The sequence below is a fragment of the Pontivivens nitratireducens genome, assembly GCF_014235845.1.
Taxonomy (GTDB): Bacteria; Pseudomonadota; Alphaproteobacteria; order Rhodobacterales; family Rhodobacteraceae; genus Pontivivens; species Pontivivens nitratireducens.
In genome coordinates, this window is record NZ_JACJUQ010000004.1 from 113,103 (window position 1) to 224,593 (window position 111,491).

Below are 111,491 nucleotides of genomic sequence, written 5' to 3' on the forward strand. Positions count from 1 at the left end.
GATCTTGCCCACGGCGATGGTCCTGCCACCGGCGGCCTGCACCCGGTCCAGGATCGTGGGTTCGGGCGGCGCGATGGCGTAGTCGCGGCGGTTCGCGGTTCGCTGCCAATTGCCCGGCATGCCAACGAAGGGGCGGCCGATGACGCGCCCGACCAGCATCGGATGCACCAGTTCGGCGGCGACCTCGCACAGCTTGAGCAAACGCTCCAACCCGAAATGTTCCTCATGCGCCGCGATCTGGAACACGCTGTCGGCGGAGGTGTAGCAAATCGGCTTGCCGGTGCGGATATGCTCCTCGGCCAGCTCCTCGATGATCGGTACGCCCGAGGCGTGCTTGTTGCCAAGGATGCCGGGAATGTCACCGCGCGCCACCAGCTCCGCGATCAGGTCATCGGGGAAGGTCGGGACGGTTTCCGGGAAATAATGCCAGTCCCACGGCACGGGCACGCCCGCCAGTTCCCAATGCCCGGACGGCGTGTCCTTGCCCTGCGAAACCTCCGTCGCGGTACCCCATGCCGCGGTCGGGGTCGCGCCCAGGCCCGGCACGTCGAGGCCGGAGGAGAGCCGCGTGGCCGCCCCCAGTCCCAGCGCGTCCAGATTTGGCACGGTAAGCGGGCCGGTGCGCCCCTCCTCCGCACGCCCGGCGGCGCATTCCTGGGCAATGTGACCCAGGGTGTTGGACCCCTCGTCACCGTTCGGACCATCGCCAAACTGCGCGGCGTCAGGGGCACCGCCCACGCCAACACTGTCAAGCACGAGGAGAAACGCGCGCGCCATCAGCCGATCCGCCCTTTTTCCAATTGCAACTGATGCGGTGCCTCGTCGCTGATGCGATAAGCGGCGCGCAGGCGGGCCTCCGCCCGGTCGGCGGCGGCCTCGTCGCTGGCATGGATGCGGGCGATCGGCTGCTCGTCATCCACCCGCAGGCCCCGCCCTGCCAGCATGTCCAGACCGACGGAATAGTCGATGGGATCAGCGGCGCGCACCCGGCCACCGCCAAGCTCGACCACCGTCAGACCCACGCCGCGCGTGTTGATCTTGGCCACGAAACCAGGGCGCTCCGCGATCACCTCACGCACGACATTGGCGCGGGGCAAGTGATCCTCGTAGCGGTCCATGAAATCGGCGGGTCCGCCGAGTTCCGTGACCATCCGGGCGAACCGCTCGGCGGCCTGACCGGAGTCGAAGGCATCGCGCATCCGCGCCTCACCGTCCGCGGCGTCGCCAGCGATCCCCGCCAGCACCAGCGCCTGACCGCCAAGGGCGACGGTCACGTCCCAAAGGCGGCTGTCGATCTCCTCCATCTTCAGGAACCGCACGGCGTTGATGACTTCGAGCGCGTTGCCCGCAGCCGAGGCCAGCGGTTCGTTCATATCGGTCACGATGGCGGAGGTCTTGCACCCCGCGCCGTTCGCCACCTCAACCAGCGACCGCGCCAGCGCATCGGCATCCTCGGCCGTGGCCATGAAGGCACCGGTGCCGACCTTCACATCCAGCACCAGCGCGTCGAGGCCCGCCGCCAGCTTCTTGGACAGGATGGATGCGGTGATCAGATCGATACTCTCAACCGTGCCCGTCACATCGCGGATACCGTAGAGCCGCTTGTCCGCCGGGGCGATATCAGGGGTCTGGCCGATGATGGCGCAGCCGACCTTGCCCGTGACGCGGTACAACTCCTCGATATCGGGCTGGGTACGGTAGCCGGGGATCGCGTCGAATTTGTCGAGCGTGCCGCCGGTATGGCCCAGACCGCGCCCCGAAATCATCGGCACATAGGCCCCGCAGGCGGCCAGCGCCGGTGCCAGCATCAGTGAGACGTTGTCACCGACACCCCCCGTCGAATGCTTGTCGATCACAGGTCCGTCCAGGTCCCATTTCAGAACGGTGCCGCTGTCGCGCATCGCCTGGGTCAGGGCGACACGTTCGTCCATCACCATGCCGTTGAGCAGGATCGCCATGGCCATGGCACCGACCTGCCCCTCGGTAATGCTCTCATCGTGCAGACCCTCGATAAAGAAACGGATCTCCGCCTCCGTCAGGCGGTCGCCGTCGCGTTTCTTGCCGATGACTTCCTGTGGCAGCATCAGTAACCCTCCCCTTCGGTCGGTTCCCCGTCATCATCGAGCGTTGCCAGCAGAGCCGTCAGCACACCCGACGCGCCGATGCGGAACGTCATGGGCGTGACCCAGCCGTCGCCCATGATTTCCTCGCACAGGGCAATATAGGCTGCGGCGTCATTGGTGGATTTTACACCGCCCGCAGGCTTGAACCCGACCGGCTCGCCGCTGTCGCGGATCGCCTCCAACATCAGACGGGCGGAACTCAGCGTGGCGTTGACGGGAACCTTGCCGGTCGATGTCTTGATGAAATGGGCGCCGCCCTCGATGGCGAGCTTCGCGGCTTGGCTGATCAGGTCCGGCTCCCTGAGCATTCCCGTCTCCAGAATCGCCTTGACCAGCGCCCCGTCGGCAGACCGGCGCACCCGTCCGACAATCGCGGAGACGTCCTGATCGTGCCCCTCGATCAGCTTGGGCCAGGGGATCACCATATCGATCTCATCCGCGCCATCGGCGACGGCCTGCTCGGTCAGGGCCATAACGTCATCGGCATCGTCCATGCCACCCGGAAAGTTCACAACGGTGGCGATGCGGATCGGACTGTTGTCGCCCAGATGCGTTCGTGCCGCCGCGACGAAACGAGGCCAGATGCAGATGGCCGCCGTCGGCCCGTGCGGGGTTTGCGCCCGCTTGCACAGGGCGATGACGTCCTCCTCGGTGCAATCGTCGTCGAGGTTGGTCAGGTCGAGGCAGGACACTGCCTTGAGGGCGACAGCTTTCAGATCGCTCATGCGAAGCTCCGAATATAGGCGCGGACCAGCTGGATGAAGGCGCCGCGTGCCTTGGCGGATTCCTCCAGCGTTTCCGCGTGGGAATTGTTGGTGGTGGTCATTCCGGCCCCGAAATTCGTGATGCACGAGATCGCGGCGACCTTCAGCCCGATCCGCCGGGCCAGGATGGTTTCGGGCACGGTGGACATGCCGACAGCATCGGCTCCCATTGTGCGGATCATGCGAATCTCGGCCGGGGTTTCAAAGGACGGACCCGAAAACCACGCATAGACGCCCTGATGCAAGGTGATACCCTCAGCCTGGGCGGCATCGCGCAGGCGGGTCAGCAGGTCGGGCGCATAGGCGTCCACCATGCCGACGAACCGTTCGTCGCCGCCATCGCCGATCAGCGGGTTCAGGCCGGAATAGTTGATATGATCGTTCAGCGCCATCAGGCTGCCCGGTGGCATTTCCTCACGCGTGGACCCGGCGGAGTTCGTCAGCAGAACCGATTGCGCGCCCAGCGCGGCGAGCAGTTCCAGCGCCGGGCGCATCGCCGCCGCGTGACCCTGCTCATAGTAATGAACCCGGCCCGAGAAGATTGCGCAGCGCACACCTTCCAGATTGCCGACGACCAGCGCCCCGGCATGGCCCGAGACACCCGATTGCGGCATCCCCTCAATCTGATCGAAGGGGATCGAGGTCGCATCCTCCATTTCCCCGGCCATCTGGCCAAGACCCGAGCCGAGGATCATGCCCAGCGCGATGGGGGCATCGCCGATGCGTGCGCGAATGTCCTCCAGCATCATTTCATGTGCTCCACCGTGAAGGTGCCGGGCAACAGGTCACCGACCTTCATTCGGGCGGTCTCCCCCTGCAACCCGGCAAGGATGACCTGCGCGTCCGCGCCCGCAAACTCGACCAGTTTCTGACGGCACCCGCCGCAGGGCGTGATGGGAACAGGGCTGTCCGCGATGACCAGAACCTCGATGATCTGACGTTCGCCCGCCGCGCACATGGCAGCGATGGCACCGGCCTCGGCGCAGGTGCCCTCAGGGTAGGCGACGTTTTCGACGTTGCATCCGACATAGATGCCGGACGGCGTGCGCAGGGCAGCCCCGACCTTGAAGTCGGAATAGGCGGCGTAGGCGTTTTCACGGGCAGCCCGGGCCGCCTCGAACAGATCGGACATCAGCGTTCCTTCACATAGGGCACGCCGCCCGCCTTGGGCGCGCGCGCCTGCCCGATGAAGCCTGCGAGCAGGATCACGACGAGCAGATAGGGCATGGCCTGTACCAACTGCACAGGAATTTCAAAGCCGAGGACCTCCGTCCCTTGCAGGCGGCTTTCGGAGGCATTGAGAAATGCGAACAGCAGACATGCGAACATAGCCTGCACCGGACGCCACTTGGCAAAGATCAGGGCGGCAAGGGCGATGAAGCCGCGCCCCGCGCCCATATTATTGATGTAGCCGGAATTGAGCGCCATGGACAACGTCGCACCGGACAAACCACATAGAACGCCAGCGCATATCACCGCACGGTAGCGCAGACCGGTGACGGAGATACCCGCCGTATCGACCGCCGCAGGATTTTCGCCGACCGCCCGCAACCGCATGCCAAAGCGGGTGCGGTACAGCACCCACCACGTGAACGGCACAGCGGCAAAGGCGATGTAGACGAAGATGGATTGATCGAAGGCGATATCCTCCACCGCCTGACCGTAGCGCCCCATCCCCTCCAACATCGGGGTGAACCAGCTGTCCCCTCCGTTCAGACGCGCGCTGGCCGGCAATTGCGGCGTGCGCCCCCCCATGGAGAAGATCGCGTTGCCCGCCACAGCCGCCAATCCCAGCGCCAGAAAGTTGATCGCCACGCCCGACACGATCTGATTGCCCCGAAAAGTGATGCAGGCCACCCCGTGGATCAGCGCGAACAGGGTCGAGGCCGCGATGGCCGCAAGAACGGCGATGAGCGCGCTGCCGGTCAGGATACCCACCGTCGCCCCGGCGAAGGCCGCGATCAGGATCTTGCCCTCCAGCCCGATGTCGAACACGCCGGAACGCTCCGAATACAGCCCCGCCAGACAGGCCAGCAACAGCGGCGTGGCCCCGCGCAAGGTGCCGTCGGTCAGGGCGACGACGGTACTCAGATCGGGAATGAAATCACCCATTTTCCTGCTCCCTCATCGAAAAGGCGCGGGCAACCCACGGCCTGAACATGAACTCCATCGCACCCGCAAACAGAATTACCAGACCCTGGATCACCACGACCATGTCGCGCGTGATTGAAGGCATCTCGAACGCCAGTTCCGCACCACCCTGATACAGTGTGCCGAACAGCAGCGCCGCGAAGACGATCCACAGCGGATGTGAGCGGCCCATCAGCGCCACCGCAATCCCGACGAATCCCGCCTGTTGCGGAATATCCAGAAAGATGCGCGTCTGATCCCCCATAACCGGGTTCAGACCCATCAGGCCCGCCAGCCCCCCCGAAATCGCCATGGTCAGAACCACGACCCGGGTGGTGGAAATCCCAGCATAGCGCGCGGCCGAGGGGCTGGCACCGTAGACCCGTACCTCGTAACCGAACTTCGTCCGCCAGATCAGGATGTAGACGAAGACACATGCGATCAGCGCGATCACGAAGCTGAGGTTGGCAGGGCTGGTGGATATTCCGGGCATCACCCCTTCGAGCCATGTCAGCTTCGGCATCCATGCCGATTGTTCAAACGTGCGCGACTGGACGGAGGCGTTGCCGGGCATCTTGAGATATTCGTTGATGATGTAATTCATCAGGGAAAAGCTGATGAAATTGAACATGATGGTGGTGATCACGACATGCGCGCCGCGCTTGGCGTACAGAATGCCCGGAATAGCCCCCCAGATCGCGCCGAAGCTGGCCCCCAGCAGGATCGCCACCGGCAGGATGCCCCACCACGGCAGATATTGATCCAGCATCAGACAGGCGAGGCCGACACCCAGACCGCCCAGATAGGCCTGCCCCTCGCCCCCGATGTTGAACTGGCTTGCATGGAACGCAACGGCGACCGCCAGACCCGTGAAGATGAAGTTCGTGGTATAGAACAGCGTGTAGCCGACACCGTTTCCGTATCCGAACGCGCCATAGAGGATGTGCCTCACCGCCTCCAACGGGTTTTCCCCGATGGCCAGCACCACGATGCCGGCGACCAGAAACGCGGTCAGCAGATTTAGCAGCGGCAACAGCCCGAAATCCACCCAGCCGGGAAGGTCCTTGTTCATGCCGTCCGCTCCTTATGTGCGCTTTGCGCCTTGCTGGTCGTCACAATATCCCCGCGTAAGGTCCTGCCCGTCATGCCGCATCCTCCGCCCGGACGCCGGACATCAGCAAGCCTATTTCACGCTCGCTGGCCTCGGGTCCGACCTCGCCCATGATCTCCCCCGCGAACATGACGAGGATGCGGTCCGACAGGGCGCGAATTTCGTCCAATTCCACGCTGACCAGCAGGATCGCCTTGCCCGCGTCGCGCAGTTCGATCAGGCGGCGGTGGATGGATTCGATGGCGCCGACATCGACGCCGCGGGTCGGTTGACCGATCAGCAGGACATCGGGGTCCTGCTCGATCTCACGCGCCAGAACGATCTTTTGCTGGTTGCCGCCGGAAAAGTTCGCGGCCTTCAGGCTGGGATCAGGCGGGCGCACGTCGAACCGTTCCATCTGCGCCTTGGACGCCTCAAGCACCGCCTTGCGATCCAGGAACATGCCGGAGCCGAATTCGGCGTCGCGCTGATAGCCCAGAATGGTGTTTTCCCGTGCGGTGAACTTGGTCACGAGACCCATGCGGTGGCGATCCTCTGGCACGTGGCCCAGACCATGACGGGGGCGCCAGCCTGTCGGCTCACCTGAAATGTCGAACAGCTCTACCTCACCGCTGGCGATGGGACCGATGCCCGCGATCGCCTCGAGCAATTCCGACTGACCGTTGCCCGAGACCCCGGCGATGCCGACGATCTCTCCCGCGCGCACCTGAAAGCTGGCATCCTTGACCCGGCGCACACCGATATCGTCCACCACCTCCAGATTCCGGACCTCCAGCTTTACCTTGCCGGGGGTGGCGGCGCCCTTGTCCACCTGCAACAGCACGCGGCGGCCGACCATCAGCTCGGCCAACTCCTCCACGCTGGTATCCGCGGTGTGACGGGTCGCGACCATCTGCCCCTGACGCATCACGGACACGTCATCGGTGATCGCCATGATTTCGCGCAATTTGTGCGTGATCAGCAGAACCGTCTTACCCTGTGCGCGCAGCTGGCCGAGGATGCGGAACAGGTGGTCCGCCTCATCCGGTGTCAGCACGCCCGTAGGCTCATCCAGAATCAGGATCTCCGCCCCGCGGTACAGCGCCTTGAGGATTTCGACACGTTGTTGAAGCCCGACCGGCAGATCGCCGACGATGGCATCGGGATCGACGTTGAGCTCGTATTCCTTCTCCAGCCGCTGCAATTCCTGACGCGCCTCGGCGCGGCCCTTGTTCAACAGGGCACCGCCCTCCGCGCCCAGCATGACATTTTCCAGAACGGTGAACGGTTCGACCAGCATGAAGTGCTGATGCACCATGCCGATGCCCAGCCCGATTGCAGCGTCCGAATCCCTGATCGTGACCTGCGTACCATCCACCGCGATTGTGCCCCGGTCCGCCTGATAGAACCCGTAGAGGATCGACATCAGCGTGGACTTTCCCGCGCCGTTCTCACCGATAATGCCGTGAATGGTGCCCTTTTCGACCGTCAGATCAATATCGCGGTTGGCATGGACGGAGCCGAAACTCTTGGAAATGCCCTGAAGCTGGATGGCGGGGGCGGTCATGGGTGAGGCTCCTTCAGCTTGGCGACAAGTTCGACGGTATTGCCTTCGGGGTCCGCCGTGAAGACCCCGCGCCAGCCGATCCAGTCGAAATGCTCGATACGGTAGGGTTGGCCGCAACGTTCGAACCAGTCAATGGCACGATCTTGATCGGGCGGCGTCAAACCCAGCGCGATGTGGTGCAGGGTCGAGGTCGCGCCGGCAAGCGCCTGATCGCCGCTGAACAGCGCCAGCACCTGCGTGTGACCCGCCACACCCGCGACCAGACGATAGAAGATCAGATCGGCGTGGCGCTGCGTCAGAACCTCCAGCCCCAGCACATCGCCATAGAAGGCGCACATCGCGCCCATGTCACGACATCTGATGGCAATTTCGCCCAATCCACCGATCTGGAAGGGGGGACGTTCAGGTCTGGTTTCGCTCATCCACCATTTTTTGACCATCCGGTCCAGTGTGGCAAGCACTAATCCGCAGGGCCGGTCCTGTGCGATCCGACCGGTGCCTCAATGGAAATTCTCTAGAACGGGCAGTCGCCGTCAACGTAGGTGTCGTGAACGACGATTTCCCCCGCGGCGATGGACCGTGCTGCCTCATCAGCCGCTGCCTTCATCGCCGGGGATACCAGCGCGGCGTTGTTGTCATCCATCGCGATGGACAGGCCACCCTCCGCCACGCCCAGCGATACCACACCGGCGCTCCATGTCTTTTCGTCGAATGCCTCCTGAACGGCGACGTCTACACGTTTCAGCATCGAGGTCAGCACTTGCCCCGGATGCAGGCCGTTCTGATTGGAATCGGTTCCGATACCCAGAATGCCCGCGTCCGCTGCCGCTTGCAGCACACCGATCCCGGTTCCGCCAGCGGCCTGCATGATCACGTCCGCACCTTCGGAGATCTGGCCGCGCGTGATTTCGGCACCGCGCACGGGGTCCGACCAGGCGGCGGGCGACGCGCCGGTCATCGTGGCGATGACCTCGATATCCGCATCCTGCGAGGCCGCCCCCTGACGGTAACCGCATTCGAACCGGCGGATCAGCGGAATGTCCATGCCCCCGACGAAGCCGATTACACCGCTTTCGCTGGCCATCGCCGCCATGACACCGGTGATATAGCTGCCTTCATGTTCCCGAAACACGATGGACATGACGTTCGGGGCCTCCACCACCATATCCACAATGGCAAAGCGGGTCTGCGGAAACTCCGCCGCGACCTTGGCCAGCGCGTCGGCATGCAGGAACCCGATGGCGACCACCGGATCGTAGCCACGCCGGGCGAAGGACCGCAGCGCCTGTTCGGATTGGGCGATACCGTCGATTTCGAATTCGCCGTAACTCTCACCCGTTTCCATCGCCCACTGTTCCGCCCCGCGCCAGGCACCTTCGTTGAAGGAAGCGTCGAACTTGCCACCGACGGAGTAGACGATGCCCGGCTCAGCCATCGCAGGGCCGGACATGCCAATCATCAGGCCGAGCATCAAACCGAGGGCAGTACGGGCAGAGAACATGGGACGCTCCAATGCGTAACAGTTGTAGAATGACAAGGGGGCAAGTCCGTCGGACCTGCCCCCAGATTTCAGACGATCCGCAAGGATCAGTAAGGGCAGGAACTGTCCGAGGTGTAGTCGTGCACCTCCACTTCGCCATCTATGATCTGCTGACGCGCCAGATTTACCGCTTCGAGGATTTCAGGTGTCATCAACTCTTCGTTGTGCTCGTCCAGGGCAAGGCCAACGCCCTCCTCAGCCAGACCGTTCACGTCGAAGCCATAAGTGAACTCCCCGTTCATGGAATCCTCGAACGTGTCATAGACAGCATTGTCCACACGCTTGAGCATCGAGGTCAGGACCGAACCGGGATGCATGCCGTTCTGGTTGGAATCGACGCCGATCCCCAGAAGACCCTCATCCGCCGCCGCCTGAAGAACGCCGATGCCGGTGCCGCCAGCCGCATGGTAGACCACATCGACGCCGCGCGCGAACTGCGAACGGGCAAGCTCATCACCTCGGGTCGGGTTGTTCCACGCGGACCCGTCCGTGCCGGTCATGTTGCCGATGAACTCGATATCCGGGTTCACGGAGCGTGCGCCGCCGAGGAAGCCGCACTCGAACTTGCGGATCAGGGGGATGTCCATGCCGCCGACGAAGCCGACCGCCTGAGAATCCGAAGCCATGGCCGCCGCGACACCGGCAAGATACGATCCCTCCTGCTCCTTGAAGACGATGGAGCGGACGTTGGGCTGTTCGACGACCATGTCGACGATGGCGAAATCGGTGTCGGGAAACTCAGCCGCGACCTTGTCCACGGCCGCACCGTGCGAGAAGCCGATGGCGATGATCGGGTTATGGCCCTGCTGGGCAAAGCGGCGCAGGGCCTGTTCACGCTGGGCGTCGTTCTGGATCTCGAAATCGCGATACTCGATTCCGGTCTCCTCCATGAAACGCTCTGCCCCGATATAGGCGGCCTGATTGAACGACTGGTCGAACTTGCCGCCCATGTCATAGACCACGGCAGGCATGATCTCCGTGTGACTCTCGGCATATGCGCTGGTCGCGACCAGCGATGCGACGACGGCACCGATCAGGGTCTTTTTCATGTGAAACCTCTACTGTTAAATGGCGACGCTTTCCCCGCATCGCCTGAATTGCGTGTTCGGTCAGACCGAAACGTGGCGTAGTGCACCGTATTCGTGACCAGCTTTCAAGGGCAAATGAGGTGCCCCAAGGTCAGCAAAAAGTGCGCGGCGGCATCATTCAGCGGCATCGCGCGACTTACGCTCCCATGCCTCCCGCTTGCGGTAGAGGGTCGATGGGCTGATTTCCAGCATCCGCGCCGCACGTGGAATCGAGCCGTCGCAGGCGGATATCGTCGCCTGGATGAAAGTGCGCTCCAGATCGGCGAGCGGGCGGCCGACCAGAGCGTTCAACGCCGCATCCTCCGCCATGATCGCATCCGCACCCGCCGCCGGCCCGGACTGCGCCCGCCGCACCAGATCGGCCGGAAGCATTTCGCGCAGGACCAGCGGCCCGTCATGCAGGACGACCACGTTGCGCAACACATTCAGCAATTGGCGCACGTTTCCGCGCCATTCCAGCGTGCGGAACAGCTCCTGCACGTTCTCCGCCAATCCACGGAACTGCTTGCCTTCCTCGTGTGAGAATCGGGCCAGCGCATCCTGCGCGATCATGTTCACGTCATCGCCGCGTTCACGCAGGGGCGGCAGGTGCAGCGGCACGACATGCAGGCGATAGAACAGATCCTCGCGGAAACGGCCCTCCTGCACCTCGCGCTGCGGATCGCGATTGGTGGCGCACAGAATTCGCACATCCACGCTGCGCGCACGCGTCGCGCCCACCGGCTGCACGGTCGAGCTTTGAATGAACCGCAGCAGCTTGGTTTGCAGATTCAGGTCCATCTCGCAGATTTCATCCAGAAACAGGGTTCCGCCGTCGGCGGCCATCGCTGCGCCCTGCTTGTCCGAGATCGCGCCGGTGAAGGACCCCTTGAGGTGGCCGAACACCTCCGATTCCAGAAGGTTCGTCGGGATCGCGCCACAGTTGAGCGGGATGAAGGGACCGTCCGCCCGTTTCGACATGGCATGAATGGCGTGGGCGCAAACCTCCTTGCCGGTGCCGCTTTCCCCGGTGATGAACACCGTAGCGGTGGAGCGGCTTATGACGCGGACGGTCTGGTAGATATCGCGCATCTGTCGACTCTGCCCGATGAACCCTTCGAGCGGCGGCAACGAATCGCTCGCGGTGGCAAGGTCCGCCGCCTCGGGCGTGTCGCCGCGTGTGGCGTTCGCGACAGCGTTGCGCAGGCGGCCTTCGTCGAATGGCTTCACCAGGAAATCGACCGCACCCATTCGCATGGCATCAACCGCAACCTTGACCGATCCGTTCGAGGTAATGACGATCACCCGCGTTTCAGGCGCCCGCTTCTTGATCCAGACCAGCACATCCTGACCGTTGCCGTCCGGCAGAATCATATCGAGCAACACGATCCTGTGTCTGGCCGGATCGAAGGCCCGTCGCGCATCGCGGGCGGTGAAAACGCAATCCACCTTGTGCCCCGCCTGTTTCAACACGGCCTCGTACACCATCGAAAGTGATGGGGTGTCTTCAACTAGGAGGAGAGAACTTGTCATATTGTTACAATATGACGATCTGAAACGCCGCGCCAGTCCCGGGTGAACGTGGCCTGAGACTTTCCGAGGGGATCAACGCTCGGTCATTTCGCGCAACAGCGCGTTGATTTCCACCCGCAGTTGCGGCACGGTGCTGCGCAGGGCGATAATATCCTCCCCATGCGCGGCGGAGTTCAACTGCCCCGCCAGCACGGCCAGACGCGATGCACCGACCGATCCGGCCACCCCCGTCAGGATATGCGTCTGGGTGCGCACATCCTTCAACGATTTGTTGCGCACGGCATCGACCAGCGCGGCATTGCACTTCTCAAGATCCGTACCGAGTTGATCGACCAGCGATCCGACCATATCCGCCCCCAACGCCCGGGCCAGCATGTCAAAGACCGTCAGGTCGAGCACGGGCACATCCAGCGCATCGCGCAATCCGTTGTGGATCTCCAGAATACGCTGGCCCAGACGCTCGATCGAGCGTAGCGGCTTGCCGATCGTTCCCTTCGCGCCCAGTTCCAGCACACGGTTGAGATAGTCCTGATCCACATGCGCCGTCAGGCAGATCACCGTCGGAGGGGTGCTGTCTCGCCCGATCTCACGCAGCACGTCCAGCCCCGACATCTCGGGCATTTCGATATCCAGAAGGACAATTTCGGGGCGGTCGCGGCGTATCCGCTCCACCGCCGTGATGCCGTTGCGGGCGGTCGTCACCGCCGCCCCCAACTTCGTCAGCATCTGCGTGACCACATCCAGATTGGAGGCGTCATCCTCGGCCACGAGGATCGAGCGGCCATCAAGGAGTGGCGGACCGCTCATTTTTTCGCTGCATCCGCATATCCGATACGGCTCAACGCCTCGGAGATTTCGGTGAGGATGGCGGGGTCGTCGATGGTTGCGGGCACTTTATACTCCGCCCCGTCCGCGATCTTGACCATGATCGCCCGCAAAATCTTGCCGGATCTGGTTTTCGGCAACCTCTCCACCACCACCGCGGATTTGAAGGCCGCGACGGGGCCCAGCACCTGACGGACCTGCGCAACACATTCCGCCACGATCTCCGCCTCGGGGCGGTCCACGCCGCGATTGAGGCAGAGGAAACCCACCGGCAACTGGCCCTTCAGGTCATCCGACACGCCGATCACTGCGCATTCGGCCACGTCGGGATGCTCAGCGAGGATCTCCTCCATCGCGCCGGTGGACAGGCGGTGACCGGCCACGTTGATGACATCGTCGGTCCGCGCCATGATGTAGAGGTATCCGTCCTCGTCAATCAGGCCGGCGTCGCCCGTCTCGTAATAACCGGGAAATGTGGTGAGATAGCTTTTCTTGTAGCGATCGTCCGCGTTCCACAGCGTCGGCAGCGTCCCGGGCGGCAGGGGCAGTTTGATCGCGACCGCGCCCAACTCTCCTGTCGGCAGTTCGGTTCCGTCGGGCGCCAGAATATGAATCTCGTAGCCCGGCACCGCGACGGAGGGGGATCCCACCTTGACCGGCAGAGCCTCCAGCCCCATCGGGTTCGCGGCGATGGCCCAGCCGGTTTCGGTCTGCCACCAATGGTCGATCACCGGCACGCCCAGCACATCGGCCGCCCAGTGCACCGTATCGGGATCGGCCCGTTCGCCCGCAAAATACAGCGTCTTGAAATCGCTCAGGTCGTAGCGCGCGACATGCTCGCCCTTTGGGTCCTCACGCTTGATCGCGCGAAAGGCCGTCGGCGCGGTGAAGAAGCTCTTGACCTTGTGATCGGCAATCACCCGCCAGAACGTGCCCGCATCGGGCGTGCCGACCGGTTTGCCCTCGAACACCACGGTCGTGCAGCCTGCCAGCAGCGGGCCATAGCAGATGTAGGAATGCCCCACGACCCAGCCCACATCGGAGGCCGCCCAGAATACATCACCGATGCCCACATCGTAGATGTTGCCCATCGACCAGTGCAGCGCGACCATGTGACCGGCCGTCGGACGGACCACGCCCTTGGGCTGACCTGTCGTGCCTGATGTGTACAGGATATAGGCCGGGTCCGAGCCTGCCACCGGAACGCAATCCGCAGGTGCGGCCCGCGACATTTCATCGAGCATATCGAAATCGTGGCCAGATATAAGGTCGGCCCGCGCCTGTTCGCGTTGCATGATCAGGCAGAATTCGGGCTTTTCCTCGGCCATTTCGATCGCCGCATCCAGCAGGGGTTTGTATTCCACCACGCGGTTCGGCTCGATCCCGCAGGATCCGGCGATCACGGCCTTGGGCGTACAGTCGTTCAGGCGCACCGCCAGTTCCGGTGCGGCGAACCCGCCGAAGACGACTGAATGCACCGCGCCGATCCGCGTGCAGGCCAGCATGGCGACCAATGCTTCGGGCACCATCGGCATATAGATCACGACCCTGTCACCCTTGAGCACACCGCGTTCGTGCAGCACACCGGCAAGGCGCGAAACCTGATCTTGCAATTGTGCATAGGTGAGGCGGCTGACGCTATTGGTGACGGGGCTGTCATGGATGATCGCGACCTGATCGCCGCGTCCGGCCTCCACATGGCGATCCACGCAATTGTAGCAGGTGTTGCCGATGGCATCGGCGTACCAGCAATTCGTGGCCTCATCGTAACCGGCGGTGGGCGGCGAATCCCACTCGATGCTTTTCGCCTGCTCCAGCCAGAATGCTTCGGGGTCGGCCTTCGCGGCGGCGTAAGTTTTATGATAAGACATTCGGTTCCTCTCCCGTTCCCGCTTTGCGACGGATGTTGTGCCGCCCTGCACGGACGGTCCATGTGTATTTTCGGCCTTTGTCAGCCGTAACTGGCGACCGGCGTTCCCGCCAGTGCCGAGATATTCAGCAACCCGCGAGCCGTGATCGAGCTGGTGACGATATGCGCCCGATTGCCCATCCCCATCAGGATCGGCCCGACCTCCAGACCCCCGGCCTTGATCTTCAAAATATTGCGAACCCCCGATGCGGCATCCGCATTGGCAAAGATCAGGACGTTGGCCGCGCCCTTCATCCGGCTGTCGGGGAATATCCGGGCCCGCAGGTCCGGGTCGAGCGCCGCGTCGGAATGCATCTCGCCCTCATATTCGAAATCGAGCGATTGTGCGTCCAGCATTTCGAGCGCTGCTCGCATCCGCCGCCCGCTTTCGGTGTTCAGATTGCCAAATTGCGAGTGAGAGCACAGCGCGATCTTGGGCTCCAGACCGAAGCGCCGCACATGACGCGCGGCACCTATGACGATACCCGCGATCTGTTCGGCAGAGGGTTCGGGATGCACATGCGTGTCCGCGATGAACAGGGCACCAGACTCAAGTATCATCAGGCTCAACGCGCCGATAGGTTTGCGCCCCTGCCCGCCCAGAACCTGTTCGATATAGTTCAGGTGCCACAGATACTGCCCGAACGTCCCGCAGATCAGGCTGTCAGCCTCACCGCGATTGACCATAACCGCGCCGATTGCCGTGGTGTTGGTGCGCATGATCGCGCGGGCCAGATCCGGGGTCACGCCCCTGCGCGCCATCAGGCCATGATAGGTTTCCCAGTAATCGCGATAGCGCGGATCGCTTTCGGGATTCACGATTTCATAATTGTCGGTGTTCAGCGGAATGCCACTGCGCGCGGCACGGCTGGCGATCACCTCCGGCCGTCCGATCAGGATCGGGCGATCGATCGTTTCCTCGGACATCGCGAAGGCGGCCCGCAGCACGCGCTCGTCCTCCCCCTCGGCAAAGACGAGGCGGCGCGGGGAACTGCGCGACGCCTCGAAAACCGGCTTCATGATGAGGGCGGAGCGATAGACGGAGCTGTCCAGCTTCTCCTTGTAGGCCTGCAAATCCGCGACCGGGCGCGAGGCAACGCCGCTGTCCATCGCGGCCTTGGCCACGGCCCCGGCGACCACCGCCAGCAGGCGCGGGTCGAAGGGTTTGGGGATCAGGTATTCCGGACCGAAGACCAGCCGCTCCCCCTGATAGGCCGCCGCAGCCTCGGCGCTGGAGGACGCGCGGGCAAGCTCCGCGATCCCCTCGACGCAGGCGATTTTCATGGCCTCGTTGATTTCCGTCGCACCCACGTCCAGCGCCCCGCGAAAGATAAACGGGAAGCACAGGACGTTGTTGACCTGATTGGCATAGTCCGAACGACCCGTGGCGATCAGCGCGTCGGGCTTGATGGCGCGAACCTCGTCCGGGTCGATTTCGGGGTTGGGGTTGGCCAAAGCCAGGATGATCGGCGCATCCGCCATCCTCGCGACCATCTCGGGCTTCAGCACGTTCGGGCCGGACAGGCCCAGAAACAGGTCCGCCCCCTCTATCACGTCGCCCAGCCCCCGCGGGCCGCCGGGCTGCGCGTATTCGGCCTTTTGCGGGGTCATGTCCGCCTCGCGCCCCTCATGCACCAGCCCGGCCAGATCGCACAGGAACACATTCTCACGCCGGACCCCCAGCGCCAGCAACATGTTCAGACAGGCGATCCCGGCCGCCCCACCCCCGGTGGAGACGACCTTGATATCCTCGAACCTGCGCCCTGTCAGGCGCAGCGCGTTCAGCGCCGCAGCACCTACGACGATGGCGGTGCCGTGCTGATCGTCGTGAAAGACCGGAATGTTCATCCGTTCGCGGCACAGCTTTTCCACGATGAAGCAATCGGGCGCCTTGATATCCTCAAGATTGATCGCGCCAAAGGTCGGCTCCAGCGAGGTCACGATATCGGCCAGCTTGTGCGGATCGGTCTCGTTCACCTCGATGTCGAAGCAGTCGATATTGGCGAATTTCTTGAACAGGACGGCCTTGCCCTCCATCACCGGCTTGGAGGCAAGCGCACCGATATTGCCAAGGCCGAGGACCGCCGTGCCGTTCGTGACCACCGCGACCAGATTCTGGCGGGCGGTGTATTTCGCGGCGGTGGCGGGGTCGGTCTCAATCTCCAGACAGGCCTCGGCCACGCCGGGCGAATAGGCGCGCGCCAGATCACGTTGGTTGGCCAAAGGCTTGGTCGCACGAATCTCCAGCTTACCGGGGCGCGGAAATTCGTGATAATCGAGCGCGGCCTGCCGGTTCGCCTGCCGGTTCGCATCGGTGTTGTCGGTCATCGCGGTTGTTCCCCTGTCCATCGGCCAAACCTGCCCTGTATCTGACCTAACCGCACGCCGCCCCGCCGTCACCCGAATCCGACGCAAGTTTCTTTTCCATGAACACCGAACTGGGAATGTCGGGATAGGTGCCGAACGGTCCAATGGTTACGAACCCTTCGCGAGCGTAGAACGCGTGCGCCGCGTCCAGTCCCACACCGGTTTCCAGCCGCAGCAACGTACAGCCCTTCGCACGGGCACAGGTTTCCACCGCCTGCAACAATGCTTTCGCCGCCCCTGACCCGCGCGCGGCGGAGGTGACGAACATGGATTTGACCTCACCCCAATCGTCGCCCTGCTGCGCAAAGGCGACGCAGCCGGTGGCCATGCCCCCCTCCGTCGCCAGAAAGAAGGTCACATTGGAGGCGCGCAAACTTTCCAGATCCAGCCGAAACCGCTGTTCGGGTGGGAACCGGGCGTCCAGAAACTGCCAACTCTGCTGCAATATCGCCACCGCTTCGGGTGAGGAAGGATCGGTCTGTCTGATCTTCATGGCGTCACCTCTCAATAATGGCCGATCTCAATAGTGGCCGATGCGATTGCGCGGCGCGTCACGACCCAATCGGCGCAGCAGCAAGTCACGCGTCGGACCGACCGCTTCGGTATCGAAGGGCGTCGCGGCGTCCGGCTCCTGTTCGGCCCGGTCCGAAATCTGGTCATCGGCATCACCGATCACGTTCGGCACCGGACCGCCCAAAGTGCGCAATGTCCTGGGCGGACACTCCGCCAGAATACAGGGGCGCGGTGCCGGATGCACGATCTCCTGCGCCAGCACCGGTGTGGCCCCCAGCAGCAGCAGCAGGACCGGCAGCATGTTCACTCCCGCGTTTTTCGGATCAGGTTGAGGATGTTTGCAGCGGCATGCGGTATGTTCGTGCCGGGGCCGAAGATCGCCTTGACGCCTGCATCGTACAGGAACTGATAATCCTGCTGCGGAATCACGCCGCCGCAGACAACCAGAATATCGCCCGCGCCTGCCTCCTTCAGCGCGGCGACCAGTTTCGGGGCGAGGGTCTTGTGCCCTGCCGCCTGCGACGAGATGCCGATGACATGCACGTCGTTGTCCACGGCATCCTGCGCGGCTTCCTCTGGCGTCTGGAACAGCGGACCGACATCGACGTCGAAGCCGATATCCGCGAAGGCCGTGGCGATGACCTTCGCGCCACGATCGTGACCGTCCTGACCCATCTTGACGACCAGCATCCGGGGGCGGCGGCCTTCCTCCTCGGCGAAGGTTTCCACGTTGCGCTGGATTTGGGCGAAATCATCATCCCCCTCATATGCCGCGCCATAGACACCTGCGAGGGTCTTGACCTCGGCACGGTGGCGGCCGAACACCTTTTCCATCGCGTCGGAGATTTCCCCGACGGTGGCGCGGGCCCGCGCGGCCTCGACCGCGGCGGCCAGCAGGTTTTCGGTGCCGCCCGCAGCGGTCTCCAACGCGGCCAGCGCCGCGTCACATGCCGCCTGATCGCGGCTGGCGCGTATCTTTTCCAACCGCTCGATCTGGCTGGCGCGCACGGCGACGTTGTCGATGTCGAGGACGTCGATCTCCTCCTCCTTGTCGCGGCGATACTTGTTCACGCCGACGATGACCTCCTGCCCCCGGTCGATGCGGGCCTGTTTCTGGGCGGCGGCTTCCTCGATGCGCAGTTTCGGCATGCCGGAGGCCACGGCCTTGGTCATGCCGCCCATTTCCTCGACCTCCTCAATGATCTTCCACGCGGCCTCCGCCAGATCCGCCGTCAGCTTCTCGACATAATAGGATCCGGCCAGCGGATCGACGACATTGGTGATGCCGGTTTCCTCCTGCAGGATCAGCTGGGTGTTGCGCGCGATGCGGCTGGAATGGGCGGTGGGCAGGCCGATCGCCTCATCGAACGAGTTGGTGTGCAACGACTGCGTACCGCCAAGCACGGCGGCCAGCGCCTCATACGCGGTGCGCACGACGTTGTTGTAGGGATCCTGCTCCTGCAGGGATACGCCCGAAGTCTGGCAATGCGTCCGCAGCATGGAGGAGCCGGGCTTCTTCGGCTCGAACTCCGCCATGATGCGGGTCCACAGCAGACGCGCGGCGCGCAGCTTCGCCGCCTCCATGAAGAAGTTCATGCCGATGGCGAAAAAGAAGCTCAACCGCCCCGCGAAGGCATCCACATCCATGCCGCTGGCAATCGCCGCGCGGACATATTCGCGCCCGTCCGCCAGGGTGAAGGCCAGTTCCTGCACCAGGTTCGCGCCAGCCTCCTGCATGTGATAGCCGGAGATCGAGATCGAGTTGAAGCGCGGCATGTTGGTCGCGGTATATCCGATGATGTCCGACACGATCCGCATCGAGGGCTCGGGCGGATAGATATAGGTGTTGCGGACCATGAACTCCTTGAGGATGTCATTCTGAATGGTGCCCGACAGATCCGCGATGGAACATCCCTGCTCCTCCCCCGCGACGATAAAACAGGCCAGAACCGGGATCACCGCGCCGTTCATCGTCATGGAGACGGAGATGTCCTTGAGCGGGATTTCGTCGAAGAGGATCTTCATGTCCTCGACGGAATCAATGGCCACACCGGCCTTGCCCACATCCCCTTCGACCCGGGGGTGGTCGCTGTCATAGCCGCGATGCGTCGCCAGATCGAAGGCCACGGAAACACCCTGCTGGCCCGCATCCAGCGCCCTGCGGTAGAACGCATTCGATTCTTCAGCTGTCGAGAAACCCGCATATTGCCGGATCGTCCAGGGACGCCCGGTATACATCGTCGCCCGCGGTCCGCGGGTGAACGGCGCCTGTCCAGGGACGCCGCCCATATGCTCCAACCCTTCGACATCGTCCGCGGTATAGAGCGGTTTGACGTCGATCCCCTCGGCCGTGTGCCATGTCAGATCGTCGAGGGGACGGCCGCGCAGTTCCTTCTCGGCCAGTTTTTTCCAGTCACTCATCATAGGTCTCCTTCACGGCGGGGGATGGGGCCTGGCGCATGTTGCGCGCGGCGTTCCGATCCCGGCGGGTCATTCTGATATCAGGGTTAATTATACTTTGTCGGGGGCTTTGCGGGCCGGTCTGAGACCCCGCAGGGTCCCCAGTCAGCGGCGGCAGCAGAAATACAGTGCGACGAATGGCGGGGGTTTGCGTCATGTCCACCTCTCCCCCTGCGCGAAAAATCGCCTATATTCCATTCTGAAAGGAGCTTTCATGCTCAGAAGGTTGACCGCTGCCCTTATCGCAATCGCACTGCCAGCCGGTGCGCAGGACGATCCACTGGCAGAATATCGTTGGGTGGCACGCCCCATCATCATCTTCGCGGACAGTCCGCGCGACCCGCGCGTGGTCGAACAGCTTGGCGAATTCGAGCTGGGCCGTCGCGATCTGGAGGATCGGGACGTCGTGGTCATCGTCGATACCGAGCAGGACAGCCCCCTGCGTGACCGGTTCCACCCCCGCGACTTCCAGTTCCTGCTGATCGGCAAGGATGGCGAGGTGAAGTACCGCAAACCCGATCCGGTTCCGGTGCGCGAACTGGCCCGTGTCATCGACAGGACGCCGATGCGTCTGGACGAGTTGCAGGCCGAACGGGCCCTGATGGGCCGGGATTCGCTGCAAATCGATCCCCCGACTACGAATTGAGCCAGCACGAACCGAGCCGGCACGAACAGAGCAGGCCCTATTCGTGAAACTCCGACCGGTCCGGCACCCGGTTGAACGCGATCTTCGCGCCGGTATAGGCCACCTTCTGCGGGGGCAGTTCGCCGTAGCGGATCGTATCCTGCCCGAACAGGGCGTTGAGCTTGTCTATACTGGCGCACAGCGCCTCCGATCCGGTCGGCTCGCCCGCGCGGGTCGGACTGAACAGATCGCCCGGATCGTCCTGTGTATCCTGCAGGCCGCCCAACATCACGCTGACCGCAATGGGGCGCGCCACCGGCAGTTGCGCCCAGTATCGTTCGAATATCCGCAGCAGGGTGAAACTGTCCTGCGTCGGGGCGATTTGCCCGTCGATGGACAGACGCCCCTGCCCCTCGCACTTGGCGGAGATGTGGAGAGAGCGGGCATAGACCCCCTCCCGACGCAAACGTGAGGCCGCCTTGACCAACAGGCGACGGGCGACCAGACGGGCGGCGTCCTGTGTGCGGTTTTGCGGTGTCAGGTTCTGACCATGGCCCAGACTGTGCCGTTTGGTTTCGGGATAGACCACATGCTCGCCCTGTAACTGGCGCACGAAGCGTTCCCCCTCCACATTTCCCCACAGATGCCGGGCGGCCTTGGGCGACATGGCGTGCAAGGCGGTCACATCGTTGATGCCGGCAGCCGCCAGACGGGGCAGGATGCCCTTGGACACGCCCGGCAAGTCTTTGAGCCGCAGATGCGCGATTTTCTGTGGCAAAACAGACGGATGCATCCAGTCCATACCCGGCTTGCGCAGGGCAGCGGCGACCTTGGCCAGCATCTTGTTCGGAGCCACCCCGACGGAACATGTCAGGGCGGGGCTGACCTGTTCCAGTATCGCATTCTGCAAATCCGCGCCGATGGACAGGGCGCGGCTCAACTTCTGCTGCGATCCGGTCAGAAGGCAGGAGAATTCGTCCACCGAATGTGCGCGATGGATGGGAATGACGGTGTCCACCGCGTCGCGTATCCGGTGATGGTAGTCCACGAACAGATCGTGTTTCGCCACCCGGAATTGTATGGAGGGACAGATCTTTCTCGCCTCGGCCGCGCGCATCATGCCCGTGACGCCCAGCGCCTTCGCCTCCCTGCTTGCGGCGATCAGGGCCGCGCCCGGTGCATCCGTGGTCAGCACTCCGACGGGATGCCCGCGCAGGGCCGGTTCCTCCGCCTGCCAGACGGAGGCGAAATAGGAGGTCATGTCGAAAAACAGCGTGCTGACGTGCAGGTCCATCGGTCCGATCCAGGCGACTCAGGGAAGCCGTCAGAATAGAACATTTAGCGAACATACGCGAATCTGACGTGGCTGCACCGCGCCGACCATATGGCTGAGCCGCGTCGGACATTTCTTCTGAGGGGGTCCTCACCTGCAAATGGCGCGACACCGCCGACTCCCCCGCGATCCGCGCACCAGATGCGGGGCGGAAGGGGGACGGGATATGCGGTGTCGCGCCGGTCACGTCACTCGAATTCCATGATGACGGCATCCACGGCAAGGCTGTCACCCGGTTCGGCCTTGATGGCGGAAACAACCCCCTTGCGCTCAGCCCGCAGGACATTCTCCATCTTCATGGCCTCGACGGTGCAAAGCGCCTGCCCCTCCTGCACCTCATCGCCCTCGGCCACGGCGATGGACATGACCAGACCGGGCATGGGGCACAGCAGCATCTTGGATGTATCAGGCGGCAGCTTCTCGGGCATCAGCGCTGCAAGCTCGGCCACCCGGGGCGAGCGGATGAAGACCTTGCGAGAGGCACCGCGCCACGCGATGCGATAGCCGTCGGTGATCCGCGTGACCTTCAGCGGCATGGGCACACCATCGACCGCAGCGTCGATCATCACATCGCCGGGACGCCATTTCGTCAGGTCAATGGTCAGGGTCGCGCCGTCGATGGTCACCTTGAACAACCAATCGCCCGCATCGGTGACGGTGACGGGGCGGCTGTCGCCCGACATTTGCACCACCCAGTCCGCACCGGGTTTGTATTCGCGTCCCTCCATCGCGCCGGACACCTGCCCCGCGCGCCGCTGGCGCACCAGATGACAGGCCGCGGCGACGGCGGACAGGCGGGTTGCGTCGGTATCGGCCAGGGCCGCGCCCTCGAACCCCTCGGGGTATTCCTCCTCGATAAAGGCGGTGGTGATATTGCCCGAAACGAAACGCGGGTGATCCATCACGGCGGACAGGAACGGCAGGTTGTGGCCGATGCCGTCCACCTCGAACCGGTCGAGCGCGCCGCGCATCTCCTCGATCGCGGCCTCACGGGTCGCGCCCCAGGAACACAGCTTGGCGATCATCGGATCGTAAAAGCGGCTGATCTCACCTCCCTCATAGACGCCGGTATCGTTGCGCACGCGTCGCTCGATTTCCTGCGGGGGGCGGTAGCGGGTCAGACGCCCGATGGAGGGCAGGAAGTTGCGGAACGGATCCTCGGCATAAAGGCGGCTCTCGATGGCCCAGCCGTCCAGCTTCACGTCGTCCTGCTGGATTTCGAGATGCTCGCCATAGGCGACGCGGATCATCTGTTCGACCAGATCGACGCCGGTAATCAGCTCCGTCACGGGGTGTTCCACCTGCAAGCGGGTGTTCATTTCCAGGAAGTAGAAATTGCGGTCGCCATCGACGATGAACTCGACGGTGCCGGCAGAGCAATAATCCACCGCCTTGGCCAACGCGACGGATTGCTCACCCATCGCCTTGCGCGTCGCCTCGTCCAGAAATGGCGAGGGGGCTTCCTCGATGACCTTCTGGTTGCGGCGCTGAATGGAACATTCACGCTCACCCAGATAGATGCAGTTGCCATGCTTGTCGCCCAGCACCTGTATTTCGATATGGCGGGGCTGGGTCACGAATTTCTCGATGAAGATACGGTCGTCACCGAAGGAATTTGCCGCCTCCGATTTGGACAAAGCGAAACCCTCGCGCGCCTCGTCGTCGTTCCAGGCAATGCGCATCCCCTTGCCGCCGCCGCCCGCGGATGCCTTGATCATCACCGGATAGCCGACCTCGCCCGCGATTTTCGCGGCGTGTTCGGCATCGTCGATCAGGCCCATATAGCCGGGAACGGTGGACACGCCGGCCTCCGCCGCCAGTTTCTTGGACGTGATCTTGTCGCCCATCGCCTCGATCGCGCCGACGGGCGGTCCGATAAAGGCGACGTTCGCGGCGGCCAGCGCCTCGGCAAATTCGGCGCGTTCGGACAGGAAGCCATAGCCGGGATGCACGGCCTCTGCCCCGGTCTGGCGGATCGCCTCCATGATCTTGTCGATCACGATATAGGACTGATTGGCCGGCGGCGGCCCAATATGCACGGCCTCGTCCGCCATCTGGACGTGCAGCGCGTCACGATCCGCATCGGAATAGACCGCGACGGTCGCGATCCCCATCTTGCGGGCGGTCTTGATGACGCGACAGGCGATCTCGCCCCGGTTGGCGATGAGGATTTTCTTGAACATGAGCAGATCTTTCGTTCAGGCAGACAGGAGTTGCGGACAGGCGATCAATTGACGGGCACGCTGGCCCCAAGGCCCACGCCGCCGACAGAACCGCCCAGGTTGAGATTTACCCCACCCGGCCCCACGCCGATGCCCGCACTCGTGCAGGCCGTCAGCATCGACAGGGTGAGAAAGAGAGTGAAGAAGCGAAGCACGGGGCCTCGCAGGATTTGGATCGAAAACATGAGCTAGCCCCCCGGCACAATGGCGCCGACGGCAGTCGAGCCGACATCTGCCGCCACGCTGATGCCTTTGCCGACAGCGGAAATGCCAGCGCCCGCCACAGATATGACAGTGCACCCGCCGAGCGACAGCGACATGAGGAACAGCCCCGCGCGCATCAGATGAAAATATCGGGAAAGTTGCGGCGGGCGACATCCATGTCCACCCGCAACAACGCTTCGTAGGAGGCGGGGTCGAACGGCTCCTCAGCGGGAACCACCTCCCGACCGAACAGCCAGGACAGGCGACCCGCATCCAGATTGCCACGCTCGAACGGTTCATCGCCAAACGCTTCGATCAGGGCGGCAAGGAACCCCTCGTCTGCCTCCAGATCAGGTTTGCGGCGGTCGCGATACCGCTCCCGCGCCTTGATCTCCGTGATGCCCTTCGTGGCGGCACGGCGAATCGTGAATTGATAGTCCGTGCCGCGCAAACGGCCCGGAAAACCGCGATGTTTCAGCATTGCATCCCCCTCGGACGGGGGGATGCCCGCCAATCAGTTGGCCGCGCCAATCCCTGCGCCAACCAGGCCGCCGACGGCTGCACCGTCCTCGACGTCGTTACCGGTTGCTTCGGCTCCGACCGCGCCAATACCTGCGCCGACTGCCGCACCCGTCGCCACTTCGCATCCTGCGACACTGGTGAGAAGCAGGAAACCGACGGCTCCTGCGCTGAGCATTTTGGAAATAGACATTCTATCCTCCTGTCAGCCCCTCTAGGGGCTTGATGAAGAGGCGATGCGCATCGAGGCCGCGCAGCGCCCCGATTGCAATCAGTCGCTGGCAGGGCCCGCACTTGGAATGGCACCGATCTTTTGATCTGTCGAACCCGACAGGACGGTGACACGACGTGCGAACATAATTTTGACCCTGTGAAACTACATGTCTCAGGGAAAAACGTTTGCGCAGGCGAACCGTTCCACAGCAGCTTAATGCGTCCTATACTGGATATCGTTGGAGTCATCGCGCCGCCGCCCGGATCGCATCGAGTTCACATGCGGGCACGGCGATGGGGGCCGTGAGCAGCAAAAGGGTGAAAAGCGTCTTCATCTCTCGTCTCTCTCCAATGCCACCGCGCGATCGCCCCATCGGGTCGCGCGGAATGTCTGCCGTCTAGACGGCGGGATCGCCAAGACGCGCGTTCGTGCTCCAGCGGGCGCGACGTTCAGGATCCTCCAACAGGGCGGCGATGCGGCGCTGCACGGTCGGGGCGACAGGGCCGGACACGCGGCCCCCTGCCGTCACCATCAGCCCGCCGGGCATCGTTGCGATCCGCACCACTGGCGAAAAGCCCCGCAGCGATTGCAATGCCCGCCACAGGTCCTGCCGGATCAGATGGGCCAGCCGCCCGCGCCGAAGCGGTGGGAAGCTGGTGCGGGCCGCCACATCGAACCGGGCGGGGCGCTGTCGGGCCAGCGTCAGGACGTCCGCGTCGCGATCCATATGCCAGCCCCTCCGGCTCACTTGCGCAAGGCCTCGATCAATTCGTCCTTGCTCATGTCCGAGCGCCCCTCGATGTCGAGCTCCTGTGCCCGATCGTACAACTCCTCTTTCGTCCACTCCTCATAAGGCGGGTTGGAGCCGCCCTTTTCAGAGGCGGAATCGCCCGCATTGGCGATCGCGGCGGCCTTGGACTTGGAATAGCCCTCGTCGCGCAGCGCCTCGTATTTCTCATCGTCCTTGATGGATTTTCCGTGGTCCTTGGTCATGGTCCTGTCCTCCTTTCGAAACGTAGGTTTCTATCAGAGTGGAATGTTGTCGTGCTTTTTCCAAGGCAGCGCCTGTTTCTTGTTGCGCAGCGAGGCAAAGGCGCGGGTCAGGCGGCGGCGGGTGGAGTGGGGCAAGATCACCTCATCGATGAAGCCCTTCTCGGCCGCCTTGAACGGATTGGCGAAGGCCTGTTCGTAATCGGCGGTGCGCGCCGCGATCTTGTCCGGATCGCCCAGTTCGTTGCGATAGATGATCTCGACCGCGCCCTTCGCGCCCATCACGGCGATTTCTGCCGTGGGCCAGGCATAGTTCACGTCGGCCTTGATATGCTTGGACGCCATCACGTCATAGGCACCGCCATAGGCCTTGCGCGTGATGACCGTCACCTTGGGTACCGTCGCCTCACCATAGGCGAACAGCAGTTTCGCGCCGTGCTTGATGACGCCGTTCCATTCCTGCGAGGTGCCGGGCAGGAAGCCGGGCACGTCCACCAGTGTCAGCAGCGGAATCTCGAAACAGTCGCAAAAGCGCACGAAGCGCGCGGCCTTGCGGCTGGCGGCGATGTCGAGGCACCCGGCCAGCACCATAGGCTGGTTCGCGACGACGCCGACGGTGCGCCCCTCCAACCGGATGAACCCGGTCAGGATGTTCTTGGCATAGGCGGCCTGCATCTCGAAGAAATCGCCCTCATCCGCGATTTTCGTGATGAGTTCCTTCATGTCGTAGGGGGTGTTCGCGTTGTCGGGGATCAACGTGTCGAGGCTGTAATCCCCCCGGTCCGCATCGTCGAAGGAGGGGCGGACGGGCGGTTTCTCACGGTTGCTCAATGGCAGCATGTCCACCAGACGGCGCACCTCGGCCAGGGCCTCCACGTCGTTCTCATACGCGGCATCGGCAACGGAGGACTTGGTGGTGTGGGTGGACGCGCCGCCCAGTTCCTCGGACGTTACCGTCTCATTCGTCACGGTCTTCACCACATCGGGACCGGTCACGAACATGTAGGAGCTGTCGCGCACCATGAAGATGAAGTCGGTCATCGCGGGGGAATATACCGCCCCGCCCGCGCACGGCCCCATAATGACGGAGATCTGCGGGATGACGCCCGAGGCCTCGATATTGCGCTGGAACACCTCGGCATATCCGGCGAGGGAGGCGACCCCCTCCTGAATACGCGCGCCACCCGAATCGTTCAGACCGATCACAGGCGCGCCGTTTTGCAGCGCCATGTCCATGATCTTGCAAATCTTCTGCGCGTGGGTTTCGGACAGGGAGCCGCCGAGGACGGTGAAATCCTGACTGAACACATAGACCTGCCGCCCATTGATCGTGCCCCAGCCGGTAACGACGCCGTCACCGGGGTATTTTTGCTGCTCCATCCCGAAATCGACCGCGCGATGCGCGACAAACATGTCGTATTCCTCGAAACTGCCCGGATCGAGCAGCACGTCCAGACGTTCGCGCGCCGTCAACTTCCCATTCTGGTGCTGCCGGTCGATCCGCGCCTGACCGCCCCCAAGGCGGGCATCTGCACGGCGTTGTTCGAGTTGATCGAGAATGTCCTTCACGGGGCCCTCCGCAAGCCTGATTTGCCCCAAGACTAGCCGGGCGAAAGGCAGCTTGAAACCAAAATAACGTGGATTTGCATAGTTTATCTGATATCCACAATGCGAATTGCGAATTTGCAAAGCGGGTAAGGTGAGATGGCGCGCACGAAACTCTATGCCGGGGCGAAACTCCGCGAACTGCGCAGGACGCATGAACTGACGCAAAAGGCATTCGCGGCGCGTCTGGGCGTCTCGCTCAGCTATCTCAACCAGATGGAGAACAATCACAGGCCCGTCGCCTCCTCCGTCCTGTTGGCGCTGGCGCGGGAATTCGCCTACGACATCACGACATTGGAGGCTGGTGAGGCAGAGCGCATCGCCACCGACATGCGTGAGGCCCTGGCCGACCCCGAATTCGACGACGTTCCGCAGGCGGATCTGACTCTGACCGCCAGCAATGCGCCCGCATTGGCGCGGGCCTTTCTCAAACTGCATCGGCAGCACAAGGAAACGACCGAGCGTCTCGCCACGCTGGATGAGAAGCTCGCCCATACCGGGCTGGTCCCGCAACCGTGGGAGGAGGTCCGCGACTTCTTCCACTATTGCGACAATTACATCGACGCCATTGACCGCGCGGCGGAGGGATTTGCCAGCCGCAACCTGTCCGGGCGTGACATCATGGACGACCTGACGATCTGGATGGCGGATAAAGGCATGACCTTGCGGCGCGTGTCGGGCGGGCCGGTGCGTCATTTCGATGGCACGGTGCTGACCCTGTCGGATTCGGTGAGCGTGCAGACCCAGGTGTTTCAGGCCCTGCATCAGATCGGCATGATCGCCCATGGGGAGCTGATCGACGCCACGCTGGATCTGGCGCGGTTCACCTCGGAGGGCGCACGCGCCATCGCACGGGTGGGTCTGGCGAACTATTTCGCCGGAGCGGCACAGATGCCCTACACCCGGTTTGCAAAGGCCGCCCGCGACGCCCGGCACGATCTGGAGCGGTTGGCGAGAGATTTCGGCGCATCGATCGAGCAGGTGGCGCACCGTCTGTCCACCCTGCAACGACCGGGCGCGCGGGGGGTGCCGTTCTTTTTCGTGCGGGTGGACCCGTCGGGAACGATCACCAAGCGCCATTCCGCAACGCATCTGCAATTCGCACGGTTCGGCGGTGCCTGTCCGTTGTGGAACGTCCATACCGCGTTTGAACGGCCCGACAGATTCCTGCGGCAACTTGCCGAAACCCCCGACGGCGTGCGCTATTTCTGCCTTTCGCGTGACGTGTCAAAACGCGGTGGCAGCTTCGACGCGCCCGTCCGCCGGCAAGCCATCGGGCTGGGCTGCGAGATCGCGCATGCGTCCGAGCTGGTCTATGCGGACGGTATGGTCGATGGCGCGCCATCATTCGAACCGATCGGCGTCTCGTGCCGGATCTGCCCGCGCATTCAATGCCATCAACGCGCCGTGCCGCCGCTGGAACGCCCCGTCCGTATTGATCCCGACCAGCGGGGAAGCCTGCCCTATGCGCTGGATTGAACGCCCGTTGCGGTGATCGCGATGCGCGCCTAGGGTTCGCGCAAACTGTTAAGGGAGATACGTCATGGAACTTACCGGCACCCGCCTGATCGCCGCGGATCGCGCGACCGTGTGGGCCGCGCTCAACGATCCCGAGACGTTGAAGGCCTGCATTCCCGGCTGTCAGGAACTGTCCGGCTCAGCTGATGACGGCTTCGAGGCGACGGTCGTGCAGAAGGTCGGCCCGGTAAAGGCGACCTTCAAGGGCGCCGTGACGCTGGAGGATGTGAACGCGCCCGAAAGCTATCGCATCGTGGGTGAGGGCAAGGGCGGCGCGGCAGGCTTCGCCAAGGGTCAGGCGGCCGTTGCGCTGAGCGAAACCGCCGAGGGCACGGAATTGGCCTATACCGTGGATGCGAAGGTCGGCGGCAAGCTGGCGCAGCTCGGCTCACGCATTGTGGACGGTTTCGCCAAGAAGATGGCGGACAAGTTCTTCGAGGATTTCAAGGATCACGTTGAGGGTGCCCAGATCTGATCGCTCAGGGACAATCATTGTGGCCTGATCGGGGGGATCTGATCGAGGTCTGATCAGGAGTACCCCGCCCGAATCGCGCCGGTACAATCGCGCACTTGGCGCAGACATGCGGCGGGTGTATCGGGACGGATGACCGATGCGACCCTGCCAAATCACACCATTGCCGATCACATTCGGCGGACTCTGATCCTCGCCTGGCCGGTAATGCTGGCGCGGATGGGGCTGGTCGGCCTGACCACGGCGGACGTGATGGTGCTGGGCCGGGCGGGGGCTGAGGAGCTTGCCGATTATACGCTGGGTCTGTCGATATATGACAGTTTGCTCGCCACAATGGGCGGGCTGACAATGGGCATCGGGGTTCTGACGGCGCGCAGCACAGGCGCGGGGTTGGACCATGTGGCCGGCACGATCTGGTGGCGCGGCGTGGTCTATGGCGCCTTGATCGGCTGCGCGCTGGCCGTGCTGCTGCAATTCTCGCCTCAACTGTTCGCCCTGCTGGGTCAGACGCCTGCGCGCGCGGCCAGTGCGGGATCGGTGACGCGGCTGGTGGCGTTGGCGCTGCCCTTCGTTGCGGTCTACTTTGCGACCACCACCTTTCTGGAATCGCTTCACCGTCCGATGGTGGGCATGTTCGCGGTGGCGCTGGCGAATATCTCGAATCTGGGGCTGAACATCCTGCTGGTTCACGGTATCGGGCCGTTCCCTCAGATGGGGGCCGAAGGCGCCGCGCTGGCGACTGTCATCAACTCCGCCCTGCTGGCGGCGGGCCTGTGGCTCTATACCCGTCACCGCCTGCCGGATCGCACCCGCTATGGCATCGGTCAGGTGTCACCCAATGCCCCCACGGCGGCGGAGCAGCGACGCATCGGATACGGTGCAGGCCTGTCGTTCAGCTTCGAGGCCGGAGCCTTCGTGATGATGACGCTGTTCGTGGGCTGGTTGGGCACCATGGCGCTGGCCGTGCAGGCGGTGGTGTTCCAGTTCCTGGCGCTGACCTTCATGATGGCGTTCGGGCTGGCAGCCGCGACACAGGTGCGCGTCGGCAATGCGTGGGGGCGCGGCGACGCGCGGGGCATGGCGCTGGCCGGGTGGACGGGGCTGGGGCTGACCACGCTGCTGGCCAGCCTGTTTGCGGTGATCTACGTCGCCTTTCCGATGCAGGCCCTGCGCCTGTTCACGACCGATCCGGTCCTGCTGGCGGCGGCGGCCCCGGTGATGGCCTGGATGACGCTGGCGCTGGTGTTCGATTGCAACCAGTCGGTGCTGAGCCATGCCTGCCGTGGACGCGGCGACACCTGGGTGCCGACGGCGATGCATCTGGTCAGCTACTGGCTGGTGATGGTGCCCGCCGGATACTGGTTCGGCATCCGTAGCGGAGCGGGCGTGATCGGCATCTATCAGGGCATTTTGCTGGCCAGCATCGTCAGCGTGACGATGATGGCCCTGCGGTTTCGGCATCTGACCCGGATCACCGGCTAAGCGCCGACCGATCGGCCGGCCCTGTACGAACGACAGGACCGGCGGAATGGATCAGAGCTGTTCCATGATCTCATCCGAGATGTCGAAATTGGCGGTGACGGTCTGCACGTCGTCGTCGTCTTCCAGCGCCTCGATCAGGCGCATCAGCTTTTGCGCGTCCTCCAGCCCCATTTCGGTCGTGGTCTGGGGTTTCCAGATCAGCTTGGTGCTCTCACTCTCACCCAGCGCGGCCTCCAGCGCGGTGGAGACGGCGTTCAGGTCGTTGGCGTCGGTATAGATGGTGTGGCCATCCTCGGTGCTCTCGACATCCTCGGCGCCGGCCTCGATCGCGGCCATCATCACGGTGTCGGCGTCACCGACCTCAGCGCTATAGGTGATCTCACCCTTGCGATCGAACATGAAGCCGACGGAGCCGGTCTCCCCCAGATTTCCGCCGTTCTTGGAGAAAATAGAACGGACGTTGGACGCGGTGCGGTTCTTGTTGTCGGTCATCGCCTCGACGATGATGGCGACGCCGTTGGGACCGTAGCCCTCATAGCGGATTTCATCGTAATGCTCCGCATCGCCGCCGATGGCCTTCTTGATGGCGCGGTCGATATTGTCCTTGGGCATGGACTGCGACTTGGCTTCCTTCACCGCGAGGCGCAGGCGCGGGTTCTTTTCGGGATCGGGGTCGCCCATCTTGGCCGCGACGGTGATCTCCTTGGAGAACTTGGAGAACATCTTGGAGCGCACGGCGTCCTGCCGGCCCTTGCGATGCTGAATGTTTGCCCATTTGGAATGGCCGGCCATGAAGGGCCTCCCGTATTGCAGAAGATGAATGCTGCGCGCCTTATAGGTCAGGCGCGCCCCTGTGTTCAAGCGAGGGGTCGCGGGCCGGTTCTGCGAAGCGCACCGCGCCCGGTGCGCACGCCCTCAAAGCGGCCAGAGCAGCGGAATGATGAAGGCCGACACCGCGCCGATCAGCAGGTTGAGCGGCGCCCCGATCCGCACGAAATCGGTAAACCGATACCCTCCCGGACCATAGACCAGCGTGTTGGTCTGATAGCCGATGGGTGTGGCGAAACTGGCCGAGGCCGCCACCATCACCCCCACTACCAGCGGTCGCGGATCGACGCCCAGCGCCTGCGCCAGCCCGATCGCCACCGGCGTGACCACCACCGCCACTGCGTTATTGCTGACCAGCTCCGTCAGAATCGAAGTCATCAGGATGACCGCCCACACCATCAGCGGCGGTGGCAGCAGACCCAAATAGGGGGCGACCGTATTTGCGATCAGATCGACGGAGCCCGCATCCTGCAGGCCCCGCCCAATGATCAACATCGAGAAGATCAGCGCCAGCAACCGTCCATCCACAAAGTCCATCGCCTCGTCGCTGTCAATCGCACGCGCCGCCAGAACGATAGCAACGCCGATCAGACTGAGGATGTGAATGGGCGCTATGCCGAACGTCGCCAGCGCCACGACACCGAACAGCACGGCCAGCACGATGGGGGAATGGGTCCGGCGGTACGGCCGCTCGATCGGTTCGGCCAGATTCACCAGATCGACGTCACGGGCTAGACGCTGGATATCCTCGGGGTCGCCCTCGATCAGCAGGGTGTCGCCGACGCGCACGACCACATCGTCCATCTGACGGCCAAGGTTTTGGTTCCTGCGGTGGATCGCCAGCGGATAGACACCGTAGCGCCGTCGCAGGCGCAACCCGCCCAGCGTGCGCCCGACCAGACGGCAACCGGGTGAGATCAGCGCCTCGACCGTCACCATCGTCCGCCCATCGGCGCGATCCACCATGACCACGTCGGGGCTTTCCTTGAGCCCCAGAAGCTCGTTCACCGCCGTGCGCAACACCACACGATCGCCGCCGCGCACCTCCACCTCGGGGAAGTTGCGCCGCAGCGAGGCATCGCCGCGCAACACGTCGATCACCCGCATTCCGTCGCGGCGAAACAGCTCGACCTCCATCACGGGGCGCCCGACAAGGCGCGAACCGGCCGGGATTGCCACCTCGGTGAAAAATTTCTGCGCTTTGCGATCCGTCAGGAAACCGGCCATCGACTGACGCTCAGGCAACAGGATCGGCCCGAAGATGCGCATGTAGATCAGACCGACGACGACCAGCACGATGCCCAGTGGCGTGATCTCGAACAGGGTGAAGGGGGCCATTCCCGCCTCACGCGCGACACCGTCCACCAACAGGTTGGTGGAAGTGCCGATCAGCGTCAGAAGCCCCCCCAGGATCGCCGTGTAACTGAGGGGAATCAGCAGCTTGGACGGGGTCACACCCAATTGTTGGGTCAAACCCACGACCACTGGGATCAGCATCACCACGACCGGCGTGTTGTTCATGAAAGCGGAGGCCAGCACGGTGAAGCCTGCCAGAGTGGCGATGACCACCACGGGCCGCTTGTCCGCCTGTGCGGCGATCGGCAGGGTCAGCGCCGCCAGCGCGCCCGTTCGCACCAGCGCCCCGCTGAGGATGAACATCGCCGCGATCGTCCACGGTGCGGGGTTGGCAATCGACGACAGAACCGCGTCCTGATCGACCAATCCGGTCACGACCATGGTGCTCGCCGCGACCATGGCCACGACCTCCACCGGCCAGCGTTCCAACAGGAACAGGCCGAACATCGCGAAGACGATCAGCAGGCCCGCAATCGCGCCGGCATAGTGGAAAGACATAAATTCGGTCATTCTGGCGGCCCCATCAGCGCATTGCGCCGACAATGGCGCAGCGCGGGGTGGCACTCAAGTAGGGATCGGTGCGCGGGGGCGCGACTGCCCCCGTGGGGGAATATGTGCACGGCGGAAAAGACGATCAGTCCGAAGACGCTTCCGGCAGGCTTTGCCCCAAACGCCCGCCGACCCGGATCGGGTGGCAGGATTTGGCCGCCCCGGTCCGATCATCCGTCACAACGAAAAAGCCCGACAGGGTCGCGGGCCCGTCGGACGGGGTAAACCGGGTTTTCTGCATGCCTGTGATGAACCTGCGCATCGGCTCGGCCTTTTCCATACCGATCACGCTGTCATAATCGCCGCACATGCCCGCATCGGTCATATAGGCGGTGCCCTTGCCCAGAATCTGCGCATCGCCGGTCGGCACATGGGTGTGCGTGCCCACGACCATGCTGGCCCGTCCATCGCACCAATGGCCCATCGCCATCTTCTCGGACGTGGCCTCGGCATGGAAATCCACAAGCGTGGCGTTGACGCGCGCGCCCATGGGAACCCGCTTCAACTCCGCCTCCAACGCGGAGAAGGGATCAGCGAAGGGACGTTTCATGAAGACCTGGCCCAATGCCTGCACCACCATGATCGACCGGCCCCGGCTGACCTCGAAAATCCGCGCGCCGCGTCCCGGCGCATCCTTGGCGAAGTTCAGGGGGCGCACGATACGATCGTCGCCCGCGATATGGGTCAGCATGTCCTTTTGATCGAAGGCGTGATCGCCCAGCGTGACGCAATCTGCTCCTGCCTCGAACAGCAGGTTCGCATGCGCGCCGGTCAGGCCCATACCGCCCGAAGCGTTCTCACCGTTCACGACGACGAAATCGGTTTTCAGGCGCGCGCGAAGGTCGGCGAGGCCCTCGCTGATCGCGCGGCGGCCGGAGCGGCCCATGACATCGCCAAGAAACAGAATACGCATGCTGCCGGATTAGCCTTTGACGGCCGATGGCGCAAGGGAGCCATGCTCCGTCACGATCACGTCCAGCGGCTGATCCGTGGATTCGACGATCAATGGCATCCGCTGGGCCGCATACGCGAAACCGATGGCGCGGACAGGTTTCATCGCCCGCAACTTCTGCAAGGTGCGATCATAGAACCCGCCGCCATAGCCCAACCGGTGCCCCGTATCATCGAAGGCGACGAGCGGCACGATCAGCGTATCGGGCTGCACCACCTGACCCGTTTCGGGCACCAACGCCCCAAACGGGCCGGAAATCATCGCGCCGCGCGGCGTCCAGACGTGAAATTCCAGCGGCGCGGCCTTGGCCCTGATGACCGGCACGCACAGCGTATGTCCCCGCTCGGCCAGCGTGCGCATGGCAGGCAGCGGGTCGATCTCCGTCCGGATGGGCATGTAGGCGGCGACGATGCCGGGGGGCTGGCGCAGAACCTCCGCCAACAGATGAGACGTCGCCTCCCCCTGCCTTGCCCCCTGGCCAGCGGCATGAGCAGCCTTGCGTGCCGCGAAGGCGCGTTTTCTAAGGTCGGATTTGGTCTCGGTCATCCCGCGACGCTAACGTTGCAAACCGCAGGGAATCAAGTGGCGGGCCCGTAGCGACCGTTGGGCAACTTATTCTCGGGACCTGGAAAACCAGGTGGGCACCAGGTGCGATAGGCCAGGACCAGTCGCAGAGCCAGTTCCCTCAAGAAAAAGTAAGGCCTCGTGAATGTAGAGCCCTCACGCGAAGAACAGCACCCGCCGGGACACAAGGTATGCCGATCACTGCAGGATGCAAGGGGGGTGTCGACTCTGACATTGACGGCGCGTTCCCTGTACGTTCCAATGGGCCCATGACAGACAGCATGGCCCCCGGATTCGAGATTGCACGCGGCGTGTGGCGGCATCTCGACACGCTCGACATGACCGCACTGACGGAGTTCGCGCCGGTGCGCGGCTTGCGCGTCGATGTGATCGGGCTGACGGCGAAGGGCGAGATCTGGATCGTGGAGTGCAAGAGCTCTCTGGCCGATTTCAGATCGGACACGAAATGGCAAAACTACCTGGAATGGTGCGACCGATTCTTCTGGGCCGTGCCGCAGGATTTCCCGGTCGAGGTTCTGCCCGACGATACCGGCCTGATGATCGCGGACCGGTTCGACGCCGCAATCGTGCGCGACGCCCCGCTTGAAAAGATGCCCGGTGCACGGCGCAAGGCGATGACGCTGAAACTGGCGCGAGCCGCGATGCGGCGGCAGCTTGGCTGGCTGGAGCCTGATTTTAACATCACTGGTTAGCGAGCGCCTCCTCCAATGCGGCGCGCAGTAGCGCCTCCGCCAATGCGGCGCGCAGTAGCGCGTCCTCAGCAGCGGAGCGCATGCGCGTCGCCAATGCGTCAAGCGTCACCGGGCCGGGAAAGCGCAGTAAAATCCGCCCCTCCGCGTTGATGATGAAGGTTTCGGGCACGCCATATATACCCCAGTCGATGCCGGTGCGCCCTGTCACATCTGCTCCAACCGCCACATAAGGATCGCCCAGCTCCGCCAGAAATGCGCGTGCGTTTTCGGGATCATCTTTATAATTGATCCCGATAATTGGAACACCTCTTGCAGCCAGTTCCATCAGCACCGGATGCTCGATCCGGCACGGACCGCACCAACTGGCCCAGAAATTCACCAGCATCACTTCACCGCCCAGTTCGGGCAGGGGGCCGCCGAACGGCTCCACGTTCAGGGGCGGGGCGGGCTGTGCGATGAACTGCGATTGCAGCTCGTCGGGATTGTCCCGCAACATTCCCCAAAGGAACGTCCCGAGGATGATCATCGCCAGCACCGGCACGATCAGGATCGGGGAAAATCGACGTTCAGCCATCCTTGCGCTCCACCTTTTCCAGTGCCGCGCGGACCCTCGCACCACGCCAGACCGACAGCGCGACCAGCCCGCCGACCAGCGCGATGGTCACGCCGTAGGCGGCGAGGACGAACGGCGCGTATTCCCCCAACATCACACGGCCTCCCGCAGCATCAGCGCGCGCAGCCGCCGCGCCCGGATTTCCGTGCGCGTGCGCAGCAGCACCAGCGCGACGAACAGCAGCACGAAGCCTGCGAGTGCAAACAGCAGCGGCTGGTAGAAGACGTCCGCGACGTTTTCCTCCCTGTCCAGGCTCAGCGAAGCGCCCTGATGCAGGCCCTGATTCCAGATCAGCACGGCATAGCGTGACAGCAGCGCAAAGACGGAGCCGACCAGACACAGGATCGCGGTCAGATCGGCTGCGGTGTCCGGCTCATCCACCGCTTGCCACAGCGCGATATAGCCGAGGTAGAACACGAACAGGATCAGAAACGAGGTCAGCCTGGGATCCCATTCCCACCACGTGCCCCACATCGGCTGCCCCCAGATCGCGCCGGTCAGCAGGGCCACCAGCGTCATCACGGCCCCGACGGGGGCGGCGGCGCGGGCGGCCAGCGCGCTGACATGGTGCCGCCGGATCAGCCAGATCAGCGACATCACGAACATCATGAGCCACGCATTGATCGCGACGAAGGCCGCGGGCACATGGATATAGATGATCTTGACGGTTGAGCCTTGCCTGAAATCGTCAGGGGTGAAGAAGAACCCCCAGATCAGCCCCACGGCAAGACACAGCGCCGCCGCACCCGCCACCCAGGGCAGGACACGACTGACGAGGCGCGTGAACCGCGCGGGGTTGGCGAATTCCCAGATGTTCATGCGAACGACTTATCCACGCGGCCCCAGAGGCGCAAGCGCGGCGATGTCGCGGCGGTCTCAGACATTCGGCCTCACCGCATCCACCCCGACCGCATCCGCCACCGATGCGAAGCCGTCCCGCTCCAGCAGCGCGTCCAGATCGTGCAGGATCGTGGCGATCAGGCCCATGCCGCCATAGACCAGCGCGGAATAAAGCTGCAGCGCCGTGGCCCCCGCCCGAATCCGGGCATAGGCGTCCGCCCCGCTGGCGATGCCGCCGACCCCGATCAGCGGCACCTTGCCCTGCGTCAGGCGATAGACCTCCGCCAGCACCTGCTGCGCCAGATCGCGCAGGGGCGCCCCGGACAGCCCTCCGCCCTCGCCCGCATGGGGGCCGTGCAGCCCGTCGCGGCGCAATGTCGTGTTCGTAGCGACGATGGCATCGACCTTGGCCGAAACCGCCACATCGCACAATTCGGTCAGCGCGGTCATGTCCATATCCGGCGCGATCTTGAGGAAGACGGGAATCGGTCGGGCCAGCGCATCGCGGGCCACCATTACACCGTCCAGCAGGCTGGCCAGCGCCTGCGCGCCTTGCAGATCGCGCAGCTTCTCCGTGTTGGGGGAGGAGACGTTGACCGTGGCGAAGCCGATGAACGGCCCCGCATGGGTCAGGACGCGGGCGAAATCCTCGGCTCGGTCGTCACTGTCCTTGTTCGCGCCGAGGTTCAGGCCGACCACGCCGGGACGCTTGCGTGCTTGCAAGCGTGCGGTGATCGCCTGCATCCCGTCATTGTTGAACCCGAAGCGGTTGATGACCGCGCGGTCCTCGCTCAACCGGAACAGGCGTGGTTTCGGATTGCCGGGCTGGGCGCGCGGAGTCGCGGCGCCGACCTCGACGAAGCCCAGACCACTCATCAACAGGGGGTCGACGGCCTCGGCATTCTTATCGAACCCGGCGGCGAGGCCCAACGGATTCGGCAGGTCGATGCCCGCGATTTGCGTGGCCAGACGGGGAGAGGTCACAGGACCGGGGCGCGGCACCAATCCCGCGCGCAGGGCGTGGATGGCGAAGCGGTGCGCCCGCTCCGGATCGAGCCGGTGCAGCAGGGCCAGGCCCGCGCGTTCGATCACGCGATCCCCTCCGGAAAGACATGCGCACCGTCCCGCAGGGGCAGCGGGGCGTGCGCGTGAACCTCGTTCAGTGCCAGTGGTCGGTAAAGGTGCGGAAACTCCACCCCGCCACGGCTGACCTCCCACTTCAGCGCATCCGCGATCCGGTCGCTGTCCACCAGGGCGAGGATCAGGCCATCCACATCGGCAAAGTGCTTCGCCGCCGTTTCACGCACGGTTTCGGCTGTGGAAAAGTGGATATAGCCGTCGCTCAGGTCGATCGGCGCACCGGCGGTTTCGCCTGTGGCGCGCAGCGCGTCCCATTCGGCCTGTCGGAAAATCTTGTAGATCAGCATGGCACCCTCCGTTGGCGGAGGGGTAGCGGGCCGGGGCCGCGCGGGCAAGCCTAGCCTTGCGGTGTTTGCGCGCGACGTTGTTCCTTGCGCGAGATCCCCAGCATCTGCTCGCGCCAGATAATCAGCAGGCCCGCCGCCACGACGATGGCCGCGCCGATCAGCATCCTGCCCGTCGGCACCTCACCGAACAAACCGTATCCCAGAATCAACGCGAAGATCATCGAGGCATAGTCGAACGGCGCGATCACCGCTGTGGGCGCGTAGCGATAGGCCGAGGTCAGCAGGATTTGCCCGACACCGCCCAGCAGCCCCGCCCCGACCAGCAGCCCGAACGTCACCGGGTCCGGCAGAACCCAGCCGAACGGCAGCGTCATCAGCGACAGCACGCTGGCGGTGATGGAAAACCAGAACGTGATCGCGGTCGTCTTCTCTGTCGCGACCAGCTTGCGGATGAACACATGCGCCAGCGCCACGAACACGGCTGAGGCAAGGACGATCACCGCGCCCAGCGTCTCCGCATCGGTCAGGCCGTCGGAATTCAGCGTCGTCAGGCGCGGCGACAGAACAATGCCAACGCCGATCAGCCCCATGAACACCGCCGCCAGCCGAACCAGACGCACCTGCTCACCCAGAAACATCGCGGCCAGGATCACCGCGAACAGCGGCGCGGCATAGCCGATGGCCGTCACCTCGGGCAAGGGCAGCAGGCCCAGACCCGTGAACGTCAGCGCCATTGCGGTGGTGCCCACAACCCCCCGCCACAGATGCGACATCGGATTCGCCGTCTTCAGCCCGTCGCGCAGGTTGTCATGTTGCAGCAACAGCCACCCCAGAATCACCGGCACCGCGAAAATCGAGCGGAAAAAGACCGTCTCACCCGCGGGAACGGTGTCGGACACGGCCTTCACGATTGCGGACATGCACACGAACACCGCGACCGACGCGATTTTGAGGAAGATGCCACGAAGGAAGATCATCCGCGCACTCTACAGATTGCGGCATTCATGTCGCATACAAAGCAGGCATGGCTGAGGTGCCGTTTCAGCCTTGATCCTCATCCTCGACCGTGTGGCGGGTCAGTATGGGCAGTTGTGTGGCGAGGAAAACGAAGGTCAGGATCATCTGCCCGAACGTGTCGAGCCAGATCCACGCTTCCTCACCCAAAACGCGCCACGTGAACTCATTGAACACGGCCATCGCGGCGAAGAAGAACACCCAATTGCGCGTGAACAGCATCCACCCTTCCTCGGTCAGGGGCATGACCTCCCCCATCAGATAGCGCAGATAGCTGCGCCCCTGCAGCCACAGACCGGTTCCCAGCACGAAGGCGAACAGGCCGTAGACCACCGTCGGGCGCATCTTGGTAAACACGTCGTCGTTCAGCCAGATCGTCAGCCCGCCGAAAACAACGACGATAATCGCCGTAAACACCGCCATGCGCGGCAAGGTGCGCGTCAGGATCCAGCTGATGACCAGCGACAGCAGGATCAGCGGCACGAAAACAGCCGTCGCCGCGACGACGCCCGAATATTCGGTTCCGCCATATGTCACCCCGTCCGCAAAGCGGCGATAGGCGTAGAAATAGACGGCGACGGGGCCGACCTCCAATGCCAGCTTCAGGAGGGGATTTATTTTTTTCGCGTCGGCCATGTCAGCCTCCCATTTCCACGAGGACCGCTCCGGCGGCGATCAGCGCCATCAGAACGGCACGGGTCGGTCCTACATATTCGCGCAGGAAAAGCCAGCCGATTGCAGCGGCGAAGACGGTCGATGTCTCGCGCAGTACCGCCGCCTCACCGACCTTGTCCAGCCGGGTGGCCAGCATCACCGCGCCGAAACTGACGAAGCCGAGCAATCCCCCCACCAGCCCCCGCAGCATCAGCGGGCCGGGATCGGGCCGGTTTTCCATACGTTTCCACCGCGCCAGCGCGACCCAGGGAAACAGCCCCAGCCCGTCCACGACAAAAAACCACGCCAGAAAGGTAAAGGCGTTTTCCGCCATGCGAATGCCAAAGGCGTCATAAACGGTATAGAGCGAGGTCAGAATTCCCGTCACAACGGCAAGGCCCAGCGCCGCCCCCAGCGCGGCCCGCCCCACGGTCGCCGCGCGCAGGTTCACAGCGGCGAGGCCGAAAATAGCCAGGGACAGCAAAGCCGTTCCCCCCCATTGCAAGGGTGTGAACCGCTCGTGAAACAGCGCCCCCGCAGCCAGAACCGTGATGATCGGCGCAGTGCCGCGCACGACCGGATAGACGACCGTATAGGCGCCGCGTGAATAGGCCATCGCCAGCAGCCATTTATAGCCTGCATGGATCCCGAAAACGCCTGCCAGAACCGCCCATAATTGCGGCGTAGGCAGCGGGAACACAAACAGCGCGACCGGCAGGGCCATCAGCCCGTAGCATATATCAATCGCTCCACGGGTCAGCCACGGGTCGTGCCGCCCCTTTTGCAACGCTCCCAACAGGGCGTGCGCAACAGCCGAGGTCAGGGCAAGGATCATCGCCATCTGATGCCCTGCGGCGGTGCCCTCGATACCCGCGATCCAGTCTGTCATCGGGTCACGACCTGCGCAAAAATGGCTGGCTGCGCGGCGGTGGCCCTGCGGCTGCGCTGTTGTTGCACAGAAAAACACCCAGGCATTCGACCCGCCAGGGTGGCGGTTCCGGGGCGCGGCGCATAGACGCAGCGCCGAAGCGATTTATCTGTCATCTGTCTGCAAATGTCTGAGGGGACTCTCGTATGCTCGATACGATCATCGCGGAATTCGTCGATCCGAATGCGGCCGTTCCGCCCGCCATCGCGATGCTGCGCATGTTCGCGGCGCTGATCTTCGGCGGCATGATCGGGTTGGAGCGTGAGGCGGACAATCATCCGGCGGGACTGCGCACGCATATCATGATTACCCTCGCGGCCTGTCTGTTCGCCCTGATCGCGTTCGAGTTGATGGGCGCGACCGACCGCGAGAGCGTGCAGTTCGACCCCCTGCGATTGATCGAGGCGGTGACGGCGGGTGTCGCGTTCCTGGCGGCGGGCTCGATCATCACCTCGCGCGGCAAGGTCAAGGGGCTGACCACCGGGGCCAGCATGTGGCTGGCCGGCGCGGTCGGGCTGGCCTGCGGCACGGGGCGGCTGATGCTGGCCCTGCAGGCGACGATCATGACGTTGATCGTGCTGTGGCTGCTGAGCAAGATCACAACACGGGTCGAGAAGGAACTGTCCTCGGACAAGGAGTGATACCGCTTTCGCGGCGGGGAGCGGCGACAGATGCGGGGTGGAGCCGATCGGCCGGTCGCGCCTAGGCATCGGCGCCGGTCAGGGCACGGGCGAAATCGTCCGGGTCGAACGCTTGCAGATCCTCGATATTCTCCCCCACCCCGATCGCATGGATCGGCAGGCCGAACCTGTCGGCCAGCGCCACCAGGACACCGCCCTTGGCCGTGCCGTCGAGCTTGGTCATCACCAGGCCCGTGACATCGGCGATCTTTCGGAATGTCTCGACCTGACCGACGGCGTTCTGCCCCGTGGAGGCGTCGAGAACCAGCAGAGTGTTGTGCGGCGCGTCGGGGTCTTTCTTGCGAATCACACGGACGATCTTGGCCAGTTCCTCCATCAGGTCGGCACGGTTTTGCAGGCGGCCCGCCGTGTCGATCATCAGAAGGTCGGCACCGTCCGCCTCCGCCCGGACCATCGCCTCATAGGCGAGGGAGGCCGGATCGGACCCCTGCGCGGCGGTCAGGACGGGAACGCCCGCGCGATCCCCCCAGACCTGCAACTGCTCCACCGCCGCGGCGCGAAATGTGTCGCAAGCCGCGATCACCACCGACTTGTCCGCCGCCCTGAACTGGGATGCCAACTTGCCGATGGTCGTGGTTTTGCCCGACCCGTTGACGCCGACGACCAGCACGACCTGCGGCTTCTTGGCGTAAAGCGGCATGGGCCGGGCGACCGGCGCGATGATCTTCGAGATTTCCTGCGCGAGCGCGTCCTTGATCTCGGGCGTGGACAACCGCTTGCCAAAGCGCCCCTCGGCCAGCGCGGCGGCGACATTGATCGAGGTTTCCACCCCCATGTCCGACTGGATCAACACTTCCTCAAGGCTTTCGAGCATCGCATCGTCGAGGATCCGGCGCGGCGCATCGCTGCGTCCCAGCGCCCGGGCGAAGAAGCCGGGTTTCGGCGCGGGCGCATCCGTGGGCACCGGGGCCGGTTGCGGATCGGGTGTCGGGGCGGGTTGCGGTTCGGGGGCGGGTGCCTCCTCCACTATGGCGTCCAGACCCTGCTCCAGCTTGCTGGAGGATTTGGTCAGGCGATCCTTGAGCTTACCGAAGAATGACATGCGCGACCCTTTTGCTGTGCTGGCGAACATCTAGACCGTCCCGCGGTCGGTGGGAAGGGGCCTGCCTTCAGGCATGGGGGGACAGCAGGGCCAGATCGTACACTCCGCGCCCCCTTCCCCTTTGCCCCCTGCCCCCGTGCGTGATAGCTGCGAAGCGAAACCACGAAGGCGGAGCGTGATGGACGAGCAGGTGACATTCGGCGGGGCGGACATAGACCGGGCCGCGCATATCCGCGAGGACGAGGCGGGCCTGTCAGCCGCCTGGGCGCATCCCGAGGCGGGTGTGATGGCGGTCTGGCGCGGGAAACCGCTGCTCAGCGATGGTCCGCAGCCGGACCTGATCTGGCTGCCCAGCGATCATGCCGTTCTGGATCATGGACGGGAAAAGCCGATTTTTCTGGGTCTGACGCAGACCGGCGCACCACGTTTCGCCGCCGACCTGTCCACGTGGAAGGAACCGGCGGGCGACCCGGCGGAGCTGGCGACGTTCCTCGATCCATCCCGAAATTACGGCACCGGATTGCCCGAGGGCACGTCCTTCGGCGATCTGCGCGCCAACATGGTACGTTTGACGCCAACAGATGCCGGTAACGCGGCGATGGCGCGGGGCATTCTGGAATGGCACCATTCGCACCGTTTTTGCGCGAAATGCGGCCAGCCCTCCGACGCGATCAAGGGGGGGTGGTCGCGCATGTGCGGCGCCTGCGGCGCGCTGCATTTCCCGCGCACCGATCCGGTTGTCATCATGCTGATAACTCATGGCAACGACGTGCTGCTGGGCCGCTCCCCCGGATGGCCGAAGCGCATGTATTCCCTCCTCGCCGGTTTCATGGAGCCGGGAGAGACCATCGAAGCCGCCGTGCGACGTGAGGTCATGGAGGAAACCGCGGTCAATGTGGGGGCGGTGCGCTATCTCGCCTCGCAACCCTGGCCCTTTCCTGCGTCGCTGATGATCGGCTGCGCGGGGGAGGCGCTGGACACTGAAATCAAACTCGACCCGGTCGAGCTGGAGGATGCGATCTGGATCAGCCGCGAACGTTGCATGCGTGCGATGGGCGGTGGCGATCCGGACATCATGCCAGCCCGACGGGGTGCCATTGCACGCCATCTGCTCGACATGTGGCTGGAAGACAGGACCTGAAATGAACTTGACGACCCGAACCCGTCTGGATGATTGCCCCGCCGACATTTACGCCCGGTTGAGCGATCCGGCCAGACTTGCCAGCCTGAACGACAGCATGCAGGTGATCCCCGCCGGTCCCGATGCATGGACCGTCAAGGCGCAGATGAACGGCGCGGATGTGGAGGCCGATCTGGTGTGCACCGTGCGCGAAGCCCCCGACCGCCTGATCTATCAGGCAACGGCGCAGGGGCTGGTCATCACCCTGGAATTCGTGCTGAGCGCGGAGGGCGACGGCACCGACCTGGCAGTGGTGCTGGATTTCGCAGGTGCGTCGATGAAGGGCAAGATGCTGATGCAGGGGCTGAAACTGATGGCACCCAAGATGCAGACGGGTCTGGACAAGATGGTCTACAAACTCGCACGCCCCACCTGACGCGGTATTGCGCGGCTTTACAGGGCGGCTCTGCCGGCTAGCGTCATCCGAAAGTCAGGAGATATCATGCGCCGCATCGCCAGCCTCTTCGTCGCCCTGTTCGCTGCGGGATGCTCCCCCGTCACGATTCTAAATTCTGTCTCAGGTTCGGACATGGTGCGCGAACAGAGGGAGCTCAGCTATGGGCCGTTGGAGCGTCATGCCTATGACCTGTACGAACCCGCGAACGCGGGGGTGGACGCCCCGCTGATCCTGTTCGTGCACGGCGGTTCGTGGATGGAGGGTTCCAAGGACATCTATCGTTTCCTCGGCACGGCGTTGGGGGATGCGGGCTATCCGGTCGCGGTCGTGAATTACCGCCTCAGCCCCGGAACGGTGTTTCCGGGATTTGTCGAGGACGCGGCCCTAGCGGCGGATCACTTTCTGCAAGGTGATCGCCCTGTCGTCCTGATGGGTCATTCCGCCGGGGCGCACATCGCGGCGCTGCTGGCCTATGACCCGCGCTACATGCAAGCCGTGGGGCGGAGCAATTGCGATTTCGCGGGCTTTGTCGGGATTTCCGGCCCCTACGATTTCCTGCCGCTGACACAGGAAACCCACCGCGTCACCTTCCCCGAGGCCACGCGCGATGACAGCCAGCCGATCAACTTCGCCCAAGGGCCCAAGCCACCCTCCCTGCTGCTGCACGGTCTGGCCGACACGACGGTCCATGCCGAGGATACCGAACTGATGAGCGCCGCCCTGCGCGCCGCCGGCAACCCGGTGGAGGAGCGCCTCTACGAAGGGGTCGGCCATATCGACATCATCTCCGCCATGTCGCCCTACGGCTATCTGCGGCGTGGCGCGCCTACCTTCACCGACATCACAACCTGGCTGGACGAGGGCGGAGCGTCAGGGTGCAGGTGAGATAATACTGGATCCGCAACGTTCGTTCACGTAACGTTCTTCTGACTTTTCGGTTGGAATATCGCTGTGGATGCGCAATATGTTGGATATGGATACGAACCCTTCACAAGATTTGCGACAGTTCCTGAACGGTAGCAAGTTCAGCTGCGTCATGGCGGATCCCCCTTGGCGATTCACCAATCGCACGGGAAAGGTCGCGCCGGAGCATAAACGGCTCGCACGCTATCCGACCATGACCCTCGACGATATCTGCGCCCTGCCCGTGGCAGAGCATCTGGAGGATCGCGCCCATTGTTACATGTGGGTGCCGAACGCCCTGCTACCCGACGGACTGAAAGTCCTGTCCGCATGGGGTTTCGAATACAAGTCGAACATCATCTGGCACAAAATCCGCAAGGATGGCGGCTCCGACGGGCGTGGGGTCGGGTTCTACTTTCGAAACGTGACGGAGATTTTGCTGTTCGGCACGCGCGGCAAGAACGTTCGGACCGAGGCCGCCGGACGCCGTCAGGTCAACATGATCCAGACCCGCAAGCGTGAACATTCCCGCAAGCCAGATGAACAATACGAGCTTATCGAAAGCTGCTCATGGGGTCCGTATCTGGAACTGTTCAGTCGCGGCGTGCGCGATGGCTGGACCACGTGGGGAAATCAGGCGGACGCGGATTACAAACCGGACTGGAAGACCTATTCCTATCATTCCGGCGTCGCGGCGGAATAATCCGTAACGACCCCGACCGGCAATCCGATCAACACCAATGGGCATGGATTGCCCACCCCGCGCGCGATACGGGTGGCGAGCTTCTCCCAATGTGTCGTCGCCTGGCCATACTTATCCGCCACGAATGACCGCGCGAATGCTCTGGCAAAGGGCACCTGCTTTTCCAGCTGAGCATCGAGCATTCTTTTCTGGCGGGCGGTACGCTCCTTCATGCCCCAATCCTCCAGTTCGGACACGTCGAGGATGCCATCGCGCCGCAGTGTCCACTCCACGATATCCTCCAGCGAGGATTGCAGGCTCGCGCCGCGCGTGATGATGATGCCCAGAGAGATCGCACTTTGCGCATGCAATCTCTGAAAATTTTCAAGGTCCCGATCGAAAAACGGGTCCTTGTTGTTCCACTCGATTTCCAGGGCGAGCGTCCCGGCGGCGGCATGATGGATGTGGTCGATCTCATGGCTGATCGCTTCGCGCTCAACCCCGTCCACGATGGTCTGCACGACGAATTCGTGTTTCGGCCAGCCCTTGTCGTAAAGGGCGTCGCGCAAACGCATGGTGGATTTCGCCTGACCGCCACCGCTGCCGATGACTTCGCGCGCCTCGATGGAAAAACTGGAGAGAACTTCGCAGAGATCTGCGGCCACCTCCGGAAAATCGCCCACGAGGATGGCCTGCGCATGGTTGCGGGTTTCGATATCGAAACCCGCAGCACGCAGATCGTTCAGCATCAGTCTTCCTTCACCACCCGCAGATGCAATTCACGCAATTGTTCATTCGTGGGGTCCGTGGGGCCGCCCAGCATCAGGTCTTCGGCGCGCTGGTTCATCGGGAACATGATGACCTCGCGGATGTTCGCCTCATCCGCCAGCAGCATCACGATACGGTCGATGCCCGCCGCGCAGCCACCGTGGGGGGGTGCGCCATATTTGAAGGCGTTGACCATCCCACCGAACCGCTTGTCCACTTCGGAGTTGGGATAGCCCGCGATTTCGAACGCGCGATACATGATCTCCGGCTTGTGATTCCGGATCGCGCCCGAGACCAGCTCATAGCCGTTGCAGGCCAGATCGTATTGATAGCCGAGCGCCTGAAGCGGATCGCCGTCCAGCGCCTCCATCCCGCCCTGCGGCATCGAGAACGGGTTGTGCGAGAAGTCGATCTTGCCATCCTCGGTCTTCTCATACATCGGGAAATCGACGATCCAGGCGAAGCGGAAGGTGTCGGTCTCACTGAGGCCAAGCTCCGTGCCGATGACGTTGCGCGCACGACCCGCGACGCCCTCGAACGCCTCGGGCTTACCGCCGAGGAAGAAGGCGGCGTCGCCTACTTCGAGGCCAAGCTGCTGGCGGATCGCCTCAGTCCGCTCAGGCCCGATATTCTTGGCGAGGGGGCCTGCGGCCTCCATCCCTTCGCCCTGATCGCGCCAGAAAATATACCCCATGCCGGGCAAGCCCTGCTCCTGCGCGAACTTGTTCATGCGGTCGCAGAACTTGCGAGAGCCGCCCGTGGGCGCGGGGATGGCGCGGACCTGCGTGCCCTCCTGCTCCAACAGTTTGGCGAAGATCGCGAAGCCGGAGCCTGCGAAATGCTCGGACACGTCCTGCATGATGATCGGGTTGCGCAGGTCGGGTTTGTCCGAGCCGTATTTGGCCAGCGCCTCGGCGTACGGAATGCGGGGCCAGTCGGTATCGACCTTGCGTCCGCCGCCAAACTCCTCAAACACACCCTGGATGACGGGCTGCACGGTGGCGAAGATGTCCTCCTGCTCGACGAAGCTCATCTCCACGTCCAACTGGTAGAAATCGGTGGGGGAGCGGTCGGCGCGCGGATCCTCGTCGCGGAAACAGGGTGCAATCTGGAAATACTTGTCGAAGCCGCCAACCATGATCAGCTGCTTGAACTGCTGGGGGGCCTGCGGCAGCGCGTAGAACTTGCCCGGATGCAGGCGCGACGGCACGAGGAAATCGCGCGCGCCCTCGGGGCTGCTCGCCGTGATGATCGGTGTCTGGAATTCGTTGAAGTCAATGTCCCACATCCGCTTGCGAATCGACTTCACCACGTCCGACCGCAGGATGATGTTGTCATGCAGCGATTGGCGGCGCAGGTCGAGGAAGCGGTATTTCAGGCGCGTTTCCTCGGGGTAGTCCTGATCGCCAAAGACCGGCAGCGGCAGTTCGTCCGCCTTGCCCAGCACTTCGAGACCGCGCACATAGACCTCGATCTCTCCGGTCGGGATATTGGGGTTCACCAGTTCGGGGTCGCGCGCCTTGACTGTGCCGTCAATGCGGATCACCCATTCGGAGCGGACCTTCTCCAACTCGGAAAACACCGGGCTGTCGCTGTCGGCCAGAACCTGCGTCATGCCGTAATGGTCGCGCAGGTCGATGAACAGCACGCCGCCGTGATCGCGAACCCGATGGACCCAGCCCGCCAGCCGGATATCGTCGCCCACATTGGTGGAGCGGAGGTCGGCGCAGGTATGGCTACGATAGGCGTGCATTTTATCTCTCCCGGATGGGCGTGCGCTGGATGCGGACGGTCCGCGCCGATACACCGCGCCGGGGCTGCGAAGTCAAGGGAGCGCGGCTCAGCGCCGTGTCGCGAAGAACCCCCGCAGCAGTTCCGTGGCCTGCGTCTCGCGGATGCCGGGATAGATCTCGGGGACGTGGTGGCATTGAGGATGGGCAAAGACCCGCGCCCCCTGCTCCACCCCACCGGATTTCGGATCGGACGCACCGTAATACAGCCGCGTGATGCGGGCAGCGGCGATGGCACCGGCGCACATCGGGCACGGTTCCAGCGTCACATGCAGGTCGGCCCCCGTCAGCCGTTCCTGCCCCAGCACCTCGCACGCGGCGCGGATCGCCAGAATCTCGGCATGGGCGGTGGGGTCGTTCAGCGTCCGCGTCCGGTTGCCTGCGGCCGCGATCACCTGTCCGTTCAACGTGATGACCGCGCCAACCGGCACCTCACCCAGCGCCGCGGCGGCCTGCGCCTCGACAAATGCTGCATCCATATGGGAGTTGAAACGTGTCATGCCCCTGTCTGCCCGCCCCCCACGAAGCGTGCAAGCCCCCGGCGCCCCGTGCAAGCCCGTTCACTTTCCCCAAATATCCCCGCCGGAGGCACCTGCCCCCACACCCACCATTGCGCCAAAGGCCTGCCGCGCGTATGCGAAGCGGATGACCAGTACCACACCTCAGGGCGAGCGGATCGCCAAACGCATGGCGCGCGCCGGTCGCGCCTCCCGCCGCGAGGCCGAGCGCCTGATCGGTGAGGGGCGCGTGCGCGTGAACGGCAAGACCATCGACAGCCCGGCGCTGAACGTCACCGCCTCCGACCGGATCGAGGTGGACGGCATCCCGCTGGCCGCAGCCGAGGCGCCGCGGATGTGGCGTTATTACAAGCCTGTCGGGCTGGTGACGTCCGAGCGGGATGAAAAAGGCCGTCCGACTGTGTTTGACCGCTTGCCCGAGGATCTGCCACGGGTGCTCAGCGTCGGGCGGCTCGATCTGAACTCCGAAGGCCTGCTGCTGCTGACGAATGACGGCGAGTTGAAGCGCAAGCTGGAATTGCCCTCGACCGGGTGGACCCGCAAGTACCGGGTGCGCGCCAAGGGCAACCCGACGGAGCAGACGCTGAAACCGCTGGAACGCGGCATCGTGATCGACGGTGAGAAATTCCGCCCGATGTCGATCAGCATCGACCGGGTTCAGGGCGCGAATTGCTGGCTGACCATCGGACTGAAGGAAGGCAAGAACCGCGAGATTCGCCGCGCGCTCAACGAGGTCGGACTGGACGTGAACCGCCTGATCCGCGTCAGCTATGGCCCATTTCAACTGGGTGAAATGAAGGACGGCGAGGTCGAGGAGATTCGCGGCAAGATCCTGCGCGACCAGTTGGGCATCAAGGCGGAACCGCAGGCGGTGCAGCGCGCGAAACAGGCTGGCGAGCCGTACAAGCGAGCCGTGAACCCGGCGAAAAGCCTTCGCAAGCGGAAGTAAGCGCGGCGACGATGGATTTGGATATTTCTGGAGCAAAGTGGCGGCGGTCCCTCGGAAGGGGCCGCCGCTTATGCGTTATGGTCAGGGCCGTTATGGGGTCAGGACCACCTTGACGCAGTCGTCCTTCTTGTCGCGGAACGTCTCGTAGAGGTCCGGCGCGTCCTCCAGCTTGCCGCGATGGGTGATCAGGAAGGTGGGGTCGATGCGGCCCTCCTGAATGTGCTCCAACAGCGTGGGGGCGTGCTGCATGACATGGGTCTGGCCCATGCGGAAGGTCAGCCCCTTGGCGAAGGCGGCGCCGATGGGGAACTTGTCCACGATCGCGGCATAGACGCCGGGGATCGACAGGATGCCGCCCTTTTGCGTACACATGATGGCCTCGCGCAGAACGTGCGGACGACCGGTTTCCTGCATCGTCGCGGTCTTCACCTTGTCATAGATGGTGTCGATCACGCCAGTGCCGTGCGCCTCCAGCCCGACCGCGTCGATGCTTTTTTCGGGGAGCATGCCATTGGTCAGCTCCATCAGGGCATCATAGGGTTTGACCTGCGAATGGTCGATGACCTCGGCACCATGAGCCTTGGCCATTGCCAGACGCTCCGACACGTCGTCGATCACGAAAACACGCTCGGCACCCAGCAGCAGGCAGGATTTCAGCGCGAACAGGCCGACAGGACCAGCGCCCCAGATTGCGACGGTGCTGCCCGGTTTGACCTCAGCGTTCATAGCTGCCTGCCAGCCGGTGGGGAAGATATCGGAGAGGAACAGGACCTGCTCGTCAGTCAAGCCGTCCGGAACTTTCAGGTGTGTGGCGTCCGCAAACGGGATGCGGACATATTCCGCCTGACCGCCATCGTAGCCGCCGTAAAGGTGCGAGAAACCGAACAAGCCCGCAGCCGCCTGCCCAGTGATCGCGGCCAGCTTTTCGGCATCCGGGTTGGATTCATCGCAGAGCGAGAATTGCTTGTTCTGGCACCAATGGCAGTGGCCACAATTGATGGTGAACGGCACCACAACACGGTCGCCTTTCTTGAGGTTGCCCACCCCGGAGCCGACATCCTCAATCACCCCCATGAATTCATGGCCAATGATGTCGCCGGTTTTCATCTCCGGCATGAAACCGTCGAACATATGCAAATCGGACCCGCAGATCGCGGTGGAGGTCACGCGGATGATGGCATCGCGCTCATGACCGATTATCGGATCGGGATGGGTATCGACGCGGAAATCTCCGGTACCGTGATAGGTTACGCCACGCATGGGGGGCTCCTTGAAACGCTGAATAAAAATACTCGAACAAGTCGTTAACCATTTGACGAGCAAGGAGTTCCCGTTTTCCGGGCGCGTTTCCGCTGTGCGGAAAGCGTGAGGGAGCCTTCCTTGGCGTGAGGCCAATGAAGACAGGGTTTTCAGATTTTCAAGAGAGAGGGGGGGTGGAGGGCGGCCAACTGGGGCCGCCCTCCATCGTCAGGCTTATAGCTCGGGGTAGATCGGGAAGCGGTCGCACAGGTCCTTTACCCGCGCGCGGACGGAGGCTTCGACCTCGGCGTTGCCGTCCTCGCCATTCGCAGCCAGGCCATCGACGACCTCCACGATCAGCTTGCCGATCTGCTCGAATTCCGCCTCACCAAATCCGCGGGTCGTACCTGCGGGTGTGCCAAGGCGGATGCCCGAGGTCACCATAGGCTTTTCGGGATCGAAGGGGATGCCGTTCTTGTTGCAGGTGATATGGGCACGGCCCAGCGCCTGCTCCGTGGCGTTGCCCTTCACGCCCTTGGGGCGCAGATCGACCAGCACCAGATGTGTGTCGGTGCCGCCGGTCACGATGTCGATCCCGCCCTTCATCAGCGTGTCCGCCAGCTTTTGCGCATTGGCGATCACCTGCGCCTGATAGGTCTTGAATTCGGGGCGCAGCGCCTCACCGAAGGCCACAGCCTTCGCGGCGATGACATGCATCAGGGGGCCGCCCTGGATGCCGGGGAAGATGGCGGAATTCACCTTCTTGGCGATCGCCTCATCATTCGTCAGGATCATGCCGCCGCGCGGGCCGCGCAGGGTCTTGTGCGTCGTGGTGGTCGCAACATGGGCGTGCGGGAACGGCGAGGGATGGTGGCCTGCGGCGACCAGCCCGGCGAAATGCGCCATGTCGACCAGCAGGTAGGCACCGACGGAATCGGCAATCTCACGCATTTTGGCGAAATCGACCTGGCGCGGAATGGCGGAGCCGCCGGCGATGATCATCTTGGGCTGATGTTCCGTGGCGAGGCGCTGAACCTCCTCATAGTCGAGCAGGCTGTCCTGACGGCGCACACCATATTGTAAGGCGTTGAACCACTTACCCGACTGGTTCGGCTTCGCCCCGTGGGTCAGGTGGCCGCCCGCGTCCAGGCTCATCCCCAGAATCGTGTCGCCGGGTTTCAGCAGCGCGGTGAACACACCCTGATTGGCCTGCGAGCCGGAATTGGGCTGCACATTGGCGAAATCACAGCCGAAAAGCTGCTTGGCGCGGTCGATGGCCAGATTCTCGGCCACGTCAACATGCTGACATCCGCCGTAATAGCGACGGCCCGGATAACCTTCGGCGTATTTGTTGGTCAGGACGGAGCCCTGCGCCTGCATCACGGCGAGGCTGACGATGTTCTCGGACGCGATCAACTCGATCTCGTCGCGCTGACGCGTCAACTCATCGGTCATGGAGCCGTAAAGCTCGGGGTCGCGCTCGGCCAGGGGTTGGGTGAAGAAGCCTGCGTCGCGTACGGAATTGGGCATTGTCGTCTCCTCGATGGTATCGTGCATCTCTATGCGGGTTCGCTCCCGCCCATCACTGTCGCGAAACGACGCGGCAAGGCGCGGAACCGAAATTGATCCTGCCGTTGTCCTAAGCCGACGCGCGTCGCGGTGGAACCCTTAACAGGCCTGACCCGTGCGCATAGCGGGCAAACCGGGTTTCGAGTGGCGCGCATGCACGAGCGATCCTGAGAATACGCGCGCAGGTGTAAACGCGGTGCAAAAAGCGGAAATTTGCCTCTTGCACCCCCGAAACGATTCTTCTAGTAACCCCTCACAGCGCGGCGACTACGACCACTCGCCACTGAATGCGCCCTTCGTCTAGTGGTCTAGGACGTCGCCCTTTCACGGCGAAAACACGGGTTCGAGTCCCGTAGGGCGTACCACTTCCTCTCAATAGACATGACACCGGACACATCGCGTCAGCGATCCCGTCACCGGACTGTCGTGAATTGACGCTTTACACAGCCGCCATCTGCAACCACGATATCTGGTAGGGCACGTGCATCCCACGTGCCCATATCGACGAGCTGACCAGCCCTAGCGGGCCATCCTGCCGGGGCGCACCAAAAAGGAGCGCGGCATGGACACGCTGGAACATTACCTCACGGCAGAGGACGCAGACCCGATCGACATCGTGGAAACGCTCGCCTCGCATCATGCGTGGGACTTCGATCGCGTTGCGGACAACCAGATCGCGATGGGCATCGAGGGAAGCTGGCAGACCTATTCGCTGAGCCTCGCCTGGTCCCCCCATGACGAGACGCTGCGCTTGGTCTGCACGTTCGAGCTGGATGTCCCCTCCGAACGACGCCCCGCCGTGCTGGAGGTGATCGACGGGGCGAACGACACCCTGTGGTCCGGCAGTTTCACCACCTGGCCCGAACACAACATGATCGTGTTTCGCTACGGGCTGAACCTGGCCGGCGATGCCAGCGCCAGCGGAACCCAGATCGACGACATGATTGCCGCCGCGATCGAGGCTTGTGAGCGGTATTATCCCGCGTTCCAGATCAGTCTGGAGGATGGTGCCTGTCCGCAGCAGGCTCTGGGAATCGCGATGTCACAGGCGTATGGTCGGGCCTGACCTTAAACGTTTGCGGAGGCTCCATGTCGCTGGAGAGAATTGACCGTCAGGGCCTTGTCCTGCTCGGCTGTGGGAAAATGGGATCCGCAATGCTGGAGGGCTGGCTGGCGCGCGGCGTCGCGCCCTCCTCGATATCCGTCATAGATCCCTACCCGTCGGACCGGCTCGAATCACTGGCGCAACAGGGGTTGCGGCTGAACGAGCCGCCCCCCAAGGATCCCGCAATCTGCATTCTGGCGGTCAAGCCGCAGATGATGACAGACGCGCTGCCGCAGATCAGCGATCTGGCACAGGGGGGCACCATATTCCTGTCCATCGCGGCGGGATCGACGCTGGCCTATTTCGAGCGGGTGCTGGGAGACAAGGCCGCCATCGTACGCGCCATGCCCAACACACCCGCCGCCGTCGGGCGCGGCATCACCGCGATCGTGGGCAATGCCGCCGCCGGGGCCGAAGCGCTGGATCTGGCAGAGGAGCTGTTGCAGGCCGTCGGTCAGACCGTGCGGATCGAGGACGAGGCGCAAATGGATGCGGTGACGGCTGTTTCCGGCTCCGGTCCGGCCTATGTGTTCCATATGATCGAGGCGATGGCCGCAGCGGGTGAGGCACAGGGGCTGGCCCCCGAACTGGCAATGACCCTGGCCCGCGCGACTGTCGCAGGTGCCGGCGTATTGGCCGAGCAGGCGGACGAGACGCCTGAGCGGCTGCGCGTCAACGTAACATCCAAGGGGGGCACCACCGCAGCGGCGCTGGCGGTCCTGATGGATGAGCAAACCGGTCTGGCGCAACTGATGCGCCGGGCCGTCAACGCCGCGGCGGACCGCTCGCGCGAACTGGGAGAATGACGATGGACAAGAGCTTCAACCCCTTCGACCCCGAAGCGATGATGAAGATGATGCAGCAAATGCCCTTCGCGGACATGATGCCCAAGATGCAGGGCTTCGATCCTGCTGCGCTCAGCGACATGCAGAACCGCAACATGGAGGCGTTTCAGGCCGCGAACACCGCCGCGTCCGAGGCGTACAAGGATCTGTTCAGCAAGCAGGTCGAGATGATGAAAACCATGATGAGCGAGGCCAAGACCTCGGCCGAGGCCGCCCGCGATCCGGCCAAGGCGCAGGAGGTCATGGCCGCTGGCGTGCAAAAGGCAATGGATCTCAGCACCGAACTGGCGACCGAGGCCCAAAAGGCCAACGCGCGCGCCTGGGAAATCGTATCCGCCCGTATGCGCGATTCCATCGCGGAGCTGGAACAGATGGCGAAGCCGAAGTGAGCGACGAGATCAGCTTCGACGACTTCATGAAAGTCGATGTCCGCGTGGGGGAAATCCTCCGCGCGGAAATCTTTCCCGAGGCGCGCAAGCCCGCGATCAAGCTGTGGATCGATTTCGGCGGCGAGATAGGTGAGCGTAAGAGCTCCGCCCAGATCACGGCGCATTACGATCCGACCGTCCTGGTCGGCAAGCAGGTGATGGCGGTCGTGAACTTCCCGCCCCGCCAGATCGGACCGTTCATGTCAGAGGTCCTGGTGCTGGGTCTGCCCGACGCATCGGGTGAGATTGTCTTGGTCGGACCGGACGGTCCCGTGCCCGTCGGGGGACGGATGCACTGATGAAGATCTTCGTGACCCGGCGACTGCCCGACAGCGTCATGGCCCGCGCTCGCGGCATGGGCGCGGACCTGCACGACAGCGATACGGTTCTGAATGACGCGGACCGCGCCGCCCTGCTGCGCGATTATGACGCCGTGGTGTGCACGCTGGGCGACAGGTTTTCGGCGGATATGTTCGCCGGTGATCCGCGCTGCCGTCTGATCGCGAATTTCGGGGTCGGCTACAATCATATCGACGCCGATGCCGCTTATGCCGCGGGCATCACCGTGACCAACACGCCCGGCGTTCTGACCGATGCGACCGCCGATCTGGCGATGGCGCTGATGCTGATGGCCCTGCGCCGCGCCGGTGAGGGGGAGCGGATGGTCCGCGCGGATGCGTGGCCCGGCTGGACGCCAACGCAGATGCTGGGCCAATCCGTCACCGGGCGGACACTGGGCATCGTCGGCATGGGCCGGATCGGTCAGGCAATGGCGCGCAGGGCGCATCACGGCTTTGGAATGCGGATCCTGTATTACAATCGCTCGGCCAAGGATTTGGATTTTCCGGCGCAACGGCTCGACACGGTCGAGGATTTGGCCGCACAGGCCGATGTGGTGGCAATCCATGCTCCCGGCGGCGCGGACACCCGGCATCTGTTCGGTGCCGCCGCCATCGCCGCGATGAAACCCACGGGCGTTCTGATCAACACTTCACGCGGGGATGTGGTGGATGAGGGCGCGCTGATCGAAGCCCTGGCATCCGGCGCGATCTACGCCGCCGGTCTGGATGTGTACGAGGCCGAGCCTGCCGTCCCTGCCCGTCTGCGCGCACTGGACAACGCCGTGCTGCTGCCGCATCTGGGCTCAGCCACATTGGAGGTACGTGAAGCGATGGGAAACATGGCGTTGGATAATGTCGAGGCATTCGTGACGGGGCGTCAGGTGCCCAATCCGGTATGAGCGATACGGTCCGAATGCAGGAAGCCCTGGCCGAGGCCTTGCGCGTGGTCGAGGATCTGAACGAGGTCGTCACCGATCAGGCGAACCGGATCGAGTTGCTGGAACGTCGGGTCAACATGCTGATGACCCGCGCGGCGGAGCAGGAGGCGGATCAGGCCAGCGGTCTGCCCCTGTCGGATCAACGGCCCCCGCATTATTGAGGCTGAGCGCCAGTATCGCTACAGCACACCCTCATGGCTACAGCACACCCTCGGCCTGCGCGGCGTCGGGGCGGCGGCGGGGGCGGGCGGTTCGACGCTCCCCTATCGAGCGACAGACCAGGATCACAGGCAGCAATCCGAACGCCACGATCACCAGGCTGGGAACCGCCGCCTGCGTCAGCCGCTCGTCTGCCGCCAGCCGGTGCGCCTGCACCGCCAGCGTGTCGTAGTTGAACGGTCGCATGATCAGGGTGGCCGGAAGCTCCTTCATCACATCGACGAACACGATCAGCAGCGCGGTCATCATCGTGCCGCGCAGGATGGGGAAGTGCACCCCCGTCAGCACCCGCCCCGGCGACAGGCCCAGCGTGCGCGCCACCGCATCGACGTTCGGCGCGACGGTGCCCATGCCTGCGTCGATGGCCGACAGGGCCGCCGCGATGAAGCGGGACATATAAGCCACCACGAGTAGCCAGATCGAACCGGTGAACAGCAGACCCGTGTCGATGTTGAACCGTGCCTCCATCACTGCGTCGATGGCGTTATCCAGATGGGCGAAGGGCACCAGCAGACCCACCGCGATCACGCCACCCGGCACGGCATATCCCAGACCGGCCAGCAACAGCATCGCCGTCGTCCTGCGCCCCGGTCGCAGGCGCGCGGCGAAGGCCAGAAGCGTCGCGGCCGCCACCGTCAGCACCGCAGCGATGCCCGCCAGTGTCAGTGAGTTCGCCATGAAGGCGCGATAGCGCGGGTCCAGCAAGCTCTGATCCGCCTTCAGCGCCATCAGGCCCAGCATGATGATGGGAATGACGAATCCCACCATGACCGGGATCGCACAGGCGGTGAAGGCAAGCAGTGCCCGCACACCTGACAGCCGTGTCGCATCCATCGCGGACAGTTGGCCCGAGACACCGCGCATATGCGCCCGCGCACGCCCGCGCTGGATACGCTCCAGCGTTGCCAGCAACAGCGCGAAGCCAAGCAGGCACAGCGCCAGTTGGGCCGCCGCCGCCCGGTCGCCCATGGAAAACCACGCCTGATAAATCCCGGTGGAGAAGGTCTGCACCCCGAAATAGCTGACCGTGCCGTAATCCGCGATCGTCTCCATCACCGTCAGGGCAACGCCGCCTGCGATGGCGGGCCGCGCGATCGGCAGGCAGACGCGGCGAAACGCCTGCCACGGGGTCTGCCCCAAGGTGCGCGCCGCCAGATAGGCACTGGCCGATTGCTGCCTGAAGGCGGACCGCGCCAACAGATAAACGTAAGGATACAGGCAGATGATCAGCATCATCGCCGCGCCACCCGTGGATCGAACCTCGGGGAACCAATAGTCGCGCCGCCCCCAATCGAACAGCGCGCGCAGGCCGGTCTGAACCGCGCCCGGATAATCCAGCAGCGTGGTATAGGCATAGGCCAACACATAGGCCGGGAAGGCCAGCGGCACCGCCAGTGCCACCTCAACCAAACGCCGGCCCGGAAAATCGTAGAGTGTAACCAGCCACGCCGCGCCGGTCCCCACCACCGCCGTTCCGACAGCGACGCACAGGACCAGGATCAGCGTGGTGCGGATGTATCGCGGCAACACGGTCTCGGCCAGCATTTCCCAAGTCTGCAAATCGCCCAGCAGCGCCGCCACGATGGCGGCACACATTGGCAACACGCACAGCGCGGTCACGATCCAGCCCAGTCTGCTTATGCCGTTCTCGCTCACAAGACCCTCAATCCCGACTTCACCGCTCAGGAATAGAACGCCACCGGAGGGAGGGCAAGGTCAGCGGAATGCGCGTGAGGGCACCCTCACCCGGCCCGCCGCTGCGCACATTGCAGGAAAACCATGCTGGATTCGCGGGATGCGCCTGCGCGGCCTTGCGGTTAAACCCGGTTTACAGCACTGTTTTGCGCAAATGTGGGGAGAGACATATGCAGGCCGTTACGCATGAAACCAGACCTATCGGAGGACAAAAGCCGGGAACGTCGGGATTGCGCAAGAAAACCAAGGTTTTCATGACCCCGCATTACGTGGAGAACTTCATCCAATCGACCTTCGACGCGATTGGCGGGGCCAGTGGCAAGACCTTCGTGATCGGCGGCGACGGGCGCTATTTCAACGAGGAAGCCATTCAGGTGATCCTGCGCATGGCTGCGGCCAACGGTGCCGAACGCTGTATCGTCGGCATGGGGGGGCTGCTGTCCACGCCCGCTGCCTCGAACCTGATCCGCGTACGTGGCGCGGATGGCGGTCTGATCCTGTCGGCCTCCCACAATCCCGGCGGGATAGATGAGGATTTCGGGATCAAGTACAATACGGCCAACGGCGGTCCCGCGCCGGAATCCGTCACGCAGGCGATCTTCGAACGGACACAGAGCCTGACGGAATATCATATCGTCGAAACGCAGGATCTGGATCTGGGCACCATCGGGCACAGAACGCTGGGCGGGATGTCGGTCGAGGTCGTGCACCCGGTTGCGGATTACGCGGCGCTGATGTCCTTCCTCTTCGACTTCGATGCGATCCGACAGTTGTTCGCATCCGGCTTCACCATGAGCTTCGACGCCATGCATGCCATCACCGGCCCCTATGCGCATGAGATTCTGGAGGCTCAGCTGGGTGCCCCCGCCGGCACTGTGGTCAATGGCACCCCCTCGCCCGATTTCGGCGGCGGGCATCCCGACCCGAATCCGGTCTGGGCGCATGAATTGATGAACCGCATGATGGGGCAGGACGCTCCGGATTTCGGCGCGGCATCGGATGGCGACGGCGATCGGAACATGATCGTGGGGCGCGGCATCTATGTGACCCCGTCCGACAGCCTGGCCGTGCTGGCGGCCAACGCGCATCTGGCGCCGGGCTATGCAGACGGCCTGATGGGCGTGGCGCGATCCATGCCGACCAGCCGCGCGGCGGACCGGGTGGCCGAAAAGCTGGGCATTCCCGCATTCGAGACTCCGACCGGCTGGAAATTCTTCGGCAACCTTCTCGACGATGGTCAGGCGACCCTGTGCGGTGAGGAAAGTGCCGGAACCGGCTCCGATCACGTGCGTGAGAAGGACGGATTGTGGGCGGTCCTGCTGTGGCTCAACATTCTGGCTGTGCGCGGGCAGAGCGTGGCCGACATCCTGCACGATCATTGGGCGACCTACGGGCGCAATTACTACTCTCGCCACGATTACGAGGGGGTAAATGCAGGCGCGGCGGAGGCGATGATCGACGATCTGCGCGGGCGGCTGGACAGCCTGCCCGGCACCGAATTCGGACCGCTTCGCGTGATCGAGGCGGACGATTTTTCCTATACCGATCCCGTGGACGGGTCGGTCGCCGCGCATCAGGGCATTCGTATCGTGCTGAGCCAGGGCGCGCGCATCGTGATGCGACTGTCGGGCACCGGAACGGTGGGTGCGACCCTGCGGGTCTATCTGGAAAAGGTGGAGGAAGACCCCACGAAATTCGACCGCGATCCGCAGGAGGCGCTGTCAGACGTGATCGACGCGGCGGAGGCCATTGCGGGCATTCGGGCTGCCACGGGCCGCGACGCACCGGACGTGCGCACCTGACCGGTGCTTAAAGCCATGGCGCGGGCCTTTCGCAGCCCTATCGCCATGGCACTTTAACTGGCCCACTTTAACCGGCCGTGACCTTCCCTCCTCACATCGATCCAAGCGAGGAGGGAGGGCCGTAAGGGGTTACCCCGAATGCTTCGCTTCGAGCGCCACGATCCGCGCTTCGAGGGATGCGTTCTCCTCGCGGGCCTTTTGCGCCATGGCGCGAACGGCGTCGAATTCCTCACGCGTGACGAAATCACGATCGGCCAGCCAGCGATCCATCAGGTTCTTCACGGCATTCTCTGCCTCGGAACGGGCGCCCTGCGCCACGCCCATCGCGTTGGTCATCAACTGGCTCACATCGTCCAGAATACGGTTTCTGCTCTGCATCGGTTCATTCTCCTGTCACTGTGGCATTTGATATGGGAGCGGCACAGCCCTGAGGCAAGCGTGACTTGACTTCCCCGTCCTGTCATGGGGTAGGGAACGCAGTTCAACATGAGGCCCAAGACGAGGTAGGCCATGCCCTTTCCAGATATCGACCCCATCGCATTCCAGTTCAGCGTGTTCGGCTTTACCCTCGCGCTGCGCTGGTATGCGCTCGCCTATATCGTCGGCATTGTCGCGGGATGGAGGGTGGCGGCCATGGTGACGCGACGCGATGCCCTGTGGGGCGGCCCCTCGCCGGTCACGCCGAAACATCTGGAGGATTTCGTCACCTGGGCAATCCTCGGCATCATTCTGGGCGGGCGTCTGGGCTACGTCCTGTTCTATCAGCCCGGTTATTTCCTGAGCAATCCGGCCGATATCCTGCGCGTCTGGGATGGCGGGATGAGCTTTCACGGCGGGTTCATCGGGATGGGCGTGGCGATCGTCGCCTTTGCCATGCGCAGCGGTATCCCCATCCTCAGCCTGGCGGACATCATCGGGCTGGTCGCCCCCATCGGCCTGTTGCTGGGCCGGGTGGCGAATTTCGTGAACGCGGAGTTGTGGGGGCGACCCACCGACATGCTGTGGGGCGTCGCCTTTCCGGGGGCACGTGCACAAACCTGCCCCGACTTCTGGCCACTCGCCCCCGGTGCGCCGTGCCTGCGCCACCCCTCGCAATTATACGAAGCCGGGCTGGAGGGGATCGTACTGTTCGGTGCTCTGCTGCTGGCGGTCTGGGGGTTCAAGGCGCTGCGGCGTCCGGGTCTGGTCACGGGGATGTTCTTCATCGGGTACGGGCTGGCGCGGACCTTCGTCGAGTTTTTTCGTCAGGGTGACGCGCAATATATCAGCGCCGGCAATCCGTTCGGGCAGGTCATCCGCTTCGGTGACAGCGCATGGGCGGGGTTGAGCATGGGGCAGATCCTGTCCCTGCCGATGATCGCCGTCGGCATCGCGTTCGTGCTGTGGTCGCGTCGCAAGGCATGAGCGAGCTGGGCGACATCGTGCGGCGACAGATCAGCCTGTCCGGCCCGATCAACATCGCGGATTACATGACCCTGTGCCTGCAGCATCCGCAGCACGGCTATTACATTACGCGCGATCCGTTCGGCGCGGCGGGCGACTTCACCACCGCGCCTGAGATCAGCCAGATATTCGGAGAGATGATCGGCCTGGCACTGGCCCAGATCTGGCAGGATCAGGGCGGTGGAGAGATGGTTCTGGCCGAAGCCGGACCGGGTCGAGGCACCCTGATGGCGGACATCCTGCGCGCGACCGCACGGGTGCCGGGTTTTCACAGCGCGATGCAGGTCCACCTGATCGAGACGTCGCCCGTGTTGCGAACGCGACAGCGTGAGGCACTGCACCCCCGCCCGGTCACATGGCACGACAGCGTCGGAGATCTGCCCGATGGCCCGGTCCTGTTCGTGGCGAACGAATTCTTCGATGCGCTGCCGATCCGCCAGTTCGTGCGGCAGGGCCGTGGTTGGGCGGAACGCGCCGTGGGATTGCAGGACGGTGCCCTGTCCTTCGGTTTGTTGCCGGCATCGACGCAACCTGTGCTCGACGATCTGTTTGCCGGTGTGCCCGAGGGCACGCTGGTCGAATGGTGTCCCGCCGCCGCGCCGATCCTGCACGACATCGCCGCACGGGTGCGGCAGGGCGGGGCGGCACTGATCCTCGATTACGGGGCGCGTGACGGCACGGGCGATACCCTGCAGGCGCTGCGCGCGCAGGCGCCCGTCGATCCGCTGGCCACCCCCGGTGAGGCTGACCTGACGGCACATGTAAATTTCGGGCATCTGATCCGCGCGGCGGGCCTGCCCCACGGGATCGAGGATCAGGGCGCGTTTCTGGAACTTCTGGGCATCACCGCCCGGGCGCAGCAACTGGCCCGGCACCATACGGGTATTGCCGCCGCACATAGAAGGTTGACGCATCCGCAGGAAATGGGAACGCTGTTCAAGGTATTAGGGCTGAGCGCACACGCGCCCCTGCCCGGCTTTCGCAATTTTACCACCAAGGGTGTTCAAGTCTGATGACGCTGGAAATTCTCGTCTCCGATGGGTTGTCCGATGTTCGGCACGGGTTTTTCACCCGCCGGGGCGGGGCATCGTCGGGCATTTTCGGCGGCCTCAATTGCGGGCCGGGATCGTCCGATCAGGCGGAGGCGGTGCGCATCAATCGCACCCGCGTCGCGACCGCGATGGGCGGCACGCTCGACAGTCTGATCTCACTGCAACAAATCCACAGTCCCGATGTGGTCACGCTGGACGCCATTCCGGCGGAGCGTCCCAAAGCGGACGGCATGGTGACACGGCACGAAGGGTTGATCCTGGGCATCCTGACCGCCGATTGCGCGCCTGTCCTGTTCGCTGACAGCGCGGCGGGCGTGATCGGTGCGGCCCATGCCGGCTGGAAGGGGGCCGTGGGCGGCGTGCTGGAGGCGACGGTCGCGTCCATGCTGGCGCTGGGTGCAACACGTGAAGGCATCCATGCCACCGTCGGCCCGACAATCAGCCAGCGCAATTACGAGGTCGGACTGGATTTCATGGATGACGTGCTGGCGGAGGATGGCGGCAACACCCGGTTCTTCGCCGGGGGCCGCAGTGATGACAAGGTGCAGTTCGACCTGCCCTCCTATGTTGTGGCCAAGCTGCGCAATGCCGGGGTCACCGCGGAATGGACCGGACATTGCACCTATGCGGAGCCGGACCGGTTCTTCTCCTTCCGCAGAACGACCCATCGGGGTGAGGTCGATTACGGGCGTCAGATCGCGTGTATCCGTCTGTGAGCTGCCCCCTGCCCAACATCTGCCCCCTGTCCGGCATGGTGGTCAGATGATCCGGGTGCTGTTGCTGTTGCTGTTGCTGTCACTTGCCGCGTGCAACCCGGCGCTGGATCAGGCCGGACTGGCCCCCCGGTCCGCCTTGCTGGCGAAGGATGTCGTCATGACGATCCGTGTCGATTTCCGCAATGATGCCGCGACCGCGGACGCGGTGGCAGCCGAAACCGCGCGCCTGTTGGGACCGGAGTTCCAGTTCAGGACCATGACCGGGCGCGAGTTGATCCTCAACATGACCGGCCGCCTGACCCGCGTGCAGCAGGACGGGACACCAACGCTGATAATGGATTGGGATGTGCGCGATCAGGGGGGCACCAGCATCGCCCTGTTCCGGGTCGCCATCGTGACGCAGACGACCCTCAGCGGTGGGATCAGTAACCGCGACCGGCGCGGACTGGCATTCTATACGGCTGAAAAACTGACGCAGCAGGACGGCATTCGTGAGATCGTGCGCGCACGCAGGTCCGCGCAGGGCAGTTAGAGCGCACCGTCAGCGACCCGCGCTTCCAGCACGTCGAACGGCACGCCCGGCTCGTTCTTCGCATTGCGGATCACCAGCGATGTCTTGACGCTGGCCACATTGTCCGCCGAGGTCAGATCCTCGGTCAGGAAGCTTTGAAAGCTCGACAGATCCGGGGCCACGCATTTGAGGATGAAGTCGATCTCACCGTTGAGCATATGGCACTCACGCACCAAGGGCCACGCACGGCAGGCCGCCTCGAACGCGGAGAGGTCCTTCTCCGCCTGCGAGCGCAGCGACACCATCGCGAAAACCTGCACCTCGAACCCCAGTTCGCGCGCATTCACGCGTGCATGATAATCGGTGATATATCCCGTTTCCTCCAACGCGCGAACGCGGCGCAGGCAAGGCGGCGCGGAGATGCCGACGCGGCGCGACAGCTCCACGTTGGTCATACGTCCATCAGCTTGCAATTCGGCGAGGATTTTGCGGTCGATCGGGTCGAGCTTGATGCTGGGCATGGGGGCCTTTAGGTTCGTTACGTGGAAGCCCACGCCAATTTTTCCGTATGATAGGCAAAAGCTCACGGGAACGCAATAATATTTCAGGGACACGCAATAATTGTCACGCAAACGTCTCAACATTGCGATCGTGACGGACGGAAGGCCCGCGAACCGTGTTCAGGCCGAGGGGCTGGCACAGGCCATTTCGCGATTTCAGGCAGCGGATATGAGTGTTCATGACGTTCAGGTCAACCCGTTCTGGCGCGGTATGGCGCTGCGACTGACGCGCCATGGATACGGACAGGCACCGCAGGCCGATCTGGTCATCGGGGCCGGCAGACGTGGCAACGTGATGGCGGCGCAGGCCCGCAGGCGCGGCGCCAGGGCCGTCGCGATCCTCGCTCCGACCGTTCCGCTGAACTGGTTCGACCTTGTGATCACCCCGGAGCATGATGGGCTGGAGGCACCGAATGTCATCACGACGCTCGGCTCGCTCAACACCATGACGCCGCAACGGATCGCGGAGGCGGCCGAGGGGCTGCCCCCCCTCCCCCCCCGCGCGCTGGTCGCGCTGATCGGAGGGCCGTCGAAAAGCGCGGAGTTCGGTCCGCGCGAAACCGACGCCCTGATCGCGGACCTGTCCCGGTTCGAAGCGGCGGGGTACATCCTCTACGCCACGCCATCGCGCAGGACGCCGCAAACCGTGATCGACGCGTTGCGCGCCCGCTTTGCACGGATGACGGTCTGGGACGGATCCGCGCCCAACCCCTATCCGGGATGGCTGCACATGGCGGATGCGATCCTGGTGACCCGCGACAGCGTCAACATGATCAGCGAGGCGGCGGCGACGGGTCTGCCGCTCTACGTCAGCGGTGCCGGGCCGCTCACCCCGAAATTCGCGCGGTTTCAGCAGGCGCTGTTCGCGCGCGACATTATCAGGGACGCGGCGGACGGCCCCGCCCACTGGACCTACACCCCCCTGCGGGAGGCCGATCGCATCGCGCCCATGGTGATCGAGCGCATCGGACTTTAACCCGGCGGCGCGGGTCGCTATATCGTGAGACCAGCCCGAAGGAGCCATATCATGTCCGACACACGTCACACCCGCCTGCTGATCATCGGCTCCGGCCCCGCAGGATATACCGCCGGGGTTTACGGCGCCCGCGCCATGCTGGAACCGCTGCTGATTCAGGGCATCCAGCCCGGTGGGCAGCTGACCACCACAACCGAGGTTGAGAACTGGCCCGGCAACGCTGAGATTCAGGGCCCCGACCTGATGGTCAACATGGAGGCCCACGCCAAGGCGATGGGCACTGAGATCGTCGCCGACCACATCACCTCGCTCGACCTGTCGAAGCGCCCGTTCACGGCCTTTGCCGACAGCGGCACCACCTATACCGCCGACGCACTGGTGCTGGCGACCGGGGCGCAGGCGAAATGGATCGGGCTGCCGTCCGAGGAGAAGTACAAAGGCTTCGGCGTATCGGCCTGCGCCACCTGCGACGGCTTCTTCTATCGTGGCAAGGAAATCGTGGTGATCGGCGGCGGCAACACCGCAGTGGAGGAGGCGCTGTTCCTGACCAATTTCGCCTCCAAGGTCACCCTGATCCACCGCCGGGATGAATTGCGGGCCGAAAGGATCCTTCAGGACCGTTTGATCAAGAACGAGAAGATCGTGCCCCTGTGGTTCCACGAGCTGGACGAGGTTCTGGGCGACGACGCGCCGCTGGGCGTCACCGGTGTGCGGGTCAAGGACGTGCGCAGCGGTGAGACTCAGGTGATCGACTGCGCCGGCGTGTTCGTCGCCATCGGTCATGCGCCCGCCTCGGAACTGGTCGCGGACAAGCTGGAGACCCACATGGGCGGCTACGTCAAGACGAAGCCGGATTCCACCGCGACCTCGATCCCCGGCGTCTTCGCGGCGGGGGATCTGACCGATCACATCTACCGGCAGGCCGTAACCTCCGCCGGGATGGGCTGCATGGCCGCGCTGGAGGCGGAACGCTTTCTGGCGGAAAACGAAGGGGATACGGTCAGCGAACCCCTCGGCTATGGCGCAGAGGTCGCCTGACCCTAACGGTCGGTGGCCTTGGCGAGCATCTTCGCGATGCGCAGCCACCGACCGAATGCAGAGATAACCGAGAAGACGAACCCCTTCCACCCGCCGAAGATATGGCGTCGAAACACCCACACCTTGATAAACTGCATCGGCATTTCGGTAATCAGCCGCACGCGCAGCGACCATTGCGACTTATCTTTTCCAGCTTGCACCTGAAACGTCGTGAGAGGGTCGATTTTCTGGACCAAAGCCCCCCAGCTCGAAAACGAGTAATGGTAAATCGGGCCGTTCAACTGAACTTCTGACGCATCCTGCTGTCCCACGACCCGATCATAAAGAGGATGGTCGCGATACCGACCGGCCGCTTTGTGATAAAACCGCACGACATTGTAATCATCAGCAAAGGGGCGTGGCTTGATGTCGCCCGGATAGACGTTGAGGATGCGGATACGGAACAAAGCAGGCTTCGCATCGGGCAGTATCGCGTCGATCTCATCCCGCAAATCGGGCTGCACGACCTCATCCGCGTCGATGTTCAGCAGCCAGTCGTAGGTGCAACGATCCTCAGCATACCGTTTTTGGGCCCCATAGCCCGCAAAGGGATGATGAAAAACCTTGGCACCCGCTGCCTTCGCAATGGCGATGGTATCGTCGGTACTGCCGGAATCGACTACGATGATTTCATCGGCCCAGTCGCGAACCGCGCTCAGAGTACGCCCCAGTCGATCCCCCTCGTTCAATGTGATCAGAAAGACGGAGATAGGGGGTCTGGCAGACATCGGAACCTCAACTTGCGCTTCGCCACAACCTGTACTGTTTCACAGCTGCTTTCAAAGCGCCTTTACAGCCGTTTCAGGAAAAGCGTGTGTCGTTCCCGTAGGTCAATGTACGCTGACGGGTGCCATCTCGTTCTGCCGCGCGACGATGAAGGCCGTCGCCCGGTCTGCGACCAGCGCGATCCGCTCGCCCGTATTGGTGTGGATCGCATAGATCGTGGCCTGATCGATCTGGTCGCGAACCTCCTGCGGCAGGTCTGCGGTCGCCACCTGACGCACGTAGACGGTGCGCTCGGTCATCCGGTTCGGTGTTCTTGTTTCGGTCGTCATGATATCCCCTCCTACGCGCGATTGATTTCAATGGTCTGGATCACCCTGTCGGGGGATTTGCGTTCCAGCACGATGTTGAGCAATCCGTGTTCCAGGACCGCGCCGGTGATTTCCACCCCCTCGGCCAGAACGAAGGATCGGCTGAACTGGCGGGCTGCGATGCCGCGATGCAGAAAAACCCGCTCATCCTCCGATTCCACCTGACGCCCGCGGATCATCAATTGGCGATCCTCGACCGTGATGGAGAGGTCTTCCTCAGCGAAGCCGGCGACGGCCAGCGTGATGCGGTAGGAGCGTTCGCCTACCTGCTCGATATTATAGGGGGGATACCCCTCGGATCCGGCCTTGGCCGTGCGTTCGACCAGCCGGTCCAGCTCCTCGAACCCGAGCAGGAAGGGATGCGACGCAAGTGTGTGTCGTGTCATTGTCAGTGTCCTCATAAAGCGACAGCGAAGGCCCCGCGATGCAGCGACCTTCGATATGCAATATGGGAACGAAACCGCGCACACTCAAGATGCTTCGCCCCAAGGTGGCAAGCTGGGTGCGGAACACATGCGACGCGACGTCAGGCGCGCATGGTGTGTGAACAACGCTAAGCTTCGACAAAACAACTATTGGGGAGGCCACCATGCGTGAAGCCGTCATCGTATCATCTGCCCGTTCCGGGCTGACCAAGGCCGGACGCGGCGAATTCAATCGCACTCATGGCGCAAAGCTGGGCGGTGACGTGATCGCCGAAACCGTGCGCCGTGCGGGAATCGATCCCGCCATGATCGAGGATTGCGTGATCGGCTGCGCCTATCCATCCGGCACCACAGGCGGCAATATCGCACGCCAGATCGTGATCCGCGCCGGTCTGCCGGTCAGCATCGCAGGTGCCACGGTCAACCGGTTCTGTTCATCCGGCCTGCAATCCGTTGCCATGGCCGCGAACTATATCGTCAATGACGGGGCGGATGCTGTGATCGCCGGCGGGATCGAGAGTGTCAGCATGATCTCTCCCAAGCCCGGCCCGATGGACGAGGATCCGTGGCTGCTCAAGCACAAGCCCGAGATCTTCCTGCCGATGATCGACACGGCGGACATCGTGGCCCAACGCTACGGCATCAGCCGCGAGCGGCAGGACGCCTATAGCCTGCAATCGCAACAACGCTATGCCGCCGCTGTCGAGGCAGGAAAATACGACGAGGAGATCATGAAGATCGAAACCGTCATGGCCGTGCAGGATCGGCAGACGAAGGAGATCTCCGAGAAAGCCGTCACCGTCGATCACGACACCTGCAACCGCCCCCAGACCACGCTCGAAGGCCTCGCCTCGTTGGAGCCGGTGCGCGGTGAGGGCAACTTCATCACTGCGGGCAACGCCTCGCAACTGTCGGACGGCGCGGCGGGGGTCATGCTGATGTCGGCGGACGCGGCGAAGGCCGAGGGGAAGCAGGCGCTCGCCACCTTCCGCGGTTTCGCCGTCGCGGGGTGTGAGCCGGACGAGATGGGCATCGGACCCGTCTTCGCCGTGCCACGCCTGCTGGAACGCACGGGGTTAAAGGTTTCGGATATTGACCTGTGGGAACTGAACGAGGCCTTCGCCTCGCAGGTGCTGTATATTCAGGACACGCTGGGCATCGAGAACGCCAAGCTGAACGTCAACGGCGGCGCCATCGCCATCGGCCATCCGTTCGGCATGACCGGCGCGCGTCAGGTCGGCCACATCATCCGCGAGGGGCAGCGCACCGGCGCGAAATGGGCGGTGGTGACGATGTGCATCGGTGGGGGACAGGGGGCCGCGGGGCTTCTGGAAATTCACTGAAGTTGAGATTTGAACCCGGAGAAATCGCATGAATCTGGATTTTACGCCTGAACAGGATGCCTTCCGTGCCGAAGTGCGCGCCTGGCTCGACGAAAACCTGTCCTCACGCCTCGCCGACAAGGTGCGGACCTCGAAACATCTCAGCAAGCAGGACATGGAGGACTGGCACGCCAAGCTGCACGCACGCGGCTGGCTGGCCAACCACTGGCCCGAGGAATACGGCGGCCCCGGCTGGGGCCCGGTGGAGAAGTTCATCTTCGAGGATGAGTGCGCCATGGCCAACGCGCCGCGCATCGTGCCGTTCGGCGTCAGCATGCTGGGCCCGGTGCTGCTGAAATACGGCTCGGACGCGCAGAAGGCGCATTACCTGCCCCGGATCCTCGACGGCACCGATTGGTGGTGTCAGGGCTATTCCGAACCGGGCGCGGGATCCGATCTGGCCAGCCTCAAGACGACGGCGATCAAGGAAGGCGATCACTACATCGTCAACGGCCAGAAGACATGGACGACGCTGGGCCAGCACGCCGACTGGATCTTCTGCCTCGTGCGGACCTCGAAGGAGGGCAAGCCGCAGGAGGGGATTTCCTTCCTGCTGATCGACATGAAGACACCCGGCATCGAGGTGCGTCCGATCCACCTGCTCGACGGCGATCATGAGGTGAATGAGGTCTGGTTCAGCGACGTGAAGGTGCCTGTCGAAAACCTCGTCGGGCCCGAGAATCAGGGCTGGACCCTTGCCAAGTATCTGCTGACCTATGAGCGGACGGGCATTGCGGGTGTCGGCTTCTCCACCTCCGCGCTGGCGGAACTGAAGGCCGTCATCGGCAAGACGGAAAAGGCCACCGACCCGCTGTTCGCCGCTCGTGTCGCCCGCGTGGAAATCGCGCTGGAGAACATGAAAACGACGAACATGCGCGTTCTCGCCTCCGCCGCAGGGGGGGCCGCGCCGGGGGCCGAAAGCTCCCTCCTCAAGATCAAGGGCACCGAGATTCGGCAGGAGATCAACGCCCTGTTCATGCGCGCGATGGGACCGCAGGCGCAGCCCTTCATCTCCGAGGCGCTGGAGGAGGGCTATAACGGCCCCGAAATCGGGCCGGAGGGCGCCGCGTGGGCGGCCAAGGACTATTTCAACAACCGCAAGCTGTCGATTTTCGGCGGCTCCAACGAAATTCAAAAGAACATCGTCTCCAAGGCGATGCTCGGATTCTGAGGGCCCGACATGGATTTCAACCCGACGGACGACCGCCGTATGCTCGGCGACACGCTCGACCGGTTCTTGACCGGGCGCTACGACCACACCACACGGATGAAAATCGCGGGCAGTGATGCCGGCTGGTCGCGTGAAATGTGGGCGGAGATGGCCGAACTGGGCCTGATCGGCGCCCTGTTCACCCAGGATCAGGGCGGGTTCGGCGGCGAAGGTGCCGACATTGCGCTGATCTTCGAACGGCTGGGCCGCGCATTGGTCGTGGAACCCTTCCACGGCGCGCTGGCCGCGGCGGCGCTGACACAGGATCAGCGGGACGAGGTCATCGCTGGCAGCTTGATCCCGATCTTTGCCCATTCCGAGGCAGGCACAGCCTTCGACCCGGATCGCCTGAGCGCGAAGGTGGAAAACGGCGTTCTGACCGGCAGCAAGGTCGCGGTGGCGAATGCCGAGGCTGCCGATATCTTCGTCGTCTCCGCGATGGAGGGTGACACCCCTGCCCTGTTCGCTGTGCAGGCCACCGATGCGCACCTGACGCCCTATCCCCTGATGGACGGCGGGCGGGGCGCGGATGTCCGATTCGACGGCGCATCGGCGACCCGGCTGGACATGGCCCCTGCCGATCTGCTCGACACCACCCTGCTGGCCCTGTCGGCAGAGGCGCTGGGTCTGATGGAGCGGTGCAAGGACACCACGGTCGAGTACCTCAAGACACGCAAGCAGTTCGGCGTGCCGCTGTCGAAGTTCCAGGCACTGCAACATCGCGCCGTAGATATGGTGACGGAGATCGAGCAGACCCGCTCTGCCGTCATCAATGTCGGCCACCATCTGGGCACGGACAAGGCGGCAAAATACGCCGCCGCCGCCAAATACACCGCCGCCACAACCGGGCGTCTGGTGGCGGAGGAGACGATACAGCTGCATGGCGGCATAGCGATGACATGGGAATACGATGTCGCCCACGCGGCCAAGCGGCTGGTGATGACGGCGCCGATCATGGGGGACGAGGATGTCCACCTGATGCGTTTCGCCGCACTCTGACCGCTGACTGTACGGAACTGGTCTGCGCGGTGTACAGTACCGCGCAGAAACCGGACCGGGACGCTCGCAATGTTCAACTCACTGGCAGGACGGGTCCTCGCGCTGACGGTGATTTTCGTCATGGTTGCGGAAATCCTGATCTTCGTGCCGACCGTCGCCCGCTTTCGCACGGACTATTTGCAGGAACGGCTGGAGCGGGCGCAAATCGCCTCGCTCTCCATCCTTGCGACACCCAACGACACGATCGCCCCGGAACTGGAGCAGGAGCTTCTGGCCAATGCGGGTGTGACCAATATCGTTCTGCGCCGCGACTTCATGCGCGAACTGGTCCTGACCTCACCCATGACCGATATGGTGGCGGAGACCTATGACCTGCGGCAGGCGGGACCTGTCGAACTGATAAGCGATGCGCTGTATGTGATGGCCTTGGGGGGGGATCGCCTGATCCGGGTGATCGGATTGCCCGTGCAGGGCGGTGGCACCGCGATCGAGATCACCCTGCCCGAAACACCGCTGCGTGAAGCACTGATCAGCTATGGCTTGCGTATTCTGGGATTGTCGCTGCTGATCTCGGTCATCACCGCATCCCTGCTGCTGACGGCGGTAGACCGCTTCATCGGCGTGCCGATCAAGCGGGTGATCGGCCATATGGCGGCGTTCCGGGATGATTATCAGAACCCCGACAGGGTGATCCGCCCCGAATCCAACCTGCGTGAATTTCGCAGCGCCGAACAGGCGATGTCCGACATGCAGGTGCGGCTGATTTCCGCGCTGCGCCAAAAGGACCGCCTCGCCACGCTGGGGGAAGCCGTCGCCAAGATCAGCCACGATCTGCGCAACATGCTGACCACGGCCACGCTGATAGCGGACCGGCTGGAAAATTCCGCCGATCCCGCCGTCCGTCGCACGGCGCCCAAACTGATCAACTCGCTCAATCGTGCGGTCAGTCTGTGCGAAAGCACCCTGAGCTTTGGCAAGGCCGAGGAAGCCGCGCCCGAACGGCGCATCGTCGATTTGCACGCCCTGGTCGACGATGTGTTCGACGCGGAATTGCTGGTCCGCGACGGAGGCGGGGGAAGCCGCGTAAGCTTTGCCAACGAGGTCGCGCCGCACACGAGGATCGAGGCCGATCCCGAACAGTTCTACCGCGTTCTGCTCAACCTGGTGCGCAACGCACGGCAGGCGATGGAAAACCAGCCCGAAGGCGGCAGGGTCGTCATTGCCTGCGACGCACGGTCCGGCGAACATTGCATCACGGTCAGCGATACCGGACCGGGATTGCCGACCAAGGCGATTGAGCATCTGTTCAAGCCGTTTCAGGGCGGACAGCGTCGGGGGGGCAGCGGACTTGGCCTCGCAATTTCGGCGCAACTGGTGCTGGGCCATGGCGGACGGCTGGAATTGGCGGAAACAACGACGGCGGGAACCACCTTCGTTATCACGCTTCCGACCCGAGATTTGCGCCTGGTCGCCCAGACCCCGATTTCGCCCTTGCAAACCCGAATGGGCGGCGATAGGTAGCCTCCACGACGCGCCGATAGCTCAGCTGGATAGAGCACCAGACTACGAATCTGGGGGTCGGGGGTTCGAATCCTCCTCGGCGCGCCATTTTTCATGTGAAGTATCAAGATGGCTTTGACCGTTACGTCATCAAATGACCCAACGGGGAAAATCCGGCATGGCTACAGTTCATGCAGACCGCAGCGAATGTCGGCTGTCACGAGACGGTCAAAAACCTGCAACAAGGCCTTGGGTTTCGAAGGAGGCTTCTCGTCGCCTCTAATGAGGCGGTTTACGTATGGCCCAAAAACGAGGGTTTGTTGAACGATTTTGAATGCCTGTTGCATGGATATGGGGGTAATACCATTCTGAGTGACCTGACCATTTGGAATTATAATGCTCATCAGAGTTGGCGATGCCCGCACCTCAAATATTGATCTGGTTCTGGCAGGCCTACTTTCCTCAATCGCTGGTGCGCTGAACGCTGTCGGATTTCTTATCGCCGGTTCGTTCACGGCAAACATGACGGGGAACATCTCGGCGTTTGCTGACATCATCGCGAATGGCGCGCCCCTCATCGCGTTTTCTTTCCTAGGGCTGGTCTTGGCCTTTATCTGCGGTGCAGGCATGGTTGCCCTTGCAATTCAAGCAGGTGAACGTCGCCAACTCCGCTCAGTCTACGCTTTGGCAATTGCCGCCGAGGGCATCATTCTTCTGCTCGTCGGCACCGCCCTTGCCATGTCATCGGTCACAAAACACGAGACGTTTCTAGTTATTGTCCTTAGCTTTGTCATGGGCCTTCAAAACGCTGTGACGACGATGATTTCACGGGCACGGGTCCGCACAACCCATGTGTCGGGAATGGCGACCGACATTGGTATCGAGCTGGCGTCAATGGTCGGGGGCGAAAAATCCCGTCACGAGGCCGCGCCAAAGCTCCGGCTGCATAGTTTGACCCTCGCCTGTTTTGCCTTTGGCGGCTTCTGCGGTGCACTCTTGTTTCAGATTGTCGGGATCTGGCTTTTTATGATTGCCGCAACTCTCTTACTATTCATATCGGTGCCAGAAGCCCTCAGAGCACACCGTTCCTGAGGGTCTTCCAAAAACCAACGTTTTTTGAACAGTTCGCACGAAGCACTATCCCCTGGTTGTGAGCCGCGCTCTCGGAAACAGGTGGAGGGACGCGCCCTCAGTCGTGGATATGAACGGGGGCCGGGTTGGCCAGCTTGCCACGCGCGAAGTCCCAGCTGGCGTTCAGCAGCCGCAGCATCACCTCCACCTCCTCCGCATCACGCGGGGCGAAGGCCATTACCGCTGTCGCCGGGATGTGTCCCGACCTTGCCATGGGGTGCAGTTCGCCCCAGCCCTTTGCGGTCAGTTCATCGACGACCGGCAAGGGAAGCATCATGTGCGACGAGCCGTCATAGGCCGGGTGCACATGGGCGAATTCGCGGCCGATCAGGAAGGCCTCACGCGGGCCGCACGCATGAACGTGCGAAAGGACCAAAGCCTCCGCTCCGGGCACCGAGATTCCGGAGGCCCGGCGCTCGACGAAGGGCAGCTCGAATGCGCGGCGTTTGAACAACGCGTGAACCTCTGCCGGTGCGTTCTGCGAGACCTGTTCGTGCGGTGCGCAGCCCGTGGTTTGCGGGCGCGGGCCTGTGCGGAATGGCAATTCGAAACTCATGATATCACCCGAATCTGAAGGCGCTTTCAACTGCGCCCATTACATGATCTTCCAATGTCTTGACCCCCCGATCCGCCCCTGCGGCGCCGGCCACGACATGCAGCGGGATCAGGTGTTCCTCACGCGGGTTCGCCTCACGCGCGCCGGGGGCCTGCGCCCAGTTCGCCAGCATTGCGTTGCGTTGGGCGGGATCGGGATGCGTGACCGCTTCACTCAGCCAGCGGTCGAAATCCAGACCGGCGATGGCACCCGCCGTCCCGCCATGCATCGAACGCATCATCACTGCCATATTGTGATAGGTGTTGCCCGATCCGATGATCAGGACGCCTTCGTCGCGCAGGGGGGCGAGCGCCTGACCCGCCTTCAGATGTGCCTCCGGGTCCAGATCACCACGCAGGCTGAGCTGTACGGTGGGAATACCGGCATTCGGGAAGGCCACCTTCAGCGGCACGAAGACACCGTGGTCGAATCCACGCCTGGCATCGGTGCCAGCGTCAAAGCCTGCGTCCTGTAAAAGCCTGCTTACACGGTCGGCCAACGCCGGATCGCCGGGCGCGGGCCAGGAGATTTCATAGGTGCTGGGTGGAAAACCGGCATAGTCGAACAGCAGCGGCGGTGCCGGGTTGGACTGCACGGTAAACTCCCGCTCCTCCCAGTGGCCCGAAATCACCAGCAGCGCCTTTGGCTTCACCGGCAGACTGGCGGGAAGGGCCTTCAGAAACGCGCGGTGTCTATCCCACGTATCGGGCGGATTCCATTCCATGAAAAAGCACGGACCGCCCCCATGAGGAATGAAAAGAGTTGGCATCGGGCTCATATCTGTCTGTCCTTCGCGGCTTGACGGAGATCTCCAGCGTTCGCTTGATACGGAATAGTCGATTGCAGCCTAAAATAAATCAGGTACTTAAAAGTAACCACCTCAAGGAAGCACCCCATGGCCAAGACACCGCCGCAATGCCCGATGGATTCGCTACTGCGCCTGCTGATGGGGCCATGGACCACCTATATCATCTGGGTTCTGAGCGATCAGGGCCCGCAAAGGTTCGGGGCGCTGAAACGCGCCGTGCCGGGAATATCCACCCGGATGCTGACCGAACGTCTGCGAATGCTTCAGGGTGCAGGGGTCGTCTGGCGCGTTCAGGAGGAGACGATCCCCCCGGCGGTGACCTATGGCCTGACCTCTCGCGGACGTGAATTGCGGAGCATTCTGGACGCCTTGGGCGATATCGCGGAACGATGGAGGGATGAGGGTGTGTTTGCCGGCGAGGTTTCAGGAACCACCTGAGTTGCCAATCAGCGCGGGCTTTTCTGCGTTGAAAGCCTGAAAAAGCCACACCGAGACCAGTTCGGACAGCCTTGCAGACGCCTCGAAATTACTGCGCAGAACGGCGCGATTCGGCTACTTGACCCTACAGATGGCCCGCACTACCTCTTGCCGGGATTTAAACCGACCGGACGGTACAGTTGTGAAGCGGATTATGCAGGCAAAGGTATCGGGGGACGTAAAAGCATCCGGTCAGACTGGGGTATCCGGCAACGCATCTGCCAGAATACTCGAAGCGGCCCGCGCGATCGCCACCCGTGAAGGGGTTGGAAAAATAACGATCCAGGCGGTCGCAAGGGAGGCGCGTCTCAGCAAGGGTGGAGTGCTCTACAACTTTCCCACGAAGCAGGCTCTGCTTTGCGGGCTGATGGATCAGATGCTGTCCGAGCATCGGAAGATAATGACGAGGTTGCCGGAACAGCATCCGGTACGAACTTTACGGGGTCATCTCGAAACGGTTTTGCAATCGCAGGACACTTGCGACGACCTGTCGATGGCGATACTTGCCGCCGCCGCATCCGATCCGCGACTGCTCGATCCACTGCGGGCTGATCTGACTGGCGACCTTGAACGTATACTGACTGACACGCGAGACGCCGAGGCTGCGATGATTGTCGTTCTGGCGATACAGGGGCTGCGTTTTCAAAGGCTTCTGGACCTTCCGGATGGCGGTGCGGACGTCAAAAAGCGCGTCATCGCGAGATTAAGGACTATGATTGATGAACTCGAATAAAACGAACCGCAGCTGGAAACGGATCGCTTCTGTCATTGCGATCGTGGCTGCGGCGACCCTGGCTGTGCCGTTCCTTCCCTGGTCGCTGACGGATTTGTGGGCTCAGACAACAGCAGACGCCGAGGATGCACCGGTCGAGGCAACCAGCGCACCCCAGGCCGATCGCCCGGTCACGGTCGAGGTGACCCGCGTGCTCAGCCGTATCATCAATCAATCCCGCACCGTTGCCGGCCGCGTCGAACCCGCGCGCACGGTGGACATCGCGTTTCAGGTGCCGGGGCAGATCATCTCGCTCGACGTGGAGCCGGGCGATAGAATTCCCGAAGGCGGCGTGATTGCGTCGCTCGATCAGGCTGATTTCAACCTTGCCGTCGATCGAGCCCAGGCCTCGTTTGAACTCGCGAACTCCGAGCTTCAGCGGGCGGAGAGTCTGGCCGAGCGGGGGGTCGCGGCCGATTCCCGGCTCGATACGGCGCGCGCGCAGTTCGCCCAGTCGGACGTCGCGCTGCGTGAGGCGCAGCGGCGTTTGTCCCAGACGCAAATCGTTTCGCCCTTTGATGCCATCGTGGCGCGTACCTTCGTCGAGGAATACGTCAACGTCACCTCCGCCGCGCCTGTCGCCCGCCTGCAGGATGTCAGCGAGATGCGGATCATGATTTCGTTGCCGGAGGAGCTTGCCGCCATCGCGCGTTCCGCGCCCGATGCCTTCAACATCGTGGCCCGTTTCCCCGCCGTGCCGGGATACACCGCGACGCTGGCACTTCGCTCATTCTCGACCGATGCCGATCCGACGGCGCAAACCTATGATCTGGAGTTCGCAATCACAGGCGATATCGATCCGCGCCTCTTGCCCGGCATGACAGCCGAAGTGCGCATCGTGATCGCGGCGGGCAACAATCAGATGGAATCCGTCATCGTTCCCGTTTCGGCGATCGACACGACCAGCCGAACCGATCCGTCCGTTTGGATATATGACCCAGCCACCGATCAGGTGCAGCGCAGGACGGTGCAGCTGGGGCTGCCGGTCGATGACGAGATTATTGTCATTGAGGGCCTGGAGGGCGACGAGGTCGTCGTTTCCGGCGGTTGGTGGCGGCTCAGAGACAACCAGACAGTAGCGGTTTCGGGTTTCTGATCCCGTATTCAAGCAGAACCGGATAGATTCATGGCATTCAGCATCTCACGCGCGAGCATCAAACGTCCTGTGGCGGTTTGGCTCGCCATCATCTTCTGTCTCGTTGGCGGTTATTGGGGGCTGACCACGGTGGGTCGTCTCGAAGACCCCAGCTTCACCCTCAAGACGGCGCTTGTCTTCGTGCCCTATCCCGGCGCCACAGCCGAGGAAGTTGAAGAGGAAGTTGCCGACGTCGTGGAAAACGCGCTGCAACAGATGAAGCAGCTCGACCGGGTGGAATCGAAGTCCATGCCCGGCATGGCGCAGATCACCGTCGAGATCGAGATGACCTATGGCCCGGATGAAATTCCGCAGGTCTGGGACGAGATGCGACGCCGCATCAGCGACGTCGAGGCGCAACTTCCCACAGGCGCGCAGCCGCCGATCATCAATGATGATTTCGGCGACGTTTATGGCATGTTCTATGCGGTCACGACTGAAGGGTTGAGCCCGACGGAACAGCGCGATCTGGCGACCCGCCTGCGCCTGGGCCTGATCACCGTCGATGGCGTCGCGAAGATCGAGGTTCAGGGTCTGGCCGAAGAGGTCATCAATATCTCGATACCCTCTTCGCGGCTAACGGAACTTGGCCTGCCGCCAAACCAGATCCTGGGCCTTCTGGCGGATGAAAATCAGGTCCTGAACAACGGTGCGATTACAGAAGGCCCCGCCCGGATCAGCCTGTCGGTTCCACCCGGCTATGTCAGCCCGCAAGGCATCGAGGAACTGCGCCTCGGCGTTGCGGGACAGGTCGGTCAGGTAGCGGTCTATGATATTGCCCACGTAACCCGTGATGAGGCTGATCAGCCCAGCCAGATCATTCGGCAAAACGGAAACGCGGCCTTCACCTTGGGCGTGTCGGCGCTGACGGACCGAAACGTGGTGGAGGTCGGCAATGAGGTCGCCGACCGTTTGGAAAGCCTCAAGGCTACGCTGCCCGAGGGGGTCGAGATCGTTCCGATCTACGAACAACACGTCGTTGTGGACGAGGCCGTTTCGAGCTTCCTCGTCGGTCTCGGCCAATCCGTCGGTATCGTCATTGCCGCGCTGATGCTGACCATGGGATGGCGACCGGGCCTCGTGGTGGGCGCGACCCTGGGACTCACCGTTTTCTCTACACTCTTCTTCATGTCCGTATTCGGAATCGCCATGGAACGGATCAGCCTTGGCGCCTTGATCATCGCTATGGGGATGCTCGTCGATAACGCCATCGTCATAACCGAAGGTATGGTCATCGGAATGGCGCGCGGAAAGCGGGCGGAGGACGCCGCGGCCGAGACGGAAACCGCCACGTCGATCCCGCTGCTGGGTGCGACGGTCATCGGGATCATGGCGTTTTCCGGGATCGGCCTGTCACCTGATGCGACGGGTGAGTTCCTGTTCTCGCTCTTCGCAGTCATCGGGATCTCCCTGCTGATGAGCTGGGCGCTCGCCGTTACGGTCACGCCCTATCTGGGAAAGCTGCTGCTTCGCGCGCCCAAGGAAGTCTCTGACGATCCGTACAAGGGTGCGTTCTACGGCATTTACCGCCGTTTCCTCTGGATGGCCCTGCGCGCCCGCGTGCTGGTTGTTCTGGTGATCGTGGGAATTACCGTCTGGTCGGTCATGGCCTTCGGGCAGGTCAAGCAGGCGTTCTTTCCCGCCTCCAACACGCCGATCTTCTACGTTGAGGTCCAGATGCCCCAGGGGACAGACATCAATGTCACCGATGATGAGATGGAGCGGCTGGAGCAGATTCTTCTGGCGGAGGAAGACGTCACGGGCGTGACAACTCTCGTGGGGCGCGGTGCCAGCCGCTTCATGCTGACCTACAATCCGGAGCAGGCGGATTCCAGCTACGGACAGCTTATCGTTCGGGTGGCGGATGCCGAGGCGATTCCGGCAATCGCGAACCGGCTGAACCAGGATCTGCCCGCCGAATTTCCCCACGCCCTGATCCGCGTCGAACAGATCGTGTTCGGGCCCCCTGCCGGTGCGGACGTGGCGGTGCGGTTTTCCGGTCCCGATTCCGTCATTCTGCGTCAGCTTGCCGATGATGCGATGCGGATTTTCGAGGATGCCGGCACACTCACCAATCCGCGCAGCAATTGGCGGCAGCGAGAAATTCTGGTTGAACCCGTCGTCGATGAATCGCGTATGCGCCTGGCCGGTGCAACCCGCGGCGCGATCGCGGACACCGTTCAATACGGCACGTCCGGTTTGCGCGTCGGTCAGCTGCGCGAGGATGACGAGGTGATCCCGATCCATCTTCGCCTGCCTGAGAGTGAGCGTGACGGGGTCCACCGACTTCGCGATCTGTCGGTGTGGTCCGATGGGGCTGGATCCTACGTTCCGATCACCAATCTGGTGGAGGGTTTCGAAACACGCACTGCCGAGGCACTCGTTCACCGCCGTGACCGGGAACGGACCATCACGGTCCTCGCCGGTGCACGCGGCGATCTGACTGCGGATGAAGCCTTCCGAAGTGTTCGGGCCGATATTGAGGCCATGGCCCTTCCCGAGGGGTATACGATGGAGTGGGGCGGCGAATTCGAAAGCGCCCAGATGGCGCAGGAGAGCCTAGGAAAGCAGCTTCCGCTGGGCTTCCTTGTCATGCTGACGATTTCGATCCTGATGTTCAACAAGATCCGCCAACCGCTGATCCTGTGGCTTGTCGTGCCGATGTCCGTGACGGGCATGGTTCTGGGTCTGCTGTTGACGGGATTGCCCTTCACCTTCACCGCTCTGCTCGGCTTCCTGTCGCTTTCGGGCATGCTGATGAAGAACGCCATTGTTCTGGTCGAGGAAATCGACTTGCAGCGCGAGGAAGGTAGCCCGGATTACAAGGCCGTGGTGGATGGATCGGTCAGTCGTCTGCGCCCCGTGGTGCTGGCGGCGGGTACGACGATCTTCGGGATGATCCCGTTGTTGCCGGACGCCTTCTTCGCGTCGATGGCGGTGACGATCATGGGCGGTCTCGCCTTCGCGTCGGTCCTGACGCTGGTGGCCGTGCCGGTGCTTTACGCGCTGTTCTTCCGCATTCGTCCGCCTGCGCCGAGCTGATCCGGACCCGATCACATATCCGCAGCGGAGGGGGGCCCTTCCGCTGCGGGTTTTGAATACGCGAGATCATCCGCTGCACACCTGCGTTAGAAGCATCCCACCGGTTCCTGCCTTTGCGCCGCATCATGCGACACCCCGTCAGGATCATGGCGATGGCGCTCACACGACAAATCGCTAGTCTCTCGACAGCCGCAAGCGGAGACCGCACCCATGTTGACTGTGACCGACCTGCACAAATCGTTCGAAACGGCAGGGCAGCCGCTGCCGGTCCTGCGCGGTGTCGATCTGGCCGTCACGCGGGGGGAGTGTGTGGCGTTGACCGGCGAATCCGGGTCGGGAAAGTCCACCCTGCTGCATTTGATCGCGGCCCTCGACACGTTCGACGCAGGCTCGATCCGCCTCGACGGGCAGGAGCTGGCCGGATTGAACGATCGCGCCCGCGCCGATCTGCGGCGCAATCGGGTGGGGGTGATCTTTCAGCAGTTCAACCTGATCCCCAGTCTTAGCGTCGGTGACAATCTGGCGTTTCAGGCGCGCCTCGCCGGGCGTTTCGATGCGGCGTGGCAGGCGCGATTGACGGAACGGCTGGGGCTTGGTCCCCTGACGGACCGCTGGCCGGAGCAGCTTTCGGGCGGTCAGCAACAGCGGGTCGCGGTGGGCCGCGCGATCGCCGCGCGTCCCGCGCTGGTCCTCGCGGATGAGCCGACGGGAAATCTGGACGAGGCGACCGGCGGCGCAGTGATGGACCTGCTGCTGGATCTGGTCGCTGAAACGCAGGCGACCCTGCTGATGGTGACGCATTCCGCCGCTCTGGCCGCACGACTGAACCGCCGGGTGCATCTGAGCCTGGGGCAGGTGTCGGCCCTATGAACCGGCTGATCCTGCGCACGTTGCTGTCGCATTGGCGCAGCCGCCCGTTCCAGATCGTCACTCTGCTGCTGGGTCTGACGGTGGCGACCGCGCTGTGGTCGGGCGTGCAGGCAATCAACGCGGAGGCCCGCGCCAGCTATGCCCAGGCTGCGGCGACATTGGGCACCGACCGGTTCGACAGCCTGCAACCGCGCGGTGCGGAAACCTTCGATCAGGAGGCGTATATCGCCCTGCGCCGGGCGGGCTGGGATGTCTCACCAGTGGTTGAGGGGTCATTGCGCCTGGGGGGGGAGCGTTACCGCGTTCTGGGCATCGACCCTGTGACCGCACCGGCCAGCCTGCCCGCCCGACCGGATTTGCAGGGGGCAGACCTGACGGATTTCCTCGGACCGACCGGATTGATCCTGATATCGGCGTCAACGACCCTGCCCCCCGATGTCGACCTGCCGCCCGTGCGGGTCGTCGAAGGTATCGCCCCCGGAACGCTGGTGATGGATATCGGCCTGGCGCAAACGCTGCTGACAATGCCGGGTCAGTTGAGCCGCCTGATCCTGCTGCCCGGCGTGCAAGGTGCGCCTCCCATAGCCGAGGCAAGCGGCGTGGTCTTTGACCGGATTGCCCCGCGCGGGGACGGTGGTGGCATCGCGGCGCTAACCGACAGCTTTCACCTCAACCTGACGGCGTTCGGGTTTCTGGCCTTCGCCGTGGGTCTGTTCATCGTCTATTCCTCCATCGGGCTGGCCTTTGAGCAGCGCAAACCGATGCTGCGCACGTTGCGGGCACTGGGTGTGCCGCTGCGACGTCTGATGCTGGTCATGGTCGCGGAACTGACGGCGCTGGCCCTGCTGGCCGGAATCGCGGGCGTGGCACTGGGTTATCTGATCGCGGCCAGTCTGCTACCCGACGTGGCCGCCACGCTCGAAGGTCTGTACGGGGCGCAAGTCTCAGGCAGCTTGTCGCTACGTCCGGCATGGTGGGCGACCGGATTGCTGATCGCGATGGGCGGCGCGGCGCTGGCGGCGGGGGATACGCTGTGGCGCACGGCACGCATGCCCCTTCTGTCGGCAGCAATGCCGGAGGCCTGGCACGGCGCGCAGGCCCGCGCGCAGTTCTGGCAGGGAATCGCGGCACTGGGCTGCTTTGCGCTGGCGCTGGTGCTGTGCTTCACCGCCTCCAGTCTGACGGCGGGGTTTGCCCTGATGGGAGCCTTGCTGATCGGAGCGGCACTGGCGTTGCCCGTCGTGCTGGCGACAATCCTGCGCATCGGGGCCGCCCGTGCGCGCGGGCCGCTGTCCCAATGGGGCTGGGCGGATGCACGACAACAGATGTCGCGTCTGTCGCTGGCCCTGATGGCGCTGCTGCTGGCACTGTCCGCCAATATCGGTGTCGGCACAATGGTGATGAGCTTTCGCGACACATTCACCGGCTGGCTGGACCAGCGCCTCGTCGCGGAGGTCTATGTCACGGCCAGCGACGCTGAACAGGGCCGCGCCATTCACGCATGGGCCACGGACCGGGTGGATGCGGTTCTGCCGATCTGGTCAGCAGAGGCACGGCTGGGCGCGGTTCCGATCTCCATCTACGGGGTCGCACAGCACCCGACCTATTCCGAGCATTGGCCGCTGATCGAGGCGTTGCCGGGCGCGTGGCAATCCGTCGCCAGCGGTGAGGGCGCATTGATCAACGAACAGATGGCCGCGCGGCGGGATCTGAGCCCCGGTGACGCGTTGATCCTGCCCACCCCCGATGGCACGGACTGGCCGCTGACGATCACCGCGATCTATTCGGATTACGGCAATCCCGTCGATCAGGTCATGGTGGACGTTGGCTTGCTCGCCACCCGCTATCCCGATATCGAACGCCTGCGCTTCGCCCTGCGGACGGCGGACGCCCCCCAAGTAATTGAAGAGGCGCGCGCGCGTTTCGGCCTGTCATCCGAACAGGTTGTCGATCAGGCCGCGATCAAGGCGCTGTCCCTTGCCATATTCGAGCGGACATTCACCGTCACCGGGGCCCTGAACATCCTGACACTGGCGGTGGCGGCCCTGGCCCTTCTGACGGCGATGCTGACATTGCAACTGATGCGGCTGCCCTCACTGGCGCCACTGTGGGCGATGGGACTGACGCGGGCGGCGCTGGCACGGGCGGAGTTGGTGAAGGTTTTGGCCCTGGCACTGCTGACGGCGATCCTGTCCATACCGATCGGGCTGGGTGTGGCTTGGGTTCTGACCAATGTCATCAACGTGATGGCGTTCGGGTGGCGGTTGCCGATGAACCTCTATCCCATGGACTGGCTGCGCCTGATCGGGCTGGCGTTGCTGACTGCGACGGTGGCGGCCGGGCTGCCGGTGTTGCGCCTTGCCCGAACCGCCCCCCGAACGTTGCTGGGCGTCTTTGCGAGCGAGAGGTAGATCATGAGAGTTCTGGTATTCCTGTTGCTGTTGCCGACACTGGCCTTCGCACAGGGCTTCGCAGGTCTGGGCACGGCCACGCAGGAGGGGTTCGCAACGCCTGAGCGGGGCGCCACCCTGACCTTTCCCACCGATCACGCGGCACATCCCGACTACCGGATCGAGTGGTGGTATCTGACCGCCAACATGACCGGACCGGACGGGGCGACCTATGGTGCGCAATGGACGCTGTTCCGCTCCGCTCTCGCACCCGGGGAAGGGGAAGGCTGGGCCAGTCCGCAGATCTGGATGGGTCATGCCGCCTTGACCACGGCAGACCGCCATTTCGTGGCCGAAACATTCGCCCGGGGCGGAATCGGACAGGCCGGTGTCACCGCGCAACCATTCGCCGCCTGGATCGACGACTGGCAAATAGCAGGTCCAGACCTGACCGAGGTGACGGTTCGGGCGCGTGGCGACGGGTTCGCCTATACGCTCGACCTCGCGACCTCGGCACCCTTTGTCGCACAGGGCGACGGTGGATACAGTGTCAAATCGGGGGCGGGTCAGGCCTCGTACTACTATTCGCAGCCCTTCTACGACCTGACCGGGATGATCGAGATCGGCGGCGTTCCCACACCCGTCACGGGTCAGGCATGGCTCGACCGGGAATGGTCCTCACAGCCCTTGGCCGAGACTCAGGACGGCTGGGACTGGTTCTCCATCCACTTCGAGAGTGGTGAGAAACTGATGGCCTTCCGCCTGCGCGACAACAGCGGCGCGCCGTTCCATTCCGGCACGTGGATAGACGCGGACGGCACGCCGCACCCGCTGGACGGCGACACGCTCAGCTTTACCGAACTGGAGCGGGCGCAAACCTCCGGCCCGCAGGTTCCCATCGCGTGGCGGGTGCAGATCGCGCAGCGGGGGCTGGACATCACGACGCGCCCCCTGAACCCCGACGCCTGGATGGACACGCTGTTTCCCTATTGGGAGGGTCCGATCCATGTCGAGGGCAGTCACGACGGCATCGGATATCTGGAGATGACGGGATATGAATGATCTGCTCGATCTGATGTGGGATCTGCTGGAACGCGGCGTGACGGATCGGACGCTGGCCACCAACCGCCCTACCCTCTCCACCGGCGACGGACAGATGCGCACGGTGGTGCTGCGCGCGGTGTCACGGGCGGCGCAAACGCTCGATATCCACAGTGATGCCCGCGCGGGCAAGGTGGCACAGCTTCGCGCCGATCCGACAGCCAACCTGCATGTCTGGGACGCGCACAACACCCTGCAAATCCGCCTCTGGGCGGCTGCGCAAGTGCACAGTGATGATCGGATCGCGGCCAAGGCATTTGCTGCCCTGCCCGATCATGGTCAGCGGATCTATCGCGTGACGCCGCATCCCGGCACGCCCATCGCCGATCCCCGGCACATCACGTTCGAGGAGCAACCGCATTTCGCCCTCATCCGGCTGCACCTGCAGGAGGTCGAGCTGCTGCATCGGGACCGCGACCTGCATCGCCGCGCCCTGTTCACTGCGGGCGAAAACTGGCGCGGGCGCTGGCTGGTCCCGTGATCCTCAGCGGGGACACAAACGCACGAGTTGCATGAAATCCACCAATTGCCCGGTCTGGCGGCGGGCCTCCTCCGTCTGGCCCAGCAGCCCCTCGGTCAGGCCCGTTCCCGCCAGTTGCCCGCTGGCGAGCAGGATACGGGCGAGGACCTGCCCCTCCTCGATCAGGCTCAACGTCCGCTCCGTCGTGGACAGTTCGCCGCAATCCATTTGCAGAACACGTTGGACGACCTCCTGCGCGACATCCGGGGTCGCGGGCTGCACCGCACCGCCGCCCGTGGCACATCCGCTCAGAATCGCCAGGCAAAGCACGAGGTTTCTAAACATCTGAGGCCTCCATCTCTTCGAGAAGTTCGTTCAGGCAATCGCGCGGCAGGATCAGCAGGACCGGGCCACCCTGCATCGCGATCTCCACCGGGCCGGTCGCTTCGTTCGAGGTGCCGATGCGGCCCGCCGGGGCCATGTCCAACCCATCGACAGGCCAGCGCAGGCCGGTGCTCGACACACCCTGCGCAGCGCCCATCGGGAACAGTGACACCCGCGTTCCGGGTAACAGTTTCAACCGGATGCTCTCGTTCAATCGGCAGCACAGATCGCCGTCGCCCAGCAATACGACCCGCGCGCCCGACTGCGCCACGGTGGAAAATGCGGCCAGCACGTGATCCAGGCGCCCGCCGCTGAAACCGACCGCGAAAAACAGCGGCGCATCGACATACGCCAGACATTTGTCGAAATCGGTGCTGTCCTGCTCCGCGATGCGGTGCACCGGCACGTCACCCCACCCAGCCGGCGCACGCAGCGAATCCAGATCGCCGATGATCGCATCCGGGCGCAGTCCGTGACCAGCAAGTTGATCCGCCCCGCCATCCGCCGCCACGATGCGGTGATAGCGCCCCGACAGCGCGGCCAGATCGCCCGCGTCCACAGGGGCACCCCCGACCAGCAGGACCGGGCGCGACGTGCTCAGAACCATATCAGTCACACCAGACCCCGAGCCCTTGCCCTGCCCGATATGCGCGGCAATAGTTGCGAACGTGAAATTCGGACGACCCCATGACCCAGACATCCCGCATCTCCCTCAGTTTCGGTGCATTCTCGTGCGAACTGGAAGGTATCGCAGATCCGCTGCCTTTGTTGCAGCGACTTGTCACGTTTTGCGAGGATGTCGAGCGGCGCAACCCCGACTTCGGCAGGTCCGTGATGCCGCTGGCCGAACTGCAAGCGGCCCTCGCGACGACCGGGCCGGTCACCGCTACGGTTCAGGAGGGGCGGTTGGTCGTCTCCCACACCCCCGGGGTGGAGGGCACAGAACCACCCCGGCAGGACAATGTGGAGGATATCGAGACGCAAGCCCCCGATCTGCCGGACGACATGCTGTCCTCGGCGCTGGACCGGGCAATGCAGCAGACCGAGAACAGGCAGGCCGACGCGACGCGCCCCCTGCTCAGCCTTGGCGAATATGCGCGCGCGCGGCATCCGCGCCGTGCGGCGGAGGCGCTGGAAATCGCCGCCGCTTATTCCCATCACGTGCTGGGGGTTGAGGCCTTTGACGGCGTACAGTTGCTGACCGATGTGGATCAGATCGACATCGGACAGCCCAGCACGATGGATGAGAAGATCTCCGCCTTCGGAGATCTGCTCGACCGGGGCACGTTCAAGACGACGGAGCGTGAGAACATCTTCACCCTCGCCCAGGTCGTTGCCCTACGCTACCGCTAGGGATTACCAGTCGCGGATCACCACAGCTGAAATCGAGTTCTTAGGGCTGCCTTCGATCAAGCGGTCCGAATAGGTCAGATAGATCAGAGTGTTGCGGTTTTCATCATAGAACCGCACGACCTGCACGCGCTTGAACAGGATGGATGCGCGCTGACCGAACACCTCCTCGCCCTCCTCCAGCTCATCCGGATCGAAGCTGATGGGCCCGACCTGGCGGCAGGCGATGGACGCATCCGACGTGTCCTCCGCCAGACCCAGCGACCCGGTTATGCCGCCCGTACGGGCGCGCGAAACGAAGCAGGAGACGCCTTCGACCTCCGGATCGTCGAACGCCTCGACCACGATGCGGTGGTTCGCGCCCAGCAACCGCCACGCGGTCGTGACCTCACCGATTTCCTCGGCGCGCAGGGGCAGGGCAGCCAGCAGCAAACAAATGACCAGACGATACATCGCACTCTCCTTCAGCGGGGTTGATGCTGTAGGTAGGCGCGGTGACCGCGCTGTCCAATGACGCGGCATTGGAACAGAAAATGCTCAGACGAACTGTTCGCGGATCAGGCGTTCCTCCAGCCCGTGTCCGGGATCGAACAGCAGGCGATGTGTCACTTCCGGTTCGGAGCGGATAATAACGCGCACCACGTCGCGCACCTCGGCGGAATCGGCGGTGGCGGCAATGCCGCGCTTCTCCGGCTCCAGCACGTCGAAGGTCACCTCGGAATGCGATGGCAACAGCGCCCCGCGCCAGCGTCGGGGGCGATAGGCGGACATCGCCGTCAACGCCAGAATGTCCGCCCCGATGGGCAGGATCGGACCATGCGCGGAATAGTTATACGCCGTCGATCCCGCTGGGGTGGAGACGAGCGCCCCGTCGCAGACGAGTTCCGCCATGCGTTCCCGCCCGTCGATACCGATCCGCAGCTTCGCCGCCTGCGGTCCCATGCGCAGCAGCGAGACCTCGTTGATGGCGAGCGCGCTGTGCGTCTCACCCGACCTGTCGGTCGCGATCATTCGCAACGGGTGGATTTCGGCCGTTTCGGCGGCGGTGATCCGGTCGAGCAGGTCATCCTCGCTATAGGCATTCATCAAGAACCCGACGGTCCCCCGGTTCATGCCGTAGACGGGCGCGTCCAGACCCTCGGTCGCGTGCAGGGTGGACAGCATGAACCCGTCACCGCCCAGCGCCACGATCACGTCCGCCTCATGCGCGGAGACGGAGCCATAGGCCGATTCCAGCCGGGTCATCGCATCATGTGCGATAGCAGTCTGCGAAGAGACGAAACAGATGCGGGGGGCAGGCTCGACACGCATTCGCAACGCTCCTTAAAGGCGACAGGGCGTGCAGCATGACGGCGCGCGCGCCGCCGTTCAACCCGCTACCGTGTCGGTGCACCCGGAACGGTGCTGTCAGAACCGCCAAGCTGCGGCGAGTTTTCATGCGATTGCACGATCCGGCAACGATAGAATGCACCAAGGCCACGCTTACGACCGATTTCAGGGTTTCATACCGGTGCCGCGTCATCCACGCGCAGCTTGACCTTACGTCGCCCGCCCCATTCGTCGATCTCCAGCTTTCCGGCGATATGGAACGCACGCCCGCCATGTTCGCTGAGCGCGGGGCCGATATCGCTGTCGAAAGCCCGGAATGCGATGGCGTCGATCCGTCCGCCGCCCTCGCCGGTCAGGGTCAGGCGCAAGTGATTCTCTCCCGCACGCTTGGCGAACGCGATACGTTGGGCGCTAAGCGCGAAGCGCGGGGCGGCGGCCCCGGCACCGAACGGGCCAGTGGCCTCGATGCTCTCAACCAGTTCCGGGGTCGCGCCTGCTGCGGCGATCAGCCCGTCGATGCGCAGGTCCGCCGGGCCCGCCTTGCCCGCGCCCTGCCGCGCCAGCAGCGCCGACAACCGCTCCATCGCGGAATCCAGCGCCGCCTCCGCTACGGTCAGGCCGGCGGCCATCGCGTGACCGCCGCCCTTCAGCAGATGCCCTTCATGTGTCGCCATTGCGACGGCACCGCCCAGATCGACGCCGGCGATGGATCGCGCGGACCCCTTGCCGATGCCGCCCTCCAGCCCGATCACCACGGCGGGGCGGTTGAATGCTTCCTTCAGACGGGCAGCGACGATCCCGACGACACCCGGATGCCAGCCCTCGCCCGCGGCCCAGACCATCGGGCCATCGGTGCCGCGCGCCTCGACCTGTTGGGTCGCCTGCACCAATACCTGCGCCTCGATCTCGCGCCGGTCGCGGTTGAGCGTTTCGAGACGCTGCGCCAGCGCCGCCGCCTCATCCGGGTCCTGGGTTGCCAACAGCCGCGCGCCCAGATCGGCGGCACCGATGCGCCCGCCGGCGTTGACGCGCGGTCCCAGCAGGAACCCCAGATGATAGGCGGAGGGGCGCGTGTTCAGTCCCGCCACATCGCCCAGCGCCACCAATCCGGGCCGCGCCCGCTGCGCCATGATCGTCAGCCCCTGCCGCACCAGCGCGCGATTGAACCCGATCAGGGGTGCCACGTCGGCCACCGTGGCCAGCGCCACCAGATCGAGCATCGCCATCAGGTCGGGCACAGCACCATCATTTCGCATCGCCCGGTTGGCACCGGCCAGCATCAGGAACACGACGCCCGCCGCGCACAGATAGGTGCAGGCCACGTCCTCATCCTGCCGGTTCGGGTTCACCACGGCATCGGCGGGGGGCAGAACCTCCCCCCCCTGGTGGTGGTCCAGCACGATGACATCAGCGCCCTTTGCCTTCGCCGCGGCGATTGGCTCATGGCTCAACGTGCCGCAATCCACACAAACGATCAGATCGTGCGCCCCGGCCAAATCCTGCATGGCAGGCACGTTCGGGCCGTACCCCTCGTCGATCCGATCAGGAATATAGAGCGTCGCCGCCAGCCCCATCTGTCGCAGCCAGTCGATCAGCAAAGCGGCGGAGGCCCCCCCGTCCACGTCGTAATCGGCAAAGATCGCGATCCGCGACTTGCGCCGGACGTGATCGCAGAACAGTGCCACTGCGTGGTCCATATCCTTCAGCGAGGACGGGTCGGGCATCAGGTCGCGCATCTTGGGCGCCAGAAAGCCCGGAACCTCCTGCGCTTCGATGCCGCGCCGGGCCAGCACGCGGCTGACCGGGTCGGACACGCCGCAAACCTGCACCAGTTGCGCGGCTGCGCGTGCCTCCTGCTCGGACATGCCGATCCAGCGACGCCCGGTCAGCGAGGTTTCGACATCCAGAAAGGCAGGGGCACTGTCACGCGGCATGGGCACACATCATATTGGGGGCTTGAGGATTACCTCCACCATATCCCGTCTCCCCTTTCCCGCAAAGCGGAACACAGCGTGAATACCTCCCATCCGCTGGCAAAGTCCGGCCCATCCGGCGATCAAGCCCCGTTGCACGGCACTGACCCCTCGCCTACACATGCGCGATCCATACGCATGAAGGACGATCCCATGACCCAACCGCTTCGAATCGCCATTGCCGGGCTCGGCACAGTCGGCACCGGGATCGTGCGCATGGTCCAGACCCATGGGGACAAGATGCTGGCCCGCTCGGGTCGTGAAATCCGCATCGTCGCCGTTTCGGCGCGGTCGCGGGGCAAGGATCGCGGCGTGAAGCTCGACGCCTTCGCGTGGGAGGACGATCCGGTCGCCCTCGCCCGGCGCGACGACGTGGACCTGATCGTCGAGGTCATGGGCGGTGAGGACGGCCCCGCCAAGGTGCTGACGGAAACCGCGCTGGCTGCGGGCAAGCATGTCGTGACCGCGAACAAGGCCATGATGGCCCGCCACGGTCAGGCGTTGGCCGAACTGGCCGAGGCGAACGACGCCGCCCTGCGCTACGAAGCCGCCGTCGCAGGTGGCATCCCGATCATGAAGGCCCTGACCGAAGGTCTGGCCGGCAACGGGATCGAGCGCGTGATGGGCGTGATGAACGGCACCTGCAACTACATCCTGACCCAGATGGAGGAGACCGGGGCCGATTACGAGGACGTGCTGGCCGCCGCACAACAGCTGGGCTACGCCGAGGCGGATCCCGCCTTCGACGTCGGCGGCATCGACGCGGCGCACAAGCTCGCCCTGCTCGCCGCGACCGCCTTCGGCACGCGCGTGGATTTCGACGGTGTCACGATCGAGGGGATCGAGCATATCTCGCTGACCGACATCACGCAGGCCCGCGAACTGGGCTACAAGGTCAAGCTGCTGGGCGTCGCCCGGATGAGCGACGAGGGGCTGGAGCAGCGGATGCAGCCGGTTCTGGTGCCGGCCCGCTCCTCGATCGGGCAGTTGGAGGGCGTCACGAACCTGGTGGTGGTCGAGGGTGATTTCGTCGGGCGCACGGTCTTTACCGGCCCCGGCGCGGGCGAGGGGCCGACGGCCTCCGCCATCATGGGCGACGTGATGGACATCGCGCGCGGCCTGCGCATTCCGGCCTTCGGCCAACCGGCCCATTCGTTGAGCGCGGCCAACCGCGCGGCCAATGCCGGGGCGGCCAGCCACTACCTGCGCTTCACCCTGACCGATGCTCCCGGCACGCTGGCGCGGATCGCGCAGATTCTGGCGGATGAGGGGATCTCCATCGACCGGATGCGGCAGAATGACCATGACGGCACCAATGTACCGGTGCTGATCGTGACGCATGACTGCCTGCGATCCAATCTGGATGCGGCGTTGAGCCGGATTGCGGCCAGCGATGTCAGCCTTGCCCCGCCGGTCGCATTGCGCATCGAACAGGTCTGAGGACAGCAGCGGGGGCGCCGACCAGCGCCCTCAGCTCTCGGGCTTCTGCCCGGTCAGATGCGCCTCACCCCGCGCGGCGGCCAGATCGATCTGACGCTGGCGTTCACGGAACCGCGCGCGATCCTCGGGCGTGCGTTCATCTATGCAGTGATGACAACTAACGCCCCGCTCATACCCGTTGCGGGTCAGATCGTCGGGGGCCAAGGGCCTGCGGCAACCGGCGCACAGCACATGCGGGCCGGGTTTCAACCCATGGCCCACCGTCACACGCTCATCGAACACGAAGCATTCACCCTGCCAGGTGCTCTGCTCCTCCGGCATGTCTTCGAGGTATTTCAGGATGCCGCCCTGAAGGTGATAGACCTCTTCCACCCCCTGCCCGATCAGCCAGCTGGTCGATTTTTCGCAACGAATGCCGCCGGTGCAGAACATCGCGACCTTCTTGCCCTCGAACTGTGCCGCATTGCGCCGCCACCATTCGGGAAATTCACCGAAGCTGCGGGTGCCGGGGTCCAGCGCCCCCTCGAACGAGCCGACGGCGACCTCGTAATCATTGCGGGTGTCGATCAGCACCACGTCGGGATCGGCGATCAGGTCGTTCCAATCCTGCGGGGCAACATAGCGCCCGACTGCGGCATTCGGATCGACCTCCCCCGCGCCCAGCGTCACGATCTCCTGCTTGAGCCGGACACGCAGGCGGCGAAATGGCTGCACATCCGAGAAACTGTATTTCGGCTGCACGCCCTCGCAACCGGGGATTGCGCGCAGATGGGCGATCGCGGCATCTATCGCGGCCTCGGACCCGGCCAGCGTGCCGTTGATCCCCTCGGACGCGACCAGCAGAATGCCCCTGATGTTCAGTTTGCTTAACGTATCGTCGAGGCGATCACGCAGTAATTCCGGGTGCTCGATTCGCGCAAACCGATACAAAGCCGCTATCTTATTCGCCTTAAACGTGTCCATCGCGCAACACTTTTTCCTGTTCTACCTCAATCCTGACACATCTTCGTGTGTCATTGATCGCTATTTGGTTGCAAATGTCGCCGGATACCAGCGTGGAGATTGCGCAAACGAAATTGCTTTGGCATTCTGCCACGTGTCTTGCCATGCGTCATATCGACGTGGCGGTCCGATCATATATGCCGTGGGGGCTTCGTATGTGAACGGATTTCGGACCAGGGATGTGGGGGATTTCTATGTTTGCAGCAATCATTGGGCTGGTGCAGCGGTTTCGCAGGGACGACAGCGCAGTCGTCGCCATTCAGGTTGTGATCTTCTCGGTCATGCTGCTGACATCCGCCGGACTGGTCATCGATTTCGGGCGCGCCTATTCCGCCCATTCGCAGATGCAAAGCTTCGTGGACAAGGCGGCCCTGGCCGCGGCGGCGGAACTCGACGGTCAGTCGGATTCGATACAGCGCGCCACGGCGGCGGCGGTGGCTGTCGCACAAAGCTCCAGCTTCACCGATGATGAGGAAGACTTCGCGATCGCCCTGCCGCTGACATTCATGATCGACAACCCGGTAGATGAGACCGGCACCTTCTCCGAGGCCATGATGGCCGAGTTGGAGACCGCGGCCCCCCAATTGGCCACACATGTCTTTGTTGAGGCTGAGGCCCGCACCATTCGCCTGGCGTTTCTGTCGATCGGCCTGAACAGCGACGCCACCGAACAGGCCCGCCGCAACAAGATAAATGAAGGTACGATGTTCATCGACGTCGATGGGGATGGCACCGCCGATGCATCCAGTCAGGATTCCGCATGGCGACAGGCCCTGGCCGAAAATACCGATGACGGCGCGATCGAGAAGACCACCTCGATCAACCTGTCCGCCTTCGCGGTCGCGCGGATGCAGGTCTCCTATTGCGGTGAAATCAGCACGATGGTGATGTGCAACCCGTTCGAGGGTAACGCCGACGGACAATCCTTCACTGAGATCATGGAAAATCAGGAAGGCACGCGGATGCTCCTGACGACCGACCGTCAGGCGGACAGCACCACCCCGATGCCGCTGAGCACAAATGACGGTGCCATCCGCGTCGGTCTGTTCAAGGATCCGCGCAACGAGATCGGCGCCGACAATGCCGGTGTGTGCGACGATATCGGCCTCGGCGCGTTTGAGGCCGCCGCCTATAACGGCAACCCCGGCGCGGCCACATCGACCGACCCGTGGACCTATCCCGCCACGGATGAGGAGATGGAGCGTCTGCGCGACACCTGTTTGCTGGCCACCATCGACAGCCAGATGCAGTGCATCGGTGGCGAGGTCCTCATCAAGGCGGCGGAGCCGGAGACCATCACCACCGCTCTCAATTCCCTGTTCGACATCTGGGATGCCCCGCTGGACCGCATTCTGAACCAACCGACCACGTCCGATCGCGCGTTCTCCCCCGATTACGTCGCCAATCACGGCCACCTCACCCGCGCCGAATATATCGACTATATCCAGCAGGGTCGCATCGCGGAGGCCGAATCCGACATGGACCGCTGGTCCGGCAGAATCGCCGATGAGCAGGCAGGCCAAAACCGACAAACCCGCATCGACCGGTATCAGGGCTTTTACGAAAGCGCCGCTGCCGAACGCGAACGTTGGATCCTCACTCTTGCCGCCTATCCCGACAACATCGTCAACACCGCCTCGCGTCGAAACCACATGAAGGGCGACGGCCATGGCGGGGCATGGGGGCCGATGCTGGGCGCCGACTGCCTGGAGGGGGACCCTTCGGCCTGCACACCCTACCCGTACATGGCGCTGCCGTTCACCGAGGGTGATGATTCCGCGAGCGGCTGGCGCATGGGTCCCCTGTCCGCCGCCCCCACCCAAGACGCCGTAGCCAGGGATGCAACCGAAGGATCGGTCGAGGATACCGAAGCAGACCCCGCCGCCGAGGGTGACGCCGTCGAGGGCGAGGAAGCCGCGACCGCATCCACCCCCGATACCGACATCATCAGCCTGGGCGCCAGTGCCTCGAACCCTGAGATTACCGGCTGGAGAATCATCAACTACACGGACATGGATCTGACCGGCCGTTTCGGGTTCGAAACCGACCACAGAAGCGTAATCTTCTCCCTGCCCGCGAACAGCCAGCGCGACTATCAGGTGGAGGTTGACGACACCGCCGTGATCACCTGGACAAGCGAGGTTGAGTTGGACCTTTACCTGATCTCCGCCCATGTGGACACGACGCAGGATTTCACCGGGGTCGGCAGCCCGTCCTATGACATCATGTTCGGGCGCGTACCCAGCTTCGTCGAGTATTTCTCGACCTACTATTCCCCGTACATGAACACCTACGCGCTGGATCTGGACAATCCCGACACCGCGTTCGAATGGGACGTGGCAGGGTCATTCAGCATGTATGACGGCTATTCGCGGATCGAGCGGCAGACCACAGAACTGCTCGCCTATTCCGCCTCCAACGGGCCGGAGAACGACGACACTGCGGTGCGAAGCCTGCCGGAGCATTTCCAGTTCACCTCCAACAACCCCTCGGCTGAGCAGACGACCGAACGGCGCCGTCAGAATGTGGCCCTGGTGAACTGCGAGGCCCTGTCGAACCCCGTCTCACATGGCGGACAGGCCGATGCCTATGCCGGCGCTTATGTGGCGGAACTGGAGGCCGTGGTGGAGTTGTTCTTTACCGGACCGGTCATGGTTCAAAGCTGTGCGGATACCGTCGGCTCAGATCCCGAAGATCAGATGGACTGCTGGAACTCCGATATCGAACAGGCCTACATCCCTGTCGAATATCTGGGTGCTGCAGACCCCGCCGATCCATCGGTGCAGGAATACCTCAACTATGCCGTTCTGGTTCATTGAACCACCGGCATCTTGACCCCGGCGACTTGAGAAGGTAATCACGCCCCCAACCCCGGAAGCCACGTCTTCCGGTCCGCGGCCTGTGCGCCGGGGATCGCCACCGGTCAGCGCGTTGCGCCCACCGGTGCTTTCGCCGTTTTGCAGACCGAATGTAGGAGCGACGCGATGTTCGAGAATCTGTCCGACCGCCTCTCAGGTGTGCTTGAAAAGCTGACCCGTCAGGGTGCGCTGACCGAGGAGGACGTGGGCACCGCTCTGCGCGAGGTGCGCGTCGCCCTGCTGGAGGCAGACGTTTCCCTGCCCGTCGCGCGCGACTTCGTCAAATCCGTGCAGGACAAGGCCACCGGGCAGGCCGTCACCAAATCCGTCAGCCCCGGCCAGCAGGTCATCAAGATCGTCCATGACGCACTGGTCCAGACCCTGGCCGGTGATGATGCCAATGCGGGTGAGTTGAAGGTCGGATCGCCGCCCGCCCCCGTTCTGATGGTCGGCCTGCAAGGCTCGGGCAAGACCACGACCACTGCCAAGCTGGCCAAGCGTCTGTCGGAGCGGAACAAGAAACGCGTCCTTATGGCCTCGCTCGATACCCGTAGGCCTGCCGCGATGGAACAGCTTGCCGTGCTGGGGATGCAGATCGGCGTCGATACGCTGCCCATCGTGCCCGGACAGACCCCCGTGCAGATCGCGAAGCGTGCCAAGCAGCAGGCGACGCTGGGCGGCTACGATATCTACATGCTCGACACCGCGGGCCGCCTGTCCATCGACGATGAGTTGATGGATGAGGTTGCCGCCGTTCGCGATGAGGCCAAGCCCCACGAAACCCTGCTGGTGGTCGATGGCCTGACCGGACAGGATGCCGTGAACACGGCGGAGAACTTCAATAGCCGTGTCGGAATCTCGGGCGTCGTGCTGACCCGGATGGACGGCGACGGTCGCGGCGGTGCCGCCCTCTCGATGCGCGCAGTCACGGGCAAGCCCATCAAGTTCGTCGGTCTGGGCGAGAAGATGGACGCCATCGAGGAATTCCCCCCGGAACGCATCGCGGGCCGTATCCTCGGCATGGGCGATATTGTCTCTCTCGTCGAAAAGGCGCAGGAACAGATCGAGGCCGAGCAAGCCGAGCGCATGATGAAGCGCCTCCAGAAGGGTCAGTTCAACATGAACGACCTCAAACAGCAGCTCGAACAGATGCAGAAGATGGGCGGCATGCAGGGCGTCATGGGTATGATGCCGGGCATGGGCAAGCTGTCCAAGCAGATGGATGAGGCCGGGCTGGACGACAAGGTGCTCAAACGCCAGATGGCCCTGATCGATTCGATGACCAAGCAGGAACGCCGGAATCCGGCCATCCTTCAGGCCAGCCGCAAGAAGCGGATTGCCAAGGGTGCGGGCATGGAAGTGTCCGACCTCAACAAGCTGATCAAGATGCATCGCCAGATGGCGGACATGATGAAGAAGATGGGCAAAATGGGTAAAAAGGGCCTGATGCGCGGCGGCCTCGGCGCGCTAATGGGCAAGGGCGGAATGGGCGGTGGTGCAGGAATGCCCCCCGGCATGACGCCTCCCGGCGGGATGGGCGGCGGCGGCACCGCGCCCGGCGGATTGCCGGGCCTTGGCGGTGCGTCCCTGCCCCCCGGTCTGGGCGGACTGGGAAAGAAGAAATGAGCCGTATGTCTGCAATTTTTCCGGCATTTGTCGGCGGAAACCCCTCCGTTACGGCGCAGCGCGGCTATAGCGTAACCTCCGGTTTCGGAGCGAACGGATGACCGCAGAAATCGCCCTTGCCCGTTCCGTTCTGGCCGAACATCGCGCCTCGATCGACAACCTCGATGCGATCCTCGTCTTTACTCTGGCCGAGCGATTCAAGCGCACGCAGGCGGTGGGTAAGCTCAAGGCGGAACATGACCTTCCCCCCTCCGACCCGACGCGCGAGGCGGAACAGATTACCCGGCTCGAAACAATGTCGGCCGATGCCGGTCTCGACCCGGACTTCACCCGGAAATTTCTGAATTTCATTATTCAGGAAGTTATCCGTCACCACGAACAATACCAGGAAAACGTCTGATATTTCAGACCCATACACGACCAGATCAAGGAGATACCCATGGCCGTTACCATTCGTCTCGCACGCGGCGGTTCCAAGAAGCGCCCGTTTTACCGCATCGTCGCAGCTGACAGCCGCATGGCCCGCGATGGCCGCTACATCGAGAAGCTGGGCACCTACAACCCGCTGCTGCCCAAGGACAACGAGGAACGCGTCAAGATGGACGCCGAGCGCGTTGCCTACTGGATGTCCACCGGTGCCAAGCCGACGGATCGCGTTTCCCGCTTCCTCGAAGCGGCTGGCATCGTTGAGAAAAAAGAGCGCGCCAACATGAAGAAGGCCGAGCCGGGCAAAAAGGCCAAGGAACGTGCCGAGCAAAAGGCCGCCAAGGAGGCCGCCGCCGCCGAAGCAGCGGCAGCCCCTGTGGAAGAGCCCGCAGCAGCCGAAGAATAAACTCTCTGAGCCGGTTCCCCCCGGGGGGACCGGCGTTTCGCCATCAGTCCATAACGGAGCCGCGATGCGTTCCTTCTCAACTGACTTCACGGCGGAACTGAACGAACTCTTCAAGTGGCGCCGCGACGTGCGGCGCTTCACGGATCGCCCGGTTCCGAACGACCTTCTCGATGAATGCCTCGACCAGATGCGCCATGCCCCTTCGGTCGGACTCAGCGCACCCTGGCGGTTAATTCATGTCGAGAGCGACAGCGCCCGCGCCGCCGCGATCGAGAATTTCGAGGCCGCGAACGCCCAGGCATTGCAGGGCTATTCCGGCGATCAGGCCAAACGCTATGCAGGACTGAAACTGTCCGGGCTGCGAGAGGCTCCAGTCCACCTCGCTGTGTTTTGCGATGACACCACCCGCAAGGGTTCGGGCCTGGGCGCGGCAACAATGCCGCAGATGCGGGCCTATTCCGTCGCCGGTGCGATCATGTATCTATGGCTTGCCACCCGTAGCCGCGGGTTGGGCATGGGGTGGGTGTCCATCCTCGACCCTGTAAAACTGTGCAGCGACCTCGACGCGCCGGCAGAGTGGGAGCTGGTTGCCTATCTGTGCCTCGGCTGGCCCGAGGAGGAGACCGAGACCCCCGAACTGATCCGCGCGGGCTGGGAAACCGAAGCCCCCAAACCTGAGGTCCTGACAAGATGAGCGATCTAATCTGCGTCGGCGCGATATCCGGCGCATTCGGTGTGCAGGGCGAGGTCCGGTTGAAGAGCTTCACCTCGGACCCCAGGGCCATCGCCAGCTATGCCCCCCTGTTCACCGAGGACGGCACCCGCAGTTTCGATGTGACGATAACGCGCCCCGTCGCGAACGGCCTGGCCGCGCATCTGTCCGGCATCGCCACCAAGGAAGAAGCCGACGCGATGAAGGGCACGCGGCTATACGCCGAACGGGCCAGAATGCCCGATTTGCCGGATGACGAATTCTATCATGCCGATCTGATCGGTCTGCTGGTGCTGGATACCGGCGGCGTCGAACTGGGCCGGGTGCACGCCGTCCATGACCACGGGGCCGGTGATATTCTGGAGGTGACCGGGCCAAAGGGAGAAACCCTGATCCCGTTCACCCGCCACGCCGTTCCCACCGTCGATCTGACCGCCGGACGTGTGATCGTCGATCTGAGCGAGGAGCCGGAATGACGCGCATTACCAACGGCCTGCTGATCTGTGGCAGGGGTGAGCGCTGATGCGCTCGCTGGGTCGCAAGTCGATCAGCGCCAGTGCTCAACCGCGCGACCTGATGCAGGAACGGGAACTGGAAAACACGTGGACCGCGCGGGTCCTGACGCTGTACCCAGACATGTTTCCCGGCATTCTGGGCCAATCGCTGACCGGCAAGGCGCTGAAGGATCGGCTGTGGCAGATGGAGGTGACGGATATCCGTCAGTTCGGTCTGGGCAAACATCGCGCGGTGGACGACACGCCCACGGGCGGCGGCGCGGGAATGGTGCTGCGGGCTGACGTGCTGGATGCGGCAATCGCCTCGCGGCCCGTCGTCGGCCCGCTGATCTATCTCAGCCCGCGCGGACGGCGGTTCGATCAGGCAATGGCCCATAACCTTGCCGCCGGGCCGGGCGTTACCCTGCTTTGTGGGCGGTTCGAGGGGGTGGACGAGCGCATCATCGAATCGCGGCAGATCATTGAGGTCTCCCTCGGCGATTTCATACTGACCGGCGGTGAGCTGGCCGCACAGGCCATGATCGACGCGACGGTGCGCTTGCTTCCGAACGTGCTGGGCAATGCAAGCTCGGTGGAGGAGGAAAGCTTTTCCTCCGGCCTGCTGGAACATCCGCAATATACCCGCCCCAATGACTGGGGAGGACGCGCGGTGCCGCCGGTTCTGATCTCGGGCCATCACGGGAAAATCGCGGAGTGGCGGCGTGCGCAATCCGAAAAGCTGACACAGGACCGACGCCCGGACCTGTGGGCCGCATATCAGGCGCGCAAGGATCACGAAGGCAGTTGAACTTCACCCCAAGCTGGGCTATGCGCGGGGCTTGCCGGGGGTTTCCCGGTTTCGGAACCATGTCCCGGCAGGTGCCTGCCTGCCGCACCGGGATGCGGTTTCATACAAGGAAAGACGTATCGACCTTCGGCGGGCCGGCAATGCCGCAGCCCGAACAGCGACCGAAGCTCTCATACGCGCAAACATTCGCCGCAAAGGCGATCATAAGGACGACAGACATGAACCTGCTTCAGACCCTCGAAGCCGAGCAGATTGCAGAGCTTGCAAAAGACATTCCCGACTTCGCACCAGGTGATACCGTGCGCGTCGGCTACAAGGTGACCGAGGGCACACGCTCCCGCGTTCAGAACTACGAAGGCGTCGTGATCGCGCGCAACAACGGCACGGGGATCGGCGCATCCTTCACCGTTCGCAAGATCTCCTTCGGCGAGGGTGTCGAGCGTGTTTTCCCGCTTCACTCGCCCAATATCGACACGGTGACCGTCGTTCGTCGCGGCAAGGTACGTCGCGCGAAACTGTACTATCTGCGTGATCGTCGCGGCAAATCTGCCCGCATCACGGAAAAGACCAACTACCGCGCGCCCAAGGGCTGATCCCTACGCGACGGTCGAACACATCAGGCGTCCCCGGCAGGGGGCGCCTGTTCCGTTTGTACCCGACGCGAAATCCGGTTTATCCTGCCCCCTCACAGGATCGGGCGCACGATGTATCTCCTCCTCCTCGACAGTGTTCGACTGATGCCGTCCGTTTTCATGCGGACCTTGCCGGTCGCGGTTCTGACCGCGCTGATCTATTTCGGGCTGATCGAGAACACGCCGAACCCGTTGTGGAAACTGGTGTTCGTCTGTCTGCTGACCACACCCTGCATTGCGATCGTGCGAATGGCCGCGCTGCGGGCGGCCCTGGTAACGGTCGGGCGCACGACTCCTCCTACGATTGATCACCTGACCAAGGCGCAGATGCGGCTGGCCTATATGAACCTGCTGCCGATCAATATCGTGCAGACTGTCGCCTTCGTCGTGGTGACGGCGTTGTTGGCGGTCGGCTTGGACACGGCTGTGATGGATGTCGCGACCGACTTCGCCACAACCGGCGTGGCGCCCGATCTGACTGGTTTGAGCGAGGAATTGCGCAGGGTTGCGCAGGCGGCGGGATGGCTGTTCTCGATCATCGCCGCCCTGGGATTCGGCGCGATGGGCACCGCCATGGCGGCCACGGCGGCGAACGCGGCGGAAAAGAAACCCCGTCACGACATTACGTTCGGCGTCGGCTACAACTTCTGGAAACTGACGGTGCTGTACTATATCGCGCAGGCGTTGAATGCTGTCGTGGTGGTCCTGCTCAGCATTTTCGTGCTGGCCGCACTGCAAATCGGGGACGGCAACCTGACAGCCTATGTGGCACCGGCTGCGCTCACGGCCTATATCAGCCTGCATTTCTCCACGACAGCGGCAGGTGCCGCACTGTCCTATAGTCAGCTATTGGATGAGGAAGCAGAAATTCGCGCCTTCGTGCGGCAAAATCTGGCCGGGCCAGAAGCATCGGGCGAAGACCTGCGTGCCCTGCGACGCGCACGACAGTCGCACTGAGGGGCTTGCACGTACATCCGATCCGGGGTAGCTGACAGCTTCGTTTACCCCTGTGGCGACGGAGAATGGCCTGTCCTCTCCGCTCAGTCACGTCAAAGGACCAGACCCATGAAAAAAGATATCCACCCCGAGTACCACGTCATCGACGTGAAGATGACCGACGGCACCATCGTTCAGATGCGCTCCACCTATCAAAAGGAAGGCGCTCAGCTGAACCTCGACATCGATCCCTCCGTGCATCCGGCATGGACCGGCGGCACCTCGCGCCTGATGGATACCGGTGGTCGCGTGTCGAAGTTCAAGGCGAAGTACGACGGTCTCGGCTTCTGATAGCCTATACGTCTTTTCGCCCTGCGGGGCGTTGTGTATCAAGGAAAGACGCGCCCACGGGGCGCGTCTTTTTTGTATGGGAGAGTTCACGTGGCGCATATTATCGTGCTGGGCAATGAAAAGGGGGGGTCCGGCAAATCGACGACCTCCATGCATCTGTTCGCGGCCCTCGCGCGCTGTGGCCACAAGGTCGGCGTGATCGACCTGGATTTGCGGCAGAAGAGTTTTTTCCGGTATCTTGAGAACCGTGAGGCCTTCGTCGCCCGCACCGGAACCAAGCTGCCCATGCCCATACGCGAGGCGCTGGGATACTCGACCCTCGACAGTGTGACTGCCGCGAAGGAGGAGGAGGAGGATCGGTTTGCCGCTGCGTTGCACCGGCTGGATCAGACCTGCTCCTTCATCCTGATCGACTGCCCCGGTTCACATACCCGCTATGCGCAGATGGCACACGCCGCGGCGGATACGTTGGTCACGCCGATGAACGACAGTCTGATTGACTTCGACCTGCTGGCGAAGCTGAACCCGGAAACCGGCAAGGTGCTGGGCCCCAGCGTCTATTCCGAAATGGTCTGGCAGGCGCGTCAGTTGCGCGCCACCGCCGGGCTGAAGCCGGTGGACTGGGTGGTGCTGCGCAACCGCATCGCCACCTTGAATGCGCGGAACAAGCGGCGGGTGGGCAGTGCCTTGACCGAACTGAGCAAGCGGATCGGATTTCGGGTGATTCCCGGATTCGGCGAACGCGTTGTGTTCCGGGAGATGTTCCTGTCCGGCCTGACATTGCTGGATCTGAAGGATACCGGGGAGGTGAGCCTGAACATCTCGAACCTCGCTGCGCGGCAGGAGGTTCGGGATGTCGTCAAGGCGCTGAACCTGCCGGACGTGTCCGTCAAGTTCTAGGCGAACCGGTCAGCCGTTCGGGCGAACCATGCGGCAGATACGGTCCTGCGCGTGCAGGCTGCTGCAGGTCGCGGTCGCCTGATTCTCGCTCAACCCGATGAAGGTCGCAGCATAGAGAGGCACACCGTTCACGACGGTCTGTCCGACACTGCGATGCGCGCCGACCAACGGCTCTGTGACCCCAACCAGCGCCTCGGTGAGCACGGATTCCGCGAAATCCGCATCCCTATAGGCACCGAGCTGAACCGCCCATTCGCCACCAGGCCGCGGCAGGGGACGGGGCGCCGCCATCGGCGCGCCCTGCCCCGATGTGGACGTGCTTATCCGCAGCGGCACAGTTGAGGAGGTCTGAGTCTCGCTCGTCGCGGCATTGGCGGAGGATACGAACGCGTTGCCCACAAGGCTGGCCGCCGCTGCAAGCTGCGTCGTTTCACTGGCGCCACGCGGCATCGGACGGGTCGAGGCCATGACCGCGCCGACCGCGACGCGACCCGGGCGCACCACCGCGACACGGGAGGGCGCCCGATCGAATCCCATGTCGAGCAGTTCGACCATGCGGTTGTAACGCCAGGTGGAACTGCGTCCGCCGAAGATGACCGCGATCACACGCTCCCCGTTTCGTTCGGCGGAGGCTGCCAGGTTGTAACCGGCGGCGCGGGTATATCCTGTCTTGATCCCGTCAGCACCGCGATAGCCATTGAGAAGGCGGCGATTGGTATTGCGCACCGTCGCCACCCCGGCACTGGTCGAGGTACGACCGAAGATGTTGTAATATTGCGGATAGTCGTAGAACAGATGTCGCGCCAGCGTGCTCATGTCCCGCGCGGTGGACATATGGCCATTCGCGGTCAGCCCGTGTGCGTTGCGAAAAGTCGTCTGGGTCATCCCCAGGGACCGCGCCGTTTCGGTCATCAACTGCGCAAAGGCCTGCTCGGATCCGGCGATCGCCTCACCCAACGCCGTGGCCGCATCGTTGGCGGAACGCACGGCGGCGGCGCGAATCAGATATCGCACGGAAATCCGTTGACCTGCGCTGAGCCCCAGACGGGAAGGCGGCTCGCTCGACGCATTGCGCGAGATTCGAATCTGCTGATCGAGGTCGAGCTGACCGCTCTCCACAGCCTCGAACGCGAGGTACAGCGTCATCATCTTGGTCAGCGATGCAGGATGAAGCGGTGTGTCCGCACTGCGTGAATGCAGGACGCTGCCGTCCCGCGCATCCAGCACGATCGCTGCATAGGGAGCCGCCTGTGCAGCGGGCGCCAGGAAACTCAGTGCCGCTAACAGCACGAAACTCAAAATACGTATATGCATCGGTCACTCCGACGAAAGCCTGCCACGGTAATGGGCCGATTTATTCAGCCCCATTATGATTTACATTACGTTAGCAACGGATCGGTTTGAATTGCAACGATTAACCCACATTCACGGTCAAGACTCTTCTTATCCCGTTCACGGTCGAAGGGCTGTGATAAAATTTCAAAACAATTCCGGGGCAAGGAATTTTGTGCACCGCAACATAAAAACCTTGACGCAGTGCAGCATGATACCTAATTCTTATCCACAAGGACGAGATGTTCGTCCAAACGAATTGGATGGAGTTTTATCATGGCTACCAAAACCACTGCAAAAGACACCGCTGCTCAGATGGAAACCTTTGCTGCAGACGCACAGAAGACGATGACCGATACGGTCGAGAAAATGACCAAGGGCTTCGAGGAAGCATCCTCGTTCGGTCAGGAAAACCTCGACGCGATGGTCAAATCGGGTGAGATCGCGGCGAAAGTCGCCGAAGGCTTCAGCACCGAAGTCTCCACCTTCACCAAGAAATCCTTCGAGGAAGGCGTTGCCGCAGCCAAGGACATGGCGTCGTCCAAGACGATGACCGAGCTGTTCGAAAAGCAGTCCGCCTTCGCTCAGACCATGTTCGACGGTTGGATGAAGCAGGCGACGAAGATCAACGAGATGATGGTTTCTTCCGCCAAGGATGTGACCGCGCCGATGGGTGAGCGCATGACTGCGGCGCAGTCCGCGATGAAGTCCATGACCGCCTGAGCCGGATCAAGGCACTGTTACGAAAAGGGGGCTTAGGCCCCCTTTTCTCGTTTAGTGGACGGAATATATTGTGAATCCTGTCTGCAAGGGACATATGGGCGCAATGACACGTAAATTCCTGAGTATGAACAACGATGATTCCGACCGTGAAGGCGACCTCGGCCTTGCGGCGAAAACCCGTCCGAAAACGCAAAAGCCGCCGCTTTACAAGGTGATGCTCCTCAATGACGACTACACACCGATGGAATTCGTGGTGCACGTGCTGCAACGGTTCTTTGGTGTGACGCATGCCCAATCGGTCGAGATCATGCTGACCGTTCACAAGAAGGGTGTCGCTGTGGTCGGGGTTTTTTCGCGGGAAATTGCCGAGACGAAGGTCACGCAGGTAATGGACTACGCCCAGCGCAATCAGCATCCGCTGCAATGCACGATGGAAAAGGAATGAGGCGCTTGTCATGAGCGACCCTGTACGCCTTGAGCTGAGCGGGCTGGACCTGTCGGACATGAAGGTCGGATGCCTGGGCGCGGATCCCGACCCCGGCTGGCACGATTTCGCGGATACGATCACCTTTGAGCAGCGCAACAAGGTCGATCACGACCGTATGACCGACATGCGCCTGAACGTCGTTGAGGTGCTGGACGGCGCGCAAGACGCCATGATCGTTTGTCTGGGCCGTTCGCGGGTCGAAAATTTCGGCTTGCTGGCGCGGGCGTGTCAGATGGTTCCGCCGCAAGCCCTGATAATCGTCACCGGCCAGAAAAATGCTGGCGTCGATTCGTTTTTGCGGCAAGTGCGCAAGATCCTGCCCGTGGGTGAGGTTCTGTCAAAGGCGCACGGCAAGCTCTTCACCATCGACACGCCTGCAGAGGCCGCGGAAGTGACGCGCGACTGGTTCGACGCCGCGCAGCCCTCCCCGATTGAGGGGGGCTGGATCACCGCGCCCGGAATGTTCTCGGCCGATGCACCCGATGCGGGATCGATTCGTCTGGCCGAACATTTCTCTGATCGGATTGGCGGCGCTGTCGCGGATCTGGGTGCTGGCTGGGGTTGGTTGAGCGCGCAACTGCTTGCAACCGCGCCAGAGGTGACCTCGCTATCGCTGTACGAGGCGGACGGGAACGCGCTGGACGCCGCTCGGCGGAATGTCGTCGATGAGCGGGCAGGTTTTCATTGGGCCGATGTCACTGCGCTCAACGGGTCCGCTTCTTTCGACTGGGTCATCAGCAATCCGCCGTTTCACCATGGTCGCGCCGCCGAACCCGCGCTGGGGCAAGCGTTCATTCAAGCTGCGGCACGCTTGCTGAAACCGGGCGGCAAGGCGCTATTCGTCGCGAACCGCCAGTTGCCATACGAGGCGCAACTGACGGAGAGCTTCAAGAAATGGCAGGAAATTCCCGGACCCGGCGCGTTCAAGGTTTTCGAAGCGGAGCGGCCCATCAAGCGTTAACCTTTCTTACCGAATTCTCTTGCGCACCTCTCTTGAATTAACCAATGTTAATTCATGTTAAGAATTTTCGTTCTATTGCTGGTCATCGCCCTGCCCGCTGCCGCCCAGTCGGTCAGCGGGTTTGCAGATGTGACCGATGGCGACACGTTGCAGGTGGGGGGCGTCAAGGTCCGCCTCGCCGGGATCGACGCGCCGGAGCGGCATCAGCCTTGCGTTACGAGCGCCTGCGGGATCGCAGCGACGCAAACCCTGGTCGCATTGATCGGAAACGATACCGTAACATGCGTGCTGAACGGCGGGCGAACCTATGACCGGATCGCGGGCACCTGCTCGACCCCGCAGATCGCTGATCTGGGCCGGGCCATGGTGATGTCTGGCTATGCGATGGATGAACCGCGCTATCCCCCCGACTACACGTTCGAGACGCAGCAGGCGGCCCGATCGGGCCACGGCATGTGGGTCGATCCGGCTCAACCCGCCTGGGTGTGGCGCGCCGCCCAGACCTCCTCAACGACGACGCCCCGTGATTCCGATTGCGCCATCAAGGGCAATATCAGCGCGAACGGACGTATCTATCATGTGCCCGGCAGCCAGTATTACGACCGCACGTCGATCAATGCGAGCGAGCGCTGGTTCTGCTCGGTCGCGGAGGCAGAGGCCGCAGGCTGGCGCGCGCCGCGCTAGCCCTTCCTGACCCGTTCTCGCAATTCGAACTTCTGAACCTTCCCCGTCGAGGTTTTGGGCAATTCCGCGAACACCACGTATCGGGGCGCCTTGAAATGCGCCAGTTCCGCGCGGCAATGGGCGATGATCTCATCCGCGCTGGCCTGCATGTCAGGGCGCAGTTCGACGAATGCGCATGGCGTCTCACCCCATTTCTCGTCCGGCTGTGCCACCACGGCACAGGTCGCGACCGCAGGGTGGCGGTAAAGCGCCTCCTCCACCTCGATGGAGGAGATGTTCTCGCCCCCGGAAATGATGATGTCCTTCGAGCGATCCTTGAGCTGGATATATCCGTCGGGATGCTTCACCCCCAGATCGCCGGATCGGAACCAGCCGCCGCGCAAGGCGTCTTCGGTCGCCTTCTCATTGCGGAAATACCCCTTCATCACGACATTGCCACGCATCACGACCTCACCCATCGTCTGACCATCGGCAGGCACAGGTCGGTCGTCCGCGTCCAGCACGTCGAGCTGTTCCAGCGCGGCGTAGCGCACGCCCTGGCGCGCCTTCAGCCGGGCCTGCTCACCCGTGGACAGCGCATCCCAGTCACGGTTCCATTCGTTGATCACGGCGGGCCCGTAGATCTCCGTCAGACCGTATAGATGCGTCACGTCGAATCCCGCATCCCCCATCGCGGCCAGAACCGTTTCGGGCGGCGGGGCGGCAGCGGTGAAGAAGGCGACACGGGCGGGCATCTCGCGCTGTTCCTCGGCGGATGCGTCCAGAAGCGTGCTCATCACCACGGGCGCACCGCACATATGGGTCACGCCGTGATCCGCTATTGCGTCGAACATCGCACCGGCCCGGACCTGTCGCAGGCAGACATGGGTTCCGGCGACAGCACTGAGCGACCAGGGAAAGCACCAGCCGTTGCAGTGAAACATCGGCAAGGTCCACAGATAGACCGGATGCTTGCCCATTCCCGCATGAACCACGTTGCCGGTCGCCAGCAACATCGCGCCCCGATGGTGGTACACGACGCCCTTTGGATCACCCGTGGTGCCGGACGTATAATTCAGCGCAATGGCATCCCATTCGTCCTGCGGCATCGACCAGTCGAAATCCGGGTCGCCGGTGGCCAGCAAGGCCTCGTATTCGCAGGGTTGGGTCGAGATTGTGGCATCGTGATACACGACCAGTTGCGGCGGCTGGTCCAGATCGGCACATGCCTCGCGCGCCAGCGGCTCCAATTCCGTATCCACCAGCAGGACCTTGGCCTCGCAATGGCCCAGGATGAACCTGAGCGTGGCCGCATCCAAACGGGTGTTCAGCGCGTTGAGAACGGCGCCGGTCATCGGCACGCCGTAATGCGCCTCGATCATCGGGGGGGTGTTGAAAAGCAAAGCCGAAACGGTATCGCCCCGCTTAACGCCCATCGCGACCAAGGCGGAGGCAAGACGGCGAGAGCGCGACAGCAGATCGCGATAGTTGACGCGCTGGTCGCCATGGATGATCGCGACGTGATCGGGAAACACCCGCGCCGCCCTGTCCAGCAGGGTCAGGGGCGTCAACGGTTGGTGGTTCGCCTGCTTGCGCGGCAAATTCTCGTTGTAATCTGCGTTCGTGGCCATGATGCTCCCCATTCTCAAAGATCATGCCGAGTTCTAGCAGACCGGACCGCCCTCGCAAGTCCAACGCATCTGTCCTATATGCCATCACTTACCGTAGGGACGCGGTACGTTAACATGGAGCTGACATGGGGTCTCTTACTGGAAAATCCGCGATCGTCACGGGCGCGGCAAGCGGGGTCGGTCTGGCCATTGCGCGCAAGTTCCGTGAGGAAGGCGCCCGCATCATGATGGCGGATATCGACGACGAACGGCTGGAGGCCGAGGCCAAATCGCTGTCCAAGGATGGCGATATGGTCCGCAGCTTTTCCTGCGACCTGCGGGAGAAGTTGAGCATCGCCAACCTGATGGCCACCACCATAGATAATTTCGAGCGGGTGGACATTCTGGTAAACGGCTCGCGTCAGGTGCTGTCGCACGATCCGCTGGACCCGCAGGGCGACGTGTTCGATTCGCTGATGCAACAGAACGTCAAGAATGGTCTGCGGTTGAGCCAGATGGTCGCCAAGAAGATGATCGCGCAGGCGGAGGGCAGCGATGCCCGCAATGTCGGCTCCATCGTGAACATCACCTCGATTTCCGCTCAACGAACCCTGCCGGAGCTGTTGGCCTATTCGGTCAGCTGTGCCGCTCTGGACCAGATGACCCGCAGCCTGGCCGTGGCGCTCGCCCCCAAGGGCGTGCGGGTGAACGCCATCGCACTGGGCGGCGTGATGACCGGCCATCTGAAGGAGGCGTTGAAGGAGCGTGAGGAATTGCGCAAGGAGTTGACCGCCGTCACCCCGCTGGGCCGAATCGGCGATGCGGAGGAAGCGGCGGAGGCAGCCCTGTTCCTGGCGTCCGACAGGGCGAGCTTCGTTACCGGGCAAATCCTGGCGGTCGATGGCGGACGCGGCAATTTCGACCCGCTCGACACACCGTCGAGCTGAGGCCCCTCAGCCGTTTTCGCGCAGAACGGCCCCGGCAAGGTAGAGCGATCCGCAAATCAGAACCCGCGCATTCGCGGGGATCGCCTGCAGGGCATCGGCAACCGTGGCGGCGGTGGTCGCAGGCAGGCCCACGGCCTGCGCTGCCTCGGCGGTTTGCTCGGCGCGCAACGTGGCGGCCTCACCGGGAATGGATATTGCGTGCAGATGCTGCGCCTTGGTGGCGAGAGGGCGCAAAAAACCTCCGACATCCTTGGTGTTCAACATGCCGCAGATCAGATGCAGCGGACGCTGGGGCAGCCTGCCGATCGCTTCCGCCACCGCGAGGCCGGCGGCGCTGTTGTGGCCACCGTCCAGCCACAGATCACGCTCCCCCGCCATCGCCACCAGAGGGCCGGTGCGCAGGCGCTGCATCCGCGCGGGCCATTCCGCCTGCGTCACCGCGGCATGGCATCCCGCCTCGGACACACCCAGCGCGCGCAGGGTGGCCAGCGCCGCACCCGCATTCTGCACCTGATGCGCGCCGATCAAAGACGGCAGCGGCAGGTCGAGCAAGCCATCCTCATCGAAATAGGCCATGCGACCCTGATCCTCGTAGGCGTCCCAATCCTGACCGGCGAGGGAGAGTGGCGCACCCAGCGCCTGCGCCCGTGCCTCGATAACCTCACGCGCCTCGTCCTGCTGCCGGGCGATGATACCGGGAACGCCCGGCTTAAGGATCCCCGCCTTCTCCCCCGCGATTTGGGGCAGCGTATCCCCCAGATATTGCTGATGGTCGATGGAAACCGGCGTGATGA

Annotated in this window: 116 protein-coding genes, 2 tRNA genes and 1 other RNA gene (2 of these 119 cut by a window edge); 57 read left to right on the forward strand and 62 right to left on the reverse strand. The window is 63.4% G+C overall.

Features of this window, described 5'->3' with window-relative positions; all coding sequences use genetic code 11:
* From H1S03_RS06370 to scpA, 18 genes are all read right to left on the reverse strand, one after another.
* A protein-coding gene (locus H1S03_RS06370) for a phosphopentomutase (RefSeq protein ID WP_185803677.1) crosses the window boundary here: on the reverse strand, positions 1–777 show its 5' portion. 438 nt of this gene lie to the left of the window's left edge; 777 of the gene's 1,215 nt are visible here — the first part of the coding sequence; it begins with the start codon at positions 775–777; its stop codon lies beyond the left edge, outside the window.
* Positions 777–2,084 carry a thymidine phosphorylase gene (gene deoA, locus H1S03_RS06375; protein WP_166189702.1) on the reverse strand — a complete coding sequence of 436 codons (1,308 nt, stop codon included), beginning with the start codon at positions 2,082–2,084 and terminating at the stop codon, positions 777–779. Before deoA ends, H1S03_RS06370 begins: the two co-directional genes overlap by 1 nt.
* Positions 2,084–2,848, reverse strand: a complete 765-nt coding sequence (gene deoC, locus H1S03_RS06380) for a deoxyribose-phosphate aldolase (RefSeq protein ID WP_185803678.1) — start codon at positions 2,846–2,848, stop codon at positions 2,084–2,086. The genes deoA and deoC overlap by 1 nt, the downstream gene beginning before the upstream one ends.
* On the reverse strand, positions 2,845–3,636 hold the full coding sequence (locus H1S03_RS06385; protein WP_185803679.1) for a purine-nucleoside phosphorylase: 792 nt from the start codon (positions 3,634–3,636) through the stop codon (positions 2,845–2,847). The genes deoC and H1S03_RS06385 overlap by 4 nt, the downstream gene beginning before the upstream one ends.
* The gene (locus H1S03_RS06390) at positions 3,633–4,019 is read right to left on the reverse strand and encodes a cytidine deaminase (RefSeq protein ID WP_185803680.1); all 387 of its coding nucleotides are present in this window, start codon (positions 4,017–4,019) and stop codon (positions 3,633–3,635) included. The genes H1S03_RS06385 and H1S03_RS06390 overlap by 4 nt, the downstream gene beginning before the upstream one ends.
* Positions 4,019–4,999, reverse strand: coding sequence for an ABC transporter permease (locus H1S03_RS06395; RefSeq protein ID WP_185803681.1), 981 nt, complete (start codon positions 4,997–4,999; stop codon positions 4,019–4,021). Before H1S03_RS06395 ends, H1S03_RS06390 begins: the two co-directional genes overlap by 1 nt.
* A complete protein-coding gene (locus H1S03_RS06400) occupies positions 4,992–6,089 on the reverse strand; it encodes an ABC transporter permease (RefSeq protein WP_185803682.1) in 1,098 nt (365 codons plus the stop codon). The genes H1S03_RS06395 and H1S03_RS06400 overlap by 8 nt, the downstream gene beginning before the upstream one ends.
* A gap of 70 nt (positions 6,090–6,159) precedes the next feature.
* Entirely contained in the window at positions 6,160–7,674 is a 1,515-nt protein-coding gene (locus H1S03_RS06405) for an ABC transporter ATP-binding protein (RefSeq protein ID WP_185803683.1), read from the reverse strand.
* Entirely contained in the window at positions 7,671–8,096 is a 426-nt protein-coding gene (locus tag H1S03_RS06410) for a VOC family protein (RefSeq protein WP_185803684.1), read from the reverse strand. The genes H1S03_RS06405 and H1S03_RS06410 overlap by 4 nt, the downstream gene beginning before the upstream one ends.
* Before the next feature lie 92 nt (positions 8,097–8,188).
* Positions 8,189–9,175 (reverse strand): BMP family lipoprotein, encoded by a 987-nt coding sequence (locus H1S03_RS06415; protein WP_185803685.1) that lies wholly within the window; start codon positions 9,173–9,175, stop codon positions 8,189–8,191.
* An 86-nt stretch (positions 9,176–9,261) separates the two neighbouring features.
* Entirely contained in the window at positions 9,262–10,263 is a 1,002-nt protein-coding gene (locus H1S03_RS06420; RefSeq protein WP_185803686.1) for a BMP family lipoprotein, read from the reverse strand.
* Between the two features lie 153 nt (positions 10,264–10,416).
* Positions 10,417–11,814 carry a sigma-54-dependent transcriptional regulator gene (locus tag H1S03_RS06425; protein WP_185803687.1) on the reverse strand — a complete coding sequence of 466 codons (1,398 nt, stop codon included), beginning with the start codon at positions 11,812–11,814 and terminating at the stop codon, positions 10,417–10,419.
* Between the two features lie 72 nt (positions 11,815–11,886).
* Complete coding sequence (locus H1S03_RS06430; RefSeq protein ID WP_185803688.1) at positions 11,887–12,621, reverse strand: response regulator; 735 nt, start codon at positions 12,619–12,621, stop codon at positions 11,887–11,889.
* The gene (locus H1S03_RS06435; RefSeq protein WP_185803689.1) at positions 12,618–14,510 is read right to left on the reverse strand and encodes a propionyl-CoA synthetase; all 1,893 of its coding nucleotides are present in this window, start codon (positions 14,508–14,510) and stop codon (positions 12,618–12,620) included. The genes H1S03_RS06430 and H1S03_RS06435 overlap by 4 nt, the downstream gene beginning before the upstream one ends.
* Before the next feature lie 80 nt (positions 14,511–14,590).
* Positions 14,591–16,876, reverse strand: a complete 2,286-nt coding sequence (locus H1S03_RS06440) for an NADP-dependent malic enzyme (RefSeq protein ID WP_185803690.1) — start codon at positions 16,874–16,876, stop codon at positions 14,591–14,593.
* A gap of 46 nt (positions 16,877–16,922) precedes the next feature.
* Complete coding sequence (locus H1S03_RS06445; RefSeq protein WP_185803691.1) at positions 16,923–17,408, reverse strand: GNAT family N-acetyltransferase; 486 nt, start codon at positions 17,406–17,408, stop codon at positions 16,923–16,925.
* A 27-nt stretch (positions 17,409–17,435) separates the two neighbouring features.
* Positions 17,436–17,735, reverse strand: a complete 300-nt coding sequence (locus H1S03_RS06450; RefSeq protein WP_185803692.1) for a hypothetical protein — start codon at positions 17,733–17,735, stop codon at positions 17,436–17,438.
* Positions 17,732–19,849, reverse strand: a complete 2,118-nt coding sequence (scpA, locus tag H1S03_RS06455) for a methylmalonyl-CoA mutase (RefSeq protein WP_430700884.1) — start codon at positions 19,847–19,849, stop codon at positions 17,732–17,734. Before scpA ends, H1S03_RS06450 begins: the two co-directional genes overlap by 4 nt.
* Before the next feature lie 253 nt (positions 19,850–20,102).
* On the opposite strand from scpA, the gene H1S03_RS06460 reads away from it, so the two are divergent.
* Positions 20,103–20,534 carry a DUF4174 domain-containing protein gene (locus tag H1S03_RS06460; RefSeq protein WP_185803694.1) on the forward strand — a complete coding sequence of 144 codons (432 nt, stop codon included), beginning with the start codon at positions 20,103–20,105 and terminating at the stop codon, positions 20,532–20,534.
* 37 nt (positions 20,535–20,571) lie between these two features.
* On the opposite strand, the gene H1S03_RS06465 is transcribed toward H1S03_RS06460, so the two are convergent.
* From H1S03_RS06465 to H1S03_RS06500, 8 genes are all read right to left on the reverse strand, one after another.
* The gene (locus H1S03_RS06465) at positions 20,572–21,807 is read right to left on the reverse strand and encodes a Y-family DNA polymerase (RefSeq protein WP_185803695.1); all 1,236 of its coding nucleotides are present in this window, start codon (positions 21,805–21,807) and stop codon (positions 20,572–20,574) included.
* A gap of 227 nt (positions 21,808–22,034) precedes the next feature.
* Entirely contained in the window at positions 22,035–24,029 is a 1,995-nt protein-coding gene (locus tag H1S03_RS06470; protein WP_185803696.1) for an acetyl-CoA carboxylase biotin carboxylase subunit, read from the reverse strand.
* A gap of 44 nt (positions 24,030–24,073) precedes the next feature.
* Positions 24,074–24,253, reverse strand: a complete 180-nt coding sequence (locus tag H1S03_RS06475; RefSeq protein ID WP_185803697.1) for a hypothetical protein — start codon at positions 24,251–24,253, stop codon at positions 24,074–24,076.
* Positions 24,254–24,408: 155 nt separating this feature from the next.
* The gene (locus tag H1S03_RS06480; RefSeq protein ID WP_185803698.1) at positions 24,409–24,753 is read right to left on the reverse strand and encodes a hypothetical protein; all 345 of its coding nucleotides are present in this window, start codon (positions 24,751–24,753) and stop codon (positions 24,409–24,411) included.
* Positions 24,754–24,786: 33 nt separating this feature from the next.
* Positions 24,787–24,984, reverse strand: coding sequence for a hypothetical protein (locus tag H1S03_RS06485; RefSeq protein WP_185803699.1), 198 nt, complete (start codon positions 24,982–24,984; stop codon positions 24,787–24,789).
* 418 nt (positions 24,985–25,402) lie between these two features.
* Entirely contained in the window at positions 25,403–25,732 is a 330-nt protein-coding gene (locus tag H1S03_RS06490) for a hypothetical protein (protein WP_185803700.1), read from the reverse strand.
* A 17-nt stretch (positions 25,733–25,749) separates the two neighbouring features.
* On the reverse strand, positions 25,750–25,998 hold the full coding sequence (locus tag H1S03_RS06495) for a DUF7218 family protein (protein WP_166189648.1): 249 nt from the start codon (positions 25,996–25,998) through the stop codon (positions 25,750–25,752).
* Positions 25,999–26,031: 33 nt separating this feature from the next.
* Positions 26,032–27,564, reverse strand: coding sequence for a carboxyl transferase domain-containing protein (locus H1S03_RS06500; RefSeq protein WP_185803701.1), 1,533 nt, complete (start codon positions 27,562–27,564; stop codon positions 26,032–26,034).
* Positions 27,565–27,699: 135 nt separating this feature from the next.
* On the opposite strand from H1S03_RS06500, the gene H1S03_RS06505 reads away from it, so the two are divergent.
* The 3 genes from H1S03_RS06505 to H1S03_RS06515 all read left to right on the forward strand — a co-directional run bounded on the left by H1S03_RS06505 (position 27,700) and on the right by H1S03_RS06515 (position 31,072).
* On the forward strand, positions 27,700–29,079 hold the full coding sequence (locus tag H1S03_RS06505; RefSeq protein WP_185803702.1) for a helix-turn-helix domain-containing protein: 1,380 nt from the start codon (positions 27,700–27,702) through the stop codon (positions 29,077–29,079).
* Positions 29,080–29,143: 64 nt separating this feature from the next.
* On the forward strand, positions 29,144–29,593 hold the full coding sequence (locus tag H1S03_RS06510; protein ID WP_185803703.1) for an SRPBCC family protein: 450 nt from the start codon (positions 29,144–29,146) through the stop codon (positions 29,591–29,593).
* 129 nt (positions 29,594–29,722) lie between these two features.
* Positions 29,723–31,072 (forward strand): MATE family efflux transporter, encoded by a 1,350-nt coding sequence (locus tag H1S03_RS06515; RefSeq protein ID WP_185803704.1) that lies wholly within the window; start codon positions 29,723–29,725, stop codon positions 31,070–31,072.
* Positions 31,073–31,123: 51 nt separating this feature from the next.
* Here the strand turns inward: H1S03_RS06515 and H1S03_RS06520 are convergent, their stop codons facing one another.
* The 5 genes from H1S03_RS06520 to ssrS form a co-directional block, all read right to left on the reverse strand.
* Entirely contained in the window at positions 31,124–31,864 is a 741-nt protein-coding gene (locus H1S03_RS06520; RefSeq protein WP_185803705.1) for a YebC/PmpR family DNA-binding transcriptional regulator, read from the reverse strand.
* A gap of 123 nt (positions 31,865–31,987) precedes the next feature.
* Complete coding sequence (locus H1S03_RS06525) at positions 31,988–33,766, reverse strand: SLC13 family permease (RefSeq protein ID WP_185803706.1); 1,779 nt, start codon at positions 33,764–33,766, stop codon at positions 31,988–31,990.
* Positions 33,767–33,890: 124 nt separating this feature from the next.
* Positions 33,891–34,718 (reverse strand): TIGR00282 family metallophosphoesterase, encoded by an 828-nt coding sequence (locus H1S03_RS06530; RefSeq protein WP_166189634.1) that lies wholly within the window; start codon positions 34,716–34,718, stop codon positions 33,891–33,893.
* A gap of 9 nt (positions 34,719–34,727) precedes the next feature.
* The gene (locus H1S03_RS06535; RefSeq protein WP_185803707.1) at positions 34,728–35,303 is read right to left on the reverse strand and encodes a 5-formyltetrahydrofolate cyclo-ligase; all 576 of its coding nucleotides are present in this window, start codon (positions 35,301–35,303) and stop codon (positions 34,728–34,730) included.
* Positions 35,304–35,341: 38 nt separating this feature from the next.
* A non-coding RNA gene (ssrS, locus tag H1S03_RS17765) (6S RNA) lies at positions 35,342–35,498 on the reverse strand.
* A gap of 92 nt (positions 35,499–35,590) precedes the next feature.
* Here ssrS and H1S03_RS06540 point away from each other — a divergent pair.
* Positions 35,591–36,034: an MmcB family DNA repair protein gene (locus H1S03_RS06540; protein WP_185803708.1), complete on the forward strand. Its 444-nt coding sequence runs from the start codon at positions 35,591–35,593 to the stop codon at positions 36,032–36,034.
* Here H1S03_RS06540 and H1S03_RS06545 read toward each other — a convergent pair.
* From H1S03_RS06545 to H1S03_RS06580, 8 genes are all read right to left on the reverse strand, one after another.
* A complete protein-coding gene (locus H1S03_RS06545) occupies positions 36,024–36,608 on the reverse strand; it encodes a DsbE family thiol:disulfide interchange protein (protein WP_430700885.1) in 585 nt (194 codons plus the stop codon). The two genes, H1S03_RS06540 and H1S03_RS06545, sit on opposite strands and share 11 nt — an antisense overlap.
* Positions 36,601–36,741, reverse strand: a complete 141-nt coding sequence (gene ccmD / locus H1S03_RS06550) for a heme exporter protein CcmD (RefSeq protein ID WP_185803709.1) — start codon at positions 36,739–36,741, stop codon at positions 36,601–36,603. Before ccmD ends, H1S03_RS06545 begins: the two co-directional genes overlap by 8 nt.
* Positions 36,741–37,466: a heme ABC transporter permease gene (locus H1S03_RS06555; protein WP_185803710.1), complete on the reverse strand. Its 726-nt coding sequence runs from the start codon at positions 37,464–37,466 to the stop codon at positions 36,741–36,743. The genes ccmD and H1S03_RS06555 overlap by 1 nt, the downstream gene beginning before the upstream one ends.
* 57 nt (positions 37,467–37,523) lie before the next feature.
* The gene (locus tag H1S03_RS06560) at positions 37,524–38,579 is read right to left on the reverse strand and encodes a quinone-dependent dihydroorotate dehydrogenase (RefSeq protein ID WP_185803711.1); all 1,056 of its coding nucleotides are present in this window, start codon (positions 38,577–38,579) and stop codon (positions 37,524–37,526) included.
* Positions 38,576–38,914 carry a DUF952 domain-containing protein gene (locus H1S03_RS06565; protein WP_185803712.1) on the reverse strand — a complete coding sequence of 113 codons (339 nt, stop codon included), beginning with the start codon at positions 38,912–38,914 and terminating at the stop codon, positions 38,576–38,578. Before H1S03_RS06565 ends, H1S03_RS06560 begins: the two co-directional genes overlap by 4 nt.
* A gap of 50 nt (positions 38,915–38,964) precedes the next feature.
* Positions 38,965–39,891, reverse strand: a complete 927-nt coding sequence (locus H1S03_RS06570; RefSeq protein ID WP_185803713.1) for a DMT family transporter — start codon at positions 39,889–39,891, stop codon at positions 38,965–38,967.
* A 64-nt stretch (positions 39,892–39,955) separates the two neighbouring features.
* Complete coding sequence (locus H1S03_RS06575) at positions 39,956–40,564, reverse strand: inner membrane-spanning protein YciB (protein WP_185803714.1); 609 nt, start codon at positions 40,562–40,564, stop codon at positions 39,956–39,958.
* 1 nt (position 40,565) lies between these two features.
* Entirely contained in the window at positions 40,566–41,471 is a 906-nt protein-coding gene (locus H1S03_RS06580; protein WP_185803715.1) for an EamA family transporter, read from the reverse strand.
* A 185-nt stretch (positions 41,472–41,656) separates the two neighbouring features.
* On the opposite strand from H1S03_RS06580, the gene H1S03_RS06585 reads away from it, so the two are divergent.
* Positions 41,657–42,151 (forward strand): MgtC/SapB family protein, encoded by a 495-nt coding sequence (locus tag H1S03_RS06585; protein WP_185803716.1) that lies wholly within the window; start codon positions 41,657–41,659, stop codon positions 42,149–42,151.
* A 61-nt stretch (positions 42,152–42,212) separates the two neighbouring features.
* Here the strand turns inward: H1S03_RS06585 and ftsY are convergent, their stop codons facing one another.
* The gene (gene ftsY / locus H1S03_RS06590; RefSeq protein WP_166189612.1) at positions 42,213–43,253 is read right to left on the reverse strand and encodes a signal recognition particle-docking protein FtsY; all 1,041 of its coding nucleotides are present in this window, start codon (positions 43,251–43,253) and stop codon (positions 42,213–42,215) included.
* Positions 43,254–43,431: 178 nt separating this feature from the next.
* Between ftsY and nudC the strand changes: the two genes are divergently transcribed.
* The 4 genes from nudC to H1S03_RS06610 all read left to right on the forward strand — a co-directional run bounded on the left by nudC (position 43,432) and on the right by H1S03_RS06610 (position 46,436).
* Positions 43,432–44,394, forward strand: coding sequence for an NAD(+) diphosphatase (gene nudC / locus H1S03_RS06595; RefSeq protein WP_185803717.1), 963 nt, complete (start codon positions 43,432–43,434; stop codon positions 44,392–44,394).
* Position 44,395: 1 nt separating this feature from the next.
* The gene (locus tag H1S03_RS06600) at positions 44,396–44,809 is read left to right on the forward strand and encodes an SRPBCC family protein (protein WP_185803718.1); all 414 of its coding nucleotides are present in this window, start codon (positions 44,396–44,398) and stop codon (positions 44,807–44,809) included.
* 66 nt (positions 44,810–44,875) lie between these two features.
* On the forward strand, positions 44,876–45,715 hold the full coding sequence (locus H1S03_RS06605) for an alpha/beta hydrolase (protein ID WP_185803719.1): 840 nt from the start codon (positions 44,876–44,878) through the stop codon (positions 45,713–45,715).
* Positions 45,716–45,803: 88 nt separating this feature from the next.
* A complete protein-coding gene (locus tag H1S03_RS06610) occupies positions 45,804–46,436 on the forward strand; it encodes an MT-A70 family methyltransferase (RefSeq protein ID WP_166193914.1) in 633 nt (210 codons plus the stop codon).
* On the opposite strand, the gene H1S03_RS06615 is transcribed toward H1S03_RS06610, so the two are convergent.
* From H1S03_RS06615 to H1S03_RS06625, 3 genes are all read right to left on the reverse strand, one after another.
* Positions 46,412–47,164 (reverse strand): BglII/BstYI family type II restriction endonuclease, encoded by a 753-nt coding sequence (locus tag H1S03_RS06615; RefSeq protein WP_185803720.1) that lies wholly within the window; start codon positions 47,162–47,164, stop codon positions 46,412–46,414. The two genes, H1S03_RS06610 and H1S03_RS06615, sit on opposite strands and share 25 nt — an antisense overlap.
* Positions 47,164–48,936, reverse strand: coding sequence for an aspartate--tRNA ligase (aspS, locus tag H1S03_RS06620; protein WP_185803721.1), 1,773 nt, complete (start codon positions 48,934–48,936; stop codon positions 47,164–47,166). The genes H1S03_RS06615 and aspS overlap by 1 nt, the downstream gene beginning before the upstream one ends.
* A gap of 87 nt (positions 48,937–49,023) precedes the next feature.
* A complete protein-coding gene (locus H1S03_RS06625; protein WP_185803722.1) occupies positions 49,024–49,473 on the reverse strand; it encodes a nucleoside deaminase in 450 nt (149 codons plus the stop codon).
* A 145-nt stretch (positions 49,474–49,618) separates the two neighbouring features.
* Between H1S03_RS06625 and H1S03_RS06630 the strand changes: the two genes are divergently transcribed.
* Positions 49,619–50,440 (forward strand): pseudouridine synthase, encoded by an 822-nt coding sequence (locus tag H1S03_RS06630; RefSeq protein ID WP_185803723.1) that lies wholly within the window; start codon positions 49,619–49,621, stop codon positions 50,438–50,440.
* 90 nt (positions 50,441–50,530) lie between these two features.
* On the opposite strand, the gene H1S03_RS06635 is transcribed toward H1S03_RS06630, so the two are convergent.
* Both H1S03_RS06635 and glyA read right to left on the reverse strand, forming a co-directional pair.
* Positions 50,531–51,700, reverse strand: a complete 1,170-nt coding sequence (locus tag H1S03_RS06635; RefSeq protein ID WP_185803724.1) for a zinc-dependent alcohol dehydrogenase — start codon at positions 51,698–51,700, stop codon at positions 50,531–50,533.
* Between the two features lie 213 nt (positions 51,701–51,913).
* Complete coding sequence (glyA, locus tag H1S03_RS06640) at positions 51,914–53,209, reverse strand: serine hydroxymethyltransferase (protein ID WP_185803725.1); 1,296 nt, start codon at positions 53,207–53,209, stop codon at positions 51,914–51,916.
* 328 nt (positions 53,210–53,537) lie between these two features.
* Between glyA and H1S03_RS06645 the strand changes: the two genes are divergently transcribed.
* From H1S03_RS06645 to H1S03_RS06675, 7 genes are all read left to right on the forward strand, one after another.
* Positions 53,538–53,613, forward strand: a tRNA-Glu gene (locus H1S03_RS06645).
* Between the two features lie 197 nt (positions 53,614–53,810).
* Positions 53,811–54,314, forward strand: a complete 504-nt coding sequence (locus H1S03_RS06650; RefSeq protein WP_185803726.1) for a type III secretion system chaperone family protein — start codon at positions 53,811–53,813, stop codon at positions 54,312–54,314.
* 23 nt (positions 54,315–54,337) lie between these two features.
* Complete coding sequence (gene proC, locus H1S03_RS06655) at positions 54,338–55,159, forward strand: pyrroline-5-carboxylate reductase (protein WP_185803727.1); 822 nt, start codon at positions 54,338–54,340, stop codon at positions 55,157–55,159.
* Positions 55,160–55,161: 2 nt separating this feature from the next.
* Positions 55,162–55,587, forward strand: a complete 426-nt coding sequence (locus H1S03_RS06660; protein ID WP_185803728.1) for a phasin family protein — start codon at positions 55,162–55,164, stop codon at positions 55,585–55,587.
* Positions 55,584–55,925 (forward strand): tRNA-binding protein, encoded by a 342-nt coding sequence (locus H1S03_RS06665; RefSeq protein WP_347339211.1) that lies wholly within the window; start codon positions 55,584–55,586, stop codon positions 55,923–55,925. The genes H1S03_RS06660 and H1S03_RS06665 overlap by 4 nt, the downstream gene beginning before the upstream one ends.
* Positions 55,925–56,866 (forward strand): 2-hydroxyacid dehydrogenase, encoded by a 942-nt coding sequence (locus H1S03_RS06670; protein ID WP_185803729.1) that lies wholly within the window; start codon positions 55,925–55,927, stop codon positions 56,864–56,866. The genes H1S03_RS06665 and H1S03_RS06670 overlap by 1 nt, the downstream gene beginning before the upstream one ends.
* The gene (locus H1S03_RS06675) at positions 56,863–57,066 is read left to right on the forward strand and encodes a SlyX family protein (protein WP_166189578.1); all 204 of its coding nucleotides are present in this window, start codon (positions 56,863–56,865) and stop codon (positions 57,064–57,066) included. The genes H1S03_RS06670 and H1S03_RS06675 overlap by 4 nt, the downstream gene beginning before the upstream one ends.
* A 37-nt stretch (positions 57,067–57,103) precedes the next feature.
* Here H1S03_RS06675 and H1S03_RS06680 read toward each other — a convergent pair whose 3' ends face one another.
* A complete protein-coding gene (locus H1S03_RS06680; RefSeq protein ID WP_430700886.1) occupies positions 57,104–58,780 on the reverse strand; it encodes an ABC transporter permease in 1,677 nt (558 codons plus the stop codon).
* Positions 58,781–58,989: 209 nt separating this feature from the next.
* Between H1S03_RS06680 and H1S03_RS06685 the strand changes: the two genes are divergently transcribed.
* Entirely contained in the window at positions 58,990–60,621 is a 1,632-nt protein-coding gene (locus H1S03_RS06685) for an alpha-D-glucose phosphate-specific phosphoglucomutase (protein ID WP_185803730.1), read from the forward strand.
* Between the two features lie 129 nt (positions 60,622–60,750).
* Here H1S03_RS06685 and H1S03_RS06690 read toward each other — a convergent pair whose 3' ends face one another.
* Entirely contained in the window at positions 60,751–60,999 is a 249-nt protein-coding gene (locus H1S03_RS06690) for an accessory factor UbiK family protein (protein WP_166189574.1), read from the reverse strand.
* Between the two features lie 132 nt (positions 61,000–61,131).
* Here H1S03_RS06690 and lgt point away from each other — a divergent pair, with 132 nt between their 5' ends.
* From lgt to H1S03_RS06710, 4 genes are read left to right on the forward strand one after another with little or no spacing between them, the layout of a single operon-like run.
* The gene (gene lgt / locus H1S03_RS06695; RefSeq protein ID WP_185803731.1) at positions 61,132–62,025 is read left to right on the forward strand and encodes a prolipoprotein diacylglyceryl transferase; all 894 of its coding nucleotides are present in this window, start codon (positions 61,132–61,134) and stop codon (positions 62,023–62,025) included.
* On the forward strand, positions 62,022–63,077 hold the full coding sequence (locus tag H1S03_RS06700) for a class I SAM-dependent methyltransferase (RefSeq protein WP_185803732.1): 1,056 nt from the start codon (positions 62,022–62,024) through the stop codon (positions 63,075–63,077). Before lgt ends, H1S03_RS06700 begins: the two co-directional genes overlap by 4 nt.
* Positions 63,077–63,832 carry a peptidoglycan editing factor PgeF gene (pgeF, locus tag H1S03_RS06705; protein WP_185803733.1) on the forward strand — a complete coding sequence of 252 codons (756 nt, stop codon included), beginning with the start codon at positions 63,077–63,079 and terminating at the stop codon, positions 63,830–63,832. Before H1S03_RS06700 ends, pgeF begins: the two co-directional genes overlap by 1 nt.
* Before the next feature lie 46 nt (positions 63,833–63,878).
* Positions 63,879–64,364, forward strand: coding sequence for a hypothetical protein (locus tag H1S03_RS06710; RefSeq protein ID WP_185803734.1), 486 nt, complete (start codon positions 63,879–63,881; stop codon positions 64,362–64,364).
* On the opposite strand, the gene H1S03_RS06715 is transcribed toward H1S03_RS06710, so the two are convergent.
* Entirely contained in the window at positions 64,361–64,864 is a 504-nt protein-coding gene (locus H1S03_RS06715) for an Lrp/AsnC family transcriptional regulator (RefSeq protein WP_166189566.1), read from the reverse strand. The two genes, H1S03_RS06710 and H1S03_RS06715, sit on opposite strands and share 4 nt — an antisense overlap.
* Positions 64,865–64,964: 100 nt before the next feature.
* Between H1S03_RS06715 and H1S03_RS06720 the strand changes: the two genes are divergently transcribed.
* Positions 64,965–65,879, forward strand: coding sequence for a mitochondrial fission ELM1 family protein (locus H1S03_RS06720; RefSeq protein WP_185803735.1), 915 nt, complete (start codon positions 64,965–64,967; stop codon positions 65,877–65,879).
* A gap of 51 nt (positions 65,880–65,930) precedes the next feature.
* Complete coding sequence (gene trxB / locus H1S03_RS06725; protein ID WP_185803736.1) at positions 65,931–66,917, forward strand: thioredoxin-disulfide reductase; 987 nt, start codon at positions 65,931–65,933, stop codon at positions 66,915–66,917.
* 2 nt (positions 66,918–66,919) lie between these two features.
* On the opposite strand, the gene H1S03_RS06730 is transcribed toward trxB, so the two are convergent.
* The 3 genes from H1S03_RS06730 to H1S03_RS06740 all read right to left on the reverse strand — a co-directional run bounded on the left by H1S03_RS06730 (position 66,920) and on the right by H1S03_RS06740 (position 68,436).
* Complete coding sequence (locus H1S03_RS06730; RefSeq protein ID WP_185803737.1) at positions 66,920–67,684, reverse strand: glycosyltransferase family 2 protein; 765 nt, start codon at positions 67,682–67,684, stop codon at positions 66,920–66,922.
* Between the two features lie 102 nt (positions 67,685–67,786).
* Positions 67,787–68,011: a DUF1150 family protein gene (locus H1S03_RS06735; protein ID WP_185803738.1), complete on the reverse strand. Its 225-nt coding sequence runs from the start codon at positions 68,009–68,011 to the stop codon at positions 67,787–67,789.
* Between the two features lie 11 nt (positions 68,012–68,022).
* Positions 68,023–68,436, reverse strand: coding sequence for an Hsp20 family protein (locus H1S03_RS06740; protein ID WP_166189556.1), 414 nt, complete (start codon positions 68,434–68,436; stop codon positions 68,023–68,025).
* Between the two features lie 203 nt (positions 68,437–68,639).
* On the opposite strand from H1S03_RS06740, the gene H1S03_RS06745 reads away from it, so the two are divergent.
* From H1S03_RS06745 to H1S03_RS06770, 6 genes are all read left to right on the forward strand, one after another.
* Positions 68,640–69,818 carry an acetyl-CoA C-acyltransferase gene (locus H1S03_RS06745; RefSeq protein WP_185803739.1) on the forward strand — a complete coding sequence of 393 codons (1,179 nt, stop codon included), beginning with the start codon at positions 68,640–68,642 and terminating at the stop codon, positions 69,816–69,818.
* 28 nt (positions 69,819–69,846) lie between these two features.
* Entirely contained in the window at positions 69,847–71,028 is a 1,182-nt protein-coding gene (locus tag H1S03_RS06750; protein WP_185803740.1) for an acyl-CoA dehydrogenase family protein, read from the forward strand.
* Positions 71,029–71,037: 9 nt separating this feature from the next.
* Complete coding sequence (locus H1S03_RS06755) at positions 71,038–72,066, forward strand: acyl-CoA dehydrogenase family protein (protein WP_185803741.1); 1,029 nt, start codon at positions 71,038–71,040, stop codon at positions 72,064–72,066.
* 69 nt (positions 72,067–72,135) lie between these two features.
* Entirely contained in the window at positions 72,136–73,587 is a 1,452-nt protein-coding gene (locus H1S03_RS06760) for a sensor histidine kinase (protein WP_185803742.1), read from the forward strand.
* Between the two features lie 10 nt (positions 73,588–73,597).
* A tRNA-Arg gene (locus tag H1S03_RS06765) sits at positions 73,598–73,674 on the forward strand.
* A gap of 288 nt (positions 73,675–73,962) precedes the next feature.
* On the forward strand, positions 73,963–74,658 hold the full coding sequence (locus H1S03_RS06770) for a YoaK family protein (RefSeq protein WP_185803743.1): 696 nt from the start codon (positions 73,963–73,965) through the stop codon (positions 74,656–74,658).
* Between the two features lie 97 nt (positions 74,659–74,755).
* On the opposite strand, the gene H1S03_RS06775 is transcribed toward H1S03_RS06770, so the two are convergent.
* Entirely contained in the window at positions 74,756–75,253 is a 498-nt protein-coding gene (locus H1S03_RS06775; protein WP_185803744.1) for a luciferase domain-containing protein, read from the reverse strand.
* A 4-nt stretch (positions 75,254–75,257) separates the two neighbouring features.
* The gene (locus H1S03_RS06780) at positions 75,258–76,070 is read right to left on the reverse strand and encodes a DODA-type extradiol aromatic ring-opening family dioxygenase (protein ID WP_185803745.1); all 813 of its coding nucleotides are present in this window, start codon (positions 76,068–76,070) and stop codon (positions 75,258–75,260) included.
* A gap of 117 nt (positions 76,071–76,187) precedes the next feature.
* Between H1S03_RS06780 and H1S03_RS06785 the strand changes: the two genes are divergently transcribed.
* The 8 genes from H1S03_RS06785 (at position 76,188) to H1S03_RS06820 (ending at position 86,368) form a co-directional block, all read left to right on the forward strand.
* A complete protein-coding gene (locus H1S03_RS06785; protein ID WP_249777831.1) occupies positions 76,188–76,538 on the forward strand; it encodes a winged helix-turn-helix transcriptional regulator in 351 nt (116 codons plus the stop codon).
* Positions 76,539–76,668: 130 nt separating this feature from the next.
* A complete protein-coding gene (locus H1S03_RS06790) occupies positions 76,669–77,310 on the forward strand; it encodes a TetR/AcrR family transcriptional regulator (RefSeq protein ID WP_249777832.1) in 642 nt (213 codons plus the stop codon).
* Positions 77,297–78,445, forward strand: a complete 1,149-nt coding sequence (locus tag H1S03_RS06795) for an efflux RND transporter periplasmic adaptor subunit (protein ID WP_166189536.1) — start codon at positions 77,297–77,299, stop codon at positions 78,443–78,445. Before H1S03_RS06790 ends, H1S03_RS06795 begins: the two co-directional genes overlap by 14 nt.
* 30 nt (positions 78,446–78,475) lie before the next feature.
* Complete coding sequence (locus tag H1S03_RS06800) at positions 78,476–81,526, forward strand: efflux RND transporter permease subunit (protein WP_185803746.1); 3,051 nt, start codon at positions 78,476–78,478, stop codon at positions 81,524–81,526.
* A gap of 210 nt (positions 81,527–81,736) precedes the next feature.
* Complete coding sequence (locus H1S03_RS06805) at positions 81,737–82,396, forward strand: ABC transporter ATP-binding protein (protein WP_185803747.1); 660 nt, start codon at positions 81,737–81,739, stop codon at positions 82,394–82,396.
* Complete coding sequence (locus H1S03_RS06810; protein WP_185803748.1) at positions 82,393–84,807, forward strand: FtsX-like permease family protein; 2,415 nt, start codon at positions 82,393–82,395, stop codon at positions 84,805–84,807. Before H1S03_RS06805 ends, H1S03_RS06810 begins: the two co-directional genes overlap by 4 nt.
* A gap of 3 nt (positions 84,808–84,810) precedes the next feature.
* On the forward strand, positions 84,811–85,848 hold the full coding sequence (locus H1S03_RS06815) for a lipocalin-like domain-containing protein (protein WP_185803749.1): 1,038 nt from the start codon (positions 84,811–84,813) through the stop codon (positions 85,846–85,848).
* Positions 85,841–86,368, forward strand: coding sequence for a pyridoxamine 5'-phosphate oxidase family protein (locus tag H1S03_RS06820; RefSeq protein WP_185803750.1), 528 nt, complete (start codon positions 85,841–85,843; stop codon positions 86,366–86,368). Before H1S03_RS06815 ends, H1S03_RS06820 begins: the two co-directional genes overlap by 8 nt.
* 3 nt (positions 86,369–86,371) lie before the next feature.
* Here the strand turns inward: H1S03_RS06820 and H1S03_RS06825 are convergent, their stop codons facing one another.
* Together H1S03_RS06825 and H1S03_RS06830 are read right to left on the reverse strand one after the other, a co-directional pair.
* Complete coding sequence (locus H1S03_RS06825) at positions 86,372–86,692, reverse strand: hypothetical protein (RefSeq protein WP_185803751.1); 321 nt, start codon at positions 86,690–86,692, stop codon at positions 86,372–86,374.
* A complete protein-coding gene (locus H1S03_RS06830) occupies positions 86,685–87,431 on the reverse strand; it encodes a thiamine diphosphokinase (protein WP_249777833.1) in 747 nt (248 codons plus the stop codon). The genes H1S03_RS06825 and H1S03_RS06830 overlap by 8 nt, the downstream gene beginning before the upstream one ends.
* Here H1S03_RS06830 and H1S03_RS06835 point away from each other — a divergent pair.
* Complete coding sequence (locus H1S03_RS06835; protein ID WP_185803752.1) at positions 87,419–88,084, forward strand: hypothetical protein; 666 nt, start codon at positions 87,419–87,421, stop codon at positions 88,082–88,084. The two genes, H1S03_RS06830 and H1S03_RS06835, sit on opposite strands and share 13 nt — an antisense overlap.
* Before the next feature lie 3 nt (positions 88,085–88,087).
* Here H1S03_RS06835 and H1S03_RS06840 read toward each other — a convergent pair whose 3' ends face one another.
* From H1S03_RS06840 to recJ, 3 genes are all read right to left on the reverse strand, one after another.
* Positions 88,088–88,534, reverse strand: a complete 447-nt coding sequence (locus H1S03_RS06840) for a CreA family protein (RefSeq protein WP_185803753.1) — start codon at positions 88,532–88,534, stop codon at positions 88,088–88,090.
* A gap of 84 nt (positions 88,535–88,618) precedes the next feature.
* On the reverse strand, positions 88,619–89,392 hold the full coding sequence (locus H1S03_RS06845; RefSeq protein ID WP_166189516.1) for an NAD kinase: 774 nt from the start codon (positions 89,390–89,392) through the stop codon (positions 88,619–88,621).
* Positions 89,393–89,583: 191 nt separating this feature from the next.
* Positions 89,584–91,344, reverse strand: coding sequence for a single-stranded-DNA-specific exonuclease RecJ (gene recJ, locus H1S03_RS06850; RefSeq protein WP_185803754.1), 1,761 nt, complete (start codon positions 91,342–91,344; stop codon positions 89,584–89,586).
* 192 nt (positions 91,345–91,536) lie between these two features.
* On the opposite strand from recJ, the gene H1S03_RS06855 reads away from it, so the two are divergent.
* A complete protein-coding gene (locus tag H1S03_RS06855; RefSeq protein ID WP_185803755.1) occupies positions 91,537–92,823 on the forward strand; it encodes a homoserine dehydrogenase in 1,287 nt (428 codons plus the stop codon).
* A 30-nt stretch (positions 92,824–92,853) separates the two neighbouring features.
* Here H1S03_RS06855 and trhO read toward each other — a convergent pair whose 3' ends face one another.
* The gene (gene trhO, locus H1S03_RS06860) at positions 92,854–93,786 is read right to left on the reverse strand and encodes an oxygen-dependent tRNA uridine(34) hydroxylase TrhO (RefSeq protein WP_185803756.1); all 933 of its coding nucleotides are present in this window, start codon (positions 93,784–93,786) and stop codon (positions 92,854–92,856) included.
* Between the two features lie 233 nt (positions 93,787–94,019).
* Between trhO and H1S03_RS06865 the strand changes: the two genes are divergently transcribed.
* From H1S03_RS06865 to H1S03_RS06915, 11 genes are all read left to right on the forward strand, one after another.
* On the forward strand, positions 94,020–96,644 hold the full coding sequence (locus H1S03_RS06865; RefSeq protein WP_185803757.1) for a TadE/TadG family type IV pilus assembly protein: 2,625 nt from the start codon (positions 94,020–94,022) through the stop codon (positions 96,642–96,644).
* A gap of 165 nt (positions 96,645–96,809) precedes the next feature.
* Positions 96,810–98,309 carry a signal recognition particle protein gene (gene ffh / locus H1S03_RS06870; RefSeq protein WP_185803758.1) on the forward strand — a complete coding sequence of 500 codons (1,500 nt, stop codon included), beginning with the start codon at positions 96,810–96,812 and terminating at the stop codon, positions 98,307–98,309.
* Between the two features lie 97 nt (positions 98,310–98,406).
* Positions 98,407–98,709, forward strand: a complete 303-nt coding sequence (locus H1S03_RS06875) for a chorismate mutase (RefSeq protein ID WP_166189501.1) — start codon at positions 98,407–98,409, stop codon at positions 98,707–98,709.
* A 39-nt stretch (positions 98,710–98,748) separates the two neighbouring features.
* A complete protein-coding gene (gene rpsP / locus H1S03_RS06880; RefSeq protein ID WP_185803759.1) occupies positions 98,749–99,141 on the forward strand; it encodes a 30S ribosomal protein S16 in 393 nt (130 codons plus the stop codon).
* A 64-nt stretch (positions 99,142–99,205) separates the two neighbouring features.
* Positions 99,206–99,835 carry a 5,6-dimethylbenzimidazole synthase gene (gene bluB, locus H1S03_RS06885; RefSeq protein WP_185803760.1) on the forward strand — a complete coding sequence of 210 codons (630 nt, stop codon included), beginning with the start codon at positions 99,206–99,208 and terminating at the stop codon, positions 99,833–99,835.
* A complete protein-coding gene (rimM, locus tag H1S03_RS06890; RefSeq protein ID WP_185803761.1) occupies positions 99,832–100,329 on the forward strand; it encodes a ribosome maturation factor RimM in 498 nt (165 codons plus the stop codon). Before bluB ends, rimM begins: the two co-directional genes overlap by 4 nt.
* Positions 100,330–100,375: 46 nt before the next feature.
* Positions 100,376–101,155, forward strand: coding sequence for a tRNA (guanosine(37)-N1)-methyltransferase TrmD (gene trmD, locus H1S03_RS06895; RefSeq protein ID WP_185803762.1), 780 nt, complete (start codon positions 100,376–100,378; stop codon positions 101,153–101,155).
* 218 nt (positions 101,156–101,373) lie between these two features.
* Entirely contained in the window at positions 101,374–101,748 is a 375-nt protein-coding gene (gene rplS / locus H1S03_RS06900; protein WP_166189489.1) for a 50S ribosomal protein L19, read from the forward strand.
* A gap of 144 nt (positions 101,749–101,892) precedes the next feature.
* The gene (locus H1S03_RS06905; protein ID WP_221892616.1) at positions 101,893–102,744 is read left to right on the forward strand and encodes a hypothetical protein; all 852 of its coding nucleotides are present in this window, start codon (positions 101,893–101,895) and stop codon (positions 102,742–102,744) included.
* Between the two features lie 108 nt (positions 102,745–102,852).
* A complete protein-coding gene (gene rpmE, locus H1S03_RS06910) occupies positions 102,853–103,074 on the forward strand; it encodes a 50S ribosomal protein L31 (protein WP_166189484.1) in 222 nt (73 codons plus the stop codon).
* Between the two features lie 90 nt (positions 103,075–103,164).
* Positions 103,165–103,974, forward strand: coding sequence for a division plane positioning ATPase MipZ (locus H1S03_RS06915; RefSeq protein ID WP_166189482.1), 810 nt, complete (start codon positions 103,165–103,167; stop codon positions 103,972–103,974).
* 9 nt (positions 103,975–103,983) lie between these two features.
* On the opposite strand, the gene H1S03_RS06920 is transcribed toward H1S03_RS06915, so the two are convergent.
* A complete protein-coding gene (locus tag H1S03_RS06920; protein WP_185803764.1) occupies positions 103,984–105,288 on the reverse strand; it encodes a D-alanyl-D-alanine carboxypeptidase family protein in 1,305 nt (434 codons plus the stop codon).
* A 294-nt stretch (positions 105,289–105,582) separates the two neighbouring features.
* On the opposite strand from H1S03_RS06920, the gene H1S03_RS06925 reads away from it, so the two are divergent.
* From H1S03_RS06925 to H1S03_RS06940, 4 genes are all read left to right on the forward strand, one after another.
* Positions 105,583–106,029 (forward strand): phasin family protein, encoded by a 447-nt coding sequence (locus H1S03_RS06925; RefSeq protein ID WP_166189477.1) that lies wholly within the window; start codon positions 105,583–105,585, stop codon positions 106,027–106,029.
* Positions 106,030–106,153: 124 nt separating this feature from the next.
* Positions 106,154–106,474, forward strand: coding sequence for an ATP-dependent Clp protease adapter ClpS (gene clpS / locus H1S03_RS06930; protein ID WP_166193896.1), 321 nt, complete (start codon positions 106,154–106,156; stop codon positions 106,472–106,474).
* A 10-nt stretch (positions 106,475–106,484) separates the two neighbouring features.
* Positions 106,485–107,477: a class I SAM-dependent methyltransferase gene (locus tag H1S03_RS06935; protein ID WP_185803766.1), complete on the forward strand. Its 993-nt coding sequence runs from the start codon at positions 106,485–106,487 to the stop codon at positions 107,475–107,477.
* A gap of 54 nt (positions 107,478–107,531) precedes the next feature.
* Entirely contained in the window at positions 107,532–108,161 is a 630-nt protein-coding gene (locus H1S03_RS06940) for a thermonuclease family protein (protein WP_185803767.1), read from the forward strand.
* Here H1S03_RS06940 and H1S03_RS06945 read toward each other — a convergent pair.
* Positions 108,158–109,771 carry an acyl-CoA synthetase gene (locus H1S03_RS06945; RefSeq protein WP_185803768.1) on the reverse strand — a complete coding sequence of 538 codons (1,614 nt, stop codon included), beginning with the start codon at positions 109,769–109,771 and terminating at the stop codon, positions 108,158–108,160. The genes H1S03_RS06940 and H1S03_RS06945 overlap by 4 nt on opposite strands.
* Positions 109,772–109,896: 125 nt before the next feature.
* On the opposite strand from H1S03_RS06945, the gene H1S03_RS06950 reads away from it, so the two are divergent.
* A complete protein-coding gene (locus H1S03_RS06950) occupies positions 109,897–110,697 on the forward strand; it encodes an SDR family NAD(P)-dependent oxidoreductase (RefSeq protein ID WP_166189468.1) in 801 nt (266 codons plus the stop codon).
* 6 nt (positions 110,698–110,703) lie between these two features.
* Here the strand turns inward: H1S03_RS06950 and H1S03_RS06955 are convergent, their stop codons facing one another.
* Positions 110,704–111,491: the 3' portion of a bifunctional folylpolyglutamate synthase/dihydrofolate synthase gene (locus H1S03_RS06955; protein ID WP_185803769.1), read on the reverse strand. Its footprint extends 478 nt past the window's final position; the window shows 788 of its 1,266 coding nt (coding positions 479–1,266); its start codon lies off the right edge, out of view — the gene reads right to left on this strand; it ends in the stop codon at positions 110,704–110,706.

What these genes read in the sequence shown, in the direction of transcription:
- deoA (WP_166189702.1), bottom strand. Translation starts at nt 2,084, where the DNA reads ATGCTGCCACAGGAAGTCATCGGCAAGAAACGCGACGGCGACCGCCTG.
- deoC (WP_185803678.1), bottom strand. Translation starts at nt 2,848, where the DNA reads ATGAGCGATCTGAAAGCTGTCGCCCTCAAGGCAGTGTCCTGCCTCGAC.
- H1S03_RS06385 (WP_185803679.1), bottom strand. Translation starts at nt 3,636, where the DNA reads ATGATGCTGGAGGACATTCGCGCACGCATCGGCGATGCCCCCATCGCG.
- H1S03_RS06390 (WP_185803680.1), bottom strand. Translation starts at nt 4,019, where the DNA reads ATGTCCGATCTGTTCGAGGCGGCCCGGGCTGCCCGTGAAAACGCCTAC.
- H1S03_RS06395 (WP_185803681.1), bottom strand. Translation starts at nt 4,999, where the DNA reads ATGGGTGATTTCATTCCCGATCTGAGTACCGTCGTCGCCCTGACCGAC.
- H1S03_RS06400 (WP_185803682.1), bottom strand. Translation starts at nt 6,089, where the DNA reads ATGAACAAGGACCTTCCCGGCTGGGTGGATTTCGGGCTGTTGCCGCTG.
- H1S03_RS06405 (WP_185803683.1), bottom strand. Translation starts at nt 7,674, where the DNA reads ATGACCGCCCCCGCCATCCAGCTTCAGGGCATTTCCAAGAGTTTCGGC.
- H1S03_RS06410 (WP_185803684.1), bottom strand. Translation starts at nt 8,096, where the DNA reads ATGAGCGAAACCAGACCTGAACGTCCCCCCTTCCAGATCGGTGGATTG.
- H1S03_RS06415 (WP_185803685.1), bottom strand. Translation starts at nt 9,175, where the DNA reads ATGTTCTCTGCCCGTACTGCCCTCGGTTTGATGCTCGGCCTGATGATT.
- H1S03_RS06420 (WP_185803686.1), bottom strand. Translation starts at nt 10,263, where the DNA reads ATGAAAAAGACCCTGATCGGTGCCGTCGTCGCATCGCTGGTCGCGACC.
- H1S03_RS06425 (WP_185803687.1), bottom strand. Translation starts at nt 11,814, where the DNA reads ATGACAAGTTCTCTCCTCCTAGTTGAAGACACCCCATCACTTTCGATG.
- H1S03_RS06430 (WP_185803688.1), bottom strand. Translation starts at nt 12,621, where the DNA reads ATGAGCGGTCCGCCACTCCTTGATGGCCGCTCGATCCTCGTGGCCGAG.
- H1S03_RS06435 (WP_185803689.1), bottom strand. Translation starts at nt 14,510, where the DNA reads ATGTCTTATCATAAAACTTACGCCGCCGCGAAGGCCGACCCCGAAGCA.
- H1S03_RS06440 (WP_185803690.1), bottom strand. Translation starts at nt 16,876, where the DNA reads ATGACCGACAACACCGATGCGAACCGGCAGGCGAACCGGCAGGCCGCG.
- H1S03_RS06445 (WP_185803691.1), bottom strand. Translation starts at nt 17,408, where the DNA reads ATGAAGATCAGACAGACCGATCCTTCCTCACCCGAAGCGGTGGCGATA.
- scpA (WP_430700884.1), bottom strand. Translation starts at nt 19,849, where the DNA reads ATGAGTGACTGGAAAAAACTGGCCGAGAAGGAACTGCGCGGCCGTCCC.
- H1S03_RS06460 (WP_185803694.1), top strand. Translation starts at nt 20,103, where the DNA reads ATGCTCAGAAGGTTGACCGCTGCCCTTATCGCAATCGCACTGCCAGCC.
- H1S03_RS06465 (WP_185803695.1), bottom strand. Translation starts at nt 21,807, where the DNA reads ATGGACCTGCACGTCAGCACGCTGTTTTTCGACATGACCTCCTATTTC.
- H1S03_RS06470 (WP_185803696.1), bottom strand. Translation starts at nt 24,029, where the DNA reads ATGTTCAAGAAAATCCTCATCGCCAACCGGGGCGAGATCGCCTGTCGC.
- H1S03_RS06475 (WP_185803697.1), bottom strand. Translation starts at nt 24,253, where the DNA reads ATGTTTTCGATCCAAATCCTGCGAGGCCCCGTGCTTCGCTTCTTCACT.
- H1S03_RS06480 (WP_185803698.1), bottom strand. Translation starts at nt 24,753, where the DNA reads ATGCTGAAACATCGCGGTTTTCCGGGCCGTTTGCGCGGCACGGACTAT.
- H1S03_RS06485 (WP_185803699.1), bottom strand. Translation starts at nt 24,984, where the DNA reads ATGTCTATTTCCAAAATGCTCAGCGCAGGAGCCGTCGGTTTCCTGCTT.
- H1S03_RS06490 (WP_185803700.1), bottom strand. Translation starts at nt 25,732, where the DNA reads ATGGATCGCGACGCGGACGTCCTGACGCTGGCCCGACAGCGCCCCGCC.
- H1S03_RS06495 (WP_166189648.1), bottom strand. Translation starts at nt 25,998, where the DNA reads ATGACCAAGGACCACGGAAAATCCATCAAGGACGATGAGAAATACGAG.
- H1S03_RS06505 (WP_185803702.1), top strand. Translation starts at nt 27,700, where the DNA reads ATGGCGCGCACGAAACTCTATGCCGGGGCGAAACTCCGCGAACTGCGC.
- H1S03_RS06510 (WP_185803703.1), top strand. Translation starts at nt 29,144, where the DNA reads ATGGAACTTACCGGCACCCGCCTGATCGCCGCGGATCGCGCGACCGTG.
- H1S03_RS06515 (WP_185803704.1), top strand. Translation starts at nt 29,723, where the DNA reads ATGACCGATGCGACCCTGCCAAATCACACCATTGCCGATCACATTCGG.
- H1S03_RS06520 (WP_185803705.1), bottom strand. Translation starts at nt 31,864, where the DNA reads ATGGCCGGCCATTCCAAATGGGCAAACATTCAGCATCGCAAGGGCCGG.
- H1S03_RS06525 (WP_185803706.1), bottom strand. Translation starts at nt 33,766, where the DNA reads ATGACCGAATTTATGTCTTTCCACTATGCCGGCGCGATTGCGGGCCTG.
- H1S03_RS06530 (WP_166189634.1), bottom strand. Translation starts at nt 34,718, where the DNA reads ATGCGTATTCTGTTTCTTGGCGATGTCATGGGCCGCTCCGGCCGCCGC.
- H1S03_RS06535 (WP_185803707.1), bottom strand. Translation starts at nt 35,303, where the DNA reads ATGACCGAGACCAAATCCGACCTTAGAAAACGCGCCTTCGCGGCACGC.
- H1S03_RS06540 (WP_185803708.1), top strand. Translation starts at nt 35,591, where the DNA reads ATGACAGACAGCATGGCCCCCGGATTCGAGATTGCACGCGGCGTGTGG.
- H1S03_RS06545 (WP_430700885.1), bottom strand. Translation starts at nt 36,608, where the DNA reads ATGGCTGAACGTCGATTTTCCCCGATCCTGATCGTGCCGGTGCTGGCG.
- ccmD (WP_185803709.1), bottom strand. Translation starts at nt 36,741, where the DNA reads ATGTTGGGGGAATACGCGCCGTTCGTCCTCGCCGCCTACGGCGTGACC.
- H1S03_RS06555 (WP_185803710.1), bottom strand. Translation starts at nt 37,466, where the DNA reads ATGAACATCTGGGAATTCGCCAACCCCGCGCGGTTCACGCGCCTCGTC.
- H1S03_RS06565 (WP_185803712.1), bottom strand. Translation starts at nt 38,914, where the DNA reads ATGCTGATCTACAAGATTTTCCGACAGGCCGAATGGGACGCGCTGCGC.
- H1S03_RS06570 (WP_185803713.1), bottom strand. Translation starts at nt 39,891, where the DNA reads ATGATCTTCCTTCGTGGCATCTTCCTCAAAATCGCGTCGGTCGCGGTG.
- H1S03_RS06575 (WP_185803714.1), bottom strand. Translation starts at nt 40,564, where the DNA reads ATGGCCGACGCGAAAAAAATAAATCCCCTCCTGAAGCTGGCATTGGAG.
- H1S03_RS06580 (WP_185803715.1), bottom strand. Translation starts at nt 41,471, where the DNA reads ATGACAGACTGGATCGCGGGTATCGAGGGCACCGCCGCAGGGCATCAG.
- H1S03_RS06585 (WP_185803716.1), top strand. Translation starts at nt 41,657, where the DNA reads ATGCTCGATACGATCATCGCGGAATTCGTCGATCCGAATGCGGCCGTT.
- ftsY (WP_166189612.1), bottom strand. Translation starts at nt 43,253, where the DNA reads ATGTCATTCTTCGGTAAGCTCAAGGATCGCCTGACCAAATCCTCCAGC.
- nudC (WP_185803717.1), top strand. Translation starts at nt 43,432, where the DNA reads ATGGACGAGCAGGTGACATTCGGCGGGGCGGACATAGACCGGGCCGCG.
- H1S03_RS06600 (WP_185803718.1), top strand. Translation starts at nt 44,396, where the DNA reads ATGAACTTGACGACCCGAACCCGTCTGGATGATTGCCCCGCCGACATT.
- H1S03_RS06605 (WP_185803719.1), top strand. Translation starts at nt 44,876, where the DNA reads ATGCGCCGCATCGCCAGCCTCTTCGTCGCCCTGTTCGCTGCGGGATGC.
- H1S03_RS06610 (WP_166193914.1), top strand. Translation starts at nt 45,804, where the DNA reads ATGGATACGAACCCTTCACAAGATTTGCGACAGTTCCTGAACGGTAGC.
- H1S03_RS06615 (WP_185803720.1), bottom strand. Translation starts at nt 47,164, where the DNA reads ATGCTGAACGATCTGCGTGCTGCGGGTTTCGATATCGAAACCCGCAAC.
- aspS (WP_185803721.1), bottom strand. Translation starts at nt 48,936, where the DNA reads ATGCACGCCTATCGTAGCCATACCTGCGCCGACCTCCGCTCCACCAAT.
- H1S03_RS06625 (WP_185803722.1), bottom strand. Translation starts at nt 49,473, where the DNA reads ATGACACGTTTCAACTCCCATATGGATGCAGCATTTGTCGAGGCGCAG.
- H1S03_RS06630 (WP_185803723.1), top strand. Translation starts at nt 49,619, where the DNA reads ATGACCAGTACCACACCTCAGGGCGAGCGGATCGCCAAACGCATGGCG.
- H1S03_RS06635 (WP_185803724.1), bottom strand. Translation starts at nt 51,700, where the DNA reads ATGCGTGGCGTAACCTATCACGGTACCGGAGATTTCCGCGTCGATACC.
- glyA (WP_185803725.1), bottom strand. Translation starts at nt 53,209, where the DNA reads ATGCCCAATTCCGTACGCGACGCAGGCTTCTTCACCCAACCCCTGGCC.
- H1S03_RS06650 (WP_185803726.1), top strand. Translation starts at nt 53,811, where the DNA reads ATGGACACGCTGGAACATTACCTCACGGCAGAGGACGCAGACCCGATC.
- proC (WP_185803727.1), top strand. Translation starts at nt 54,338, where the DNA reads ATGTCGCTGGAGAGAATTGACCGTCAGGGCCTTGTCCTGCTCGGCTGT.
- H1S03_RS06660 (WP_185803728.1), top strand. Translation starts at nt 55,162, where the DNA reads ATGGACAAGAGCTTCAACCCCTTCGACCCCGAAGCGATGATGAAGATG.
- H1S03_RS06670 (WP_185803729.1), top strand. Translation starts at nt 55,925, where the DNA reads ATGAAGATCTTCGTGACCCGGCGACTGCCCGACAGCGTCATGGCCCGC.
- H1S03_RS06675 (WP_166189578.1), top strand. Translation starts at nt 56,863, where the DNA reads ATGAGCGATACGGTCCGAATGCAGGAAGCCCTGGCCGAGGCCTTGCGC.
- H1S03_RS06685 (WP_185803730.1), top strand. Translation starts at nt 58,990, where the DNA reads ATGCAGGCCGTTACGCATGAAACCAGACCTATCGGAGGACAAAAGCCG.
- H1S03_RS06690 (WP_166189574.1), bottom strand. Translation starts at nt 60,999, where the DNA reads ATGCAGAGCAGAAACCGTATTCTGGACGATGTGAGCCAGTTGATGACC.
- lgt (WP_185803731.1), top strand. Translation starts at nt 61,132, where the DNA reads ATGCCCTTTCCAGATATCGACCCCATCGCATTCCAGTTCAGCGTGTTC.
- H1S03_RS06700 (WP_185803732.1), top strand. Translation starts at nt 62,022, where the DNA reads ATGAGCGAGCTGGGCGACATCGTGCGGCGACAGATCAGCCTGTCCGGC.
- pgeF (WP_185803733.1), top strand. Translation starts at nt 63,077, where the DNA reads ATGACGCTGGAAATTCTCGTCTCCGATGGGTTGTCCGATGTTCGGCAC.
- H1S03_RS06710 (WP_185803734.1), top strand. Translation starts at nt 63,879, where the DNA reads ATGATCCGGGTGCTGTTGCTGTTGCTGTTGCTGTCACTTGCCGCGTGC.
- H1S03_RS06715 (WP_166189566.1), bottom strand. Translation starts at nt 64,864, where the DNA reads ATGCCCAGCATCAAGCTCGACCCGATCGACCGCAAAATCCTCGCCGAA.
- trxB (WP_185803736.1), top strand. Translation starts at nt 65,931, where the DNA reads ATGTCCGACACACGTCACACCCGCCTGCTGATCATCGGCTCCGGCCCC.
- H1S03_RS06730 (WP_185803737.1), bottom strand. Translation starts at nt 67,684, where the DNA reads ATGTCTGCCAGACCCCCTATCTCCGTCTTTCTGATCACATTGAACGAG.
- H1S03_RS06735 (WP_185803738.1), bottom strand. Translation starts at nt 68,011, where the DNA reads ATGACGACCGAAACAAGAACACCGAACCGGATGACCGAGCGCACCGTC.
- H1S03_RS06740 (WP_166189556.1), bottom strand. Translation starts at nt 68,436, where the DNA reads ATGACACGACACACACTTGCGTCGCATCCCTTCCTGCTCGGGTTCGAG.
- H1S03_RS06745 (WP_185803739.1), top strand. Translation starts at nt 68,640, where the DNA reads ATGCGTGAAGCCGTCATCGTATCATCTGCCCGTTCCGGGCTGACCAAG.
- H1S03_RS06750 (WP_185803740.1), top strand. Translation starts at nt 69,847, where the DNA reads ATGAATCTGGATTTTACGCCTGAACAGGATGCCTTCCGTGCCGAAGTG.
- H1S03_RS06755 (WP_185803741.1), top strand. Translation starts at nt 71,038, where the DNA reads ATGGATTTCAACCCGACGGACGACCGCCGTATGCTCGGCGACACGCTC.
- H1S03_RS06760 (WP_185803742.1), top strand. Translation starts at nt 72,136, where the DNA reads ATGTTCAACTCACTGGCAGGACGGGTCCTCGCGCTGACGGTGATTTTC.
- H1S03_RS06770 (WP_185803743.1), top strand. Translation starts at nt 73,963, where the DNA reads ATGCTCATCAGAGTTGGCGATGCCCGCACCTCAAATATTGATCTGGTT.
- H1S03_RS06775 (WP_185803744.1), bottom strand. Translation starts at nt 75,253, where the DNA reads ATGAGTTTCGAATTGCCATTCCGCACAGGCCCGCGCCCGCAAACCACG.
- H1S03_RS06780 (WP_185803745.1), bottom strand. Translation starts at nt 76,070, where the DNA reads ATGAGCCCGATGCCAACTCTTTTCATTCCTCATGGGGGCGGTCCGTGC.
- H1S03_RS06785 (WP_249777831.1), top strand. Translation starts at nt 76,188, where the DNA reads ATGGCCAAGACACCGCCGCAATGCCCGATGGATTCGCTACTGCGCCTG.
- H1S03_RS06790 (WP_249777832.1), top strand. Translation starts at nt 76,669, where the DNA reads ATGGCCCGCACTACCTCTTGCCGGGATTTAAACCGACCGGACGGTACA.
- H1S03_RS06795 (WP_166189536.1), top strand. Translation starts at nt 77,297, where the DNA reads ATGAACTCGAATAAAACGAACCGCAGCTGGAAACGGATCGCTTCTGTC.
- H1S03_RS06800 (WP_185803746.1), top strand. Translation starts at nt 78,476, where the DNA reads ATGGCATTCAGCATCTCACGCGCGAGCATCAAACGTCCTGTGGCGGTT.
- H1S03_RS06805 (WP_185803747.1), top strand. Translation starts at nt 81,737, where the DNA reads ATGTTGACTGTGACCGACCTGCACAAATCGTTCGAAACGGCAGGGCAG.
- H1S03_RS06810 (WP_185803748.1), top strand. Translation starts at nt 82,393, where the DNA reads ATGAACCGGCTGATCCTGCGCACGTTGCTGTCGCATTGGCGCAGCCGC.
- H1S03_RS06815 (WP_185803749.1), top strand. Translation starts at nt 84,811, where the DNA reads ATGAGAGTTCTGGTATTCCTGTTGCTGTTGCCGACACTGGCCTTCGCA.
- H1S03_RS06820 (WP_185803750.1), top strand. Translation starts at nt 85,841, where the DNA reads ATGAATGATCTGCTCGATCTGATGTGGGATCTGCTGGAACGCGGCGTG.
- H1S03_RS06825 (WP_185803751.1), bottom strand. Translation starts at nt 86,692, where the DNA reads ATGTTTAGAAACCTCGTGCTTTGCCTGGCGATTCTGAGCGGATGTGCC.
- H1S03_RS06835 (WP_185803752.1), top strand. Translation starts at nt 87,419, where the DNA reads ATGACCCAGACATCCCGCATCTCCCTCAGTTTCGGTGCATTCTCGTGC.
- H1S03_RS06830 (WP_249777833.1), bottom strand. Translation starts at nt 87,431, where the DNA reads ATGTCTGGGTCATGGGGTCGTCCGAATTTCACGTTCGCAACTATTGCC.
- H1S03_RS06840 (WP_185803753.1), bottom strand. Translation starts at nt 88,534, where the DNA reads ATGTATCGTCTGGTCATTTGTTTGCTGCTGGCTGCCCTGCCCCTGCGC.
- H1S03_RS06845 (WP_166189516.1), bottom strand. Translation starts at nt 89,392, where the DNA reads ATGCGTGTCGAGCCTGCCCCCCGCATCTGTTTCGTCTCTTCGCAGACT.
- recJ (WP_185803754.1), bottom strand. Translation starts at nt 91,344, where the DNA reads ATGCCGCGTGACAGTGCCCCTGCCTTTCTGGATGTCGAAACCTCGCTG.
- H1S03_RS06855 (WP_185803755.1), top strand. Translation starts at nt 91,537, where the DNA reads ATGACCCAACCGCTTCGAATCGCCATTGCCGGGCTCGGCACAGTCGGC.
- trhO (WP_185803756.1), bottom strand. Translation starts at nt 93,786, where the DNA reads ATGGACACGTTTAAGGCGAATAAGATAGCGGCTTTGTATCGGTTTGCG.
- H1S03_RS06865 (WP_185803757.1), top strand. Translation starts at nt 94,020, where the DNA reads ATGTTTGCAGCAATCATTGGGCTGGTGCAGCGGTTTCGCAGGGACGAC.
- ffh (WP_185803758.1), top strand. Translation starts at nt 96,810, where the DNA reads ATGTTCGAGAATCTGTCCGACCGCCTCTCAGGTGTGCTTGAAAAGCTG.
- H1S03_RS06875 (WP_166189501.1), top strand. Translation starts at nt 98,407, where the DNA reads ATGACCGCAGAAATCGCCCTTGCCCGTTCCGTTCTGGCCGAACATCGC.
- rpsP (WP_185803759.1), top strand. Translation starts at nt 98,749, where the DNA reads ATGGCCGTTACCATTCGTCTCGCACGCGGCGGTTCCAAGAAGCGCCCG.
- bluB (WP_185803760.1), top strand. Translation starts at nt 99,206, where the DNA reads ATGCGTTCCTTCTCAACTGACTTCACGGCGGAACTGAACGAACTCTTC.
- rimM (WP_185803761.1), top strand. Translation starts at nt 99,832, where the DNA reads ATGAGCGATCTAATCTGCGTCGGCGCGATATCCGGCGCATTCGGTGTG.
- trmD (WP_185803762.1), top strand. Translation starts at nt 100,376, where the DNA reads ATGCGCTCGCTGGGTCGCAAGTCGATCAGCGCCAGTGCTCAACCGCGC.
- rplS (WP_166189489.1), top strand. Translation starts at nt 101,374, where the DNA reads ATGAACCTGCTTCAGACCCTCGAAGCCGAGCAGATTGCAGAGCTTGCA.
- H1S03_RS06905 (WP_221892616.1), top strand. Translation starts at nt 101,893, where the DNA reads ATGCCGTCCGTTTTCATGCGGACCTTGCCGGTCGCGGTTCTGACCGCG.
- rpmE (WP_166189484.1), top strand. Translation starts at nt 102,853, where the DNA reads ATGAAAAAAGATATCCACCCCGAGTACCACGTCATCGACGTGAAGATG.
- H1S03_RS06920 (WP_185803764.1), bottom strand. Translation starts at nt 105,288, where the DNA reads ATGCATATACGTATTTTGAGTTTCGTGCTGTTAGCGGCACTGAGTTTC.
- H1S03_RS06925 (WP_166189477.1), top strand. Translation starts at nt 105,583, where the DNA reads ATGGCTACCAAAACCACTGCAAAAGACACCGCTGCTCAGATGGAAACC.
- clpS (WP_166193896.1), top strand. Translation starts at nt 106,154, where the DNA reads ATGAACAACGATGATTCCGACCGTGAAGGCGACCTCGGCCTTGCGGCG.
- H1S03_RS06935 (WP_185803766.1), top strand. Translation starts at nt 106,485, where the DNA reads ATGAGCGACCCTGTACGCCTTGAGCTGAGCGGGCTGGACCTGTCGGAC.
- H1S03_RS06940 (WP_185803767.1), top strand. Translation starts at nt 107,532, where the DNA reads ATGTTAAGAATTTTCGTTCTATTGCTGGTCATCGCCCTGCCCGCTGCC.
- H1S03_RS06945 (WP_185803768.1), bottom strand. Translation starts at nt 109,771, where the DNA reads ATGGCCACGAACGCAGATTACAACGAGAATTTGCCGCGCAAGCAGGCG.
- H1S03_RS06950 (WP_166189468.1), top strand. Translation starts at nt 109,897, where the DNA reads ATGGGGTCTCTTACTGGAAAATCCGCGATCGTCACGGGCGCGGCAAGC.